The sequence below is a fragment of the Candidatus Pantoea multigeneris genome (assembly GCF_011752615.1).
Taxonomy (GTDB): Bacteria; Pseudomonadota; Gammaproteobacteria; order Enterobacterales; family Enterobacteriaceae; genus Pantoea; species Pantoea multigeneris.
Map to the genome: position 1 here is coordinate 1 of NZ_VWXF01000013.1, position 114,011 is coordinate 114,011.

General features: G+C 53.6%; 113 protein-coding genes (1 of these 113 running past the window's edge). 35 read left to right on the top strand and 78 right to left on the bottom strand.

The window, feature by feature from the left end; genetic code table 11:
- From F3J40_RS21605 to fkpA, 9 genes are all read right to left on the bottom strand, one after another.
- On the bottom strand, positions 1–358 hold a 358-nt coding region (locus F3J40_RS21605), incomplete at its 3' end, for a GTP-binding protein (protein WP_240155577.1).
- 68 nt (positions 359–426) lie between these two features.
- Positions 427–2,541 (bottom strand): elongation factor G, encoded by a 2,115-nt coding sequence (gene fusA / locus F3J40_RS21610; protein ID WP_017350060.1) that lies wholly within the window; start codon positions 2,539–2,541, stop codon positions 427–429.
- Between the two features lie 93 nt (positions 2,542–2,634).
- On the bottom strand, positions 2,635–3,105 hold the full coding sequence (gene rpsG, locus F3J40_RS21615) for a 30S ribosomal protein S7 (RefSeq protein WP_017350059.1): 471 nt from the start codon (positions 3,103–3,105) through the stop codon (positions 2,635–2,637).
- Positions 3,106–3,201: 96 nt separating this feature from the next.
- On the bottom strand, positions 3,202–3,576 hold the full coding sequence (gene rpsL / locus F3J40_RS21620) for a 30S ribosomal protein S12 (protein WP_003852912.1): 375 nt from the start codon (positions 3,574–3,576) through the stop codon (positions 3,202–3,204).
- 125 nt (positions 3,577–3,701) lie between these two features.
- Entirely contained in the window at positions 3,702–3,989 is a 288-nt protein-coding gene (tusB, locus tag F3J40_RS21625) for a sulfurtransferase complex subunit TusB (protein ID WP_167017972.1), read from the bottom strand.
- 9 nt (positions 3,990–3,998) lie between these two features.
- A complete protein-coding gene (gene tusC, locus F3J40_RS21630; protein WP_167017974.1) occupies positions 3,999–4,358 on the bottom strand; it encodes a sulfurtransferase complex subunit TusC in 360 nt (119 codons plus the stop codon).
- Positions 4,358–4,744, bottom strand: a complete 387-nt coding sequence (gene tusD, locus F3J40_RS21635) for a sulfurtransferase complex subunit TusD (protein ID WP_167018143.1) — start codon at positions 4,742–4,744, stop codon at positions 4,358–4,360. The genes tusC and tusD overlap by 1 nt, the downstream gene beginning before the upstream one ends.
- Positions 4,745–4,752: 8 nt before the next feature.
- A complete protein-coding gene (locus F3J40_RS21640) occupies positions 4,753–5,466 on the bottom strand; it encodes a helix-turn-helix transcriptional regulator (protein ID WP_167017976.1) in 714 nt (237 codons plus the stop codon).
- 283 nt (positions 5,467–5,749) lie between these two features.
- Positions 5,750–6,589, bottom strand: a complete 840-nt coding sequence (gene fkpA, locus F3J40_RS21645; RefSeq protein WP_026042890.1) for an FKBP-type peptidyl-prolyl cis-trans isomerase — start codon at positions 6,587–6,589, stop codon at positions 5,750–5,752.
- Between the two features lie 281 nt (positions 6,590–6,870).
- On the opposite strand from fkpA, the gene F3J40_RS21650 reads away from it, so the two are divergent.
- Entirely contained in the window at positions 6,871–7,089 is a 219-nt protein-coding gene (locus F3J40_RS21650) for a SlyX family protein (RefSeq protein WP_017350052.1), read from the top strand.
- A gap of 54 nt (positions 7,090–7,143) precedes the next feature.
- On the opposite strand, the gene F3J40_RS21655 is transcribed toward F3J40_RS21650, so the two are convergent.
- The gene (locus F3J40_RS21655; RefSeq protein ID WP_205297481.1) at positions 7,144–7,620 is read right to left on the bottom strand and encodes an Hcp family type VI secretion system effector; all 477 of its coding nucleotides are present in this window, start codon (positions 7,618–7,620) and stop codon (positions 7,144–7,146) included.
- A 138-nt stretch (positions 7,621–7,758) separates the two neighbouring features.
- Between F3J40_RS21655 and F3J40_RS21660 the strand changes: the two genes are divergently transcribed.
- The gene (locus F3J40_RS21660) at positions 7,759–8,583 is read left to right on the top strand and encodes a DUF4225 domain-containing protein (RefSeq protein WP_167017980.1); all 825 of its coding nucleotides are present in this window, start codon (positions 7,759–7,761) and stop codon (positions 8,581–8,583) included.
- On the opposite strand, the gene F3J40_RS21665 is transcribed toward F3J40_RS21660, so the two are convergent.
- A complete protein-coding gene (locus tag F3J40_RS21665; protein ID WP_167017982.1) occupies positions 8,545–8,859 on the bottom strand; it encodes a hypothetical protein in 315 nt (104 codons plus the stop codon). The two genes, F3J40_RS21660 and F3J40_RS21665, sit on opposite strands and share 39 nt — an antisense overlap.
- Before the next feature lie 187 nt (positions 8,860–9,046).
- Between F3J40_RS21665 and F3J40_RS21670 the strand changes: the two genes are divergently transcribed.
- Complete coding sequence (locus F3J40_RS21670) at positions 9,047–9,379, top strand: hypothetical protein (RefSeq protein WP_167017984.1); 333 nt, start codon at positions 9,047–9,049, stop codon at positions 9,377–9,379.
- 67 nt (positions 9,380–9,446) lie between these two features.
- Here F3J40_RS21670 and F3J40_RS21675 read toward each other — a convergent pair whose 3' ends face one another.
- From F3J40_RS21675 to kefG, 7 genes are all read right to left on the bottom strand, one after another.
- Positions 9,447–10,850, bottom strand: coding sequence for a DUF2142 domain-containing protein (locus tag F3J40_RS21675; RefSeq protein WP_167017986.1), 1,404 nt, complete (start codon positions 10,848–10,850; stop codon positions 9,447–9,449).
- A gap of 12 nt (positions 10,851–10,862) precedes the next feature.
- Positions 10,863–11,267, bottom strand: a complete 405-nt coding sequence (locus tag F3J40_RS21680) for a GtrA family protein (protein WP_017350047.1) — start codon at positions 11,265–11,267, stop codon at positions 10,863–10,865.
- Positions 11,267–12,271, bottom strand: coding sequence for a glycosyltransferase (locus F3J40_RS21685; protein ID WP_205297482.1), 1,005 nt, complete (start codon positions 12,269–12,271; stop codon positions 11,267–11,269). The genes F3J40_RS21680 and F3J40_RS21685 overlap by 1 nt, the downstream gene beginning before the upstream one ends.
- A 368-nt stretch (positions 12,272–12,639) precedes the next feature.
- A complete protein-coding gene (slyD, locus tag F3J40_RS21690; protein WP_167017988.1) occupies positions 12,640–13,194 on the bottom strand; it encodes a peptidylprolyl isomerase in 555 nt (184 codons plus the stop codon).
- 184 nt (positions 13,195–13,378) lie between these two features.
- Entirely contained in the window at positions 13,379–13,573 is a 195-nt protein-coding gene (locus F3J40_RS21695; RefSeq protein ID WP_026042888.1) for a YheV family putative zinc ribbon protein, read from the bottom strand.
- A gap of 53 nt (positions 13,574–13,626) precedes the next feature.
- A complete protein-coding gene (gene kefB, locus F3J40_RS21700; RefSeq protein WP_167017990.1) occupies positions 13,627–15,429 on the bottom strand; it encodes a glutathione-regulated potassium-efflux system protein KefB in 1,803 nt (600 codons plus the stop codon).
- A complete protein-coding gene (kefG, locus tag F3J40_RS21705) occupies positions 15,429–15,980 on the bottom strand; it encodes a glutathione-regulated potassium-efflux system ancillary protein KefG (RefSeq protein WP_017350042.1) in 552 nt (183 codons plus the stop codon). Before kefG ends, kefB begins: the two co-directional genes overlap by 1 nt.
- Positions 15,981–16,203: 223 nt before the next feature.
- Here kefG and F3J40_RS21710 point away from each other — a divergent pair, with 223 nt between their 5' ends.
- Positions 16,204–18,111 (top strand): ABC transporter ATP-binding protein, encoded by a 1,908-nt coding sequence (locus F3J40_RS21710; RefSeq protein ID WP_026042887.1) that lies wholly within the window; start codon positions 16,204–16,206, stop codon positions 18,109–18,111.
- A gap of 52 nt (positions 18,112–18,163) precedes the next feature.
- Here the strand turns inward: F3J40_RS21710 and tauD are convergent, their stop codons facing one another.
- From tauD to F3J40_RS21735, 5 genes are all read right to left on the bottom strand, one after another.
- Positions 18,164–19,003 carry a taurine dioxygenase gene (gene tauD / locus F3J40_RS21715; protein ID WP_167017992.1) on the bottom strand — a complete coding sequence of 280 codons (840 nt, stop codon included), beginning with the start codon at positions 19,001–19,003 and terminating at the stop codon, positions 18,164–18,166.
- Positions 19,000–19,824, bottom strand: coding sequence for a taurine ABC transporter permease TauC (gene tauC / locus F3J40_RS21720; RefSeq protein ID WP_167017994.1), 825 nt, complete (start codon positions 19,822–19,824; stop codon positions 19,000–19,002). The genes tauD and tauC overlap by 4 nt, the downstream gene beginning before the upstream one ends.
- Positions 19,821–20,588, bottom strand: a complete 768-nt coding sequence (gene tauB, locus F3J40_RS21725) for a taurine ABC transporter ATP-binding subunit (protein WP_017350038.1) — start codon at positions 20,586–20,588, stop codon at positions 19,821–19,823. Before tauB ends, tauC begins: the two co-directional genes overlap by 4 nt.
- Before the next feature lie 10 nt (positions 20,589–20,598).
- Positions 20,599–21,582: a taurine ABC transporter substrate-binding protein gene (tauA, locus tag F3J40_RS21730; RefSeq protein WP_167017996.1), complete on the bottom strand. Its 984-nt coding sequence runs from the start codon at positions 21,580–21,582 to the stop codon at positions 20,599–20,601.
- 206 nt (positions 21,583–21,788) lie between these two features.
- Entirely contained in the window at positions 21,789–22,391 is a 603-nt protein-coding gene (locus F3J40_RS21735) for a LysE family translocator (RefSeq protein WP_026042886.1), read from the bottom strand.
- A 40-nt stretch (positions 22,392–22,431) separates the two neighbouring features.
- On the opposite strand from F3J40_RS21735, the gene F3J40_RS21740 reads away from it, so the two are divergent.
- The 3 genes from F3J40_RS21740 to F3J40_RS21750 are packed head-to-tail and all read left to right on the top strand — an operon-like array spanning position 22,432 to position 24,577.
- Complete coding sequence (locus F3J40_RS21740) at positions 22,432–23,430, top strand: hydrolase (RefSeq protein WP_017350034.1); 999 nt, start codon at positions 22,432–22,434, stop codon at positions 23,428–23,430.
- On the top strand, positions 23,427–23,648 hold the full coding sequence (locus F3J40_RS21745; RefSeq protein WP_017350033.1) for a YheU family protein: 222 nt from the start codon (positions 23,427–23,429) through the stop codon (positions 23,646–23,648). Before F3J40_RS21740 ends, F3J40_RS21745 begins: the two co-directional genes overlap by 4 nt.
- A 59-nt stretch (positions 23,649–23,707) precedes the next feature.
- The gene (locus tag F3J40_RS21750) at positions 23,708–24,577 is read left to right on the top strand and encodes a phosphoribulokinase (RefSeq protein WP_167017998.1); all 870 of its coding nucleotides are present in this window, start codon (positions 23,708–23,710) and stop codon (positions 24,575–24,577) included.
- On the opposite strand, the gene F3J40_RS21755 is transcribed toward F3J40_RS21750, so the two are convergent.
- On the bottom strand, positions 24,574–24,978 hold the full coding sequence (locus tag F3J40_RS21755) for an OsmC family protein (protein WP_167018000.1): 405 nt from the start codon (positions 24,976–24,978) through the stop codon (positions 24,574–24,576). The two genes, F3J40_RS21750 and F3J40_RS21755, sit on opposite strands and share 4 nt — an antisense overlap.
- Before the next feature lie 298 nt (positions 24,979–25,276).
- Here F3J40_RS21755 and crp point away from each other — a divergent pair, with 298 nt between their 5' ends.
- Together crp and F3J40_RS21765 are read left to right on the top strand one after the other, a co-directional pair.
- Entirely contained in the window at positions 25,277–25,909 is a 633-nt protein-coding gene (gene crp, locus F3J40_RS21760; RefSeq protein WP_000242758.1) for a cAMP-activated global transcriptional regulator CRP, read from the top strand.
- 58 nt (positions 25,910–25,967) lie between these two features.
- On the top strand, positions 25,968–28,058 hold the full coding sequence (locus tag F3J40_RS21765) for a YccS/YhfK family putative transporter (RefSeq protein WP_167018002.1): 2,091 nt from the start codon (positions 25,968–25,970) through the stop codon (positions 28,056–28,058).
- 45 nt (positions 28,059–28,103) lie between these two features.
- Here the strand turns inward: F3J40_RS21765 and argD are convergent, their stop codons facing one another.
- The 3 genes from argD to ppiA form a co-directional block, all read right to left on the bottom strand.
- Positions 28,104–29,324: a bifunctional acetylornithine/succinyldiaminopimelate transaminase gene (gene argD, locus F3J40_RS21770; RefSeq protein ID WP_017350029.1), complete on the bottom strand. Its 1,221-nt coding sequence runs from the start codon at positions 29,322–29,324 to the stop codon at positions 28,104–28,106.
- A gap of 88 nt (positions 29,325–29,412) precedes the next feature.
- On the bottom strand, positions 29,413–29,988 hold the full coding sequence (locus tag F3J40_RS21775) for an aminodeoxychorismate synthase component II (RefSeq protein WP_017350028.1): 576 nt from the start codon (positions 29,986–29,988) through the stop codon (positions 29,413–29,415).
- 153 nt (positions 29,989–30,141) lie between these two features.
- Positions 30,142–30,714, bottom strand: a complete 573-nt coding sequence (gene ppiA, locus F3J40_RS21780; RefSeq protein WP_167018004.1) for a peptidylprolyl isomerase A — start codon at positions 30,712–30,714, stop codon at positions 30,142–30,144.
- Between the two features lie 259 nt (positions 30,715–30,973).
- Here ppiA and tsgA point away from each other — a divergent pair, with 259 nt between their 5' ends.
- A complete protein-coding gene (gene tsgA / locus F3J40_RS21785) occupies positions 30,974–32,149 on the top strand; it encodes an MFS transporter TsgA (protein ID WP_167018006.1) in 1,176 nt (391 codons plus the stop codon).
- 52 nt (positions 32,150–32,201) lie between these two features.
- Here tsgA and F3J40_RS21790 read toward each other — a convergent pair whose 3' ends face one another.
- From F3J40_RS21790 to F3J40_RS21850, 13 genes are all read right to left on the bottom strand, one after another.
- Positions 32,202–33,476: a cytosine deaminase gene (locus F3J40_RS21790; protein WP_167018008.1), complete on the bottom strand. Its 1,275-nt coding sequence runs from the start codon at positions 33,474–33,476 to the stop codon at positions 32,202–32,204.
- A 95-nt stretch (positions 33,477–33,571) separates the two neighbouring features.
- Positions 33,572–34,573, bottom strand: a complete 1,002-nt coding sequence (trpS, locus tag F3J40_RS21795) for a tryptophan--tRNA ligase (protein ID WP_017350024.1) — start codon at positions 34,571–34,573, stop codon at positions 33,572–33,574.
- Positions 34,574–34,589: 16 nt separating this feature from the next.
- Positions 34,590–35,267, bottom strand: a complete 678-nt coding sequence (locus tag F3J40_RS21800) for a phosphoglycolate phosphatase (protein WP_167018009.1) — start codon at positions 35,265–35,267, stop codon at positions 34,590–34,592.
- On the bottom strand, positions 35,251–35,934 hold the full coding sequence (rpe, locus tag F3J40_RS21805; RefSeq protein WP_017350022.1) for a ribulose-phosphate 3-epimerase: 684 nt from the start codon (positions 35,932–35,934) through the stop codon (positions 35,251–35,253). The genes F3J40_RS21800 and rpe overlap by 17 nt, the downstream gene beginning before the upstream one ends.
- Positions 35,935–36,001: 67 nt before the next feature.
- Positions 36,002–36,814 (bottom strand): adenine-specific DNA-methyltransferase, encoded by an 813-nt coding sequence (gene dam, locus F3J40_RS21810; protein ID WP_167018011.1) that lies wholly within the window; start codon positions 36,812–36,814, stop codon positions 36,002–36,004.
- Positions 36,815–36,915: 101 nt separating this feature from the next.
- Positions 36,916–37,938, bottom strand: a complete 1,023-nt coding sequence (locus F3J40_RS21815) for an SPOR domain-containing protein (RefSeq protein WP_167018013.1) — start codon at positions 37,936–37,938, stop codon at positions 36,916–36,918.
- Positions 37,939–38,010: 72 nt separating this feature from the next.
- Positions 38,011–39,099 carry a 3-dehydroquinate synthase gene (gene aroB / locus F3J40_RS21820; RefSeq protein ID WP_167018015.1) on the bottom strand — a complete coding sequence of 363 codons (1,089 nt, stop codon included), beginning with the start codon at positions 39,097–39,099 and terminating at the stop codon, positions 38,011–38,013.
- Positions 39,100–39,137: 38 nt separating this feature from the next.
- Positions 39,138–39,659, bottom strand: coding sequence for a shikimate kinase AroK (aroK, locus tag F3J40_RS21825; RefSeq protein ID WP_017350018.1), 522 nt, complete (start codon positions 39,657–39,659; stop codon positions 39,138–39,140).
- 365 nt (positions 39,660–40,024) lie between these two features.
- Positions 40,025–41,293 (bottom strand): DNA uptake porin HofQ, encoded by a 1,269-nt coding sequence (gene hofQ, locus F3J40_RS21830; protein ID WP_369410963.1) that lies wholly within the window; start codon positions 41,291–41,293, stop codon positions 40,025–40,027.
- Complete coding sequence (locus F3J40_RS21835) at positions 41,286–41,624, bottom strand: HofP DNA utilization family protein (protein ID WP_167018019.1); 339 nt, start codon at positions 41,622–41,624, stop codon at positions 41,286–41,288. Before F3J40_RS21835 ends, hofQ begins: the two co-directional genes overlap by 8 nt.
- Positions 41,614–42,108 carry a HofO family protein gene (locus F3J40_RS21840; RefSeq protein WP_167018021.1) on the bottom strand — a complete coding sequence of 165 codons (495 nt, stop codon included), beginning with the start codon at positions 42,106–42,108 and terminating at the stop codon, positions 41,614–41,616. Before F3J40_RS21840 ends, F3J40_RS21835 begins: the two co-directional genes overlap by 11 nt.
- A complete protein-coding gene (locus F3J40_RS21845) occupies positions 42,101–42,646 on the bottom strand; it encodes a PilN domain-containing protein (protein WP_167018023.1) in 546 nt (181 codons plus the stop codon). The genes F3J40_RS21840 and F3J40_RS21845 overlap by 8 nt, the downstream gene beginning before the upstream one ends.
- Entirely contained in the window at positions 42,637–43,458 is an 822-nt protein-coding gene (locus tag F3J40_RS21850; RefSeq protein WP_167018025.1) for a type IV pilus biogenesis protein PilM, read from the bottom strand. The genes F3J40_RS21845 and F3J40_RS21850 overlap by 10 nt, the downstream gene beginning before the upstream one ends.
- 117 nt (positions 43,459–43,575) lie before the next feature.
- Here F3J40_RS21850 and mrcA point away from each other — a divergent pair, with 117 nt between their 5' ends.
- The gene (mrcA, locus tag F3J40_RS21855) at positions 43,576–46,128 is read left to right on the top strand and encodes a peptidoglycan glycosyltransferase/peptidoglycan DD-transpeptidase MrcA (RefSeq protein WP_167018027.1); all 2,553 of its coding nucleotides are present in this window, start codon (positions 43,576–43,578) and stop codon (positions 46,126–46,128) included.
- A gap of 47 nt (positions 46,129–46,175) precedes the next feature.
- On the opposite strand, the gene nudE is transcribed toward mrcA, so the two are convergent.
- Entirely contained in the window at positions 46,176–46,742 is a 567-nt protein-coding gene (nudE, locus tag F3J40_RS21860) for an ADP compounds hydrolase NudE (protein ID WP_017350011.1), read from the bottom strand.
- Between the two features lie 402 nt (positions 46,743–47,144).
- On the opposite strand from nudE, the gene F3J40_RS21865 reads away from it, so the two are divergent.
- From F3J40_RS21865 to pckA, 5 genes are all read left to right on the top strand, one after another.
- On the top strand, positions 47,145–49,274 hold the full coding sequence (locus F3J40_RS21865; RefSeq protein ID WP_167018029.1) for an IgaA/UmoB family intracellular growth attenuator: 2,130 nt from the start codon (positions 47,145–47,147) through the stop codon (positions 49,272–49,274).
- Between the two features lie 54 nt (positions 49,275–49,328).
- Positions 49,329–49,991, top strand: a complete 663-nt coding sequence (yrfG, locus tag F3J40_RS21870; RefSeq protein WP_167018146.1) for a GMP/IMP nucleotidase — start codon at positions 49,329–49,331, stop codon at positions 49,989–49,991.
- Positions 49,992–50,005: 14 nt separating this feature from the next.
- Positions 50,006–50,407 (top strand): ribosome-associated heat shock protein Hsp15, encoded by a 402-nt coding sequence (gene hslR / locus F3J40_RS21875; protein WP_017350008.1) that lies wholly within the window; start codon positions 50,006–50,008, stop codon positions 50,405–50,407.
- A gap of 25 nt (positions 50,408–50,432) precedes the next feature.
- Positions 50,433–51,305 (top strand): Hsp33 family molecular chaperone HslO, encoded by an 873-nt coding sequence (gene hslO, locus F3J40_RS21880; RefSeq protein ID WP_167018031.1) that lies wholly within the window; start codon positions 50,433–50,435, stop codon positions 51,303–51,305.
- 291 nt (positions 51,306–51,596) lie between these two features.
- The gene (pckA, locus tag F3J40_RS21885) at positions 51,597–53,216 is read left to right on the top strand and encodes a phosphoenolpyruvate carboxykinase (ATP) (protein ID WP_167018033.1); all 1,620 of its coding nucleotides are present in this window, start codon (positions 51,597–51,599) and stop codon (positions 53,214–53,216) included.
- A 41-nt stretch (positions 53,217–53,257) separates the two neighbouring features.
- On the opposite strand, the gene envZ is transcribed toward pckA, so the two are convergent.
- The gene (gene envZ / locus F3J40_RS21890; RefSeq protein WP_017350005.1) at positions 53,258–54,610 is read right to left on the bottom strand and encodes a two-component system sensor histidine kinase EnvZ; all 1,353 of its coding nucleotides are present in this window, start codon (positions 54,608–54,610) and stop codon (positions 53,258–53,260) included.
- Between the two features lie 43 nt (positions 54,611–54,653).
- Positions 54,654–55,373: an osmolarity response regulator transcription factor OmpR gene (gene ompR / locus F3J40_RS21895; RefSeq protein ID WP_001157751.1), complete on the bottom strand. Its 720-nt coding sequence runs from the start codon at positions 55,371–55,373 to the stop codon at positions 54,654–54,656.
- Positions 55,374–55,684: 311 nt separating this feature from the next.
- On the opposite strand from ompR, the gene greB reads away from it, so the two are divergent.
- The 3 genes from greB to F3J40_RS21910 all read left to right on the top strand — a co-directional run bounded on the left by greB (position 55,685) and on the right by F3J40_RS21910 (position 60,401).
- Entirely contained in the window at positions 55,685–56,158 is a 474-nt protein-coding gene (greB, locus tag F3J40_RS21900) for a transcription elongation factor GreB (RefSeq protein WP_017350004.1), read from the top strand.
- 103 nt (positions 56,159–56,261) lie between these two features.
- A complete protein-coding gene (locus F3J40_RS21905) occupies positions 56,262–58,598 on the top strand; it encodes a Tex family protein (protein WP_370659873.1) in 2,337 nt (778 codons plus the stop codon).
- 123 nt (positions 58,599–58,721) lie between these two features.
- A complete protein-coding gene (locus tag F3J40_RS21910) occupies positions 58,722–60,401 on the top strand; it encodes a sugar phosphorylase (RefSeq protein ID WP_167018037.1) in 1,680 nt (559 codons plus the stop codon).
- Between the two features lie 3 nt (positions 60,402–60,404).
- Here the strand turns inward: F3J40_RS21910 and F3J40_RS21915 are convergent, their stop codons facing one another.
- Entirely contained in the window at positions 60,405–60,680 is a 276-nt protein-coding gene (locus F3J40_RS21915; RefSeq protein ID WP_167018039.1) for a YdgH/BhsA/McbA-like domain containing protein, read from the bottom strand.
- Positions 60,681–60,713: 33 nt separating this feature from the next.
- Between F3J40_RS21915 and F3J40_RS25085 the strand changes: the two genes are divergently transcribed.
- A complete protein-coding gene (locus F3J40_RS25085; protein WP_255464896.1) occupies positions 60,714–60,839 on the top strand; it encodes a hypothetical protein in 126 nt (41 codons plus the stop codon).
- An 11-nt stretch (positions 60,840–60,850) separates the two neighbouring features.
- Here F3J40_RS25085 and bioH read toward each other — a convergent pair whose 3' ends face one another.
- On the bottom strand, positions 60,851–61,621 hold the full coding sequence (gene bioH, locus F3J40_RS21920; RefSeq protein WP_167018041.1) for a pimeloyl-ACP methyl ester esterase BioH: 771 nt from the start codon (positions 61,619–61,621) through the stop codon (positions 60,851–60,853).
- Positions 61,622–61,655: 34 nt separating this feature from the next.
- On the opposite strand from bioH, the gene F3J40_RS21925 reads away from it, so the two are divergent.
- Both F3J40_RS21925 and nfuA read left to right on the top strand, forming a co-directional pair.
- Complete coding sequence (locus F3J40_RS21925; RefSeq protein ID WP_167018043.1) at positions 61,656–62,336, top strand: phosphoribosyltransferase family protein; 681 nt, start codon at positions 61,656–61,658, stop codon at positions 62,334–62,336.
- Positions 62,337–62,390: 54 nt separating this feature from the next.
- A complete protein-coding gene (nfuA, locus tag F3J40_RS21930) occupies positions 62,391–62,966 on the top strand; it encodes a Fe-S biogenesis protein NfuA (RefSeq protein WP_167018045.1) in 576 nt (191 codons plus the stop codon).
- Positions 62,967–63,019: 53 nt separating this feature from the next.
- On the opposite strand, the gene malQ is transcribed toward nfuA, so the two are convergent.
- The 5 genes from malQ to glpE all read right to left on the bottom strand — a co-directional run bounded on the left by malQ (position 63,020) and on the right by glpE (position 69,615).
- Positions 63,020–65,089 (bottom strand): 4-alpha-glucanotransferase, encoded by a 2,070-nt coding sequence (malQ, locus tag F3J40_RS21935; protein WP_167018047.1) that lies wholly within the window; start codon positions 65,087–65,089, stop codon positions 63,020–63,022.
- A gap of 9 nt (positions 65,090–65,098) precedes the next feature.
- Positions 65,099–67,507 (bottom strand): maltodextrin phosphorylase, encoded by a 2,409-nt coding sequence (gene malP, locus F3J40_RS21940; RefSeq protein ID WP_167018049.1) that lies wholly within the window; start codon positions 67,505–67,507, stop codon positions 65,099–65,101.
- Positions 67,508–67,660: 153 nt separating this feature from the next.
- Positions 67,661–68,419: a DeoR/GlpR family transcriptional regulator gene (locus F3J40_RS21945; RefSeq protein WP_017349995.1), complete on the bottom strand. Its 759-nt coding sequence runs from the start codon at positions 68,417–68,419 to the stop codon at positions 67,661–67,663.
- Between the two features lie 27 nt (positions 68,420–68,446).
- Positions 68,447–69,268, bottom strand: coding sequence for a rhomboid family intramembrane serine protease GlpG (glpG, locus tag F3J40_RS21950; RefSeq protein WP_205297484.1), 822 nt, complete (start codon positions 69,266–69,268; stop codon positions 68,447–68,449).
- Positions 69,269–69,288: 20 nt separating this feature from the next.
- On the bottom strand, positions 69,289–69,615 hold the full coding sequence (glpE, locus tag F3J40_RS21955) for a thiosulfate sulfurtransferase GlpE (protein WP_017349993.1): 327 nt from the start codon (positions 69,613–69,615) through the stop codon (positions 69,289–69,291).
- A gap of 229 nt (positions 69,616–69,844) precedes the next feature.
- On the opposite strand from glpE, the gene glpD reads away from it, so the two are divergent.
- Complete coding sequence (glpD, locus tag F3J40_RS21960; RefSeq protein WP_167018051.1) at positions 69,845–71,353, top strand: glycerol-3-phosphate dehydrogenase; 1,509 nt, start codon at positions 69,845–69,847, stop codon at positions 71,351–71,353.
- 137 nt (positions 71,354–71,490) lie between these two features.
- Here glpD and F3J40_RS21965 read toward each other — a convergent pair whose 3' ends face one another.
- The 7 genes from F3J40_RS21965 to asd form a co-directional block, all read right to left on the bottom strand.
- On the bottom strand, positions 71,491–71,805 hold the full coding sequence (locus F3J40_RS21965) for a TRL-like family protein (RefSeq protein ID WP_167018053.1): 315 nt from the start codon (positions 71,803–71,805) through the stop codon (positions 71,491–71,493).
- Between the two features lie 151 nt (positions 71,806–71,956).
- Positions 71,957–74,404: a glycogen phosphorylase gene (gene glgP, locus F3J40_RS21970; protein WP_017349990.1), complete on the bottom strand. Its 2,448-nt coding sequence runs from the start codon at positions 74,402–74,404 to the stop codon at positions 71,957–71,959.
- Between the two features lie 21 nt (positions 74,405–74,425).
- Positions 74,426–75,859, bottom strand: coding sequence for a glycogen synthase GlgA (gene glgA / locus F3J40_RS21975; RefSeq protein ID WP_017349989.1), 1,434 nt, complete (start codon positions 75,857–75,859; stop codon positions 74,426–74,428).
- A gap of 68 nt (positions 75,860–75,927) precedes the next feature.
- Positions 75,928–77,220, bottom strand: coding sequence for a glucose-1-phosphate adenylyltransferase (glgC, locus tag F3J40_RS21980; protein WP_167018055.1), 1,293 nt, complete (start codon positions 77,218–77,220; stop codon positions 75,928–75,930).
- The gene (glgX, locus tag F3J40_RS21985; protein WP_167018057.1) at positions 77,213–79,186 is read right to left on the bottom strand and encodes a glycogen debranching protein GlgX; all 1,974 of its coding nucleotides are present in this window, start codon (positions 79,184–79,186) and stop codon (positions 77,213–77,215) included. Before glgX ends, glgC begins: the two co-directional genes overlap by 8 nt.
- Complete coding sequence (glgB, locus tag F3J40_RS21990; RefSeq protein WP_167018059.1) at positions 79,183–81,372, bottom strand: 1,4-alpha-glucan branching enzyme; 2,190 nt, start codon at positions 81,370–81,372, stop codon at positions 79,183–79,185. Before glgB ends, glgX begins: the two co-directional genes overlap by 4 nt.
- 422 nt (positions 81,373–81,794) lie before the next feature.
- A complete protein-coding gene (asd, locus tag F3J40_RS21995; RefSeq protein WP_167018061.1) occupies positions 81,795–82,904 on the bottom strand; it encodes an aspartate-semialdehyde dehydrogenase in 1,110 nt (369 codons plus the stop codon).
- Between the two features lie 216 nt (positions 82,905–83,120).
- On the opposite strand from asd, the gene F3J40_RS22000 reads away from it, so the two are divergent.
- The 4 genes from F3J40_RS22000 to F3J40_RS22015 all read left to right on the top strand — a co-directional run bounded on the left by F3J40_RS22000 (position 83,121) and on the right by F3J40_RS22015 (position 85,198).
- The gene (locus tag F3J40_RS22000) at positions 83,121–83,714 is read left to right on the top strand and encodes a YhgN family NAAT transporter (RefSeq protein ID WP_017349984.1); all 594 of its coding nucleotides are present in this window, start codon (positions 83,121–83,123) and stop codon (positions 83,712–83,714) included.
- A gap of 145 nt (positions 83,715–83,859) precedes the next feature.
- Positions 83,860–84,447, top strand: coding sequence for a hypothetical protein (locus F3J40_RS22005; protein WP_167018063.1), 588 nt, complete (start codon positions 83,860–83,862; stop codon positions 84,445–84,447).
- Positions 84,444–84,875, top strand: a complete 432-nt coding sequence (locus F3J40_RS22010; protein ID WP_167018065.1) for a hypothetical protein — start codon at positions 84,444–84,446, stop codon at positions 84,873–84,875. The genes F3J40_RS22005 and F3J40_RS22010 overlap by 4 nt, the downstream gene beginning before the upstream one ends.
- Positions 84,866–85,198 (top strand): DUF805 domain-containing protein, encoded by a 333-nt coding sequence (locus tag F3J40_RS22015; protein WP_167018067.1) that lies wholly within the window; start codon positions 84,866–84,868, stop codon positions 85,196–85,198. The genes F3J40_RS22010 and F3J40_RS22015 overlap by 10 nt, the downstream gene beginning before the upstream one ends.
- Before the next feature lie 15 nt (positions 85,199–85,213).
- On the opposite strand, the gene gntU is transcribed toward F3J40_RS22015, so the two are convergent.
- From gntU to gntR, 3 genes are all read right to left on the bottom strand, one after another.
- Positions 85,214–86,554, bottom strand: coding sequence for a gluconate transporter (gene gntU, locus F3J40_RS22020; RefSeq protein WP_167018069.1), 1,341 nt, complete (start codon positions 86,552–86,554; stop codon positions 85,214–85,216).
- A 4-nt stretch (positions 86,555–86,558) separates the two neighbouring features.
- Positions 86,559–87,092, bottom strand: a complete 534-nt coding sequence (gene gntK, locus F3J40_RS22025) for a gluconokinase (protein ID WP_017349979.1) — start codon at positions 87,090–87,092, stop codon at positions 86,559–86,561.
- A 133-nt stretch (positions 87,093–87,225) separates the two neighbouring features.
- Entirely contained in the window at positions 87,226–88,221 is a 996-nt protein-coding gene (gene gntR / locus F3J40_RS22030) for a gluconate operon transcriptional repressor GntR (RefSeq protein ID WP_167018071.1), read from the bottom strand.
- Between the two features lie 319 nt (positions 88,222–88,540).
- On the opposite strand from gntR, the gene F3J40_RS22035 reads away from it, so the two are divergent.
- On the top strand, positions 88,541–89,032 hold the full coding sequence (locus tag F3J40_RS22035; protein WP_167018073.1) for a GNAT family N-acetyltransferase: 492 nt from the start codon (positions 88,541–88,543) through the stop codon (positions 89,030–89,032).
- Between the two features lie 28 nt (positions 89,033–89,060).
- On the opposite strand, the gene F3J40_RS22040 is transcribed toward F3J40_RS22035, so the two are convergent.
- Together F3J40_RS22040 and ggt are read right to left on the bottom strand one after the other, a co-directional pair.
- Positions 89,061–89,693, bottom strand: a complete 633-nt coding sequence (locus tag F3J40_RS22040; RefSeq protein ID WP_167018075.1) for a hypothetical protein — start codon at positions 89,691–89,693, stop codon at positions 89,061–89,063.
- 141 nt (positions 89,694–89,834) lie between these two features.
- Positions 89,835–91,577, bottom strand: coding sequence for a gamma-glutamyltransferase (ggt, locus tag F3J40_RS22045; RefSeq protein WP_167018077.1), 1,743 nt, complete (start codon positions 91,575–91,577; stop codon positions 89,835–89,837).
- A 182-nt stretch (positions 91,578–91,759) separates the two neighbouring features.
- Between ggt and F3J40_RS22050 the strand changes: the two genes are divergently transcribed.
- Positions 91,760–92,053 (top strand): DUF2756 domain-containing protein, encoded by a 294-nt coding sequence (locus F3J40_RS22050; protein ID WP_167018079.1) that lies wholly within the window; start codon positions 91,760–91,762, stop codon positions 92,051–92,053.
- Here the strand turns inward: F3J40_RS22050 and ugpQ are convergent.
- The 10 genes from ugpQ to F3J40_RS22100 all read right to left on the bottom strand — a co-directional run bounded on the left by ugpQ (position 92,050) and on the right by F3J40_RS22100 (position 102,916).
- Positions 92,050–92,787 (bottom strand): glycerophosphodiester phosphodiesterase, encoded by a 738-nt coding sequence (gene ugpQ / locus F3J40_RS22055; protein ID WP_167018081.1) that lies wholly within the window; start codon positions 92,785–92,787, stop codon positions 92,050–92,052. The genes F3J40_RS22050 and ugpQ overlap by 4 nt on opposite strands.
- A 2-nt stretch (positions 92,788–92,789) precedes the next feature.
- A complete protein-coding gene (locus F3J40_RS22060; protein ID WP_167018083.1) occupies positions 92,790–93,863 on the bottom strand; it encodes a sn-glycerol-3-phosphate import ATP-binding protein UgpC in 1,074 nt (357 codons plus the stop codon).
- Positions 93,864–94,709, bottom strand: coding sequence for a sn-glycerol-3-phosphate ABC transporter permease UgpE (gene ugpE / locus F3J40_RS22065; RefSeq protein WP_017349971.1), 846 nt, complete (start codon positions 94,707–94,709; stop codon positions 93,864–93,866).
- A complete protein-coding gene (gene ugpA / locus F3J40_RS22070) occupies positions 94,706–95,596 on the bottom strand; it encodes a sn-glycerol-3-phosphate ABC transporter permease UgpA (protein ID WP_167018085.1) in 891 nt (296 codons plus the stop codon). Before ugpA ends, ugpE begins: the two co-directional genes overlap by 4 nt.
- A 58-nt stretch (positions 95,597–95,654) precedes the next feature.
- Complete coding sequence (gene ugpB / locus F3J40_RS22075; protein WP_167018087.1) at positions 95,655–96,971, bottom strand: sn-glycerol-3-phosphate ABC transporter substrate-binding protein UgpB; 1,317 nt, start codon at positions 96,969–96,971, stop codon at positions 95,655–95,657.
- An 847-nt stretch (positions 96,972–97,818) separates the two neighbouring features.
- On the bottom strand, positions 97,819–98,532 hold the full coding sequence (livF, locus tag F3J40_RS22080; protein ID WP_167018089.1) for a high-affinity branched-chain amino acid ABC transporter ATP-binding protein LivF: 714 nt from the start codon (positions 98,530–98,532) through the stop codon (positions 97,819–97,821).
- A 1-nt stretch (position 98,533) separates the two neighbouring features.
- Positions 98,534–99,301 carry a high-affinity branched-chain amino acid ABC transporter ATP-binding protein LivG gene (gene livG, locus F3J40_RS22085; RefSeq protein ID WP_167018091.1) on the bottom strand — a complete coding sequence of 256 codons (768 nt, stop codon included), beginning with the start codon at positions 99,299–99,301 and terminating at the stop codon, positions 98,534–98,536.
- Positions 99,298–100,569, bottom strand: coding sequence for a high-affinity branched-chain amino acid ABC transporter permease LivM (locus tag F3J40_RS22090; protein WP_167018093.1), 1,272 nt, complete (start codon positions 100,567–100,569; stop codon positions 99,298–99,300). The genes livG and F3J40_RS22090 overlap by 4 nt, the downstream gene beginning before the upstream one ends.
- The gene (gene livH / locus F3J40_RS22095; RefSeq protein ID WP_167018095.1) at positions 100,566–101,492 is read right to left on the bottom strand and encodes a high-affinity branched-chain amino acid ABC transporter permease LivH; all 927 of its coding nucleotides are present in this window, start codon (positions 101,490–101,492) and stop codon (positions 100,566–100,568) included. The genes F3J40_RS22090 and livH overlap by 4 nt, the downstream gene beginning before the upstream one ends.
- A 296-nt stretch (positions 101,493–101,788) precedes the next feature.
- Complete coding sequence (locus F3J40_RS22100) at positions 101,789–102,916, bottom strand: branched-chain amino acid ABC transporter substrate-binding protein (protein ID WP_167018097.1); 1,128 nt, start codon at positions 102,914–102,916, stop codon at positions 101,789–101,791.
- Positions 102,917–103,331: 415 nt separating this feature from the next.
- Here F3J40_RS22100 and panM point away from each other — a divergent pair, with 415 nt between their 5' ends.
- Positions 103,332–103,727 carry an aspartate 1-decarboxylase autocleavage activator PanM gene (gene panM / locus F3J40_RS22105; RefSeq protein ID WP_167018108.1) on the top strand — a complete coding sequence of 132 codons (396 nt, stop codon included), beginning with the start codon at positions 103,332–103,334 and terminating at the stop codon, positions 103,725–103,727.
- 39 nt (positions 103,728–103,766) lie between these two features.
- On the opposite strand, the gene rpoH is transcribed toward panM, so the two are convergent.
- The 4 genes from rpoH to ftsY form a co-directional block, all read right to left on the bottom strand.
- A complete protein-coding gene (gene rpoH / locus F3J40_RS22110) occupies positions 103,767–104,624 on the bottom strand; it encodes an RNA polymerase sigma factor RpoH (protein WP_017349663.1) in 858 nt (285 codons plus the stop codon).
- 241 nt (positions 104,625–104,865) lie between these two features.
- Positions 104,866–105,852, bottom strand: a complete 987-nt coding sequence (gene ftsX, locus F3J40_RS22115; RefSeq protein ID WP_167018110.1) for a permease-like cell division protein FtsX — start codon at positions 105,850–105,852, stop codon at positions 104,866–104,868.
- Positions 105,845–106,510 carry a cell division ATP-binding protein FtsE gene (gene ftsE / locus F3J40_RS22120; protein ID WP_017349661.1) on the bottom strand — a complete coding sequence of 222 codons (666 nt, stop codon included), beginning with the start codon at positions 106,508–106,510 and terminating at the stop codon, positions 105,845–105,847. The genes ftsX and ftsE overlap by 8 nt, the downstream gene beginning before the upstream one ends.
- Positions 106,511–106,515: 5 nt before the next feature.
- Positions 106,516–108,174 carry a signal recognition particle-docking protein FtsY gene (gene ftsY, locus F3J40_RS22125; protein ID WP_167018112.1) on the bottom strand — a complete coding sequence of 553 codons (1,659 nt, stop codon included), beginning with the start codon at positions 108,172–108,174 and terminating at the stop codon, positions 106,516–106,518.
- A gap of 239 nt (positions 108,175–108,413) precedes the next feature.
- Here ftsY and rsmD point away from each other — a divergent pair, with 239 nt between their 5' ends.
- Both rsmD and F3J40_RS22135 read left to right on the top strand, forming a co-directional pair.
- Positions 108,414–109,016 carry a 16S rRNA (guanine(966)-N(2))-methyltransferase gene (gene rsmD / locus F3J40_RS22130; protein WP_167018114.1) on the top strand — a complete coding sequence of 201 codons (603 nt, stop codon included), beginning with the start codon at positions 108,414–108,416 and terminating at the stop codon, positions 109,014–109,016.
- On the top strand, positions 109,006–109,281 hold the full coding sequence (locus F3J40_RS22135; protein WP_017349683.1) for a DUF1145 family protein: 276 nt from the start codon (positions 109,006–109,008) through the stop codon (positions 109,279–109,281). Before rsmD ends, F3J40_RS22135 begins: the two co-directional genes overlap by 11 nt.
- Before the next feature lie 32 nt (positions 109,282–109,313).
- Here the strand turns inward: F3J40_RS22135 and F3J40_RS22140 are convergent, their stop codons facing one another.
- Positions 109,314–111,857, bottom strand: a complete 2,544-nt coding sequence (locus tag F3J40_RS22140) for a membrane-targeted effector domain-containing toxin (RefSeq protein WP_167018116.1) — start codon at positions 111,855–111,857, stop codon at positions 109,314–109,316.
- Positions 111,858–112,088: 231 nt separating this feature from the next.
- Between F3J40_RS22140 and F3J40_RS22145 the strand changes: the two genes are divergently transcribed.
- Entirely contained in the window at positions 112,089–112,718 is a 630-nt protein-coding gene (locus F3J40_RS22145; protein ID WP_167018118.1) for a lysoplasmalogenase, read from the top strand.
- A gap of 19 nt (positions 112,719–112,737) precedes the next feature.
- On the opposite strand, the gene tusA is transcribed toward F3J40_RS22145, so the two are convergent.
- Entirely contained in the window at positions 112,738–112,986 is a 249-nt protein-coding gene (gene tusA, locus F3J40_RS22150) for a sulfurtransferase TusA (RefSeq protein ID WP_167018120.1), read from the bottom strand.
- Between the two features lie 193 nt (positions 112,987–113,179).
- On the opposite strand from tusA, the gene F3J40_RS22155 reads away from it, so the two are divergent.
- Positions 113,180–113,845: a 7-cyano-7-deazaguanine/7-aminomethyl-7-deazaguanine transporter gene (locus F3J40_RS22155; RefSeq protein ID WP_167018122.1), complete on the top strand. Its 666-nt coding sequence runs from the start codon at positions 113,180–113,182 to the stop codon at positions 113,843–113,845.
- Positions 113,846–113,963: 118 nt separating this feature from the next.
- Positions 113,964–114,011, top strand: partial view of a DcrB family lipoprotein gene (locus tag F3J40_RS22160; RefSeq protein ID WP_017349678.1) — the 5' end (the start) only. Its footprint extends 507 nt past the window's final position; only the first 48 of its 555 coding nucleotides appear in the window; its start codon is at positions 113,964–113,966; its stop codon lies off the right edge, out of view.

The window sequence follows — 114,011 nt, forward strand, 5'->3', positions numbered from 1 at the left end:
TGTGCTCACGAGTCTGTGGCATTGGGCCATCAGTTGCAGCAACAACCAGGATCGCGCCGTCCATCTGCGCAGCACCGGTGATCATGTTTTTCACATAGTCGGCGTGGCCTGGGCAGTCAACGTGTGCATAGTGACGAGTTGGGGTTTCATACTCAACGTGTGCGGTGTTGATGGTGATACCACGAGCTTTTTCTTCTGGGGTGCTATCGATCTGATCGAATTTCTTAGCCTGGCCACCGTAGGTTTTAGCCAGAACAGTGGTGATAGCTGCAGTCAGAGTGGTTTTACCGTGGTCAACGTGACCGATGGTGCCAACGTTTACGTGCAGTTTAGTACGTTGAAATTGCTCTTTCGCCATGGCGATAATTCCTTACGTTATGCCTTCACGAACCGTGAAGGCATCAATTAACAATTTTAAACCGTAGCTTATTTGCTACGAGCTTCAATAACGGCCTGAGCGACGTTGTTCGGCGCATCATCGTACTTCAGGAACTCCATGGAGTAAGAAGCACGGCCTTTAGTCAGAGAACGCAGCTGAGTAGCATATCCGAACATTTCAGACAGCGGAACTTCAGCGTGAATCTCAACGCCAGTAGCGTTAGATTCCTGACCTTTCAGCATACCACGACGGCGGCTAAGGTCACCGATGACGTCACCAGTGTTCTCTTCTGGAGTTTCTACTTCAACCTTCATGATAGGTTCAAGCAGTACTGGAGTTGCTTTCTTAAAGCCGTCTTTAAACGCAATAGAAGCAGCCAGTTTAAACGCCAGTTCTGAGGAGTCAACGTCATGGTATGAACCGAAGTGCAGACGAACACCCAGATCTACTACCGGATAACCGGCCAGTGGACCAGATTTCAGCTGCTCCTGGATACCTTTGTCAACCGCAGGGATGTATTCACCAGGAATCACACCACCTTTGATGTCGTTGACGAATTCGTAACCTTTAGGGTTAGAACCCGGCTCCAGTGGGTACATGTCGATAACAACATGACCATACTGACCACGACCACCAGACTGCTTGGCGTGTTTACCTTCGATATCAGTAACTTTGTTACGGATAGCTTCACGGTAAGCAACCTGAGGTTTACCGACGTTCGCTTCAACGTTGAATTCACGCTTCATGCGGTCAACGATGATGTCGAGGTGCAGTTCACCCATACCAGCGATGATAGTCTGGTTAGATTCTTCGTCAGTCCATACGCGGAATGACGGGTCTTCTTTCGCCAGACGACCCAGAGCCAGACCCATTTTTTCCTGGTCAGCTTTGGTTTTCGGCTCAACGGCGATAGAGATAACCGGCTCTGGGAATTCCATGCGCTCAAGGATGATGACGTTATCTGGGTCACACAGGGTGTCACCAGTGGTCACATCTTTCAGGCCGATCGCAGCTGCGATGTCGCCCGCACGAACTTCTTTGATCTCTTCACGCTTGTTAGCGTGCATCTGAACGATACGGCCCAGACGCTCACGGTTTGACTTAACCGGGTTGTACACGGTGTCACCAGTGTTAACAACACCAGAGTAAACGCGGAAGAAGGTCAGGTTACCAACGAACGGGTCGGTTGCGATTTTGAACGCCAGCGCAGCAAACGGCTCGCTGTCGTCTGAGTGACGAACAGCCGGAGTGTCTTTACCGTCGTCCAGCATACCGTTAATCGCGGTAACGTCAGTCGGTGCTGGCAGATATTCAACAACTGCATCCAGCATCGCCTGAACACCTTTGTTCTTAAATGCAGAACCACAGGTTACCAGGATGATTTCGTTGTTCAGAACACGCTTACGCAGAGATGTTTTGATCTCTTCTTCAGTCAGTTCTTCACCACCGAAGAATTTCTCCATCAGCTCATCAGAGCCTTCAGCAGCGGCTTCAACCAGCTTCGCGCGCCATTCTTCAGCCAGTTCCTGCATATCAGCTGGGATATCTTCGTAGACGAAGGTTACACCTTGGTCTTCGTCGTTCCAGTTGATTGCTTTCATTTTCACCAGGTCAACAACACCGGTGAATTTCTCTTCTGCGCCGATAGCCAGCTGCAGAGGAACTGGAGTTGCACCCAGACGAACTTCCATCTGGTTAACAACTTTCAGGAAGTTAGCACCCATGCGGTCCATTTTGTTAACGAACGCGATGCGTGGAACTTTATATTTGTTAGCCTGACGCCATACGGTCTCAGACTGTGGCTGAACGCCACCAACTGCACAGTAAACCATTACCGCGCCATCAAGAACACGCATAGAACGTTCTACTTCGATGGTGAAGTCAACGTGTCCTGGGGTGTCGATGATGTTTACGTGGTGTGGTTCGAACTGCTTAGCCATACCAGACCAGTAACAGGTGGTTGCAGCGGAAGTGATGGTAATACCACGTTCCTGTTCCTGCTCCATCCAGTCCATGGTTGCTGCGCCGTCGTGTACTTCACCGATTTTGTGGTTTACACCGGTGTAGAACAGAACGCGTTCGGTAGTAGTAGTCTTACCGGCGTCGATGTGCGCACTGATACCGATGTTACGGTAGCGAGCAATGGGTGTTTTACGAGCCATTTTATTCCTCGGTTTTTCGGACGTTCAAAGTTAGTCGACCCCAGCGGGTTGGCTGTTTGAGCGCCCGCTGGTTGAACAACAACTACGTAACTGTTACCAGCGGTAGTGAGCGAACGCCTTGTTGGCTTCTGCCATACGGTGAACGTCTTCACGTTTCTTAACTGCGGTACCTTTATTGTCCGCAGCATCAGAAAGTTCGTTCGCCAGGCGCAGAGCCATTGATTTATCACCGCGTTTACGAGCAGCTTCAACGATCCAACGCATTGCCAGAGCATTACGACGAACCGGACGTACTTCAACTGGAACCTGATAAGTAGAACCACCAACGCGGCGAGATTTAACTTCCACGGTTGGGCGGACGTTGTCCAGGGCTACTTCAAATGCTTCCAGTTCGTTTTTACCAGAGCGCTGAGCCAGGGTCTCAAGAGCGGTATAAACGATTGATTCTGCAGTAGACTTCTTACCGTCTACCATCAGGATATTTACAAATTTAGCCAGCAATTCTGATCCGAACTTAGGATCTGGCAGGATTTTACGCTGACCAATGACGCGACGACGTGGCATGGAAATACTCCGTTGTTAATTCAGGATTGTCCAAAACTCTACGAGTTAAGTTTGACATTTAGGTTAAAACGTTTGGCCTTACTTAACGGAGAACCATTAAGCCTTTGGCTTCTTCACACCATACTTGGAGCGAGCCTGCTTACGGTCTTTAACACCTGAGCAGTCCAGCGCGCCACGAACGGTGTGGTAACGCACACCTGGCAAGTCTTTAACACGACCGCCACGGATCAGGATCACTGAGTGTTCCTGCAGGTTGTGACCTTCACCACCGATGTAGGAGGTAACTTCAAAACCGTTGGTCAAACGCACACGGCAAACTTTACGCAGTGCGGAGTTTGGTTTTTTAGGGGTGGTGGTGTACACACGAGTACATACGCCACGTTTCTGCGGGCAAGCTTCCAGCGCAGGCACGTTGCTCTTTGCAACTTTGCGTACGCGTGGTTTGCGAACCAGCTGGTTAACTGTTGCCATTAAATAGCTCCTGGGTTTAGCTTTTGCTTCGTAAACACGTAATAAATCGCCTCGTAAGAGTACGAGGACGCAGAATTTTAGGGCTGAGTCAAAAGGGTGTCAAGAAATAACCAGGCTTTCCAGCATTACCAGGTCATTTGTTTTGGGTGACCAGCCGTTAATGCAACGAATCCAGTATAGTCGACCCGTTGCACTTCGGTTGAAATTTGAGCAATGAGACCGCGTGCGGTCACATCTTCCTGCAACACGTAGACAGTTGCTGCACTAGCAAGCAGACGTGCTAATGGCGCACTACCTTGCAGGGCAGCGGTCACGCCATCCTGTAGCAGGATCAAATCATCACCCGGCTGTAGTAACAACAGCAGGCTATCAAGATCGCTCTGCCAGGGTGATTGCATCAAGGTATGTAGCATCTCGTGGCCTTAAAAGCGCAGAATTCGGTCGTAGCTGTCGAGTTTAGCGCGTAACGCACTGGCGGCCAGCACTTCCGCTTCCAGCACCCGATCTGAGTCAGCAGAGAAGCCACGGGCCTGAAGAGACTCAAGACAAACAAAGCACTGCTCAATGTCGTATAACGCCAATACGCCAAACGTCGCAATATAGTCACGTGCCAGAATGGTAGCAGGTTGTTGGCCCGGAATCAGTTGCAACACACCATCACCGATGAAAAACAGGCCTACATCTTCGCTAAGTGCAGCGGTAGCCAGCACGGCGTCCAGCCCTTCCCGTCCAGCACTGCTGCCATGAGGTGCCTGAGTAAAGATAAATGCCACACTATTCATCAGAACTGTACCAGTCTATCGCAGCTTAAGGCGGCCTCAGCCAGTGCACCCAAACCGCTAAACACAAAACCAGGCTGCAAGTTTGCACCCGCCAGAGCCAGACGAGCGGCTTCTTGCTCATCTGTCACACCGCGACGCAGTGCTGCTGCGACACAGATGTTCAGGGCAACGCCCTGCTCCTGGTGCAGTGCTTGCCACTCACGTACCAGATCCACTTCATCGCTGGCCGGCGCGGTGAGCTGATTCGCATTTAGCACCCCTTCACGATAAAAAAACACGCTCTCCAACTGATGCCCTGCTGCGATTAAGGCGCGAGCAAACAACAGCGCACTGCTGGCGTGCTGTGTGCCGTAAGCCGGACCGGTAACCAACAAGGTATAGCGCATCACCTTAGCTACTCCTGGGCATCATCGCTTTTAAACTGGCGGATGTAGAGATAGACCGTATGTTTGGAGATATTCAGGCGGTCTGCAACCTGGTTGATCGCATCTTTGATATCAAAAATACCTTTTTCATACAGGTTAAGCACAATCTGCCGGTTCTTAGCATTGTTGGATACACTGCGATCGCCGCTGACTTCTTCAATGGTGAACTCGAGAGTTTGTGTAACCAGGTCCTCTACCGAACTGGCAAAGTTAACGCTCGAATCAACCTGCTGCATTTCTGGTGGCATAAACGTGGACATGATCTGCGAGAAAGGCACATCAAGGTTCATATTGATACACAGCAGACCAATTACACGCTGATCGCGATTACGAATGGCAATCGTCACTGACTTCATCAACACGCCACTTTTCGCCCGAGTGAAGTAAGCGCGTGAGACGTTGCTGTCAGCACCGTGCATGTCGTGCAGCATTCGTAGTGCCAAATCAGTAATTGGCGAGCCGACTTTACGCCCGGTATGTTCACCATTGGCGATCCGTACCGCAGAGCATTTCAGGTCTTCCAGGGAGTGCAGGACAATTTCGCAATGCGAGCCGATCAGCATCGCTAGCCCATCGACGACTGCCTCATAAGACTTAAGAATATCAAAGTCACTGGCAGCAAACGGTCGTTGATCCAGCAAATCAAAATCGCCCGGTTCACCGGGATTAAACGGATTCGACATCAAGAAGATCACCCTAAATGGCTGGAGCCTGTCTCAGCGCAGGGCAGACTCATGATTCAGATAATTGTGCGGGCATTAGTCTGGCAAATGTCGTGCGCATATTCCAGAGCTTTATCAGGGAGAAGCAACGAAAAGGGGTTGGCTGGATGCACATCAAAATAACAAAGAGTGACCGGGGATCGTGATGGCTAGTCGAACATCTGGCAGGAAGAGAAATAACGGGGCAGTTAACCCTGCCCCGCTTGGCAGTTAGCCGGATAAGCAGCTAAAACAGCGCTCTGACTTACTGGGCTTTTTTATCCGCAGCAGCTGGAGCCTGAGTTTTTGCGTCAGCTTTTGGTGCTGGCTTGATGTCCAGCAGCTCAACTTCAAACACCAGAGTAGAGTTAGCTGGAATACCAGGAACGCCATTAGCGCCGTAGGCCAACTGTGGTGGAATTACCAGCTTGATTTTTCCGCCTTTCTTAACGTGCTTCAGGCCTTCGGTCCAGCCTGGGATCACGCCATCCAGACGGAATGACAGTGGCTCACCACGGGTGTAAGAGTTATCAAACTCAGTACCGTCAGTCAGAGTACCTTTGTAGTTCACAACTACAGTGTCACTGTCTTTCGGCGCTTCGCCAGTCCCTTCTTTCTCTACCTGGTACAGCAAACCGCTTTCGGTTTTCTTCACGCCTTTTTCTTTAGCGAACTTGGCTGCATATGCTGCGCCTTTGTCTGCGTTCTCTTTAGCGTCTTTTTCCTGCTTAGCCTGAGCTGCGCCTTTTACGCGGGCTTCGAAGGCTTGCAGAGTCTGTTCGATCTCTTCATCAGAGAGTTTGCTCTTACCACCGAAAGCATCCTGTACACCAGCGATCAGCTGCTGTTTATCCAGAGTGATGCCCAGTTTTTCCTGTTCCTTCAGTGAGTTGTCCATGTAGCGACCCAGTGAAGCACCCAGTGCATAGGCAGATTGCTGATCTTCATTTTTGAAAGCAGCATTCTTTGGTGCCTGTGGCGCAGCCGCCGCAGCTGGTGCATCCGCAGTAGGGGTTGCAGTGGCTTCTGCCGCTGTAGCCAGCGATGCGTTCATCGCTACCGCCAGGGTGGTCGCTAACAATGTGACTTTAAACAGTGATTTCATCCTTTCTCCAAAACCGAAGCCTGTGACCTCGGGAATCATTGCGGAACCTGAGGCCCACACTATAACGGTACGCGGCAGTGGCGAACACTCCCGCAGGGTAATTACCTGGTTAACCTCCGACCTTTTTTGCATCAGGAAGTTTCACCAGAGATGATAACGTAAGGCACGTTTTTCAAGCCCTCCAGGCCAACGCCTGCATAAAAACCAGATGAATCTGTGTTGGAAGACTGCGTACAATCGCACTCATGTCGTAAGTGAGACACCTGATACGAGGAGAAGTCATGCAACAACCAGAGTGGGAGCAGCGTCTGGAAGCGCTGGAGAGTAAGTTAGCCTTTCAGGAGTTGACCATCGATCAACTCAATAACACGGTAGTGCAACACGAACTGGAAATGAGCCGCATGCGTGAGCAGATGCGTTTGCTGCTGGAGAAAGTGAAATCGACAGCACCGTCGATGATTGCTTCTCAGTCAGAAGAGACGCCACCGCCACATTACTGATTCAACCCGCCTACTAAGCTGAACACATTTTTAGCGGTTCAGCTTATTTAGCACTTACAATGCCTTATTCTGTTTTATATTCCAGCCAGATTGTGTTTCTGCGCCTTTACCGCCGGATGTGGTCTGCTCCCAGTAACTCTGTTTTACCCGTTCAGCCTGAAACTGATAGCTGATTTTAGGGCTATCGCTATTATGAAACGCGTTATGCATCACATGTGTGAGCATGGCATTTTCCAGCGTAATACGATAATACTCCATCTGCTGCCCTCCAGCTTTGCACAAAGAAAGCTCTACTTTGGGAATATGTTTCCCGCTGGATAAAAAGTGGGAGATGGCAGGCGTGGCCTTATCTAAATTAGCGGTTACCGTTAGATCTTTATATTGCACCTTTCCCACCCCGCCACCACTTCCTAGCGCTAAATTGGTTGACTGCACAGCACCCCAACTATAAGACTCAATATCAACCCAGCCTTTATGTTTGTCATTTTGCGACTCGCCTTGAATTCCATCAATGCGCAAAAACATGTCCATGATCACAATAACTCCTTAATATTTTCACAGCGACATTTAAACAATGAGAGATCATTCAACTGAAATAAAATTATAGCTATACATAGAAAGTCATTTATGGTTTTCTTCTGCGCCACCCAATATCCACAAGGAAAGACCATGGACAATTACTGGCAGCAGAATCGATTATCCAATTATTATCGCGCTATGGCAAATGCAGAAGCGAAAGAGTTGAGCCGCGTCGCAAATAGCGCATCACTGATGCATCTTAAAGACGGATTTGTACGAATGCAGTTTCAGGATGAGATCAGCTTATTTATACGAGAACAATTAAATAAACTCAGTTACGCGAAAACTGAAGATGAGTTCCAGGCGTGTCTGAATGATATTCAACAAGAAAAAGCGTATCTGATACAGCAGGACCAGATGCTGACAAGTGGCGAGGTTGCATTACACGTATCAGCAAAGCTTGTTGTAGAAAAAGGCATTTTATCTTACTTAATTGATGGGTTTGGCATTGTTGCTGGTGGATTACAAATAGTCATTGGCTTTGGAGTACTGTTTGGTTCTTCGGTCACGCTGAATCCTGTTGGAATGCTTTATGGCGCTATGCTCACATTGCATGGAGCTAATGACGCCTATGAGGGGTTAAAAAATATCACCTCTGGCCGGGAAGATAACATTGGCTTTACAAAGAAAAAATACATTGAGGGAGCTCAGTTTTTAGGATTTGACGGGAGTTCAGGTGAGATTGTATATAATATGATGAGCATGGGACTGTCTGGTTATGGGATGCTGAGATTGTCTTTAAAAGCAAATACACCTAAGCTTTTCTACTATGTCCCGCAAGATTACATTCGTGGATTTAAGCGCATGTCAAAAACAGATGCTGCTTTAGAAGCGGGAACACATACTATCGCACTCTACAACATTAATAGTAAAATTTCAGAGACTACAGCGCCTCAAAAAGAAGAAAACCCTTAAGCCCAGAACCATTGGATTAAAACAAACAAAAAGAAAAATAACAAAAAAAGAAGAAAGAGAGTACGTAATGAAATCTTTTTCATCCAGATAGCTGCTTGTAAAGCCAAGCAATATAATGAAAATAAGGATGGTGCAAACAAAAAATCTCAATCGAAGAGCTTTCAAAGCAGCATTATAGTTGCAACCCCCATCATAAAGATGTTGCCGGATAACGGCAATATCTTTTCCACTAAAACCGTTATCCAATAATTTTTGCTCATACTCAAATGCATTCACGCTACACACCTCATACAAAATCCCTTCTCACCAACCATGAGATAAAAATGCCAGCACTATAGCCCGTTAGCCATTGGCACATAGCACCATTAACTACACGCACCTTATACAAGACCAAGCCCGATATCAAAGTTTGTTATCGTTTAATGGTCACAATTATGATCCACCCCATAAAAAAGAGTAAACAATGCCTAATAGACAGAAAAATCTCACCCCCGAAGTGAATAAACCGCAGAAAACTCTACAGCGTGAGATAAGATCCACCCGGTTTAAGCGCGCGCTCTGTTTTCTTTACGGCATTGGGAGCAGCCTGAAAATATTACTCGAATACGTAACAGGTCAACCCGTCTCTTTATATACGCTATTTAGCTTGGTACTGACGATTAGTGTGGTGTTATACGGTTTTTATCTTTCATCAACCTATAAATATCTGTTAGATGAACAGTTAGCTAATCAGCAGGAGAAAACAACTGATCCTGAACACGACAAAGCGGGGGTAGACAGTCAGTCAACTGACTGACTGTAAAGCGGAATCACACGGTGGTTGGATGATGTTGTGCGCCGCCGCAAGACGGCGGCGCACTCTGCTACCAGCGGAAATACTTGTTGGTTGAGTGGTAAATCACCCGGTTACTGTTGCTGATATCACTGCTGTAGCGGTCGTGTAACGCGAGGTAGATGGTACCTACCGAAAGCAGCCCAAGCAAAATCAGCACCGGTACTTTCTGCGGCAGCCGATAGTTTCCGTTAAACGCATAAGCCAGTACCACGGTCGGAATAAAGAAATAACGCCCCTGAACGCCAACGATCTCCTGCGTGGGGAAAGGTGACCATTGAGCCAGCATCGCAAGGTAGATCAGGATCACCGAAGAGAGCACAACGACAATCAACAATACCCCGCTACTGCGCTGAGCAATTAACTTCCCTTTAAAGACGGTCACCACCAACGCCAGCGCAAAAATCAACGCGAAAATCACAATCAGCGAGACACGCACCGGCGCATCTAACGCGCCGAGAATGCCAATAAAGCTGATGAAGATCATCGCCATGGATTTTATATTGGCAAACGTGTGCAAGAAGATTGTCGCCACTTGCAGCGGATGTTGGATGTAGTACTTAATCATGGCCGGAGCTTCAATCCCCGGATGCAGCGTGACCAGGGTGTTATGGGTATTTTTCAGGGTATACAGCGTCCAGGCCAGCGCAATCAGCGTGATCAGAGCAGTCGCTACCAGGTGGATAGCACGCCGTTGTTGCCACCACAGCCACAGCGGCAGCAGGACCATGGGGAGCAGGTTAATTTTGCTACACAACAGCAGCGTTAGCGCCACGCTGAGCAGAAGGAGATAGCGCCCACTCAATGGTTTCTCGGTATCGCTGTTAAGCCGCATAAAGCAGGACATCGCCAGTAGAGCAAGGCTCAATCCCAGGCCATCAATCGTGGGTGAAAATAGCTGATACAGTGACATCGGCAGTAACATGACGACCCACGCCAGCGGTGGGATCGGATAGATACGCCACGCCCATACAATCAACGCCAGAGAAACGGTAAAAGTAAAAATGGCCGCGAGTTGATAGGCATACCAGAAGTTTAGCCCGGAGAGTTCACCGATCTTCAACGCAATGGCTGCCGGTGCATAGAATAGCGGCAAGTAATAAGAGACATTAGGCATCGCATGGAATGCGGTACTGCCGGTGAAGGGGACCTGCTTGAGCTGTGCGATGTAATCAGTGAAATTTTGTGGCTGGTAAGTATTCGCGATCTCACTGTACAAATTGTTCGCTTTCTCAGCACCCTGATCAATGCTGCCACCGGTATTCGGTTCACCATTCAGTACCCACTCGCCCTGTGCCAGTGCGGCGCTACGTGAAAAGTGGTTAATTTCATCGGGAGAACTTAAGGGCGGTTTTGCCAGCGAAATAAGAAAAAACAGCAGATAAACGACGATAACCGCGAGCAGTCCACGTAGCGGTGAAATAGTCTGGGTCATGTTATATCCCTTTTAACTGACGGCAATGCGCTTATAGATAAAGGTCCTGGACATGAAGAAGTTTGAAAACATCCCGGCAATACTGCCTACTGCCACCGCAATAACGGGCCAACTGTGCGCCAGAGAGAAGTAATTTATGACGATCATGTAGCAGCCAATATTAATTACGCCACCAAGACACATAAACAGAAAATAGAGCAGAAACTCTTTACTGCGCCGCTGTGAAACCTGTGCCTGAGCAAAGGTAAATGCGCGATTAAGCAGCCAGGTTGCGATCACCGCACAGATAAACGAAATCACTCTGGCGTAATAAAGTCCTAACGCCCCTTTCAGCAGGTACAGCACACCGGTGTCTACCACAAATCCGACGACGCCAACCACGCCAAATTTAAACGCCTCTAGCAGCAGCTGCTTCATCAGAAGTCACGATTCGAAGTTGATAAGTAGAACAGACGTTTGTTCTCCTGACGCCCAATGGTGACGTTATCCAGAATCAGTCCACACGCCAGCGATAAGAACCCTGCCAGCATTAACACCGCCGAAAGCACTGCGGTGGGCAGACGCGGTACCAGACCGGTACTAAAGTATTGCGCCAATACGGGTAGAAACAGCCCCAGTGAGACAATAAAGAACAGCAGGGAAATCATGCCGAAGAAGAACAGCGGCTTTTCGCGCATGAACAGTCGAATAATCGTGGCAAGGATACGCACGCCGTCTTTATAGGTGGAGAGCTTGCTTTCCGAGCCTTCGGGACGTTCGCCGTAAACCGTAGTCACTTCACCATAGGGCATTCGCAGTTCCAGCGCATGTACCGTCAGCTCAGTTTCCGTTTCGAAACCACGCGCCAGCGCCGGGAAAGACTTAGCATAACGACGGGTAAATGCACGGTAGCCAGAGAGCATATCCGTGAAGCGCCCACCAAAGATTTTGGTCACGCTGGTGGTAAGGAGCTTATTACCAAACTGGTGCCCTGGCCGATAGGCCTTTTCGGCAATCTCGGCGGCTACCCGACGGCAGCCAACCACCATATCGAGGCGGTCATCTATCAGCTTATCCACCAGCTTGTGGATCGCACGCGCTTCATAGGTGGCATCGCCATCGACCATCACGTAAACATCGGCATTGACCTCGGCAAACATGCGACGCACGACATTGCCTTTGCCTTTCTCGTTAACCGCAATCACCGTGGCACCAGCAGCCTGTGCCTGTTCACGGGTGTTATCGGTTGAGAGATTATCAAATACCCAGATATCCAGCTCCGGCATGGCCGTTCTGAATTCACTAACTACTTGATAGATAGTGGTTGACTCATTATGACAAGGCACCACTAAAGCAACATGTTTACCACGGTAGCGAACATGTTCCTGAATAAGTTCTTCGCTGTCTAAATCAGCGGACACGAGTTTATTTACAGTGAGCATTTAATATCCCTGTACAGGCTAAACTACGTTAATTTTTTGGCGTTCAGTTCTGGAGCAATGCAAGGAAGTTAAAAACATTTTGTGTGGATCGTCAATAAACTCGCTTTTTTACCGGTCTTTTTAGGAGGTTTCGAGTAAACACACATCAAAAATTGAGAGAAAGACTTGAGAAGTAAGATGTAAAAGCCAGCTTTATCCTGGCCGATGTAACAAGAATACACCGATATAGAAAATATACACGCAGGATTGAGAATAACAAATTAATAAAACATTTAATAAATTGTCACACTATCGTCAGAAAATAAAAAATCCCGGCACAATGTCCGGGATTTCAGGCAGCTACGCTAAATAAGCGTGGTGCAAAGGTATTAGTGGCTGCAGCCACAACCACCGGTACCACAACCGCCTTGACCGTGGTCATGGTCATGGTCGTGATCGTGGTCGTGATGATGGCCGTCGGCACCGTGAACGTGGCCGTGAGCCAGTTCTTCAGCCGTGGCTTCACGGATCGCGACAACTTCAACGTTGAAGTTCAGGTCCTGACCCGCCAGCATGTGGTTGCCATCGACAACAACGTGCTCATCTTCCACTTCGGTGATTTCTACTGGAACTGGACCCTGATCGGTTTCCGCCAGGAAACGCATGCCCACTTGCAGTTCATCTACACCCATGAAGACATCTTTTGGTACGCGCTGTACCAGGTTGTCATCATACTGGCCGTAAGCGTCGTTTGCAGTGATATGCACGTCAAACTTATCGCCTACTACATGATTTTCCAGCGCTTTTTCCAGACCAGAAATCAGGGAACCATGACCGTGCAGATAATCCAGCGGTGCACTCACCGGAGACTCATCAACCAACACACCGTCTTCTGTACGTACCTGATAGGCCAGGCTTACTACCAGGTCTTTTGCTACTTTCATGATATCTCCTAACCGTTGAGAACCGATAACCCCGCCTCATTGGTCTATTCTTGCGTGCAATAACACCAACCAGAAAGGTTCGAAACTGAGGAACAGCGCCTCGCCACCTCAGCGTAATGGCGCCGATTGTAGCGGAATTCAATCCCGCTGTAAGTTTAAGCTTAAAAAAAGGTGCGGGATTCCGCTACTCAGGATGGAAAATGCCAATAACCTGCTCGTTTTCCCGAACCTGGCTTTTCGCCTGTTTGTCCGCTTCACGCATCTGGTGGCCGCACTTAACACACTCAACCACATCGACATTATTTTCACGCCACAGTGCCAGAGTATCTTTCTGCTGACACTGCGGGCATACCGCACCGGCAATAAAACGTTTACGCATTTTGCTCTGTCCGAAAGGGTGACCTGCTATCTTGCGATAGCAGGATCTGTACATTACTCATCGTCCCAGCCATCAAGCTGGCGTTTTTCGTGCTGCATTTCCCGCTGGAAGATATCCTCCAGCTCGCGTCTTGCCTCACGCACACGCGAGACTTGAACGCTGTCGCCATGATTTGGCACCAGTTCACGCAGCATACGCATATCCAGGCGACGGAAGTGCAGCTGTGCCCGCTGCGCCTGATGTGGGTGCATACCCAGAGAAATAAGCGCTTTACGGCCCAGCTCCAGCGCACTGGAGAAGGTTTCACGCGTGAACTGCTGAACCCCGGCCTGCAGAAGCTCATGCGCCTCCACACGACCGCGCGCCCGCGCCATGATCTGCAACTGTGGGAAATGCTGTTGGCACAGATGCACGATGTTCATGGTGTCTTCCGGTTCATTACAGGTGATCACGATAGACTGAGCGGTTGCAGCGCCCGCTGCCCGCAGCAATTCCAGTTCAGTCGCGTCCCCATAATAGACCTTATAGCCGTACTTGCGCATCAGGCTAACCGCACTGATGTCACGTTCCAGTACGGTAATACGGGTATTATTCGCCATGAGCAAGCGCCCAACGACCTGACCGAAACGGCCAAAGCCGACCACAATCACCTGCGGTGCATCATCTTCCACATAGTGTTTCTCATCGCTGTCTTCCGTTTCATTGAAGCGGCGCGCCAAAATGCGATCGATGCCCTGCATGACCAGCGGCGTGGTCATCATTGAGAGCGTGACGGTCACTAACAGCAGCGGGAGTTGGTCGCCAGTAAACAGTTTGACCGAAGAAGCAGCCGAGAACAGTACAAAGGCAAACTCGCCCCCCTGACTCAGTACCCCGGCAAACTGCAAACGCTCAGAACTGCGCATGCCATAAATGCGTGCAAGGACGTACAGCACCAGCGTTTTCACCACGACCAGCAGCAGCACACCCACCAGAATTTCCACGATGTGGGTATAGAGCACGCCCAGGTTTAACGCCATGCCAACCGAGATAAAGAACAGTCCAAGCAGCAGGCCTTTAAACGGTTCAATTGCGACTTCCAGCTCATGGCGGTATTCGCTTTCCGCCAACAGGATGCCTGCGATAAATGTTCCCAGCGCCATGGAAAGCCCAAGAGCGTCCATAAACAGCGCCGAACCCAATACCAGCAGCAGTGCGGCTGCCGTGAAGACTTCACGCACGCCAGAAGCAGCGATGTAGCGCAGGATAGGACGTAACAGATAGCGCCCTCCCACCAACATGCCAGCAAAGGCCAGCACTTTCATCCCCAGTTTCATCCAGTCGAACTGGCCATTGTCTCCACCCGCCAGCAGCGGCACCAGCGCCAATGCGGGAATCACGGCCAAATCCTGGAACAGCAGTACCGAGAAGCCAAGCTGGCCCGATTCACTGCGGTTCATGCCTTTGTCGCGCATCAGTTGCAGCGCCATCGCCGTCGAGGACATTGCCAGTCCGATACCGCCAATCACCGCGGCCTGCCAGGCAAAATGGCTGAGCCAGAGAATTACCCCAAGCAACGCTGCCGAAATGATTACCTGCGCGGCACCCACGCCAAAAATGGAACGTCTTAGTGCCCAAAGCTTCGAGGGGTTAAGTTCCAGTCCGATGATAAACATCAGGAACACCACGCCAAGCTCGGAGAAGTGCAGAATCTCTTCCACATCACTAATAAAGCCCAGCCCCCACGGGCCGATAGCGATGCCCGCCAGCAGATAGCCCAGCACGGCGCCAATCCCCAATCGCGCTGCCACTGGCACAATCAGAACCGCAGCAACCAGATAGATCACCCCGGCCGTAAGTAACGTTTGTCCTTCCATTACACGCCTCCCTGGGGCAGTGGAGATGAGAGCCAGTCGCCATAGGCGCTCGCAAAGTTTTTCATGACTTCCGGCTGCTGTCGCCGTGCCCAGTAGATCACCATCGGCGTCATCCAGTGCATACGACACATCTGCGCGGTAAGTTCAAACGGGCGCATGACTTCCGTCATCGGGTAGCGATTCAGGCCATCCTGATGATACGCCGTTTCCGGTTCCCCGGTCGTGATGACGCTGCGCCAGTATTTGCCCGCTAGCGCATTCCCGTCAGTGCCGCTGGCAAAGCCGCGCGACAAGACGCGGTCCAGCCACTCTTTGAGCAAAGCCGGACAGCTGTAGGTATAGAGCGGGTGCTGAAACACAATAATGTCATGCTCACGCAGCAGCTGTTGTTCATGGTGAACATCAATAAAGAAGTCGGGATAGTGTGCATAGAGATCGTGCACAGTAACGTGCTCCAGCCCCATTGCCGGTTGCAGCAAAACCCGATTTGCAATCGAATCCTGTGATTCCGGATGGGCGTAAAGCAGCAGGATTTTTGGTGGCTGCGGCATAGCTTCCCCTTCCAGGGCGTCGTCACGGCGCGACTTTTCCGCTACCATGCTCGACGCAGTATTTATCTGTACCCCAATAGTTCACGCTGCAGGAAAGCGGCGAGGCAGCAAATCCCTGAAAGAGTCGGGATTAAGTAAAGCAAGCCAACGCGCCCGGAGCGTGATTTCTGGCGGGTATTATTATGGTGCGTGTAAATTAACATATTCTGACTATGCGGCGCTTATGATTGTCTTCTCCTCGTTACAAATTCGCCGTGGCACTCGCGTCCTGCTCGATAACGCCTCCGCCACGATCAATCCAGGGCAAAAAGTTGGCCTGGTCGGTAAAAATGGCTGCGGTAAATCGACGCTGCTGGCCTTGCTTAAAAATGAAATCAGCAGTGATGCCGGTAGTTTCTCTTTTCCTGCTAACTGGGCATTGGCCTGGGTTAACCAGGAGACGCCAGCACTGAGTAAAGCTGCGTTAGAGTATGTTATCGACGGCGATCGCGAATTTCGTCAGTTGGAATCCGAATTAGCCCACGCAAATGCAGAAAATAATGGCAATGCCATCGCCCTGCTGCACGGTAAGCTGGAGGCTATTCAGGCGTGGAGTATTCATGCTCGTGCCTCCAGCCTGTTACACGGTCTGGGTTTCAGTAATGAACAACTCCAACGCCCGGTGAGTGATTTTTCCGGTGGCTGGCGTATGCGTCTGAACCTGGCACAAGCTCTGATTTGCCGTTCAGATTTGCTACTGCTCGATGAACCGACTAACCACCTCGATCTCGATGCCGTTATCTGGCTGGAGCGCTGGCTGAATAACTACACCGGCACGCTGATCCTGATTTCCCACGATCGCGATTTTCTCGATCCGGTTGTCGATAAGATTCTACATATCGAACAGCAAACGATGGTTGAATACACGGGCAATTACAGTTCATTTGAACGTCAGCGTGTCGCAAAACTGGCCCAGCAGCAGGCATTGTTTGCCCAGCAGCAGGAGAAGGTGGCGCATCTCCAGAGTTATATTGACCGTTTCCGCGCCAAGGCGTCAAAAGCGAAACAGGCACAAAGCCGTATCAAGATGCTGGAGCGGATGGAGTTGATTGCACCAGCACACGTAGATAACCCGTTTAGTTTTAGTTTCCGCGCCCCAGAGAGTTTACCCAGCCCATTGCTGAAAATGGAGAAGGTGACCGCCGGTTATGGCGAGCGAATTATTCTTGATGCCATTAAGCTGAATTTGGTGCCAGGTTCGCGCATTGGTCTGTTAGGCCGTAACGGCGCAGGTAAATCGACGCTGATCAAACTGTTAGCGGGAGAGTTAGCCCCGCTGAAAGGTGAGACGGGTCTGGCAAAAGGTATTAAGCTCGGCTACTTCGCTCAGCATCAGCTTGAGTTTTTACGTGCGGATGAAACGCCGTTGCAGCATCTTGCCCGTATTGCACCGAAGGTTCTGGAGCAGCAGCTGCGCGATTACCTCGGCGGCTTTGGCTTCCAGTCCGATAAAGTCAATGAAGTGACCGAGCGTTTCTCCGGTGGTGAGAAGGCCCGCCTGGTGCTGGCATTGATCGTCTGGCAGCGGCCAAACCTGCTGTTACTGGATGAACCGACCAACCACCTCGATCTGGATATGCGCCAGGCACTGACCGAAGCGTTGATTGATTTCGAAGGTGCTTTGGTTGTGGTCTCGCACGATCGTCATCTGTTGCGTGCCACCACCGACGACTTGTATCTGGTGCATGATGGCAAGGTCGATATGTTCGAGGGCGATCTGGAAGATTATCAGCAGTGGCTGAGTGATTTGCAGAAGCAGCAGGCGCAACAGGATGCAGCCCCACGCCAGGATAACGCCAACAGCGCTCAGGCACGTAAAGATCAGAAACGCCGTGATGCCGAGTTACGCGCGCAGACCCAGCCGTTGCGCAAAGAGATCGAGAAGCTGGAGAAGCAGATGGCAAAATGGCAGAGCCAGTTGAATGATGCCGAGCAGCAGCTTTCTGACAGCGCCATTTATGAACAAGCGCGCAAAGCCGATCTCGCGCAGGCGTTGCAGCTTCAGGCCAGTGCCAAATCGTCTCTGGAAGAGACTGAAATGGCATGGCTGGATGCGCAAGAACAGCTCGAAGCCATGCTGGCTGCGGAGTGATGCTTTAGGTTTTCCCTCTCCAAAGGGAGAGGGAATATATCGTGCGGATAAATCAAAATGGCGTATCGCCCAGCACCGTTGCGCGGTGCATGATACGGCGCGCTGGAGAGTAATCTGCGGTGGCGTAATGCTGCGTAATACGGTTATCCCAGATAGCGACATCCCCTTCACGCCAGCGCCAACGCACCTGAAACTCAGGTTTAGTAATGTGCGCAAACAGGAAATTCAGAATCGCCTCGCTCTCTTTTTGACTCAGACCCACAATCCGGGTGGTAAATCCTTCGTTTACAAACAACGCTTTCTTACCACTCACCGGGTGAGTACGAATCACCGGATGTGTCACTGGCGGGTTCTTATCCACCGCAAGTTGCAAACGCTGACGCTCCGCCTCGGTTTTACGGTACTTATATTCCTGGAACGACTTACGAATATCGTGCTCTGCCTGCAAGCCATTCAGCAACGTCTTGAACGGCTCAGACAGCGCGTTGTAGGCCGCAATATTGCTGGCCCACAGCGTATCGCCGCCGTTCTCGGGCAGCAGCCGGGCAGCCAACACGGCAATCGCCGGAGGCGTATTGATAAATGTCACATCGGTGTGCCAGTTATCGTTGTCGGGGGGATTATTGTCATCGGTATCCAACACGATAATCTCCTCCACGCCTTCGGCATGGGGATAGATAGGATGGATATGCAGATCGCCAAACCGGGCAGCGAAAGCACGCTGCTGCTGCGGTGTTAACGTCTGGTCACGCAGAAACAGCACCTGATGACGTAACAAGCCATGATAGAGCTGCTCAAACTGAGCATCGCTTAACGGGCGGCTCAAATCCAAATCATTCACCTGAGCGCCGATGTGCGGGCCCAGCGCGGTCAGAGATACTTTCTCACTCATTGCTGCTCTCCATTCCACGGGGTCAAACGGCGCTGTAACGCTCGCAGCCCCAACTCTAACGTAATTGCGATAACAGCAATCACCAGGATGCCCGCCAGGACCACATCGGTCGCGAGAAACTCACCGGCTGACTGCACCATAAAACCTAACCCACGCGTTGCACCTATCAGTTCAGCAGCCACCAGGGTTGACCAACCTACCCCCAACCCAATGCGTAATCCGGTCAGGATCTCCGGCAGTGCGCCGGGTAAAATCACAAAGCGTAATACCTGCCAGCGGCTGGCACCCAAAGCACGGGCAGCACGAATGCGTACCTGCTGGGCATTCTTGACGCCCGCCAGGGTGGATAACGTCACCGGCGCAAAAATCGCCAGATAAATCAGTAAAATCTTCGATGTTTCGCCAATGCCAAACCAGATCACCATCAGCGGTAAATACGCCAGTGGCGGCACCGGGCGGTACAGCTCAATTAATGGATCAAGTAAACCGCGAATGGTCGGGCTCAGGCCCATCGCAATCCCCACGGGCACCCCAATCAGCGCGGCGGCCAGCAAGGCAATCACCATACGAAACAGGCTGGCGGAAAGATGCTGCCATAGCGTGGCATCCATAAAGCCCTGTGGGCTGGCGACCATATACAATTTCGCCAACACCTGCTGCGGTGGCGGCAAGAAAATCGGGGCCACTAAACCCAGTGCCGTAATTGCCCACCACACCAGGACCAGCAGCGCCAGGCTCAAAAAACTCAGGCTTAACTGACGAGAAAAAGGCCAGCGCACACCACGGCGTGCCGTCTGGGTTTTATCCATTACCGCACTCATATGAACGCCTCACGTTGAGAAAACACCTGATTCAGGACATATTCCCGGCGCTCAATAAATGCCGGATCGGACTTGATGCTGCGGCACGGCTCACCGGCGGCAAAGCGCTGCCCAAAGTCCAGACGCAGACGTTCGGCCACCCGACCCGGCCCCGGCGACAGCAGCACCAATTCGCTCGCCAGAAACACCGCTTCTTCAATGTCGTGCGTAATTAACAAAATCTGCTTGCCGCTATCGCGCCACAGAGTCAGGAGCAGCGTCTGCATCTGTTCACGCGTAAATGCATCCAGTGCGCCAAACGGCTCATCCAGCAACAACAGTTGGGGATCGGTCGCCAGCGCACGAGCAATGCCCACCCGCTGGCGCTGTCCACCAGACAACTGCCAGATAAAACGTTGTTCCGCCCCTTCCAGGCCCACCTGCTTGATCAACCGCGTGGCGGTACGATGACGTTCAGCCCGGCCAACACCCGCAAGTTGCAGTCCAAAGGCAACGTTATCGATCACATTACGCCACGGCAGCAGGCCCTCATTCTGGAATACCACCCCACGCTCTGCTCCTGGCCCCTGAACCGTCTTTCCTTCCAGGGTAATGCTGCCGGACTCCACCGGTAAAAACCCGGCGATCAGATTCAGCAAGGTTGTCTTACCGCATCCGGACGGTCCCAGCACCACCATAAGTTCACCGTTGCCCAACTGCAGATTGATATCCTGCAACGCAGCCTGACCGGCATAACGCGCACTAAGATGGTTGATGCTGAGCATACTCGTCCCCTTATTTCTTAATCAGCGGCGCCACGAAACGTGAGGTCACGTACTGGCTGTAATCACTGGCTGCATCAGGCACTTTGCCCTGCTCCTTCAGGAACTGCGCCGTATCCACAATCGCTTTATCCACCGGTTTGCCCAACTGCTCAACCTGCTGTTCAGCCGTCAGATAGGTGTTGCCTTTCACCAACCCAGGGACGTCTGCTTCGGGCACACCACTCAGGCGAGCCAACTTCTGCAGGTACTCGGGCTGCTTGAGCCAGGCCTCTGGGTTATTCAGATAGGCCTGCTGTGCCTCAATCGCACTGCGGGCAAACGCCGTCACCACTTCAGGGTGCTTCTGCGCGAAATCTTTGCGCACTACCCAGACATCCAGCGTTGGGGAACCCCATTTGCCCACTTCAGAGGAGTCGGTGAGTACATTGCCGGTTTTCTCCAGCTCATTAACCGCCGGAGACCAGACGTAAGCGCCATCGATATCACCACGCTGCCAGGCCGCATTGATCGCCGCAGGCAACAGATTGATCAGCTGTACCTGGCCCGGCTTAATACCCCAGTGCTTCAGGGCGGCCAACAGGCTGTAATGGGAAGTGGAGATGAAAGGCACGGCAATCTTCTTGCCGATAAGGTCTTTAGGGGACGTGATCGACTTCTTCACGACCAGAGCTTCAGAACTGCCAAGCTGTGAGGCCAGCAGGAAGGCTTCAATGGGTAACTTCTGCGTTGCCGCTACGGCCAGCGGGCTCGAACCGATATTACCAATTTGCACATCGCCGGAAGTCAGCGCCTGTAATACACCGACACCGCTATCGAATTTGCGCCACTGAACATTCGCCCCGCTCTCTTTGGCAAAAGTGCCATCAGCCTGTGCCACCTTCGCAGGCTCAGCCGACGTTTGGTAGGCAACGGTGACGTCTACTTTTTCCGCGTTCGCGTGCAGTGTCACCAGGGCCAGTGCTGCGGCCAGAAGAGTCAAACGTGTTGCTGCCATGATATTCACCCCATCGATTCTTATGATGGATGCAGTGTCACAAGCGGCAGAAATTTCATAAAGGAATAAAAAATTATCCCTAATAGGAATTAGTTCTTAGATCATTGGCAGCAAAACACATGCAAAAAGCGCAAAAAAGAGGCGGCAAAGGGGAAATATGCAGGGCAGTTGAGCCTACCCTGCGAAGTACTCAGTAAAACAGGCACTTAAAGCCAGATTAAAATCACACAGGCTGCGGTCAATAACCCCATAGCGAGGTTAAACACGCGCCAGGCGCGAGGGCTGTGTAACAGTCGGCCAATCATGCTGCCAAACCCTAACCAGGCAATTCCCGCCACCAGATTCACCAACACCATGGCAAAACTAATCGCAATAACCGAACTACGCCAGGCATCGCCGGTCAGACTAAAACTTGCCACGGCACCCAATGCCATAAGCCAGGCTTTAGGGTTGATTAATTGCAGCAATCCGCCCTGCCAGAAAGGCATTGGCGAGGTCGGGCCAGTACCGGCTTCCAGGGTTTCGTATTCTGCGGTTGCAATTTTCCAGGCCAGCCATAGCAGATAAAGACTACCCGCGACTTTCAAAAACAGGTGTAATGAGGGATAGAGTAAGATCAAACCGCCAACGCCGAAGGCAACCAGCATCAACATGATCTGCATGCCGATCATGATGCCAATCATTAGCGGGATTGATCGGAGGAAGCCAAAGTTGGCACCAGAGGCCGTAAGTAACATATTATTAGGCCCCGGGGTAATAGCGGCAACCCACAAAAAGCCCAACATAGACAAGAAAAGACTTAATTCCATGAAATGGGTGCTCCTCACCCTAACCCAGCCTACAGGTGCTATGAATCAGAACAGCATAGAAGCCGTGAATTTTACACCACTCGCCGGCTTGCACAATCCACATCTACAGACCTTGCTGCCGCGCCTGCTCCGCCGTCGTGTCCATCTTAAACCACACTGGCAAAGGCTCGACTTGCCAGATGGCGATTTTGTTGATCTTGCGTGGAGTGAAGATCCCCAAGGCGCAAAGCATAAACCCCGCGTGGTGCTGTTTCATGGCCTGGAGGGCAGCATTCGTAGCCCGTATGCGCACGGACTGATGCAAGCCTGTCAGCAGCAGGGGTGGCTGAGCGTCGTGATGCATTTTCGCGGCTGTAGCGGCGTCCCTAACCGCCTGAATCGTATTTATCACTCTGGTGAAACCGAAGACGCGCGTTTTTTCCTTAACTGGCTACGCAGCACCTGGGGCGAAGTGCCGACCGCCGCCATTGGTGTTTCGCTCGGTGGCAATATGCTGGCCTGCCTGCTGGGAGAGCAACGGGGCGATATCCCCCTGGAGGCGGCGGTTGTCATCTCTGCGCCCCTTGAGCTGGAACCGTGCAGCGTTAAACTGGAGAGCGGCTTCTCGCGTTTCTACCAGTATTACCTGCTGACTCAGCTGAAAAAAAATGCGCTGCGTAAACTGCGCGCCTGGCCAGACTCCCTTCCCGTGGACCTGCTGCAACTTAAAGGCTTCCGCCGTCTGCGCGACTTTGATGATGCGGTCACTTCACGGGCGCACGGCTTTGTCGATGCTGGTGATTACTACCGCCGTGCCAGTGCCATGCCATTGCTCAAGCAGATCGAAACGCCGCTGCTGATCATTCATGCGAAAGACGATCCCTTTATGACCGATGCGGTGATCCCCAGCCATGAACAGCTATCGGCCAGCACCACTTATCAACTCACCACTCACGGCGGCCACGTTGGCTTCGTTGGCGGTAGCCTGCGTCGCCCACAAATGTGGCTAGAACAGCGGGTGCCGCAGTGGCTTACTCCCTGGCTGGAAGCAACAACATGATTATTCCCTGGCAACAAATTGACCCCGATACCCTGACGAACCTGATCGAAAGCTTTGTGCTGCGCGAAGGCACAGACTACGGCTTACAGGAACGCAGCCTGACACAAAAAGTGGATGATGTGCGTCGCCAGTTGGCGAGTGGTGAGGTGGTTTTGGTGTGGTCAGAACTGCACGAAAGCGTCAATATTATGCCGCGTTCTGAGTTTCGTGGCGGATAGCATCCGCCCGCATTTCGTGTTAACAATGCACATCGTCTGACTTAACAGGGAATCCATTTATGTCTGCCAGGCATCCGATTATCGCCGTGACCGGTTCCAGTGGCGCAGGCACAACCACCACCAGCCTCGCCTTTCGCAAGATTTTTCAGCAGCTACAGCTACAGGCCGCCACGCTGGAAGGGGATAGCTTCCATCGCTTTACTCGCCCTGAAATGGACATGGCGATTCGCAAAGCGCGCGATATGGGTAAACACATCAGCTATTTCGGCCCAGAGGCCAACGACTTCGGCTTACTGGAAAGCACACTCGCCGAATATGGCCGCAGCGGTCAGGGACAATCGCGTAAGTATCTGCATACCTACGATGAAGCCGTACCCTGGAACCAGGTGCCAGGCACCTTTACGCCGTGGCAGCCGCTCCCGCAAAACACCGATGTCCTGTTTTATGAAGGATTACATGGTGGCGTGGTCGCACAGAATCACGACGTTGCCGGGCAGGTGGATTTACTGGTGGGAGTCGTCCCTATCGTTAACCTGGAGTGGATTCAAAAGCTGATCCGCGATACCAGCGAGCGCGGCCACTCGCGTGAAGCCGTGATGGAGTCCGTGGTGCGTTCGATGGAAGACTACATTAACTTCATCACCCCACAGTTCTCGCGCACGCACATTAACTTCCAGCGCGTGCCCACTGTCGATACCTCAAACCCGTTTGCGGCGCGAGAAATCCCCTCACTGGATGAAAGTTTTGTCGTGATTCATTTCCGCGATCTGGAAGATATTGATTTCCCCTATCTGCTGGCGATGATTCAGGGCTCGTTTATCTCGCACATTAATACGTTGGTCGTACCGGGCGGCAAAATGGGGCTGGCAATGGAGCTGATCATGACGCCGCTGGTGCAGCGTCTGATGCAAGGTCGAGGTGTGGCTTAAGCCGCAATCACTTCATAGCTGTGGGTTATTTCTACGCCTTTGCCGAGCATAATCGCCACTGAGCAGTACTTCTCGGCAGAGAGATCCACCGCCCGCGCTACCGCTTTATCACTGAGATCTTTACCGGTGACGATAAAGTGCAGATTAATATGGATGAAAATACGCGGTGCTTCTTCACGGCGTTCTGAGGTCAGCTTCACTTCGCAATTGCTCACGTCATGACGCCCTTTCTGCAGAATGGAAACCACGTCGATGGCGCTACATCCGCCTGCGGACATCAGTACCAGTTCCATTGGGCTTGGCGCTTTATCGCCGGAATTCCCGTCCATAATAATCTGATGGCCTGAAGAAGACTCACCGAGAAAGGTCAGCCCCTCTACCCACTTTACTCTTGCCTGCATGTTACTTACTCCAGAGGTCGATTTGCCGCCAGAGTACGCCTCTCCCTGACAAACAGCAATCGCCTCCGAACCCAGACCCACCTCGTTGCAGCTGAAGCGAGACAACACAAGACAGTCGGCAAAAGCTGTGCTACAAACAGAGATGAAAATATTTTTCGTCACATAAAGGCGAAAACGGGGCGATGCTTATATTTCCCCGACATAATTTCCCATACTGGAAAACGGTTGATGATTTCAACGCCTGTCAGGGCTACCCTCCCTGTATTTTGGGCACGATTACAATAGAGGATGATCGCGAATGGTTCTCGGCAAACCGCAAACAGACCCTACACTCGAATGGTTCCTGTCCCATTGCCATATTCACAAATACCCATCCAAAAGCACCCTGATTCATCAGGGCGAAAAGGCGGAAACGCTTTACTACATCGTTAAAGGTTCTGTCGCCGTTCTTATCAAGGACGAAGAAGGGAAAGAGATGATCCTCTCTTATCTCAACCAGGGCGACTTTATCGGTGAGCTTGGCCTGTTTGAAGAAGGTCAGGAGCGTAGTGCCTGGGTTCGGGCGAAAACAGCCTGTGAAGTCGCTGAAATTTCTTACAAGAAATTCCGTCAGTTAATTCAGGTAAATCCAGATATTTTAATGCGCCTCTCTTCTCAGATGGCGCGTCGCCTGCAGGTGACTTCAGAGAAAGTCGGTAACCTTGCTTTCCTTGATGTGACCGGGCGTATTGCTCAGACGCTACTCAACCTGGCGAAACAACCCGATGCAATGACCCACCCAGACGGCATGCAAATTAAAATTACCCGTCAGGAAATCGGGCAAATTGTTGGCTGCTCGCGTGAAACGGTCGGGCGCATTCTGAAAATGTTGGAAGATCAGAATTTGATCTCCGCGCACGGCAAAACGATCGTCGTTTACGGCACCCGCTAATATTTTCTGATTTACGGCGCGAGGCTCTCCTCGCGCCGTCATTATTTATGATGAGCTGATGTGGCGTCGAATCATCTATCACCCCGAAGTTAACTATGCCCTGCGCCAGACGTTAGTGCTGTGCTTACCTGTGGCCCTGGGTTGGCTATTTGGCGATCTGCAAAAAGGCCTGCTTTTCTCGCTCGTGCCTGCCTGTTGTAACATCGCTGGCCTCGATACCCCGCATAAACGCTTCTTTAAACGTCTGATCGTCGGCGGTAGCCTGTTTGCCAGCGCCAGCCTGCTGATGCAATTTTTGCTGCTGAAGAATGTGCCATTACCTGCCATTCTGTTTGCACTTCCGTTGCTACTCGGCGTCTTAGGGGAGATCAGCCCACTGCATGCCCGACTGCTTCCCGGCACACTGATTGCGGCTATTTTTACCCTCAGCCTGATTGGCCGCCTGCCGATCTGGGTTCCTCCGCTGCTCTACATTGGCGGAACGTTATGGTACGGCTTGTTTAACTGGCTCTGGTTCTGGCTATGGAAAGAGCAGCCGCTGCGCGAGTCCCTCAGCCTGCTGTACCGCGAACTGGCAGACTACTGCGATGCTAAATATACCCTGCTGACCCAGCTCACCGATCCGGAAAAGGCGCTGCCACCGCTGTTGGCTCGCCAGCAAAAAGCCGTTGATTTGATGAATACCTGCTATCAGCAGATGCACATGCTGGCCGCCAGTCGCAACAACAGCCACCAACGTCTGAAACGGGCGTTCCAGGTCGCGCTGGATTTACAGGAACATATCTCCGTCAGCCTGCATCAGCCCGAAGAGGTGCAGAAACTGGTCGAACAGAGCCACGCTGAAGCGGTTATCCGCTGGAATGCGAAAACCATCTCTGCCCGCTTGCGCCTGCTGGCCGATGACATCCTTTACCATCAGCTACCAGACCGCTTTAACATGGATAAGCAGCTGGGTGCGCTGGAAAAGATCGCCCGTCAACATCCGGGGAATCCGGTGGGAAGCTTTTGCCTCTATCACTTCAACCGGATTGCCCGGGTACTGCGCACCCAAAAACCACTCTATTCCCGAGACCTGATGGCAGACCGCCAGCGCCGTCTGCCACTGCTCCCTGCGCTGCGTAGCTACTTGTCGTGGCGCTCCTCAGCGCTGCGCACCGCCGGGCGCTTTGCCGTGATGCTGATGTTTGGTGCCAGTCTGGGGTTACTGTTCAACGCACCCAAACCTTACTGGATTCTGATGACCATCATGTTCGTCAGCCAGAATGGCTATAAAGCCACACAGGTCAGGATTCAACACCGGGCTGCGGGTACGTTTGCCGGTCTGGTGATTGCCGCCGCCAGCCTTCACTTTGCGGTTGCGGAGTCGCTGGTGCTGCTGACCATGCTGGTGATTACCTTTGTCAGCTACCTGTTCACCCGCAAGTTTTACGGCTGGTCGATGATTGGCTTTACGGTAACAGCGGTGTATTCGCTGCAACTGCTGGCGCTCAACGGCGCACAGTTTTTACTCCCGCGCCTGCTGGATACGCTGGCCGGTTGCCTGATTGCATTCGCTGGCATGATTTGGCTGTGGCCACAGTGGCAAAGCGGCCTGCTGCGGCAAAATGCGCATGACGCGCTGGAAGCAGATCAGGAAGCCCTGAGGATGCTGCTGGGACCGGAACAGAGCGCGGAAAAACTGGCTTATCAACGGGTCAAAGTTAACCAGGCACACAACTCCATGTTTAACTCGCTTAATCAGGCGATGCAGGAGCCGGGCTTCAATGCGCAGTACCTCAAAGACATGCGTCTGTGGGTAACGCACAGCCAGTTCATCGTTGAGCATATCAACGCCATGACCATTCTGGCGCGTGAACACACCATGCTGCCACCCGCCATGGCCGAACGTTATCTACAGTCTTGCGAAATTGCCTTGCAGCGCTGCCAGCAGCGACTGGAGTATGACGGCCCAGGACAGCAAAACAACGTCATGAGCGAAGCAGAAAACATTAATGAAGGGGCAATGACGGTGCTCGAGCTGCACGTGAAGCGCATCATCGGCCATCTCAATGTGATGCATACCATCTCATCACTGGCCTGGAGCCAACGGCCGCATCACGGCCACTGGCTGCTGCCGCTGCTGCGTAAACGTCAGGATAATCAGCAATAAAAATGCCAGCACAAGGCTGGCATTGCTAACGCGGTAAACGCGGAATCAGGCAAACAACACTTTCTCGATGGCACGGGCGAAACGTGCCATGCCTTCTTTGATGTCTGCGCTCTCAATCACCAGCGAAGGCGCAAAGCGGATCACATCGGTGCTTGCCGTCAGGATCATCACCCCTTCTGCGGCTGCGGCATTGAGAATATCGCGCGCGCGGCTGGCATATTCTGGTTTCAGCACCGCACCAATCAGTAACCCTTTACCGCGAATGCCGTTAAACACGTGCAGTTTGCTGTCGATCTCATTCAGGGCAGCAACAAACTCTTCGCGCCGTGCCTCTACGCCGTTCAGCACTTCTGGTGTGTTGATAATATCCACAGCTGTTTCAGCAATTGCACACGCCAGCGGGTTGCCGCCATAAGTGGTGCCGTGTACGCCTGGTGCCATGACTGACGCGATTTCATTGGTGGTTAACATCGCGCTGACCGGGAAGCCGCCGCCCAGGGCTTTTGCCGTGGTCAGAATATCCGGCTTAACGCCGTAATGCTCATAGGCAAACAGCTTACCGCTACGGCCCATCCCGCTCTGAACTTCATCCAGCACCAGCAGTGCCTGATGCTCATCACACAGCGCACGCAGGCCCTGAATAAATTCTGGTGTTGCTGGCATCACGCCGCCTTCACCCTGGATTGGCTCAACAACAATCGCGCAGGTGTGGTCGTCGATGACCGCTTTAACTGCTTCCAGATCGTTGAACGGCACATGGACGATATCTGCCGGTTTTGGTCCAAAGCCATCGGAGTACTTCGGCTGACCACCTACAGAAACGGTAAACAGCGTGCGGCCGTGGAACGCGTTATGGAAGGCAATAATTTTCGTTTTGTAGGCGTGGTGCTTTTTAAACGCGTAGTAGCGAGCCAGCTTAAATGCGGCTTCGTTGGCTTCAGCACCGGAGTTAGCGAAAAACACGCGATCGGCAAAGGTGGCCGCGATAAGTTTGCTGGCAAGGCGCAACGCTGGCTCATTGGTGAACACGTTACTGGTATGCCACAGCGTTTCGCCCTGCTTTTTCAGGGTTTCCACCAGTGCCGGATGGCAATGGCCCAACGCCGTCACGGCGATGCCGCCGGAGAAATCAACGTACTCTTTGCCCTGCTGATCCCAGACGCGGCTGCCCTGCCCTTTCACCGGCACAAATTGCGCTGGTGCATAAACAGGCAATATAACGTTATCGAAAGTTTCCCGCGTTACCGCAATTTTATCCGTTGCCATTGACGACCTCATGTGATGAATGGTTGTGGCTAAGTGCAATTCTAGTCAGTAAATATGAATAATAAATCACTCAAAGGCAAACAGAACTTCACTGCCGCAGGAAATTACGCAGCAACTGATGCCCCTGTTCACTCAGAATACTTTCCGGGTGGAACTGCACGCCTTCCAGCGGCAACGTACGGTGCCGCAATCCCATGATCTCATCCTGCTGTCCATCGCGTTCACTCCATGCAGTGACGACGAACTCCTCAGGCAGCGTGTCAGGGGCAACCACCAGCGAATGGTAACGTGTGACCGTGAGCGGATTATTCAGGCCCTGGAAGACGCCACTGTCATCGTGACGGATCGCCGATGTTTTTCCATGCATGGGCACCCTGGCGCGAACCACAGCGGCCCCAAATGCCTGCGCGATTGCCTGATGCCCCAAACAAACGCCAAGAATCGGTAAACGACCGGCGAAATGGCGGATAGCTTGTAACGAGATACCGGCTTCACTGGGTGTGCACGGGCCGGGCGAAATCATTAAGTGGGTCAACGGCAGTGCTTCTATCTGTTCCAGCGTAATGGCGTCATTGCGCGTCACCTGGACGTCAGCGCCCAGTTCACACAAATACTGATAGAGGTTCCAGGTGAAAGAGTCGTAATTGTCGATCAACAGTAGCATGGGTCATTTTCCGCAGGATAACCCGACTATTCTACGTGTTTTATCCCGGTGATTTTTTACTTTTAAGCGAAACAGCGGGGATTTGTAGGAGAGATAAGCAGCTGGAAAACAGCTTCCAGCCGCGAGGTGGCTGGAAGCTGATACAGGGTGTTATTACGGCACAATTTTCGCCGACAGAATCACAACCGGTTTCACTGGCACATTCTGGTACGGGCCGACATCTTTGGTTGGCACCTGAGCGATCTTATCTGCGACATCCATGCCTTTGATCACTTTACCAAACACCGCATAGCCAAAATCACGTTGACCGTGATCGAGGAAAGCGTTGTCCGCCACGTTGATAAAGAACTGGCTGGTCGCGCTGTCTTTATCGCTGGTACGGGCCATAGAGATGGTGCCACGCTTGTTAAGCAGGCCGTTATCCGCTTCATTCTTGATCGGGGCGTTAGGCTGCTTCTGCTGCATATCCGCAGTGAAGCCGCCGCCCTGCAACATAAAGCCAGGAATGACGCGGTGGAAAATGGTGTTGTTGTAGTAGCCACTGTTAACGTAATCAACGAAGTTTTTTACTGAAACCGGGGCTTTCTGGTTATTCAGTTCAAGTTCGATATTACCGGCTGAAGTGGTGAGCAGCACATGCGTGTCGCCTTTAGCGGCCAATGCCTGAGCAGAAACAGAAGTAAGTGCTAACAGCGCGAAGGCTGCCGTCAAAGTACGTTTCAACATGAAAGATTCCTTACCTGGGAAAGCAACACAAAAACTTGCCTGATTTTAAAGAGCAGGAACCACAAGAGCCAGCGTTTTACTTTTTTTTACGTAGCCCTCTACGATCGCGCAAAGATCGTTATCGGATCTTATTTGTGACCCAGATCACACATAAGATGAAATATGAAAGCAGTGTTACAGGGATCGTTTATTAAGATCACAGTTGCGCTTACAATTCCTGACACTTTTTTCGCCAACTGCGACTCACACAGGTTCTTAAATGACAAATCTAAATCGTATCGGCCTTACGTGGATAAGCTTCTTTTCCTATGCCCTGACCGGTGCGCTGGTTATCGTCACTGGCATGGTAATGGGTGACATTGCCAAAGACTTTGGTGTTCCCGTTTCCAGCATGAGCAATACCTTCACCTTCCTCAATGCCGGTATCCTGGCTGCCGTGTTTTTAAATGCCTGGCTGATGGTGATTGTGCCGTTGAAGCGCCAGCTGATCTTTGGCTTTGTGCTGATGGTACTGGCAGTTGCGGGCCTGATGATGAGCCACGACCTGCGGATGTTCTCACTGTGCATGTTCGTGCTCGGTGTCGTGAGCGGCATTACCATGTCGATTGGTACATTCCTGATTACCCATCTGTATGAAGGTCGCCAGCGCGGCTCCCGCCTGCTGTTTACTGACTCATTCTTCAGCATGGCCGGTACGTTGTTCCCAATTCTTGCGGGCGTGCTGTTAGCGAAGCACCTGCCGTGGTACTGGGTATATGCAGCGATTGGCGGCCTCTACGTGGCCATTTTCGTGCTGACGCTGCGTCTGGAATTCCCCGTGCTGAGCAAGCCTGCGGCGCAGAAAGATCAGCCGAAAGAGAAATGGGGACTGGGTGTGCTGTTCTTAGCCATTGCGGCACTGTGCTATGTCCTCGGCCAGTTGGGCTTTATCTCGTGGGTGCCGGAATACGCCAAGACGCAAGGCATGAACATTGATGATGCTGGCAAGCTGGTCAGTAACTTCTGGACCGCCTATATGATTGGCATGTGGGTATTCAGCTACCTGCTGCGCTTCTTCGATATGCAGCGCATCGTGATGGTTCTGGCGGCGGTTTCAACGCTGCTGATGTTCTGGTTTGTTTCCAGCACCGAAGTCACCATGCTGCACTGGATCATCATGCTGTTAGGCTTCTTCTCCAGCGCCATTTACACCACCATTATCACCCTTGGCTCGCTGCAAACCCGCGTCTCATCACCTAAGCTGGTGAACTTTATTCTGACGTGCGGCACTGTGGGCACCATGTTGACCTTTATTGTCACCGCACCGATTGTCGATGCAGGTGGACCACACGCGGCGCTTTACACCGCCAACGGTCTGTATGCGACGGTGTTTGTGATGTGTGTGCTGGTGGGCTTTGTTACCCGCCATCGCCAGCACAGCAAAATTGCGCATTAATCTGCGATAAAGCATGACCTTAAGGGCGGACAGCGCAAGCTGCCCGCCTTTTTTAACGCCGGAAGTTCACCGCTTCACGCTCAGCCAGGTAGATATGACTTTCCGTTGGCCGGGTTTGCGCCACTAGCTTGCCAAAGCGCAACGAATAACGGACCGGCACCTGCCTGCGCACCGCATCAAAACCACTCTCCGCAGGCAGAATGATCAGGCTGGCCGGGAGGCCAACGGCAACGCCATAGTTGTCTAGTTGCAGGGTTTTGGCGCTGTTGTCCGTGATCAGGGCCAGGCTGCGATCGATCTGTTCGTAGCCCATCAACTGGCACACATGCAGCCCCATATGCAGGACCTGCAACATATTCGCGCTGCCGAGGGGATACCAGGGATCGAACACATCGTCATGGCCGAAACAGACGTTAATGTCTGCTTCCAGCAACTCCTTCACCCGAGTGATACCGCGCCGCTTGGGATAGCTATCGAAACGGCCCTGTAAATGAATATTCACCAGCGGGTTGGCAACAAAGTTAATCCCTGAAAGTTTTAACAGGCGGAACAGGCGCGAGGTATAAGCCCCGTTATAAGAGTGCATCGCGGTGGTGTGACTGGCCGTCACTCGTGCACCGTTGCCATCACGGTGCGCCAATGCGGCCACCGTTTCGACAAAACGGGACTGCTCATCATCAATTTCATCGCAGTGGACATCGATCAGTCGATCGTAGCGGTTCGCCAGGGTGAAAATCTTGTGCAACGACTCTACGCCGTATTCGCGGGTAAACTCGAAATGCGGGATCGCGCCAACCGCATCCGCACCCAACCGTAAAGCTTCTTCCAACAGGGCTTCGCCGTTTGGATAGGAGAGAATCCCCTCCTGCGGAAAGGCTACGATCTGGATATCTATCCATTCGGCCATGTCACTTTTCAGCTCCAGCAGCGCTTTCAGTGCCGTCAGGCTGGGATCAGAAACATCCACATGGGTACGCACATGCTGAATGCCGTTCGCAATCTGCCACTTTAGGGTTTGCCGTGCGCGCTGTTTTACGTCTTCATGGCTGAGCATCGCCTTACGTTCCGCCCAGCGTTCAATGCCTTCAAACAGCGTGCCGGACTGATTCCAGGCAGGCTGCCCGGCGGTTTGCGTGGTATCGAGATGAATATGCGGTTCAATCAGTGGCGGGTAAGCGATGCCAAGCTCTGCATCCAGTACATCGTCACCACACATCGGCTGTTGTTGGGGGGTGATAGCCGCGATACGGCCTTGAGAGATTTCCAGCTGCCATAACCCTTCACGTTCGGGCAAGCGCAGGTTGCTGATCCATTTCGGTGACGTCATTGCCTTCCTCTCCAGTTGGATGGGTCAACAAATAAACTAGCACGGAACGGAAGAAAAACCCGCGCCTGACTGGCGCGAGTTAACAGAGGAAAAACTTACGGCTGAGCGACGAAACCTACGGCTTCGTAGACTTTTTTCAGGGTTTCCTGCGCATGGGCACGGGCTTTGGCTGCACCGTCACGCATAACCTGGTTGAGGAAAGCTTCGTCATTGCGATAACGGTGATAACGTTCCTGCAACTCAGACAGCATGCCAGAAACGGCTTCTGCCACTGCACCTTTCAGGTGACCATACATTTGGCCGTTAAATTCCTGCTCCAGCTCAGCGATGGTTTTGCCGGTCACGCCTGAGAGGATATCCAGCAGGTTAGAAACACCGGCTTTGTTCTGCACATCGTAGCGGATGACAGGTGGCTCTTCGGAATCGGTTACCGCACGTTTGATCTTCTTCACGACAGCTTTCGGATCTTCCAGCAGGCCGATCACGTTATTACGGTTATCATCCGACTTAGACATTTTCTTGGTCGGTTCCAGCAGTGACATCACGCGGGCACCAGACTTCGGAATAAACGGCTCTGGGATCTTGAAGATATCGCCATACAGCGCGTTAAAACGTCCGGCAATATCGCGGCTCAGCTCGAGGTGCTGTTTCTGATCTTCACCTACTGGCACCTGATTCGTCTGATACAGCAGGATATCCGCCGCCATCAGTACCGGGTAATCAAACAAACCGGCGTTGATGTTCTCTTCGTAGCGGGCAGATTTGTCTTTGAACTGCGTCATACGGCTCAGTTCGCCGAAATACGCGTAGCAGTTCAGGATCCAGCTCAGCTGCGCGTGCTCAGGGACGTGGGACTGAACAAAGATGGTGCTCTTGTTCGGATCAATACCACAAGCAAGGTAGAGAGCCAGCGTATCCAGCGTGGCTTTACGCAGCTTCTCTGGATCCTGTCGCACGGTGATCGCATGCAAATCAACGATGCAGTAGATGCAGTGATAATCATCCTGCATCTGCACCCACTGACGTAGCGCACCCATATAGTTGCCAATGGTCAGTTCACCGGAGGGCTGTGCGCCGCTGAAAACGATGGGTTTCATACTCATATCCTGATAATTACAGCCCGAGCGCGGGCAGAAGTTGGTCGAAAGAGTCCAGAGTCAGATCCGGCTGGCTCAGGGAGATAGGTTCACCGTAGTTGTAGCCAAAGGTCATGGCGACATTCGGGACACCCGCCGCCTGTGCGGCCTGAATATCATTACGTGAATCACCGACAAACAGCAGCTGATGCTGAAGCAGGCCGAACTTGCCTAACACCAGGAACAGTGCTGCGGGATGCGGTTTTTTCGCCACCACATCATCGCCGCCAATGATCAGTGAAAAGGCGTCTTCAATCCCGAGTGAAGCCAACAGCGGTGCCACAAACGGCGTGGGTTTGTTGGTCACAATCGCCAGCGGCAGGCCGGTGGCCTGGAGTTTTTTCAGTGTTTCTACCACGTGGGGAAACAGCGTTGTGCCCGGCGTGACGGTATCGGCATAGTATTTATCAAACAGCGTGCGCGCATCATGCTGTTCCTGCGGCTGCGGCGCACGGCCTAATGCCCAGGTCAGCGCACGTTGCATCATGATATCTGCGCCATTGCCGATCCAGGTGATCACGCGTTCAACGCCAGGTGCTGGCAAGTTTAAATCTGTCAGTGCATGATCAATCGCCGCAGCAAGACCCGGCGCGCTATCAACTAACGTGCCGTCGAGATCAAATGCCAGCGCCTGAATATCAGTGAAATGAGCCATTAACCTTCTCCAGTTCGTGACGCATCTCATCAATGACTTTTTTGTAATCCGGGTGACCAAAGATCGCCGATCCGGCAACAAACATATCTGCGCCTGCTTCTGCGATCTGCGCGATGTTATCGATCTTCACGCCGCCATCCACTTCCAGACGAATATGATAGCCACTCTCGTCGATACGTTTACGTACCTGGCGCAGTTTTTCCAGTGTAGAAGGGATAAACGACTGACCGCCAAAACCAGGGTTAACCGACATCAATAAGATGACATCCAGTTTATCCATTACGTAGTCGAGATAGCTCAGTGGCGTCGCCGGGTTAAAGACCAGACCCGCTTTGCAGCCGTGCTCTTTGATCAGTTGCAGCGTGCGATCGATATGATCGGTGGCTTCTGGGTGGAAAGTGATATAGCTGGCACCGGCCTTCGCAAACTCTGGAATCAGCGCATCGACAGGTTTCACCATCAGGTGTACATCAATGGGAGCCGTAATGCCGTAATCACGCAGGGCTTTCAGTACCATCGGTCCCATCGTGAGATTGGGCACAAAGTGATTGTCCATCACGTCAAAATGAACGACATCGCCGCCTGCGGCCAGCGCTTTCGCCGTATCTTCACCAAGACGGGCGAAGTCTGCCGCGAGAATAGAGGGGGCCAGCAAGTATTGTTTCATCCGATTCTCCCAATTTAGTTCGCCAGCATTATTGCTGGCGTAAGACACGGGTCGCGGACGTAACAGACTAGCTAAAAAGCGCCAGCAGTTCGTCAACCTGAGTGCGACCACTTATGCTTCGGCTGATAGAGCGCCGGGCTTTGACCACATGTAGCTCAGCAGCCTGATACCATTCACGCGTTAATACGGTGTCATGGTTTGAAATCAACACCGGTATGCCACTCTCCTGCGCCAACTGTGTTGCCAGTTCAGCCAGATGCTGCTGTTCACGCAGGCTAAAGCTGTTGGTGTGGTAAGCGGTAAAGTTCGCCGTGGCCGATAAAGGCGCATAGGGCGGATCGCAATATACCACAGAGCCGGTTTGCGCATTACGCAGGGTAACATCGTACGATTCGCAGACGAAGGTCGCGTTTTGCGCGCGCTCCGCAAACCAGAGTAATTCGGCTTCCGGGAAGTACGGTTTACGATAGCGCCCGAATGGCACATTAAACTCGCCACGCAGATTGTAACGGCACAAGCCGTTATAGCCGTGACGGTTAAGATAGAGGAACAGCAACGCGCGCTCATAGCTATCACGGCTGGCGTTGAAGGCTATACGCCGCGCATAGTAAACCTCAGACGTATTGCCTTCGGCGTTGAACAGGCGCTGCGCATCACGTATGAAAGCAGCGGTACGCGTTTTAACAATATTATAGAGGTTAATCAGGTCGTTATTGATGTCGGCCAGATGGTAGCGATCAAACTCAGTGTTTAAAAACACCGAGCCTGCACCAACAAAAGGCTCTACCAGGCAATCGCCTGGTGGCAGATGGCGACGGATATCCTCGACCAGAGGATATTTACCACCTGCCCATTTCAGGAAAGCGCGATTCTTTTTCATGCTGTCGTGGTTCTTACATCTTTTTCTAAGAGCTGTGGGTGTACCGACAGCAGATCTGCGCTTATTGACGGGGCCACGGGCAGTAGCCCCCCATTTAATACTTACTGACCAGACTCTTTCTTCACCTGGCTCAGGGGTTTAACCCACGGATTTTTTGCTCTGACATCCGCTGGCAGCGAAGCAACGGCACGGCGTGCTTCTGCTGGCGTTGCATACGAGCCACTCACCAGCACATACCAGGCTTCGCCGTTACGTGTTGTCTTGTAGACATGGTAACTGCCAAGATTTTGCTTACTCGCCCAACTGTTCAGGCTTTCCGGACGAGATGCACCGCTCAACTGCAGGGTGTAATTACCGGCTGGGAGCCCTTTGCTGCTCGCCTGACCCGTGCCCAGTGCAGGACGTGCCGGTGTAGTATGCGTCGTTCTGGCTTCAGTTGCTGGCGCACGTACAACGGATGTCTCTTTACGCGGTGCGACAGCCGCGCTGTGTTGGGTACTGCGCGGCGCAGTCACCACATGTTCTGGCTGCGTGCTGCGTACTGGTCGGTTCGCATGTGAAGCGAGCGGACGTGGCGCAACGGCTGCCGAGCTGCCGCTTACCGTAGCCGGGGCTGTGGGTAATGAACTTTGCGACCCAGCAGCGCTATCAACCTGGCCCTGCTGATTGGTCAGCGCGGTACCCAAATCACCTGGCAACGTAACACGTTGCTGATTGCTTGGGGTATCCACTGGTGCCCCCTGGGTCGGCGTTGCCGAAACCGGCGGTAAACCAATATTCTGCTGACCATTGTTAGCCGTGGAAGCATCCGCTGTTGCTGCGGGCGCTGTCGTCTGGCTACCTGTCTGAGATGTTGTTCCAGAAAGGTCGATATCTTTACCTGCGCCTGGCGCAGGAGGCGTTCCAGAAGCTGAGTTAGCGACGGGTTTGCTGCTATCCGGGCCTTTTAACGCAGAGCCAATACCCAGAACCAACAGCAGTAGCACCAGAATACCGATGCCCATCATCATGTGCTGACGAGAAACTGGCGGTTTGCCTGCCGGTGCAGCCCCTTTACGAGGACGCGTCGGACGGCGATCGCTGGCGTCAGGTTTCAACTCATCTTCCGGTTTTAACTCATCCATTCGACCTCCTCCGTAAAGCGGTATTCCCGTCAGCGCCTAAGCGGCATCAGGTCACCACTGAACTGCTTCTCATCAAGGTTTTTGACAATCTCTGATTGCAGCCAACACGATATCATGGGCTACGCCACCACGGACTTCAACTTCGCCAATTAGGCGAGGCAGTACCAGGCGCAACTCACCGCCCAGCACTTTCTTATCACGCATCATGTGCGGTAAGTAAGCTTCTGCCGCCATACTCTCCGGGCCATCAACGGGCAAACCTGCACGTTGGAGTAATGCGATAATGCGTGCAGTTTCGGCAGGGGTAAATTGCCCAAGGCGTTCTGCTGTTCGCGCTGCCATCACCATACCCGCTGCAATCGCCTCACCATGTAGCCAGTTGCCATAGCCCATATGTGCTTCAATTGCATGACCAAAAGTATGGCCGAGATTGAGAAAAGCGCGCACTCCGTTTTCACGTTCATCTGCCGCAACCACCTGCGCTTTGAGTTCACAGCATCGGCGAATACACCATGCCAGAGCCTGTTCATCTAACGCCAGTAGCGCATCAAGATTTTGCTCAAGCCAGCTGAAAAACTCACCATCAAGGATGATGCCGTACTTAATCACTTCGGCAAGGCCGGAAGAGAGCTCACGGGCAGGTAAAGTGCGCAGACAATCTGTATCCACAACAACCGATGCAGGCTGATAGAAAGCCCCAATCATGTTTTTACCGAGCGGATGATTAACGGCAGTTTTGCCGCCCACAGAAGAGTCGACCTGCGACAACAGAGTGGTAGGAACCTGGATAAAACGGACACCGCGCTGATAGCTGGCAGCCGCAAAACCGGTAAGATCGCCAATAACCCCGCCGCCTAAAGCGATGAGCGTGGTATCGCGGCCGTGAGGTTTTTCCAGTAATGCAGTAAACACCTGATCCATAACGGCCAGGGTTTTGAATTTTTCGCCATCAGGGAGAATCACCTGATCAACTTTCACGCCCGCTTGCGACAATCGTTCAACTAACGGCTGAAGATACAGCGGTGCCAGCGTCTGGTTTGTTACCACCATAGCTGAATCGCCTGCTTTCAGCGGCCAAAATGAAGCCGGATCATTGAACAAACCGGCAGCGACAGTGATGGGGTAACTACGATCCCCAAGTGATACAGTGATCTTCTCCATGATGCTCGATACCTGTTGCTACGCCCGCAGGCGTGAAATCAGTTTTTTTCCAACATGTGGATGATCTGATTAGCGACCACTTTCGCGCTCTGCTCATCAGTGCGGATGGTGACATCAGCGATCTCTTCGTACAGCGGATTACGTTCATCAGCCAACGCTTCCAGTACTTCGCGCGGCGGAGATTCCACCTGCAGTAATGGGCGTTTTTTGTCACGTTGCGTACGAGCTAGCTGTTTCTCAATGGTGGTTTCCAGATACACCACAACGCCGCGAGCGGACAGGCGATTGCGAGTTTCACGGGATTTTACGGAGCCGCCACCAGTGGCGAGAACAATGCCCTGCTTTTCCGTCAGTTCATTGATGATTTTTTCTTCGCGATCGCGAAAGCCTTCTTCGCCTTCGACGTCAAAAACCCAGCCTACATCCGCTCCGGTACGTCGCTCAATTTCCTGATCGGAATCGAAGAATTCCATATTGAGTTGCTGAGCTAACTGACGACCAATAGTGCTTTTGCCGGCACCCATAGGCCCAACCAGAAAGATATTGCGTTTCTCTGCCATTTTATCGGTATTACTACGAATTCGTTAATGATACCCCGCGTTCAACCTCACTGGCTGGCGGGACAGGAACTGAAACCTCATGAGCATTAGCAAGAGTCAGACTGAAAATTATCTCAGCACTCAAGGCGGTTTGGCAACCGAATAAATTGCCTCCGGCAACTTGGTTCAGGCCGGTCAGTGGTATGCGAAGCGGTAAAAAGCCAGTTTTAGGCTGACAATACGCGCTTTTAAGAGGATGTTTCACGCAACTGTGGAGATCAAATCCGCTCTGAACAGTGCTTCCCCATTAAAAAATCGCTAAACCTTGTAAGCTAATTCCTGTCCTGCGTCAACGCAGATGATGCCAGAGTGGTTAATTTCCGCTTTTATCCTGCTGAAAATGCTGCTTCCCTGACCAGTCGAGGGGTAATGAAGATCACCAGCTCACGTTTCTTTTGTTCTTCATGCTGCTGACGAAACAAGCCCCCTAATAATGGCAATTTTGCCAAACCCGGCACCCCCTGCTGACCACGACTGCGCTGTCGCTGGAAAATGCCGCCCAGTGCCAAGGTCTGCCCGTCTCGCAGAATCACCTGCGTTTCAATCTCCTGCTTATCAATGGCCAGCACGCTTTTCTCCCCGGTTTGTACGCTGCGCCCAGGTACATTCTGGCTGAGCCGTAATCGCAGTTGAATACGCCCATTCCCCAGCACGGTCGGCGTGACTTCCATCCCGAGCACCGCTTCTTTAAATTCAATCGTCGTTGAACCACTGCTGCCTGTGGCTACCTCATAGGGAATTTCAGTCCCCTGCTTAATGGAGGCGGTTTGTTGGTGCGCGGTAAACAGACGCGGACTGGCGATAATATCGATCTGATTCTCCTGCTCCAAAGCACTGAGTTCCAGGTCCAGCAGCTGCCCCTGAATTCTGGCCAGCGTCATCCCCAGGCTGGATGCGGCTGCTCCGAGAGATAACGGAATACCAGCGCGCGGTGAACGTAACGCATCCGGCAGGCTACCCGGTTCGCCTAATCGCCAGTTCACCCCCAACTCCCGCAAATGGTCCTCGCTGATGGTGACAATGTGCGCCGCCAGCTCGACCTGCTCCAGCGGAATATCCAACGCGTTCAGCCAGCGCTCTGTGCTTGCTAGCGCCTTATCGGTATCCCGCAGCAGCAGCGCATTGGTTCGGCTGTCCACCGTGACGCTGCCGCGTGAGCTCATGAGATTGCCTCTTTCCTGCTGTAAGCTGCGATACACTGCCTCTGCTTCCGCATAGTGCAAACGAACCGTTTTCTGGTTCAGCGGCAGTTGCTGCTGCTTCTCTACCTCACGCTGCTTATTTAGCTCTGCTTCTTGCTGCTGCCAGTGTTGCGGAAAGACCAGCAGGACATTGTCCTCCTGTACCGCCGTGAGCTGAGCCATACGCGTGACCAGCGTTAACGCCTGCTGCCAGGGCACATTCTCGAGGCGCAGTGTTAGCGTTCCTTCAACGCCAGGCGCAACCAGCAGGTTCACTTGCTGGTAATCTGCCAGCGCCTGAAGAATGCGCTCAACCGGTGCCTCTTCGAATACCAATGAAAGCGGCTGCGGCTCCGCGCTGCGGACGCCGTTCAGCCACGCCAGCGTTACGATTAAAATGAAGTATTTAGTCACGGGAGGCTCCATGCAGATGAAAACGCCAGCGCAGATCGGTGCAATCGCTTTCCAGCCGTAGCGTTAATTCCTGGGGGTTAAGGGTGAGAAGCTGCCAGCCGGGCAGAGGCTGTGGCTGCTGCTGATTGATGGCAATCACGGTGTGTTGTGGTTTATGTACCAGCCACGCACGATAGTCACCTTCCCTGCCTAGCACGCCCATCAGCCGCCACTCCTCCTGCGAGGCCTGCGGCTGCGCACAACGATCCGTACCCAATGGATGAAAAGGATCGCGCGCTTGCAACGGCGCACAAAGGAAGCAAAGCAGGCACACCATCGGTTTAATGCGCATCGTCATCCTCCAGCCAGGCCTCTATTAAGAGGCCTTCTGGCTGCGATTCAATGCGCCAGCGCGTTGGCAGCCCGGCGGTGCTCTGCGCCAGCTCAGCAAACAGTGGCTGAAACTGCAGCCAGTTCAGTTGTAATTTGAAACTGGCTGGCTGGGTTTCTGGCGACCACTGCACCAAATGCGCTCCACGCTGGGCTAACAACGCGGAAAGAGGAAGGGGTGACGCATACTGCTCAAGCTGCCGTTGAACCTGTTGAATGTTTTGCTGTAGCTCCGCTTCATGGGGTAAGCGTTGCAGGGCGCTCTGCAATTGCACCCACTGCTGCTGTTGCTCGCTTTGGCTAAGCCGCAACTGGCCTAACTGCTGTTGGTAGGGCCGCAAGGCAAACCAGGCAACACTGACCAGCAGCGTACCGCTTAGCACCGCAATCGCAAGGCTGCGCAATGGCCAGGCCAGCAACGCCCAGCGTAGTGTGAGTTCATCCATTTACAGGCTCTACCGCGGTATGAAGAGAGAGGCGGAAACGCCATATCCCACTGGGCTGGCGCTCAATGCCCGCTTGCTGAGTACGTATCACCAGGGGATCGGCCGCGAGGTTATTCTGTAGCTGCCGCACGGCTGCCACCTCTTGCACAAACCCCTCCAGCAGCAGACGTCGATCGCGCAGTTCAGCCCGATGTATCCATGCTTTATCCGGTATACGCTCCGGTAATGCCTGCCAGAACTGATGCCAGTGCTGAAACTGACGCCTGCGCGATTGCTGGCGTGCCAACCCCTTCTGAATCGCCTCCCCTTGCTGCTGAAGTTGCTGACGCTGTCTGAGCGTTTCCCGGTTTTTTACTATTTCCAGCTCGACCTGCTGCAAGTTCAGGCTGTAGTCGGCAATTTCGCGCTGCACATGCGCCCCCCAAAAAACCAAACCGCAAAGGCCACAGACGACAATCGACCCCAACTGGCAAAGCGAACGCCGCCTCTGCTTCTGCGCCAGGCGCTGACGCCACGGCAGTAAATTGATTAACACCATGTTGTCTCCTCACTGCGTAGCGCAAGGCCCGCCGCCACGGTAAAGCGCCCAGGTTGCTCAGGCAGCGGGGGTTGCAGAAAACGGAACACACTGAAAGGAGAGAAAGCGTGCGTTGAGGGTGCATCAGGGGCGGATGTGCCGTTACTCAATAAAATAGAGGTTGCCTCACTAAAAGCCCGCTGCTGTAGCTGTTGCAGGCTCTCACCTTCATTGCTGTAGCCACATTCTCCGGTCGCGCAGCGATACCACAGCCAGCCACCTTCCTGTTGATGTACCAGGACACTGTTCGCGGGCAGGGAAGCCTGTTGCGCCACACAGGCCAGTGCCGAGGTTGTGAGATCAATCACCGTGGGTGCTAACCCCACCTCACTTAATGGCTGTAGCCACTGATTGACGCGCTGCCGATGAGCAGCAGTCACGGCCAGTACCGAACCATCGCCCTGGGGACGGTAATCCAGCGTTAACTCCGCGGTATCCAATGGAAAAAGCCGTTTTGAAGCCGCCTGGACATAGTGGCCAAGCGCAGGTTCACGCAACTGCATCTCCGGTAAATTAAGCGATCGTTGCAGCGCAAGCTGGGGAGGTATGCCGATCCGCAGTGAATAACGCTGAGGTAACTGCCTACGCCACTGCGCTAGCTGGAGAAGAAGAGATGGAGTAAAACACGGCGAATCCTGGTGCTGGTACGCCTCGCTCAACGGCCAGTGCCACCAGTGGCGTAACTGCCAGCCGTTGCGCCTGGGTTGTAGCGCCAATGCGCATAAGTGTTTGTTCTGAATATCAAGCCCGATTTGCCAGGTGGTAAAAGCCATCGCACGATCTCCCTGTTAGCCTGCGGAAAAAGGACGTATCAAAGCGTCTGGCTTGCCTTTATACTACCGCGCGATTGTTTATAAACTGCCCACACGTCAACAGATGGGAAATCTCAGGTGAAGTTCGTAAAGTATTTATTGATTCTTGCAGTGTGTTGCATGTTGCTGGGAGCCGGCACCGTCTATGGCTTGTACAAGTACATTGAGCCACAACTGCCCGACGTAAACACACTCAAAGACGTGCGTTTGCAAACCCCGATGCAGGTCTACAGTGCCGACGGGGATTTGATTGCCCAGTTCGGTGAAATGCGCCGTATTCCTCTGAAGCTGCAGCAAATGCCGCCAGAGTTGATCAAGGCCTTTATCGCCACAGAAGACAGCCGTTTTTATGAACACCATGGTGTTGATCCGGTGGGGATTTTCCGTGCCGCGAGCATTGCTCTGGTATCGGGTCATGCCAGTCAGGGAGCGAGTACCATTACTCAGCAGCTCGCGCGTAACTTCTTCCTGAGCCCGGAACGCACGCTGATGCGTAAGATCAAAGAGGCGTTTCTGGCGATCCGCATCGAACAGATGATGAGTAAAGATGAGATCCTGGAACTCTATCTGAACAAAATTTATCTCGGTTACCGTGCTTATGGTGTCGGTGCCGCTGCTCAGGTCTATTTTGGCAAAAACATCGATCAGCTGAGTCTGAGCGAAATGGCCATGATTGCAGGCTTGCCTAAAGCGCCTTCCACGTTTAACCCGCTCTATTCCCACAGCCGTGCTCTGGCGCGCCGCAATGTGGTATTGGCGCGCATGTTGGATCAGGGCTACATCACTCAGCAGCAGTACGATGAGGCACGTAATACGCCTCTGGTCGCGCATTATCACGGGCCAGAAATCGCCTTCTCTGCACCGTACATCAGTGAAATGGTGCGTCAGGAGATGGTGAAGCGCTACGGTGATGCCGCCTATAACGATGGCTATAAGGTTTACACCACCATCACGCGTCGCTTACAGGAAGCCGCGCAAGATGCCGTGCAAAATAACGTGATTGCGTATGATATGCGCCACGGCTACCGTGGCCCGACTAACGTACTCTGGAAAGCAGGCCAGACGCCGTGGAGCCAGCAGCAGATCAAAACCCGTCTGAAAGACGTGCCTGTCTATGGTCCACTGCTGCCAGCGGTGGTAACCAGCGTCAACACGGATGAAGCGACGGCGTTGTTGAAAGATGGTTCTGCGGTTTCCCTCAACTTGCCGGGTGTCCGTTGGGCGCGCCCATTCAAGACAGATACGCTGCAAGGTGCTACACCTCGCACCGTCGCGCAGGTATTGCAGGCCGGTGAGCAGATTTGGGTGCGTAAAGTGGATAACGACTGGTGGTTAGGTCAGGTACCTGACGTTAACTCAGCGCTGGTCTCACTCGACCCTGAAAACGGCTCCGTGCGTGCATTGGTGGGCGGTTTTGACTTCAATCAGAGCATGTTCAACCGTGCCACTCAGGCGCTGCGGCAGGTGGGTTCGAACATCAAACCGTTCCTGTACACCGCCGCTATGGACCGTGGTTTAACTCTGGCCTCGATTCTGAATGATGTGCCGATTTCACGTTGGGATGCGGGCGCAGGCGCTGACTGGCGTCCGAAAAACTCACCGCCGACCTATGCAGGGCCGATACGTCTGCGTCAGGGCTTGGGTGAGTCGAAAAACGTCGTCATGGTGCGCGCTATGCGGGCAATGGGTGTTGATTACGCCGCCCAGTACCTGCAACGCTTTGGCTTCCCGGCACAGAATATTATTCACACCGAATCACTGGCGTTAGGGGCGGCATCCTTCACCCCACTGCAGGTCGTTCGTGGCTATGCGGTAATGGCTAACGGGGGCTTCCTGATAGACCCTTACTTCATTAGTAAGATCGAAAATGAACAGGGCCAGACCGTGTTTACGGCACAGCCTAAGATCGCCTGCGTACAATGTAATCTGCCGGTGATTTACGGTGACACCAAAAAAGCCATTGCGCTCAGTGAAGACAGCGTAGAAAACGTTGCCACTTCCCAGCAGCAGCCGAACCCAAGCGTGCCACAGCCAGAACTGGAGCAGGTGCCTGCTCAGCCTCAGGTAAACAGCACGCAGGAATATGCGCCGCACGTGATCAACACCCCGCTCTCGTTCCTGATTAAGAGTGCGCTCAACTCCAACGTCTTTGGTGAACCCGGTTGGATGGGTACGGGCTGGCGAGCAGGCCGCGACCTGAAGCGCAACGATATCGGTGGCAAAACCGGTACCACCAACAGCTCGAAAGATGCATGGTTCTCGGGTTATGGTCCGGGCGTGGTCACTTCGGTATGGATTGGGTTTGATGATGCACGACGCGATCTTGGCCGCAGCACAATGTCTGGCGCTATCCCAGACCAGATTTCTGGCTATGAAGGGGGGGCGAAGAGTGCGCAACCGGCATGGGATGATTACATGAAATCAGCCCTGCAAGGTGTTCCTGTGCAACCACTGACACCGCCAGCAGGTGTGGTGACAGTGACGATTGATCGCAGCACCGGCAAGCTTGCCAACGGGGGCGGAAATACTCGCCAGGAGTACTTTATTGATGGAACACAGCCAAAAGAGTACACCGTGCATGATGTCGGCACGACATTAATGGACAACGGCCAGAGCCACGAACTGTTCTAATCACCACAACAAAAAAGCCGACAACACTGTCGGCTTTTTTTCATCATTCAGTACTGCAAACGCCCCTGCTTCACCAGCCATTCTCGCACCATAAACAACGCACTCACGTTGCGAGCCTCGCGGAAATCGGGTTCTTGCAGCAATGCCAGCAGGTTGTTCAACGGCCAGCGCCGTACCACCAAAGGTTCCGGCTCATCCCCTTCCAGTTTTTCAGGATAGAGTCCTTCAGCCACCACAATGTTCATCTTGCTGGAGAAATATGAAGGTGCCATGGTGAGCTTGCCGAGGTTTTCTAACCGCCCAGCACCAAATCCCGCCTCTTCCTTCAATTCCCGGTCAGCGGCCGCAAACACGCTTTCACCCGGATCGATTAACCCTTTGGGGAACCCCAGTTCGTAGGTTTCCAGCCCAACGGCATACTCCTCAATCAGCACCAGATGATCGTCAATCAGTGGGACGATCATCACGGCTTCACGATCGGTAGGTTTCATACGCTCGTAGACCCGTTGTTCCCCATTGCTGAACGCCAGATCGACCGACTCTATGGTGAATAGGCGAGATCGAGCCACAGTTTCAACATGGAGAATTTCAGGTTTAATTAGGGGGTTCTTCATATTAGCCTCAGATTTTTCACGGCTTTTTTCGACGATATCAGATGAAGATATCAGCATACCTAACCGGGAACGAATGTGCGACAGTGAGTTTCGCTCACCACAGATAGCATTACAAACCTTGCGCAACAAAAGGCAAAATTTGCATATCGATATAGCGCAAGAACGCTGTCAATGAGAAATGTTAAATTAAGAAAATGCCGATATTTAGTTGCTGCCGCAATCGGTAATATTGCGCTTGAGAAAGACATAACATTAACTATATTAATGAGTTAATCATCTATTTTCTTATTCTGTTCTCTTGTCACCGTGCCATATAATCGCCAAAATTACCCTGGTGGTCGCACAACCCGGAAACTAAAATTTTAATTATGATGCCTTCTATCTGGCTGGACTAAGCAAAGCATGAGCACCTTAACAGCCTCAGTGGTCATTGTACTGGTCTGTTCCTTTCTAGCAGTAATCAGTCTTTGGTACGCTAGGCGGCAACGTATGCCCCTGGCGAAGTCGCTGTCACTCCTTAGTCCACCACAACGCAAACTGACTGCCGAAGAGCGTTTCGCGGTCGAGCGATATCTGGCGTCACTGGGGCAGTTCAAAACCACCCCGGAAGAGGGGCGCGTAGACAAGCAGGTGCTGACACTCACGCCCAACAGCGACAACGTCTATGCCGTGACCCAGGCGATTACCCGCTACGGCCTGTCGACTCAGGATCAGCGTAAGTGGCGCTATTTCCTCGATGCAACCGAAGTCCATTTACCGCCGCGCTGGGAGCAATACATCACGGACGAAAACGTGGTTGAGCTGATCAATACCCATCCCATACCTTTAGTCATCTCGCTGAATGGCCATGTGCTGGCGGATTACAATTTGCAGCAACCTGCGTTTATCTCAACGCTGCGCCCACAGACCCACAACGCCTCGATTCGCAAAGAAGAGAGTGAAAACGTCGAGCTGGTGCAGGTGCGTAAAGAGACACCTGAAGAGTTCGCACTTTCACGTTCAGCGGGAATTCGTGAATCGCTGGTCATCTGCGCGGCACTGCTGCTCTATTTCCTCGCCATTATCTCACCCGCCAATATGCTGCCGTGGCTGTGTATCCTTGCCACTGCCATGACGGGTGTGAGTTTGTGGTTCCTCTACCGTTTCCCGGGTCCCAACGGCTTGCGAGATGTACACTGTCTGCGCGGTGCGCCGAAACGCTGGGGACTGTTTGGCGAGTCCAATCAGGAACAGAGCAACATCACTCTGGGGATTATCGACTTACACTACCCGCCGCACTGGCAGCCTTACGTGGCTAACGACTTAGGCAAAGTGACGGATGTCGAAATCTACCTGAACCGTCAGGTTGTACGTCAGGGTCGCTTCCTCTCCCTTCAGGATGAGGTACAACACTTCCCGGTGCAGCGCTGGCGTAAAAATGTGGTGCTTGCCATTGGCTCCCTGCTGGTCTTAGCGCTGCTCATTAGCTGGATTCCGCTCAGTATGCCGTTAAAACTGAGCCTCGCCTGGGTGAAAGGAACGGATACCGTTGAAGCCACCAGCGTACAACAACTGAGCAAAAGTACCCTGCACGTCGGGGATTACCTCAAGGTCAGTGGTCAGGGCATGTGCTCCGTACCCGATAACCTACAGAATAACCGCAGCAGCGTTTACATGCCTTTTGACTGCTCCGCGATTTACTGGAACAGTGCCAATCCGCTGCCGCTGCCGCAGTCAGACATCATAGATAAAGCCTCCGCGCTGCTGACCACCACCACACAACAGCTCCACCCGGAAACCAACAGCGATCCGAAAATTAACCCGCAGTTGGCTTCAGCCATTCAGAAATCAGGCATGATTTTACTGGACGACTTTTCCGACTTAGTGCTGAAAACGCAGGATCTCTGTAGCCAGCAACAAGACTGTATTCGTCTCAAGAATGCGCTGGTCAACCTCGGTAATGCTAAAGACTGGCAGAGCCTGGTAAAACGCGCAGACTCCGGCCAGCTCAATGGCATGAATGTGTTGTTACGTCCGGTCAGTGCGGAAGCGCTGGAAAACCTGGTGAATACCGCCACCTCTACCTTCTTCTACCGGGAAACACGCCGTGCGGCAGAAAACCTGAACAGCCCGCCACCGGGTGGTTTCCTGATCGTCAGCGACCAGGGGCGGCAGTGGGTGAATCAGCCTCAATCAGGTGTTTCACTGTTTGATATGGATGCGCCTGCCCAGTGGCAAGAGCTACAACGCATCGCCGGGCTGCTGCTGCACACCTCGTTTAGCGCCAGCGGCGTCATCACCAGTATCACCACAGATGCCAACGGAACACAGCATATCGCACTGCATCACGATGCTGATTCGGTCACTCAGTGGCGCTATCCCGCGACGACGCTGCTGCTGCTGGCGCTGATAATCATGGTTATCTGCAATTCGGTGCTGGCACTGCGCCGTATCCATCTGAATCGCGTCCGCATGGCGAATATCCATCAGTACTATGAAAAATGCTTTAACCAGTCAATGACCGCTATGCAAAGCGTGCGCCCGATATTCTGAGCTTCTTGCTTCTGTGCTACCCTGTCGCCCTGTTTTTAGGGGGGTGATAGCGTGATGAAGCTGGACTGGAATGAGATTGATACCGTACTGCTGGACATGGACGGTACGTTACTGGACCTGGCGTTTGACCGGTATTTCTGGCTGGAACTGGTGCCAGCGACGCTGAGTCAACAACGCGCAATTACCCTGGCGGAAGCCGAAGCACTGATTGCAGAAAAGTATCAGGCGGTGGCACATACGCTAAACTGGTATTGTCTGGATTACTGGGCACAAGAGCTGGCTCTGGATATTCGAGCCATGACCTGGCAACAGCGTGAGCGCACCGCACTGCGGGCCGATACCCTGCCCTTTTTGCAAGCCCTGCGCACTGCCGGTAAACGGACTATTCTGCTGACCAATGCCCATCCTTACAATCTGGATGTCAAACTGGCACAAACCGGCCTGGCATCACACCTTGATTTATTGCTTTCTACCCACATGTTTGGGTATCCGAAAGAGGACGCTCGCTTGTGGCAGGCCGTGCAACAGCACACCGGCTTTGATCGCCAGCGCACACTGTTTATCGATGACAGTGAAAAGATCCTCGATGCGGCGCAAAGCTGGGGAATTGGCTGGTGTCTTGGCGTTGAGAACCCGGATTCTGGCCGCCCAACGCAGGCATTTACCCGCCATAGCGCAGTAAGTGACTATCGCCAGCTCTGTGCCGCGCTGGCGTAAAACCAGGAGCTGTAATGAAAGAAAAAAACAGCGAAGGCGTTCGCCTTGATAAATGGCTGTGGGCTGCCCGCTTCTACAAAACTCGAGCGATTGCTCGCGAGATGATTGAGGGCGGCAAAGTGCACTATAACGGACAGCGCAGTAAACCCAGCAAACTGGTCGAACTGAATGCCGAGCTGATACTGCGTCAAGGCAATGATCAGCGCACTATCGTGGTGCTGGCCATCAGTGACCAGCGCCGCCCGGCCACGGAAGCCGCAGAGTTGTACCGCGAAACCACCGCCAGCATTGAAAAACGGGAACAGGTGGCGCTGGCGCGCAAAATGAATGCGCTAACTATGCCTCATCCCGATCGCCGCCCAGATAAGAAAGAGCGCCGCGATCTGCTTAAATTTAAATTGTCGGGCGATGAATAACGCTTCGCCTCAGTGAGAGAAAACTATGTCTGTTCAAGATCAACTGCACCGCTTCCTGTTTGAAAATGTCGCTGTCCGTGGCGAGTTAGTTAATGCTTCCAACACCTGGCAGGATATCGTTAAAGGCCACGATTATCCGGCAGCGGTAGAGAAGCTGATGGGCGAACTGCTCACGGCCACCAGCCTGCTAACGGCGACGCTGAAGTTCGAAGGGGATATCACCGTTCAACTGCAGGGCGATGGCCCATTGAGCCTTGCCGTGATTAACGGCAACAACAACCAGGAGATGCGCGGTGTAGCGCGCTTACGCGAAGGCGCGGAGATCGCTGAAGGTGCAACCTTAAAAGAGATGGTGGGTAGCGGATATCTGGCGATTACCATTTCACCACTTAAAGGCGAGCGCTATCAGGGCGTGGTCGGTCTGGAAGGCGAAACTCTGGCAGCCTGCCTGGAAGATTACTTCATGCGTTCTGAGCAGTTGCCAACCCGTCTGTTTATTCGCACCAGCGAAAAAGGCGCAGCCGGCATTCTGTTGCAGGTACTGCCCGCTCAGGAACCCAATCCAGATGACTTTACCCATCTGGCAACCCTGACTGAAACCATTAAAAGCGAAGAGCTGATTGAGCTGCCTGCTACCGACGTCCTGTGGCGCTTGTATCACCAGGAAGAAGCCAGTGTGTTTGATCCCCAGCCGGTGATCTACAAGTGCACCTGTTCACGTGAGCGTTGTGGTGAAGTGTTGTCTACGCTGGCACAGTCTGAAGTTGACGAAATCATTGAAGAAGACGGTCATATTGATATGCACTGTGACTATTGCGGCACGCATTACGTCTACGATGCTGTCGATATCGCTGCCATTCGCAACGCCGCTAACAATCAGAGCGATCAACTGCACTAAGTTTTTCTTATAGGCGGTTATGCCGCCTTTTCCCCTCTCCCCGCTATACATACAAATTTTTTATACAACAATATCTTTTATTCACTGGATTTCGAATAAAATGTGGTGAAGAGTGAGCCAGAGTACGTTTCAGTTCGCATTTCTGTATTTTCCCGCTTCCGCAACACCCTGAGAAGAGTAGACTGCGCGCCATCGTGCCCAGCCCGGGGTGCCAGTCCCCGGTCGGCAGAACAGTACGAAAGCGATCGCTACAAGCCCGAAGCTAAGACACCGATTAGAAGGAGCAGTACCATGAGCGTTAATGGCCAAACCACGCCTGACCTTACCAGCCTGGGCATTACCAAAACCACCGAAGTGGTTTATAACCCTGATTTCGACACGTTGTATCAGGAAGAGATGCGCCCTGAGTTAGAAGGTTTTGAGCGTGGCACCCTGACGCAAAACGGCGCAGTCGCCGTGGATACCGGTATTTTTACCGGCCGTTCCCCCAAAGATAAGTACATCGTGCGTGATGACACCACGCGCGACACGCTGTGGTGGAGCGATCAAGGTACTGGAAAAAATGACAACCAGCCGCTGTCACAGGAAACCTGGCAATCACTGAAACACTGCGTGGTTGAGCAATTGTCAGGCAAACGTTTATTTGTGATTGATGCCTTCTGCGGTGCGAACCCAGACAGCCGCCTGAACGTACGCTTTGTCACTGAAGTTGCGTGGCAGGCCCACTTCGTGAAAAACATGTTTATTCAGCCAACTGCGGAAGAACTGGCTGACTTCAAACCTGATTTCGTGGTGTTGAACGGGGCGAAAACCACTAACCCGAACTGGAAAGAGCAGGGCCTGAACTCCGAAAACTTCATCGCTTTCAACCTTACCGAAGGTGTACAGCTGATTGGCGGTACCTGGTACGGTGGCGAAATGAAGAAAGGCCTGTTTGCCGTCATGAACTACCTGCTGCCGCTGAAAGGTATTGCTTCCATGCACTGCTCAGCTAACGTCGGTGAAGCCGGTGATGTGGCGGTATTCTTTGGCCTCTCCGGCACCGGAAAAACCACCCTGTCGACCGATCCAGCACGCCAGTTGATTGGCGATGATGAGCACGGTTGGGATGACGACGGTGTGTTCAACTTTGAAGGCGGCTGCTACGCAAAAACCATCAATCTCTCTGCCGCCGCTGAGCCAGAGATTTATGCTGCGATTCGTCGTAACGCACTGCTGGAAAACGTGGTTGTTCGTGAAGATGGCAGCATCGATTTTGCAGATGACAGCAAAACCGAAAATACCCGTGTGACCTACCCAATCGATCACATTGAGAATATTGCGCGCCCTTCTAAAGCGGGCCACGCGAAAAAAGTGATCTTCCTGACCGCAGATGCCTTTGGCGTTCTGCCACCGGTATCACGCCTGACGCCAGAGCAAACGCAGTATCACTTCCTGTCTGGCTTCACCGCTAAACTGGCGGGTACCGAACGTGGCATCACACAGCCAACGCCGACCTTCTCTGCCTGCTTTGGTGCTGCCTTCCTGATGCTGCACCCAACTCAGTATGGTGAAGTGCTGGTCAAGCGTATGGAAGCCGCAGGTGCACAGGCTTACCTGGTGAACACCGGTTGGAACGGCAGCGGAAAACGTATCTCTCTGAAAGATACCCGCGCCATTATCAACGCCATTCTGGCAGGCGAGTTGGATGATGCGCCAGTCAGCACCTTGCCAGTATTTGGCTTACAGGTGCCACAGCAGTTAGCCGCGCTGGACAGCAACGTGCTGGACCCACGCAACAGCTGGGAAAGTGCAGAGAAGTGGGAAGCGGCCGCGCAGGATCTGGCACAACGCTTTATCACTAACTTTGAAAAATATACCGATACCCCTGCCGGAGCCGCGTTAGTCGCTGCTGGCCCGCAGTTGAAATAAGAAGAAGGGCGGCACCTGGCCGCCCTCTCTTTTGCTCGCCGTCAGTGGTTGATCGACGGGCCGTTAACCACCACTTCCGTCAGTGGTAACCAGGCACGAATCTTCAATCCCCCCCGGTCACTTTCACCAATTTCTAGCGCGCCCTGATGCGCATCGATAATACGCTGCACAATCGCCAGGCCTAAGCCCGTGCCACTGGTGCTGCGCGCACTATCGCCACGCACAAACGGCTGAAACAGATGTTGAAGCTGATCCGGTTTAATGCCTGGGCCGTCATCTTCGACCTGGAACCAGGCGCGATTAAGCTCTCGCCCACTGCTGACCTTGATCCAGCCGTTACCGTAACGCGCGGCGTTCACTACCAGGTTCGCCACGGCACGCTTAATCGACAACGGGTTGATGTTGAGCATCAGCTCTTCTGCCATCACCGCATTTTCAATTTCACGCTCGTAGCCACTCTCCGCAGCCACCACCTCGCCCAGCACACTGTTGAGGTCAGCACGTTCAGTCTGCATCTCCTGCCCGGTACGCAGGTAGTCGATGAACTGCTCAATGATAGCGTTGCACTCTTCGATGTCTTTATTGATCGACTCTGCGAGGTAGCCATCCTGCTCGGACATCATCTCCGTGGCGAGACGAATACGCGTCAGCGGGGTGCGTAAGTCATGACTGACACCCGCCATCAGCAGCGTACGGTCATCCGCCAGTTGCTTGACGCCAGACGCCATCTGATTAAATGCGCGCGTTACTGAACGCACTTCAGAAGCCCCGTACTCTCGGAGCGGAGGCGGAATAATGCCCTGACCTACCTGCAATGCAGCATGTTCCAGGTCCACCAGGGGTCGGTTCTGGATGCGAATAAACAGCCAGGCACCGCCAATCGCCAACAGCATAATCGCGAGCGTATACCGGAACAGCGGCGAGAAGTCGCCCTGATGGATCTCAGTGAGCGGTACACGCACCCAGATATCCGGTGACAGCCAGGTTTTCAGCCAGACTACCGGCGAGTTTTTGTTAACCTCAACCCGCACATCCGTTGGTCCACCCAACTGCTGTGCCATTTGCTGACTCAGGAATTCGTAATGCTGTGCCCAGCGCAGTCCACCCTCTTCCGCCGCTGCATTGGTATAGAGGGAAATACCCAGCTCGCGGTAGATCTCCCGGCGAAACGCAGGCGGTACTTCCAACTGTGTACCATCTTCCAGCTGTAACCGATCGGTCATCAGCATACGCACTTCGTACGCGAGGACTTTGTTAAACTGCTGAAGGCTGGGCAGAATGGCGAAGTTGAGCACCACCAGGTAGGTCGTTACCAGGCTGACAAACAGCAAGGTAACGATCAATAACAAGGTGCGGGCAAATGAACTGCGAGGTGAGAAGCGCAGTCGCCTCATCGTGTTCCTCCGGGATAGCCCGTATTAAGTGGATAACCCGCCGTCAGGCTTTGCTACCATCCGGAACGAACACATAACCCAGGCCCCAAACAGTCTGGATATAGCGAGGGTGTGCCGGATCTTCTTCCACCATGCGACGCAGGCGAGAGATCTGCACGTCAATTGAACGCTCCATGGCACTGTATTCACGGCCACGTGCCAGGTTCATCAGTTTGTCACGCGACAGCGGCTCACGTGGATGGCTTACCAGTGCTTTTAGCACCGCAAACTCACCGCTGGTCAGCGGCATTGGCTCATCTTCGCGGAACATCTCACGGGTGCCAAGATTCAGTTTGAATTTACCAAAGGCGATAACCGCCTCTTCCTGTGAAGGCGCACCAGGCAGCTCATTGGCCTGACGACGCAGCACGGCACGAATACGCGCCAGCAGTTCACGCGGGTTGAACGGTTTTGGAATGTAGTCGTCAGCGCCGATTTCCAGCCCTACGATACGGTCCACTTCTTCACCTTTCGCCGTCACCATAATGATCGGCATCGGGTTGCTCTGGCTACGCAAACGGCGGCAAATTGACAGCCCGTCTTCGCCTGGCAGCATCAGGTCCAGCACCATCAGGTGGAAAGATTCGCGGGTCAGCAGACGATCCATCTGCTCAGCGTTAGCGACACTGCGCACCTGAAAGCCCTGTTCGGTGAGATAGCGCTCTAACAGAGCACGCAGACGCATATCGTCATCAACGACCAGAATTTTGTAGTTCTCTTGCATTTTCTACTCCCAAAGGCGCTATTGCCTGAGCCAGTATTGTTAAAAAACTGTCCTGTCTGTGACAGTCATTAATGGTTTATATTCTAGCCGAAATTGTTACAAAGCATATTAAACAGCAGCTTATCTTTAAGTTTTTGCGCCTTCCAGCCACTTTTTCGGCTTTTTTGCCCTGAATAACACCATCTTACAGCCTGAGCAAAATTTCTACAGCCGGATAAGTTTTTAATCCGCGATAGGTTTTCGACTGGATTGAATTTTTGCCACGCTCTCTTTTACACTGTCATTCGTGTGTAACCGCCAGATGCTAAGCCATGAAAACCCGACTGATTACCCGTGAAGGCTTTAACAAGCTGAAAGCTGAACTTGACTATCTATGGCGAGAAGAGCGACCTGAAGTGACCAAAAAAGTCACCTGGGCAGCCAGCCTGGGCGATCGCAGCGAAAATGCTGACTACCAGTACAACAAAAAACGCCTGCGCGAAATTGATCGCCGGGTGCGCTACCTGACCAAAAGTCTGGAAGAGTTGCGTATTGTCGATTACTCCCCCCAGCAAGACGGCAAAGTCTTTTTCGGTGCCTGGGTCGAAGTCGAAAATGACGAAGGCGAAATCAAACGCTTCCGCATCGTTGGCTATGATGAAATTTTCGGGCAGAAAGATTACATCTCTATCGACTCCCCGATGGCGCGCGCACTGTTGAAAAAAGAGGTTGGCGATGCGGCCAGCGTACAGACCCCAGCCGGTCCGGTACAGTGGTTCGTCAATGAAATTAACTATCTGCGATAGCCATTCGGAATATCACTGAAAGCGGGCCGCTTCACTGGCAATTTCACCCTCCAGTCCGTATAACTGTCCCCTGTTTCTCAACCCCGAAAGACAGTTACCGATGATGAAAGATTCACTGAGCCAGATTATTGCAACTGAGCTGCAGGCGCGAACGGAGCAGGTTGATGCTGCTGTGCGCCTGCTGGACGAAGGGAATACCGTGCCGTTTATTGCACGTTATCGTAAAGAGGTAACCGGTGGCCTGGATGATACCCAGCTACGCCAGTTGGAGAGCCGCCTCAGCTATCTGCGTGAACTGGAGGACCGACGCCAGTCGATTCTGAAATCCATTGATGAGCAAGGCAAACTCAGCGATGACCTTGCCCGCGCTATCAACCACACCCTCAGTAAAACCGAACTCGAAGACCTCTATCTCCCCTACAAACCTAAGCGCCGTACCCGTGGTCAAATTGCCATTGAAGCTGGACTTGAGCCGTTGGCTGATGGCCTGTGGCAAGATCCGTCACAAGACCCGGAACAGGTTGCGGCTGCCTATGTTGACAGTGATAAAGGCGTAGCCGACGTGCGCGCCGCGCTGGATGGTGCCCGCTACATCCTGATGGAGCGCTTTGCCGAAGATGCAGCGCTGCTGGCTAAAGTGCGTGACTACCTGTGGAAAAATGCCCATCTGGTGGCCAAAGTGGTAGAGGGCCAGGCGGAAAGCGGCGCGAAATTCCGTGACTACTTCGATCACCATGAAGCGCTAAACAGCGTGCCGTCTCACCGCGCACTGGCCATGCTGCGTGGTCGTAACGAAGGCGTACTCCAGCTCTCGCTCAATCCCGATCCGCAATTTGAAGAAGCGCCACGTGAAAGCCACGGTGAAACCCTGATTGCCGAACACCTCAATTTACGCCTGAATAATGCCCCAGCGGATAGCTGGCGTAAGGCGGTCGTGAGCTGGACCTGGCGTATCAAAGTGATGCTGCATCTGGAAACCGAGCTGATGGGCAGCGTGCGCGAACGCGCTGAAGAAGAAGCCATCAACGTCTTTGCGCGCAATCTGCACGATCTGCTGATGGCCGCTCCAGCGGGCATGCGCGCCACTATGGGCCTCGATCCGGGACTGCGTACCGGTGTCAAAGTCGCGGTGGTGGATGCGACCGGTAAGCTGGTCGCTACCGATACCATTTACCCACACACCGGCCAGACGGCGAAAGCCACCAGTGCCGTTGCCGCGCTATGTACTAAGCACCAGGTAGAGCTGGTAGCGATTGGTAACGGTACAGCCTCGCGCGAAACCGAGCGCTTCTACCTGGACGTCCAGAAGCAGTTCCCACAGGTGAGTGGACAAAAAGTCATTGTCAGTGAAGCTGGCGCTTCGGTCTATTCTGCTTCCGAACTGGCAGCCCTGGAGTTCCCGGATCTGGACGTGTCGCTGCGCGGTGCAGTCTCTATCGCACGTCGTCTGCAAGACCCACTGGCAGAGCTGGTGAAGATTGATCCGAAATCCATCGGTGTCGGCCAGTATCAGCATGACGTGAGCCAAAGCCAGCTCGCGAAAAAACTGGATGCGGTGGTAGAAGACTGCGTAAACGCCGTCGGGGTAGATTTGAACACTGCCTCGGTGGCTCTGTTGACCCGCGTAGCCGGCCTGACGCGCATGATGGCGCAAAACGTGGTGAACTGGCGTGACGAAAATGGTCGCTTCCAGAATCGCCAGCAGTTGTTAAAAGTCAGCCGTCTCGGCCCGAAAGCCTTTGAGCAGTGCGCGGGCTTCCTGCGTATTAACCACGGGGATAACCCGCTGGATGCCTCAACGGTTCACCCGGAAGCCTACCCGATTGTGGAACGCATCCTGAGTGCGACACATCAGGCGCTGAATGAACTGATGGGCAATCCTTCCAGCCTGCGTAATCTGAATGCTCGCGACTTTACCGATGAACGCTTTGGCCTGCCAACGGTGAACGACATCATTAAAGAGCTGGAAAAACCGGGTCGCGATCCACGCCCTGAATTTAAAACCGCGCAGTTTGCGGAAGGGGTGGAAACCATGAACGACCTGCTGCCGGGTATGATCCTGGAAGGTGCCGTGACCAACGTGACCAACTTTGGTGCCTTTGTGGATATCGGCGTGCATCAGGATGGCCTGGTTCATATCTCTTCGCTGTCGGATAAGTTTATCGATGACCCACACAAAGTGGTGAAAGCGGGCGATATCGTGAAGGTCAAAGTGCTGGAAGTGGATCTGCAACGTAAACGTATTGCGTTAACCATGCGTCTTGACGAGCAACCCGGTGAAACCAATGCGCGCGCCAGCAATCGCAGCGCTCAGCGTGAGGCCCCACGCAGCAACAATAGCAGCAATGCTAAACCTCGCAATGCACGCCCGGCCAGCAGTTCGGCGGGTAACAGTGCCATGGGTGATGCGTTAGCCGCTGCCTTCGGCAAGAAGCGCTAACCCCCCTGCCGAACCCGCTTTTGCTTATGCCAAAAAAGCGGGTTCGGTTGCGAAATCTCGCTAAGCTGCCAGGCTAAAACAAAGATCACAAAAACCGACCCCAGGCCGTGGCACAGCGAAACAATGGACATCATTAACCAGCTGCTCGACACTATTTATGCCGATACCTTGCCACTCGCCACCCGTGAGCGGCTCCTTTCACACATCCGTGCTGCGCGCGATGCCATGAAACTGCCACGCAAACTGCACTGGGATGAACAGGACGTGATGCTGATTACCTATGCCGATCAGTTTCGAGAGCCAGATACCCCGACCCTGCAAAGCTTCTCGCGTTTTTACCAGCAGCATCTGGCTAATACCTTCCCGCTGGTACATCTGTTGCCGTTCTACCCCTACTCTTCTGACGATGGCTTTTCAGTTATCGATTACCATCAGGTAAACCCGCTGTGTGGTGAATGGCGCGACATTGCGGAACTGCATACACACACTCGCCTGATGTTCGATTTTGTCTGTAACCATATGTCGGCGCAAAGCCTGTGGTTTCGCCATTTTCTCGATCGTGAACCGGGCTGGCAGCAGTTCTTTATTGCTATGCCACCCGCCACGGATTTAAGTGCCGTCACCCGTCCCCGGACTTCGCCACTACTGACGCCATTTGAATGCGCCGATGGTGAAACCCGCTTCGTCTGGAGCACCTTCAGTGCCGATCAGATCGACCTGAACTTTGCCGATGGCGAAGTGCTGATTCATATGGTCGATGTCCTGCTCGACTACCTGAAAAAGGGGGCGGATTACGTCCGCCTTGATGCCGTGGGCTACATGTGGAAAACCCCAGGCACCAACTGCATTCACCTGGCGAAAACCCATCAGTTGGTGCAGCTGTTCCGCGCGATTGCCAATCTGGTGGCACCGGGCACGGTGATCATCACCGAAACCAATGTGCCGCATAAAGACAATATCAGCTACTTCGGCGATGGCCGTAATGAAGCGCAGATGGTGTATCAGTTCTCGCTACCGCCGCTAGTGCTCCAGGCGATTCACAGTGGCTCTGGCAGGGCGCTGCGCCAGTGGGCGCGTTCGCTGATCCCTGGCGGCGGCACCACCACCTTTTTCAATTTTCTCGCCTCGCACGACGGTATCGGTCTCAACCCGGCTCGTGGGATCCTCAGCGAGCCGGAGATCCTTGCGCTGGTTCGCGATCTGGCCCTGGAAGGTGCGCTGGTCTCCTACAAAAACAACCCTGACGGCACAACCAGTCCGTATGAAATCAACGTCTCCTATCTGGATGCACTGAGCCGCCAGGAAGATGACGATGCCACGCGACTGCGCCGCTTTCTGCTGGCCCACGGCATTTTGCTGGCGTTTCCAGGCGTGCCAGCCATCTATGTACAGAGTCTGCTCGGTTCACGTAACGATCTGGATGGTGTGCGGGCAGCAGGCCATAACCGCGCGATTAACCGGAAAAAGTTTGCCTTGCAGGAGATGGAAGAGGCTCTGGCCGGTAGCAACTGGCTCCGACAGCACTGCTTTGAGCAGCTCAGCCAGCTGATCCAGCTCCGTCGTCGTCAGCAGGCATTTCATCCTGATAATCCAATGGAAGTGTTTGATAGTGAAAACGCTTTACTCATTATGCAGCGTCAGGGAGCAGAAAATATGCTGTGCGTTTTCAACCTCAGTCAACGGGAAATGCAGGCGACTTTACCAATAGCACGGCAGTTTTTGGATGTGGTCAGCGGGGAGAATGTTGATGGCACCCAGCCAGTGAAGCTGGATGCCTGGCAATTTATGTGGTTACGCGGCTAGGCGTTACTCTGCGTCTTTGTAAACGTCAGCAGTAGCAGCGAACTTGCCATGCTCACGACCGGCAATAATCAGATAATATTTGCCGCCCATTTCATCGGCTTTGTGCGACAGGGATTTATGCAAGTCCATCGGCGCATCTTTATCACTGGTGTTTACTGTACCAATTTTGACCAGATGCTGGCTCTCTACCACTTCTTTAGTGACCTCTTTTGCCGCCAACGCAGAAAAAGAGACGGCACCCATCATCACACCCGCAACCAACAGTTTCGCTACGTTCATATCATCATCCTCAATTTATTATGCGTTGTTGAAGTGAAAACCAGACAGCGCAAGCCACCGCCAGCCAAAGGGCCGTCTGTGGCACTGCATCCAGAGCAATTCATCGTCTGGCTTACGCGAGAAAGTATTGACGTTGGTGGCGAATTTGCCAGTCGCTGAGTGCGGTATCGCTACAGATCGTGACAGAACTCTATAATCTGCTGGCAGAAAATCTCGGGGTGAGAAATAAAGGGCGCATGGGCCGCTTTTTCAATCACCTGGCTACGAGATTGTGGCCATGCCGCATCCAGAAACGGGGCGATGGCACGCGGCACCAGTCCGTCTAACGCGCCATACAGACGCAGATGGGGTTGGCGGAGGTCAGCCAGAGCAGGACGTAAATCAACATCACGCAAAATGGCCAGGCCGGCATCCAGCACCGCGACTTCAGGCACCGGCTGCGACAGCACCACCTCTTTCAACTGACGTGCATCCTGGCGGGCACTGCTGGTGCCTAAGGTTTGCAGGGCCAGAAAACGTTCCACCGTGCGCTGAAAATCGGTACTCAGATCCTGCTGGAAGCGTAATAGCGTATCAGGTTTGATTCCCGGCCAACCGTCGCCAGCCGCGAAACAGGGCGAGGAGGCTACGCTAATCAACGCCGCAATCCGATCTGGCAGGGTCAATGCCAGTTGGCTGGCCACCAGCCCGCCCAGTGACCAACCCAACACAATCGCCTGTGCAGGCAACTGCGGTGCAATCTGCTGCGCCATTTGCGCCAGCGAAAGCGGAGGAAACGGCTGGCTACGACCATATCCGGGCAGGTCCACCAGATGCAGACGAAAATGCGCGCTGAGTCGCGGCACAATGCTTTGCCACACCTCGGCGTTCAGTCCCCAACCGTGCAACAGCACAAGATCGCGATCGCCAGTGCCACAGCACTGCCAGTGAAGAGATGTCATCAGTTACTATCCAGGTGATGATAAGGAGGTCGTTATGCTACCAATACCCGCTACCTGCTGGCTATGCCGCCTGCCACTTCAACTGCCGCAGCACGGCCTGTGCAGCCTGTGTCTGCGTCAGTTGCCTGCGCTCCCCACCCTGTGCCCACGCTGTGCTCTACCGGCCGCCAGCGCCTATCAGGCCTGTCTACGCTGCCAGCACACCCCGCCGCCGTGGCAGGCGTTGGTCTGTGTTGGCGACTATCAGCCACCGCTCAGCCATTGGGTGCGAGATCTAAAGTTTTCGGGCGTGACCGCACTCAGAGTGATGCTGGCACGGCTACTTTTGCTAAGCTTTCAGCACATGAGGCGTCAACTGCTACTGCCAAAACCGGATTTAGTGCTGTGCGTCCCGCTCCATCACCGACGCGCATGGCAACGCGGCTACAATCAAACCGCCTTGCTGGCAGCACCGCTGGCGCACTGGCTTAGTGCCGAATTTAGTCAGGGTCTGGTGCGTATTGGGGCGCGTTCACCTCAGCACCAGTTGAATGCGCAGCAGCGTAAAGCGAATTTGCAGGGTGCATTCCACCTTGAAATCGCGGTGCAGGGACGCCATATCGCCCTTATTGATGATGTGGTCACCACGGGCAGTACCGTGGCGGAAATAAGCCGCACATTGCTGGCGCAGGGCGCAGCCAGCATACAAACAGGTTGCCTGTGCCGTACCTTGTAGAGCGGCGGTGATGGGCGTACTATAAACACTGTAGTTAACAATTGAGCAACCGCCATGATCGTGATTACCGACTCTGCCCAGGAGCACTTCTCCAAGCTGCTGTCCAAACAAGAACCCGGCACCCAGATCCGCGTGTTCGTGATTAACCCAGGCACACCCACTGCGGAGTGCGGGGTTTCTTACTGCCCACCGGATGCGGTAGAAGCTACCGATACCGAGTTGAAATTTGAAAAACTGTCAGCCTTTGTTGACGAGCTGAGCGCACCTTACCTGGAAGAAGCCGAGATCGACTTCGTGACCGATAACCTCGGTTCCCAGCTAACGCTGAAAGCCCCTAACGCCAAAATGCGTAAAGTGTCAGATGACGCACCGCTGGTTGAACGCGTTGAGTATCAGTTGCAGGCTCAGATTAACCCACAGCTTGCCAGCCACGGCGGTAAAGTTACGCTGATGGAAATCACCGATGAAGGCTATGCCATCCTGCAATTTGGCGGCGGCTGTAACGGCTGTTCAATGGTCGATGTGACCCTGAAAGAAGGGATCGAAAAAGAGCTGCTGGCGACTTTCCCTGAGTTGAAAGGCGTGCGCGACTTGACCGAACATCAGCGTGGCGAACACTCCTACTACTGATGCCAATCGGCGCGACACCCGTCGCGCCGTTGTTTTCTCCCCGGCTATACCCACTATTTCCCGCGTACCTGACTTACCGCTTTCAACAGGCGTTTCACCGTCGCATCGTCAAAAATCGCCTCCAGCGGCACACTGATTTTGCGTCGCCAGTTGGGATATTGCGTGACCGTGCCCGGCACGTTCACCGGAGAAGTCATCCCGAGCCAGTCTTCCACCTGCAATCCCAGCAGCGCACTGCCGGTCTGTGCCAAATAGCGGTGCATGGCCAGGTTGAGCTGCGGCGTCATCGCCAGCTTTTCCGCCTGTTTTGCGCTGCGGGCTGGCATCACACCCGCCAGATGCAGTGCATCCAGCAGCGCCTGCTTTTGCTTCGCCCGCTCGGCATACAGAGACGCCAACACCGCTTCACCAGGATAGAGCCCCAGCTTGTCGCCAAGCTGCAAATCACCCGCCTGCCAAAAGCCATACAGCGTGGGCAGGTCGTGTGTACTGGCGCTGGCGATAGACTGCTCTGGATACGCCTCGGGCTGGCGATAACGGCCATCCTGGTTCTGTTCAAACCACAGCACTTTCCACGAGAAAACCCCGCTGTTACGCAACAGGCTGACAATCTCACGCGGCACCGTACCGAGGTCTTCGCCAATCACCATACAACGCTGACGCTGGCTCTCCAGCGCCAGAATGCCCAACAGATCCGCCACCGGATAGCTGACATAAGCGCCTTTATCTGCGCCGCCGCCAGCCGGGATCCACCACAGGCGCAGCAGCGACATCACATGGTCAATACGCAGTGCGCCACAGTCGCGCATATTGGCGCGCAGCAGGTCGATAAACGGCTGATAAGCCCGCGCCTGCATCACGTGAGGATCGAGCGGGGGTAAGCCCCAGTTCTGTCCCTGAGGGCCAAGCCGATCGGGGGGTGCGCCCACGGAGGCCTTGAGGCGATACAGTTCGGGATCGTGCCAGGTTTCACTGCTGCCTGCGGCTTCCCCTACCGCCAAATCGCGGTACAAACCGACGCTCATGCCGGACTGCTGGCTGACGTGCCAGCAGTGAGCCAGTTGGCGCTGCGCCAGCCACTGCAACCACTGCCAAAAGGCGATTTCATCTTCATGAGCCGCACACCATGCCTGCACCTCAGCGGTCTGGCTGTGCTGCCAGGCTTCCGGCCAGTCCGGCCAGCCGCAGAAATCCGCCTTACCGTGGCGTAGCTCACCTTGCAAGCCATCATAAGCGGCCTGATAGCGCAGGCTATCACCGCCCTGCTGTACAAACAGCGCAAAAGCCTGCTGCTGTTCATCTTCCGCAGACCGCTGACTAAACTGCGCCCAGGCGTGGCGCAGTGCGGTGATTTTCAGTGCCGTGACCGCCGGATAATCCACCCACTCGCTGGCGCGGGCCTGTTCGAGAGCCCTGCGCGTTTTTGCCTGTTGCCACCAGCGCTGCGCGGCTTTGCTGTGCTGGAAATCGTCCACCTGAGCAACGTCGATATACAGCACATTCAACCAGCGCCGCGACGCAGGGCTGTAGGGGCTGGCAAAGGCAGGGCTGGCGGGATAGAGCGCGTGCAGTGGGTTCAGCCCGACGAAATCTCCCCCCTGAGCGCCCACCTGTTGCAGCAACTGTTGCAGATCGCCAAAATCCCCCACGCCCCAGTTGTTGGCTGAACGCAACGTGTAGAGTTGAACCAAAGCGCCCCAGCGTTTCCCACCGTTTTCCAACGCAGCAGGCAGATAACAGCGACGTGGCGCAATAATCACCTGTGTCTGCCAGCGCTTTTTACCCTGGGTCAGGGTTAGCCGATGGTAGCCCTGCGCCAGACGTTTCGGCAGTGGCAGCTCAGTCCCCGCCAACACCTCTCCGCTAAACTGCTTGCCCTGTTCACTCTCTAGCTGCCAGTGAAAGTGCCCGCTTCCTGCGACTAACAAACAGCGCGGCTGGTTGCCGCGCAGGACCACCGCAGGCGGTAACGGGCCAGGCTTTTGCGTCTGCGGGTTGCCCATCACCGCCAGCAGCGCCTGCTTAGTCTCATCACGGATGGCTTCTTTTTTGCCGAGCGCGTTGGTGAACGCCAGTGCAATCCCGGCCGCCTGCGCGGCCTGATCCAGCGAGCGATTCGTCATGGTGGCTCCTTAGCGCTGCGCTTGCCAGATGCGTTGCTGGTAATCCCGAATCGAGCGATCTGAACTGAACATCCCGGTACGTGCGGTATTCAGAATCGCAGTTCGGGTCCACGCCTGTGGATTTTTCCACAAGGACTCCACGCGGATTTGCGCCTGCACATAAGCGTCGAAATCCGCCAGAACCAGCCAGGGATCGCCGTTTTTGGTCAGGCTATCCAGCAGCAAATCAAAGGCATGTTTATCGCCATCGCTGTATTTGCCTTTCTCCAGCGACTTCAGCAAACCATCCAGCACCTTGTCTTTTTTACGCAGCTTTTTCGGGTCATAGCCCCCTGCTTTCAGCGCTTTAACTTCATCCACCGTATGCCCAAAAATAAAAATGTTCTCCTCACCGACCTGCTGCGCAATCTCCACGTTGGCCCCATCCAGCGTACCAATGGTGATGGCCCCATTCAGCGCCAGCTTCATATTGCCGGTGCCGGAAGCTTCATAACCTGCGGTGGAGATCTGCTCGGAAAGGTCCGCCGCTGGGATAATCAGTTCTGCGGCGGTAATACGGTAGTCTGGGATAAAGACCACTTTCAAACGGTCACCCACGCGCGGATCCTGATTGACGACCTCGGCGACTTTATTAATGGCGTAAATAATATTCTTCGCCAGATAGTAGCCAGGCGCGGCCTTCGCCCCGAAGATAAACACGCGGGGTGTGAAGTGTGGGTTGTCCGGATTTTCCAGCAGCTTCTGGTAGCAGTAGAGAATGTGTAGCAGGCTCAGGTGCTGACGTTTGTACTCGTGCAGGCGCTTAATCTGCACGTCAAACAGCGCCTCAGGATTGACCTCAATGCCGGTCACGCGCGCAATGTATCGTGTCAGGCGCGCTTTATTGGCCTGCTTAATATTGCGATAGCGCTCGCGGAACACCAGGTCATCAGCATAGTGTTCAAGATCGCTCAGCGCGTCTAAGTCGTTAGCCCACTCACCTTCAAGCGTCTCATCAATCAGGCCAGCCAGACCGGGGTTGCACTGTTTTAGCCAGCGACGCGGCGTGATGCCATTGGTGACGTTATGGAATTTCTCCGGCCACAGCTCGGCATACTCCGGAAACAGATCTTTCACCACCAGCTCGGAGTGCAGTGCCGCCACGCCATTTACCGCAAAGCTGCCAACCACACACAGGTTTGCCATGCGCACCTGATTGTCAGCCACAACCGCCAGCTTGCGCCACAGCGCCTTATCCTTCGGCCAGCGGCGGGTCACGACTTGTTTCAACCGGCGGTTAATCTCTTTGATGATCTGCATATGACGCGGTAGCAAACTGCGCATCAGGCGCTTGTCCCAGCGCTCCAGCGCCTCCGGCATCAAAGTGTGGTTGGTATAGGCAAACACCCGGCTGGTAATGTGCCACGCCTCTTCCCAACTGAGCTGGTGCTCATCCAGCAGCAGGCGGAGCATTTCAGGGATAGCAATCGTCGGGTGAGTATCATTCAGTTGGATCACTTCGTAATCCGGTAACGATTGGATGGTACGTCCGGCGAGGTGATGACGACGCAGAATATCGCCAACCGCGCAGGCACACTGGAAGTATTGCTGCATCAGGCGCAGCCGTTTGCCCTGCTCATGATTGTCGTTGGGATAGAGCACTTTGGTCAGCTTGGCGGCCTCAATGCCGTTTTGCTCTGCCTGTAAAAACTCACCGTTATTAAAGCGCGTCAAATCAAACGGGGTATCGCTGCTGGCTTTCCACAGGCGCAGCGGCAAGGTCACGCCGTTGCGATAGCCGATGACCGGGAGATCCCAGGCTTCCCCCTTCAGCATTACCGCAGGCTGCCAGAGCGCTTGTCCCTCGGCACCCTCCACGACTTCACCGCCCAAGCCAACCTGCACATCCAGCGCCACTTGGTGGCGAAACCACGGATAGCGGTCCCGCTGCCAGTCATCGGGATCTTCATGCTGATGGCCTTCATCAAACGACTGGCGGAACAGGCCATACTGGTAGTTCAGCCCATGCCCGGTGGCCGGCTGCCCGACGGTTGCCATTGAGTCCAGATAGCAAGCGGCGAGACGTCCTAGCCCGCCGTTGCCCAAAGCCGGGTCCACTTCTTCTTCCAGCAGTTCACCCAACGGCACCTCATAGTCCGCCAGTACCGCGCGAACATCGTCATACCAACCGAGGTTAATCAGGTTGTTGCCCGTGAGGCGCCCCAACAGAAACTCCATCGAAAGATAGTTAACGTGACGCTGATTTTTACGTCCGGCCGCTGCCGCAGGGGCGGCGGTCAGAACCTCATTTAAAGCGCCTGAAAGTACCTGCCACCAGTGGTGCAGCGAGAGCTGCTGTGGCGAGGTAAATCCGGCATGTTGCCATTGGCGGGTCAGAGCGGCGACAAAACGGGCTTTATTAAATTTCTGTTGTGACATATCAATCCCTTCCGAATCCGTTTTCAACGAGGTGAGTCTGGGCTGCGCACGGCCAGCAACGGTTTAATTTAAGACGGCAAAGGATAAAAAAGCGACAGGGTTCACACAAAAGCAGCAAAAAGGCTGACCAGCGAGCGCTGGCCAGCGTTGGAATTAGCAGAGTTCGAGCTGAACTTCGTGCTGTTCAATCACTTTCAGCACGCTGGCTGGCGGTGTTTGATCGGTATAGAGGTAATCCACCAGACTCATGCTACCGAGATTCACCATCGCGTTACGACCAAACTTCGAGTGGTCACACACCAGCATAACGCAGCGCGAATTCTCAATAATGGCCCGCTTGGTACGGACTTCATGGTAGTCAAACTCCAGCAGCGAGCCGTCCATATCGATGCCGCTGATGCCGAGAATGCCGTAGTCGAGACGGAACTGGGAGATAAAATCCAGCGTCGCCTCGCCCATAATGCCGCCGTCGCGGGTGCGCACTTCACCGCCCGCAATAATCAAACGGAAATCGGGTTTGCCCATCAACAGCATGGCAACGTTAAGATTGTTGGTGACGATGCGCAGATTACTGTGGTTCATCAACGCGTGGGCTACCGCTTCCGGCGTGGTGCCGATATCAATAAACAGCGTAGCGCCGTCTGGGATTTGGCTGGCTACACGCTGCGCGATACGCGCTTTTTCGGCCGACCACATCATTTTACGATCTTGCCAGGCGGTGTTTTCCGAGCTGGAAGGCAGCGCTGCACCACCGTGATGACGTTGAATACGGTTTTGATCGGCCAGATCGTTGAGATCGCGCCGGATGGTCTGCGGGCTGACGGCAAAGTGCTCCACCAGCTCTTCAGTACTGACATAGCCCTGACGGCGAACCAAATCGATAATGCCGTCGTGACGTTGCGTCTGCTTCACATTACTCTCCTGTACTCACTCATCCAGTTACTGACGCCTGCGGGTATCGACATACGCCATCGCCAGGCCGACCAGCAGGCCAACAATGTGCGCAGCATTGGCAATATCGAGGCCCAGCACGCCATACCAACCAATCACCAGCCAGAGGATCGCGAAACCAATCAGGCCGCGCTCAAGGTAAATACCGCTTTCGGGATCGCGCTCGCCGCGTAGCCAGCAATAGCCCATCAGCGCATAGACGACGCCGGAAAGCCCGCCAAACCAGATGCCGCTGAATTTATCCTGCATCCAGCCACTCAGCAGTGCGGAAATCAGCATGATCACGAACAGCTTGCCGCTGCCCAACCGCTTCTCTACCGCGCCTCCCAGATACCACCACCACATCAGGTTAAAGACGATGTGCAGCAGCGAGAAATGCAGTAAAGCATGGCTGAACCAGCGCCATACCTGGAAATATTGCTGTGGGCCTGCGGGCCAACCGAGCCACATCAGTACCGTTTCATCCCCGACGATCTGCATCAGGATAAACACCGCCACGCAGGCGATCATCAGGGTCATGGTCAGTGGGCCAGCACGCTCACGGATGTTGGCCCAGAAGTTAGTGCGTTCATAACGCAGGCTGTTGCGGGTATTACCGGTTTGCCAGCTGGCGGCGTGATAGCGCGGATTATCAGGATCGCGAATAAACTGATTAAGCTCGTTTTCGACCATCTCCAGTTTCGACTCGTCGTCGAGCATGACCACAGAATGGCCTTCCTGCTCAATCCGCAGTTGCACACCGCGCGTCGCCATGTAGTCGACAAAGGCCTGCGCGGTACGCGGATGGTTAAATTGCGTGATGCGTATCATCTTCCTCGCTCCATCAAGGTTTACTCAGCGCCACTTGCTACCTGAGCCGGGAATACGGCGCGCCAGGCATCAAAGCCACCGTCAATGCTGTATGCCGCCGCAAAACCCTGATTTAACAGATATTGTGCGGCACCTTTGCTGCTGTTGCCGTGATAGCACATCACCAGTACCGCTTTGCTGCGATCGGCGCTGGCGATGAAGTCATTTAAGTTGCTGTTCGACAGGTGCAGGGCATCAGTGGCATGGCCGAGCGCAAAGGTTTGTGGATCGCGGATATCCACCAGCAGCGCACCTTGTGCCAGGTGTTCCTGAGCTTGCTGAACATCAATACATTCGAAGGTTTCCATGGTGTCTCTCATTACTGCGTCACATTTGGCGCTTAGTGTAACCCGAGTTGCGGGTGCAATAACCTGACATTTTATAAGGTTGATGTGATATTTCTGGCGCAGGAATGTTAATTGCGTCACGCAAAATTGTTTTTTCGTGGTTAAGCGCTGGCATCAATGTTTGTTTGCGATTATTATAATGCTCGAAAACGAACATTAAAGAACTATTCCGAACATCGGAGGAGATGACGTGGAAACCAAAGACCTGATCGTGATCGGCGGCGGCATCAACGGCGCTGGCATTGCAGCGGATGCTGCAGGACGCGGCCTGTCAGTGCTGATGCTGGAGGCACGGGATCTGGCCTGTGCCACCTCATCTGCCAGTTCAAAACTCATTCATGGTGGCCTGCGCTACCTTGAACACTACGAATTCCGTCTGGTTAGCGAAGCGCTGGCTGAGCGTGAAGTACTGCTGAAAATGGCACCGCACATCGCTTTCCCGATGCGCTTCCGTCTGCCACACCGACCGCATCTGCGACCGGCCTGGATGATTCGCCTGGGCCTGTTTATGTACGATCACCTCGGCAAACGCACCAGCTTACCCGGCAGTAAAAGCTTGCGTTTTGGCGCGGATTCGCAGTTAAAATCCGAAATTACACGCGGTTTCGAATATTCTGACTGCTGGGTGGATGACGCTCGCCTGGTGGTGCTGAATGCGCAAGAAGTGGAAAAACGCGGCGGCGAAGTGCGTACCCGCACTCGCGTAACCCGTGCATGGCGTGAAAATGGCCTGTGGATCGTTGAAGCCGAAGACGTGGATAGCGGCAAGCTCTATACCTGGCAGGCTAAAGGTCTGGTCAATGCGGCAGGTCCGTGGGTTAAGCAACTGTTCGACGACAGCCTGAAGCTGAAATCACCGTATGGCATCCGCCTGATCAAGGGTAGCCACATTGTTGTGCCACGCGTACACCGTGAAAAGCAGGCCTATATCCTGCAAAACGAAGATAACCGCATCGTGTTTGTGATTCCGTGGATGGATGAGTTCTCCATCATCGGTACGACTGACGTGGAGTACAAAGGCGATCCGAAAGATGTACGTATCGATGATAACGAGATCGATTATTTGCTGAAGGTGTTTAACGGCCACTTTAAAAACAACCTGAGCCGTGATGACATCGTCTGGACCTATTCGGGCGTGCGCCCACTGTGTGACGATGAGTCCGATTCACCTCAGGCGATCACCCGTGATTACACGCTGGATGTACACGATGAGAATGGCGCAGCGCCTCTCTTGTCGGTGTTTGGCGGTAAGCTGACCACCTACCGTAAACTGGCCGAGCACGCGTTGGAGAAACTGGCGAAGTACTATCCGCATGCGGGTGCTGCCTGGACCAAAACCGCGGTATTACCGGGCGGCGATATTGCCGGAAGCCGTGAAGATTACGCGGCCAGCCTGCGTCGTCGTTATCCGTTTATCACCGAAGGGATGGCGCGTCATTTTGCCCGCACCTACGGCAGCAACAGTGAGAAAGTGCTGGCGGGAGCCAAAGGCCTTGACGATCTGGGTGAAAACTTTGGTCATGACTTCTATGAAGCCGAACTGCGCTACCTGGTGCAGAACGAGTGGGTACGCGAACTGGATGATGCGATCTGGCGTCGTACCAAGCAGGGCATGTGGCTGACAAAAGAGCAGCAGGCGCGCATTAGCGAATGGTTAGCCGCCCATGCAAAGAAGCCTTCGCTGTCGCTGGCAAGCTAATCTGACCCACGGCATTGCATGAAAAACAGCCCCGGTTGCCTTGCGCTCCGGGGCCCTTTTTTTAGCCGCGTTTTACCGTAACTGGCGAGGATGATTGACCTGCACGTTCAACGCAGTGCAACTGCCTGAAACGATAATCATAGGCCTGTTACCAGGGTACAGGTTTTACCTAAGAATGGGTAAGCCCCGGTGGTGTGATAGTCAACCGATACAACCTGACGAATTCCGCCCTGAGCTTTCGCCTTTTCAATTGAAGCATCGCCCCAGTTAACTAGCCCAATAACGGAAATCGCACACGACTCACCTTTTTTATCACCGGTCTGATCGGTTGCCATGATCGGGCCTTTCACATTGGTAATCAAACCCAGGCCCGTAGGGGTTGGCCCTGCCGCACAACCAGTGAGCAGCAGAGCAGCGGTGACCAGAGATAAAACGGATAATGTCTTTTTCATTTGTAATCCTTAATAAAAATAATAAAAAAAGCGGCCCCTTTTAGGGCCGCCTTATAATGACAGTAACATTACGTTTTAGTGTGCAGATGTAATAAACTTTACATGCTGCGAAATTATTTTCTTAATAAACAAGCCACGTCTTGTTTATTAACTACAATCTTACCGGAGATATATGCCATATCTCATCGGCATACTCCTGAATCGTCCGATCCGAAGAGAAATAGCCCATGTTAGCAATATTCAGTACCGCACGGCGCTGCCACTCTTCGGGTTCTTTATATAACGCATCGACCTTATCCTGCGTATCTACATAGCTACGGTAATCCGCCAGCAACTGGTAGTGATCGCCAAAATTCACCAGCGCATCAAACAGATTGCGGTAACGGTTTGGCTCTTGCGGGCTGAACACGCCTGTCGCGATCTGCGTCAAGACCTGGCGCAACTCTTCGTCTTCATCAAAGTACTTACGTGGATTGTAGCCCTGCTGCCGTAGCTGCTCGACCTGCGGTGTGGTATTCCCGAAGATAAAGATATTCTCCTCACCCACGTGCTCCAGCATCTCCACATTCGCGCCATCCAGCGTGCCGATAGTTAATGCACCGTTTAACGCAAACTTCATATTACTGGTGCCTGAGGCTTCCGTTCCTGCGGTGGATATCTGTTCGGAGAGATCGGCCGCAGGAATGATAATTTGCGCCAGGCTGACGCTGTAGTTAGGAATAAACACCACTTTGAGTTTATTCTTCACGTCAGGATCATTATTAATTACCTGGGCGACATCATTAATAAGATGAATAATATGTTTCGCCATATAATAGGCCGACGCCGCTTTACCCGCAAAAATATTTACGCGCGGCACCCATTTCGCCGTAGGATCGTTTTTAATACGATTGTAGCGGGTAATAACATGCAACACATTGAGCAGTTGGCGCTTATATTCATGAATACGTTTTATCTGCACATCGAACAGCGCATTCGGGTCCAGCACGATATCCATGTTCTTCGCCACCCACTCGGCGAGGCGACGCTTATTCACATGTTTCGCCGTCGCTACCTGCTCGACAAAGCCGGGAAAGTCCGCCTGAGGAACCAGTTCACCCAGCTGACTCAGGTCGGTACGCCAGTTGCGGCCAATGCTCTCGTCCAGCACGTCAGACAGCGAAGGGTTAGCCAGCGCCAGCCAGCGGCGTGGGGTCACACCATTGGTTTTATTGCAGAAACGTCCGGGGAACAGGCGAGCAAAATCCGCAAACAGCGACTGCACCATCAGGTTTGAGTGCAGCTCCGACACACCGTTTACTTTGTGGCTGGCAACCACCGCCAGCCATGCCATTCTGACGCGACGACCATTGGTTTCGTCAATGATCGAGATGCGTGATAACAGCGCGTTGTCATTGGGGTAATACTCCTGAATGGTTTTCAGGAAGAAATCATTGATTTCGAAAATAATCCCCAGGTGACGCGGCAGGATTTTGCCAATCATATCGACCGGCCAGGTTTCCAGCGCTTCGCTCATCAGCGTATGGTTGGTGTAGGAGAACACCTGGCAGGTGACTTCAAACGCATCGTCCCAGCTAAATTTATGCTCATCAATCAACAGCCGCATCAGCTCAGGAATCGCCAGCACCGGGTGAGTATCGTTGAGGTGGATGGCAATTTTGTCAGCCAGATTGTCCCAGGTTTCATGCATTTGCCAGTGGCGATCGAGAATATCCTGCACCGTGGCCGAAACGAGGAAGTACTCCTGACGCAGCCTTAACTCACGCCCTGAATAGGTTGAGTCATCAGGATAGAGCACGCGTGAAACGTTTTCAGAGTGGTTCTTATCTTCCACCGCAGCAAAATAGTCGCCCTGGTTAAACTTACCGAGGTTGATCTCATTACTGGCCTGCGCGCCCCACAACCGCAGCGTGTTGGTGGCATCAGTGTCGAACCCTGGCACAATTTGGTCATAAGCGGTTGCCAGAATTTCTTCGGTCTCCAGCCAGCGGACCTTACTGCCCTCATGCTGAATACGACCACCGAAACGCACTTTGTAGCGCGTGTTATAACGCTGGAACTCCCATGGATTTCCATACTCAAGCCAGTAATCCGGTGACTCTTTTTGCTGGCCATCCACGATATTCTGTTTGAACATGCCATAGTCGTAGCGGATGCCATAGCCGTGCCCCGGCAGGCCCATCGTGGCTAAAGAGTCGAGGAAACAGGCCGCCAAACGGCCCAGACCGCCGTTACCCAAGCCGGGATCGCTCTCTTCTTCCATTAACTCCGCCAGATCCAGCCCCATTTCGTTGAGGGCATTGTCCAGATCTTCGTAGATCCCCATCGCCAGCAAGGCATTGCCCAGCGTGCGGCCCATCAGGAACTCCATCGACAAATAGTAAACCTGGCGGACATCCTGCGAGAGCTGAGCGCGACTGGAACGCAGCCAACGCTCTACCATACGGTCACGTACCGCCAGCAGCGCGGCATTCAGCCACTCATGCTTGTTGGCGACCGAAGGATCTTTACCAATAGTAAACATCAGCTTATAGGCAATCGAATGTTTCAGCGCATCGACCGTTAGCGTGGGTGAGGCATAAGTGAATGGTACGTTCATATCAAATATCCCTGTCTACGATTACAACAAGCGTTGATATAGATCGCGGTAGGCGAGCGCAGCGACCTGCCAGCTAAAATCCATCCCCATCGCCTGACGTTGTACATAGCGCCACAGCGAAGGACGAGACCATAAAACAAATGCACGCCGAATAGCGCGCAGTAACGACCAGGCATTGCTGTCTTCAAAGCAGAAGCCGCTGGCGATGCCATCTGCAAGGTTTTCCAGCGAGCTATCACTCACTGTGTCGGCCAACCCGCCAGTACGACGCACCAGCGGTAACGTGCCATATTTCAGACCATACAGTTGTGTCAGCCCACAAGGCTCAAAGCGGCTCGGTACCATAATGATATCCGCACCGCCTACAATGCGATGAGAAAATGCTTCGTGATAACCGATTTGTACCCCGACACTACCAGGGTGCTCTGCCGCCGCCGCGAGGAAACCCTGCTGCAAGTCCGCATCGCCCTGGCCCAACAGCACCAGTTGCCCGCCTTGCGCCAGTAATCCAGGCAGCGCTTCCAGTACCAGATCCAACCCTTTTTGCTTGGTTAAACGACTCACCACGGCAAACAGTGGCACGCTGTCATCCACTTTTAGCCCCATGGTGACCTGCAACTGGCGTTTGTTCTCCGCTTTTGCTTCAACCGTATCGCGGTTGTAACGTGCGCTGAGCAACAGGTCGTGGGCCGGGTCCCAGATACCAGGATCAACGCCGTTTAAGATACCGGTTAAGCGTCCTTCACGCAGGCGCTGAGCCAACAGCGCTTCCATACCGTAACCAAACTCCGGGCGGGTGATCTCCAGAGCATACGTCGGGCTGACTGCAGTAATATGATCAGCATAGAACAGACCGGCTTTCAGGTAGGAGATCTGCCCATAGAACTCCAGCCCATGCATATTGAAGAACGAAGCAGGCAGTTGGATCGCCGCCAGATGATGTGCGGAGAATAACCCCTGATAGGCCAGATTATGTACAGTGAACACCGATTTTGCCGGACGGCCACGCGCTTCCAGATACGCGCAGGTCAAACCGGCGTGCCAGTCATGGGCGTGGACCACATCGGGTCGCCAGAAGGTGTCCAGCCCACAGGCCAGTTCACAGCCCATCCAACCCAGTAACGCAAACCGCAGATAGTTATCGGTGTAGGCAAATTGCGATTCATCATGGTAGGGGCTACCCGCGCGCTCATATAAGCCTGGCGCGTCGATCAAGTAGATACCAACTCCATCAAACTGGCCATAGAGCAGGCGCACATAACCGGCAAAGGTTTGCAGCCCCGCCACCTCTTCCACATCCGGGATCCCTTTAAGCAACGCCGGATAGGCCGGGATAAGGACGCGGGTGTCCGTACCCACCGCGATTTGTGCTTGTGGTAATGCGCCGACAACATCCGCTAACCCGCCGGTTTTCAGCAACGGAAACAGCTCAGAACAGACATGTAAAACCTGCATCCTCGACCTCTTAAATCGGTTATCTGGCGCGATCCTCGCGTCAATTGCTTGTGTGTAGTCTTGTTTTTTTACGTCCCGTCTTGCGCCAGCTTCGCCAGCATCAAGCGGGTAACCAAAACAATGCCCTCTTCCGAACGGTAAAAACGGCGGCTGTCTTCGTCGGGGTTTTCACCAATCACCATACCTTCTGGGATCACGCAGGCTCGATCGATAACACAGCGCCGCAAACGACAGGAGCGCCCTACTGTCACATCGGGCAGCAGCACACTGGAGTCAATATTGCAGAACGAGTTAATACGTACGCGGGAGAACAGCACCGAGTTGACCACCACCGAGCCGGAAATAATGCAGCCGCCGGAAACCAGTGAATTCATGGTCATACCATGGCTCCCGGAACGGTCCTGCACAAACTTCGCTGGCGGCAGCGGCTCCATATGGGTACGAATCGGCCAGCTGTGGTCATACATATCGAGCTCGGGTGTGACTGAAGCGAGATCGAGGTTGGCACGCCAGTAGGCTTCCAGCGTACCGACATCACGCCAGTAAGGAGTGGCGCTGTCATCACTCTGCACGCAAGAGAGGGTAAACGAGTGGGCGTAAGCTTCCCCGCTAGCGACAATTTTCGGCAGCAGATCCTTGCCAAAATCGTGATGGGATTTCTCTTCCAGCAGGTCTTCTTCCAGCAGCTGATAGAGATAAGCAGCGTTAAAGACGTAGATCCCCATGCTGGCTAATGACTGCGTATCGTCACCGGGCATCGCCGGGGGGTTAGCGGGTTTTTCGACAAATCCCACCACTTTATTGCCTTCATCTACCGCCATGATGCCAAACGCACTGGCTTCAGCAATCGGCACCGGCAAGCAGGCAATGGTGCATTGTGCCTGGCTGGCAACGTGATCGAGCAGCATGCGCGAATAGTCCATTTTGTAGATGTGATCCCCGGCGAGGATCACAATGTACTGCGCGCGATAGCGTCGAATGATATCGAGATTCTGCGTCACGGCATCTGCGGTACCGCGATACCAGTGCTCCGAGGTGAAACGCTGCTGTGCGGGCAGCAGATCAATAAACTCGTTCATCTCTTCGTTGAAAATCCCCCAGCCGCGTTGAATATGCTGCGTCAGCGTATGTGACTGATACTGCGTGATCACACCAATACGGCGGATGCCAGAATTAAGGCAGTTAGAGAGGGCAAAATCGATGATGCGAAATTTTCCGCCAAAATGTACCGCGGGTTTAGCGCGTTTGGCAGTGAGATCTCGCAGGCGAGTACCACGCCCACCAGCAAGGATTAATGCCACGGTTTGAGTAGGGAGCTGACGGGCCAGCATCAGCTGATCGGCTTGTTCTAATTTAACCATGTCTGACTCCTGATGTTTGCTTCTGGAACACGCACACACCGTGTGCGGGACCATGCCAGACAGTTAGCAGGATTGGATTGTCATCCCCGGCGAACGGGGGAACGGCACGCCATTCCCCATCTGGTAAGGTGATATAACTCACCGACTCCGTGGCATTAATGGTTATTAACCAGTTCTGTGAAAGCAGGATTTGCATTCTGTGCTCCCCCTGCGACCACGCGTCATCCTGAAGGGGTTGGCCGTTGGCATTTAGCCACTGCACATTGCCGTCATCCGGTTGCCACCAGCTATCGGCGGTTAACGCCGGAATACGCTGGCGCAAGCGGATAAGTGCCGCGGTAAAATCCACCAGTCCGTTATCTTCATGCCAGTCGAGCCAGCTAAGCTGGTTATCCTGGCAGTACGCATTGTTGTTGCCGTGCTGCGAATGTCCGCGTTCATCACCGGCGAGCAGCATCGGGGTTCCCTGCGCCAGCAGCAGCGTCACCAATAGCGCATGGGTGCTCAGACGCCGCCGTTCAGTAATCGCGAAGCTGACGTGCAACCCCTCTTTCCCGTGATTGTGGCTGTAGTTATTACTGCTGCCGTCGCGGTTCTCTTCGCCATTGGCTTCGTTGTGCTTGCGGCTAAAACTCACCAGATCGCGCAGGGTAAACCCGTCATGGGCGGTGATCAGGTTGATGGAGGCATGGGGCTGACGATCCTGATGCTGGTAGAGATCGCTACTGGCGGCAAAGCGGCGGGCAAACTCGCCGTTGCTGAGTTCGCCATGTAACCAGTAACGTCGTGCAACATCGCGGAAGTGATCGTTCCATTCGGTAAACGGCGGCGGATAATTTCCGACCTGATACCCTCCCGGACCGATATCCCAGGGCTCCGCAATCAGTTTGACCTGCGACAACAGCGGGCAGGCTTTGATGGCAGCAAACAGCGGCGCGTCCTGCCGATAATCCGGCGTACGCCCCAACACTGTGGCAAGGTCAAAGCGAAAACCATCCACGTGACAGACGCGAACCCAGTAACGTAGCGCTTCCAGCGCCCAGTTCATGACCTGAGGATGGCTGAGATTGAGCGTGTTGCCGCAGCCGGTCCAGTTTTCATAGGCACCCTGCTCGCTAAGCCAGTAGTAGCTGGCGTTGTCCACCCCTCGCATTGAGAGGGTCGGCCCCTCTTCTTCCAGCTCTGCCGTGTGGTTGAACACCACATCCAAAATCACTTCAATCCCGGCCGCGTGCAGGTTTTTTACCGCCTGCTGGAATTCACGTAGCGGGTTACGGGTGCTGGCATAGCAAGGGTCTACCGCCCACAGGCCAAAGGGGTTATAGCCCCAGTAGTTGCTCAACCCGAGGCGTAATAATCGCGGTTCACTGGCGAAATGCGCGATGGGCAGCAGCTCCAGCGCGGTGATACCGAGACGTTTAAAGTAGGCAATCATCACCGGATGCCCAAGCGCGGCATAACTGCCACGCAATTTTTCCGGGATTTGCGGGTGACGACGCGTCAGACCACGTACATGCGCCTCATAGATAACGGTGTTCCCCCAGGGCGTGCGCAGCGGCTGTGCCTCTCCCCAGTCGAAATCCTCTGCTACGACGAGGGATTTAGGCGCAATTTTTCCGCTGTCGAGACTGTTTTCGCTGTCATAGCGTTCATCATCTTCGACATCACCTTCAATGGCACGCGAGCAGGGATCGACCAGCAATTTTTCTGCGTTAAAACGGTGCCCCTGCTGGGGTTCCCACGGGCCATACACGCGATAGCCGTAACGCTGACCGGGCTTGAGCGCCGGGATATAGCCGTGCCAGATATCGCCAGTGCGGGCGGGCAGCGTGAAACGCTGTTCATCACCACTGGCGCTGAACAAGCAGAGTTCTACCCGCTCTGCATGTTGCGAGAAGAGCGTAAAGTTGACACCTTTGCCGTCAAAGCTGGCGCCCAGCGGCTCCGCACTTCCCGCCTCAATCATCTATCGGCCTCCCGCACTAACCACAGCGTCGCCAGCGGCGGCAGGGTGAGGCTGAGTGACTGTGGTCGACCGTGGCTGTGAATCTGCTCGCTGTGAACAATGCCCCCATTGCACAGGTCACTGCCGTGATAGCCCTTTTGGTCAGTGTTGAGCACTTCGCGCCAGCCGCCCGCCTGGTTAATACCAAACCGGTAATTGTGGCGAGGCACTGGGGTGAAGTTACTGGCAACAATAATTTCATTCCCCTGACTGTCGCGACGGACAAAGACAAAGACCGAGTTCTCATGGTCGTCCACCACCAGCCACTCAAAGCCCTGCGGCTCGAAGTCCAGCTCATACAGCGGTGAGAAGTGACGATAGGTGGCATTCAAATCGCGCACCAGCCGCTGTACACCATGGTGCCAGTTGTCTTCCCCTTCCAGCAGATGCCAGTCAAGGCTGACATCGTGATTCCACTCTTTGCCCTGCGCAAACTCATTGCCCATAAACAGGAGTTTTTTACCGGGGAAGGCCCACATCCAGGCGTAGTAAGCGCGCAGGTTGGCAAACTTTTGCCATGCATCGCCCGGCATACGATCGAGAATCGACTTTTTGCCGTGTACCACTTCATCGTGCGAGAGCGGCAGGACGAAGTTTTCCGTGTAGTTGTACAACATGCCGAAGGTCATCAGATTGTGGTGGTAACGGCGATGCACCGGATCGAGCTTCATGTAGTCGAGGGAATCATGCATCCAGCCCAGGTTCCATTTAAACCAGAAGCCAAGACCGCCAGCTTCAGGAGGGCGGGAGACACCATGATAGTCCGTCGACTCTTCCGCCACGGTGATGCTGCCGGGAGCCGCTTTACCCAACGAGCGGTTGGTGTAACGCAGGAAAGAGATGGCTTCCAGGTTTTCCCGTCCACCGTAATGGTTCGGTACCCACTCGCCTTCTGCCCGGCTGTAATCACGGTAGATCATCGAAGCAACCGCATCGACACGCAGACCATCAATGCCGAAGCGTTCCAGCCAGTAGAGGGCATTACCGGCGAGGAAGTTACTGACTTCGCGACGGCCAAAGTTGTAGATCAGGGTGTTCCAGTCCTGGTGATAACCTTCACGCGGATCGGCATGTTCGTATAGCGGAGTGCCGTCGAACTGCGCCAGACCGAAGTCATCATTCGGGAAATGGCCTGGCACCCAGTCGAGCAGCACATTAATGTCCGCTGCGTGCGCGGCTTCAATGAACTTGCGAAAGTCATCGCGAGTGCCAAAACGGCGCGTCGGCGCGTAGAGACCCAGCGGCTGGTAGCCCCAGCTGCCATCAAACGGATGTTCATTGATGGGCAGCAGTTCGATGTGTGTAAAACCCATCTCTTTCACATAGGGGACCAGCTGTTCTGCCAGCTCTTTGTAGCTGAGCCAGTAGTTATTATCAGTGTGTCGCCGCCATGAACCGAGGTGAACTTCATAAATAGAGATGGGTTTGTTGAAGCCGTTCGCTGCTTTGCGGCTTTCGCTCATTTCCGTTTTTGGCGGCAGCCCGCAAATCAGCGAAGCGGTTTGCGGCCGCATTTGGGCTTCCATCGCAAAGGGATCTGCTTTAATGCGCATCCGACCATTCACGTCGATGACTTCGAATTTATACAGCTGCCCGTTGAATGCGCCGGGAATAAAGAGTTCCCACACGCCCAGCTCGCGGCGAAAACGCATCGGGTGACGGCGGCCATCCCAGAAATTGAAATCGCCCACCACCGAGACGCGCCGGGCATTGGGTGCCCAGACGGCAAAACGGGTGCCTGTGACGCCATCCATCACGGCGTGGTGTGCCCCGAGGGTTTCATAAGGACGCAGGTGGGTACCTTCGGCTAATAGCCACGCATCCATTTCCTGGAGGACCGGGCCGAAGCGGTAGGCATCTTCAATCAGGTTTTGTTGCCCATGCCAGGTGACAGCCAACTGATAGGGAAACGGATTTTTGCGGCGCGGAACGACACCACTGAAAAACCCCCGTGAGTCGATACATTTCAGCTGTGAGCATTTACGCCCGGTTTTCGTTTCAATCACCCACACTTCTGAAGCGTCAGGCAGCAGCGCACGGACTTCTAGCCCATCAGCAGTTTGGTGCATTCCCAATAGTGAAAACGGATCGGCATAATTGCCCGCGAACAAAGCATGGATCGCGTGGGCGTCGGGTAGCTCTGACATGACTTTCTTCCTGTGATATTTGGCAGGCGAACCACGCTCCATCAGGAAAACGTCAGTTGCGCTGCTCTTCATTGAGCACTGCGTACACGGCAAGAAAGTAAGCCAATCCATGGGAAAGTATCTTTGCCGCGTACAACAACCATTTACTACGAGAAGCAAAACAGTTAACTACCGGCACAACATGGTTAAATCATAGCTTGGGGTTGCTGGTTGTTTGCAGCAATGTTGAAAATTATTTTAATCGGCGGAGAAAGCGTCGACTGGATCACTCAGACAATTCAAGCCTTACGCTGCGCTTTGCAGAAAAATGGGAGATAAAGCGGAAATTCTTGTGCGATGAAAGCGGGAGTGGTTATGCAGTGGCGGGAAAAGAGAGGGTATGGCCATCCACTCCCACAGCTGGGGAGTGGATGTAGCGGGAATTACCCCACCAGCAGACGCAGCATGCGGCGCAGCGGTTCAGCGGCACCCCACAACAGCTGGTCGCCAACGGTGAAGGCCGAAAGGTATTCCGGGCCCATGTTCAGCTTACGCAAACGGCCAACAGGCGTGCTCAGCGTGCCGGTCACTGCCGCTGGGGTCAGTTCACGCACGGTGATATCGCGGTCGTTTGGTACCACTTTGACCCACTCGTTGTGCGCTGCCAGCAACTGTTCAACCTCTGCCAGCGGAACATCTTTCTTCAGCTTCAGGGTAAATGCCTGGCTATGGCAACGCAGTGCACCTACGCGCACACACAGGCCATCAACCGGGATAATGCTGGAGCTGCCAAGAATTTTGTTGGTCTCAGCCTGGCCTTTCCACTCTTCACGGCTCTGGCCGTTATCCAGCTGCTTATCAATCCATGGGATCAAGCTACCCGCCAGCGGCACTCCGAAGTTATCGGTTGGCAGCGTACCGGAACGGGTAAATGCGGTCACATTACGTTCGATATCCAGAATCGCTGAAGCCGGGTTTTGCAGGTCTTTTGCGACGTGGTCGTGCAGCATGCCCATCTGCGTCAGCAGTTCGCGCATGTGACGAGCACCACCGCCAGAAGCCGCCTGATAAGTCGCGACAGACGCCCACTCAACCAGGTTATTGGTAAACAAGCCGCCCAGAGACATCAGCATCAGGCTCACGGTGCAGTTACCGCCCACAAAGGTTTTGATGCCTTTATCGATACCCTGGCTAATCACCTGCTGGTTGACCGGATCCAGAATGATGATCGCATCATCCTTCATACGCAGCGTCGAAGCCGCATCGATCCAGAAGCCATTCCAGCCGCTTGCACGCAGCTTTGGATAGACTTCACTGGTGTAATCGCCACCCTGGCACGTAATGATAATATCCAGGGCTTTCAGCGCTTCAATGTCAAACGCATCCTGCAATGTACCATTATGCTTGCCGCCGAAATCGGGCGCTGCCTGGCCATGTTGCGAGGTGGAGAAAAAGACCGGATTGATCACATCAAAATCACGTTCTTCGCTCATGCGGGACATCAGCACGGAGCCGACCATACCACGCCAACCAATTAAACCTACATTCTTCATGTCGTGTCCGTCTCTGGCGCATTCGCGCCTGACCTTTACCTGTGGGAAAGAACGCAATGAGGTATTCATCGCGCTCTGTTGATCATAAGATTTACCTGTGACAGTCAACTCTACAAAATGCAGCATTTCTGGCAAGTGAATTAATTCGATTGGCCCGACTTTTTCAGCAGCATTGCTAATGATGCCGCACCGCGTCCGGGAGGACAGGAAAAACATATGACTGAAATGATCTCTGCAACCGTGCTTTTATTGCTCATTATGGACCCATTGGGCAATTTACCGATATTTATGTCGGTTTTGAAACATCTGGAACCCAAACGCCGTCGCATCGTGCTGATCCGCGAAATGTTGATTGCCCTGGTGTTAATGCTGCTGTTCTTGTTTGCTGGCGAGCGCATTTTGCAATTTCTCAACCTGCGCACCGAAACGGTCTCCATTTCTGGTGGCATCATTCTGTTCCTGATAGCCATCAAAATGATCTTCCCGTCTGAGGAGAGCAGCAGCACGGGCTTGCCAGCAGGTGAAGAGCCCTTCCTGGTGCCGCTCGCCATCCCGCTGGTTGCTGGCCCTTCGCTGTTAGCGACCCTGATGCTGCTCTCACATCAATATCCCAACCAGATGGGGCATCTGGTCGGCGCGTTGCTGCTTGCCTGGGGCATTACGGTCAGCATCCTGTTGCTATCTGGCCTGTTCCTGCGCCTGCTGGGTAATAAAGGCGTTAACGCGCTGGAACGCCTGATGGGGCTGATATTGATCATGCTGGCGACACAAATGTTCCTCGACGGTATTCGCGCCTATCTCAAAATATGAATGTCTGGCCAGGGACGGCCAGTCACAAAATGTGATCGCTTTCTCATTGGAAATTAGGAACATTCCGAATCTGGCGTCATCATTGTTAAGGGTTGTAAATATTTAAATCCGTTCGATATAATCCCCGCCAACCAAGGAGGTGTGTGTGACGGATAATATCGAATCGTATAAAGGAACAGGAATATTCATTATTGTTGAGCGGCTCTATAATCGCGATGCCCCCAGCTGGCACGGCGTTGGTGCGTCGATGATCCAGGTTCACAAAATGGTATATCAGCTTTATCGTAAACAGGACGTTTATTTCGAAGGGGAAAAAATTACCCCGGAAAGCGCAACGTTGTGGCAACGGATTAAAATCCTGTCTGGCGCGCAGTTGGTGCAGAAAAATGCGGCGGATAATGAAACCCACTTCGCACTGGCCTATGCGGGCTCACGTTTCCGCGCGACACCACTCTCAGTAGCCGGTATGGATTCAAAAAACATCCCCGGTTTTCTCACCAAAGAGTACACCTTACCAACGCGTAAAATTCTGGCCTACGGCAGCGATCCGGTGCCCAACGTGAATATCTATGGCCGGGCTGATGCCAGTTTTGTCATGGCGGAAGGTGGCAAAGGCGACCCAACCGCAGCGGCAAAATATGACTTGCAGACTAAGCAGATAAAGCTGGTTGATCCGGTGCATGAACTTCCGGCGCTAATACGCCAACTGGCCACACTGAAGGAGAAAAAATGAGAATATCGCCTGGTCGTCTGGTATTTGGCGCGCTGTTTCTTATTTTTGGCTACCTCTCTTACAATCAGGCGGCCACTATTTTCCTCAGTGATTTCGCCGGAACCATTAGCGATATTCGCAGCATCTTGATCGCCCCGCTGTTTTCGGCCATTTATTATCTGCTTTATTATGGGATTACTGAGGTTATTTTCAGGAAACTGGCTGTCTATAAGCCCGGAAAAGAGATCGCATTTAGTGCGATGTTTTTTGTCGCTAATATTCTGCTGCTGCTGCTCACCTGTAAATTATTCGCCTGGCAAACTGCGGGTGACCTGGCAGGAACCACAGAATTGATGAATATCGACAATCAGCCGATTGCTATCGCCTATCTGGTCGCCAGCGTAGTGGCTTTCATTCTGTTTACGGTGATACGGAAAAAATGGCGTTAACCGATCTACTCAACCCCATCAAGCACGGTTTCCTGCGCACGTTTAACTACAGTGGCCGGGAAGCACGCGCCAGCTATCTGGTGTTTGTGATTTTTCAGGTGGTCTGGTTTTGTCTGTATCTGAAGGGGTTTGCCGCCGGGGATGATGAGATTGGTTTTATCCCCCTGCTGCTGTTTGTGCTGCCTACCCTGGCCTGCGGCAGTCGTCGGATCAATGATGCAGGTTATTCACGAGGTGTGGTGCTGTTACTGCTGGTTGCACCTTATCTGCTGTTCCCTTTTCTCGCCTTTCCCGCTTCTGCCAAAGAAAAACCCGCCGGTTAACCGGCGGGCTGTGCATCAGGAGAGCAGCTCAAATGCCACCATGCCAACAATGGCACCGGTAGTACCGAGAATCGTCTCCATCATCGTCCAGGTCTTCAGGGTTTCCCCTTCACTGGCACCGGTAAAACGGCCAAACAACCAGAAACCGGCATCATTCACATGGCTGAAGATAATTGAACCGCCGCCAATACAGATGGAGAGTGCAGCCAACTGCGCACCGCTGTAGGCCAATGGCTCAATCACCGGCATGACCAGACCCACAGTGGTCAGGCAGGCCACGGTAGCAGACCCCTGAATAATGCGAATGGCACCAGACAGAATAAAACAGGCCAACGCAATCGGCAGGCCAGCGCCAATCAACGCATGTCCTAGCGCCGGGCCAACGCCTGAATCCACCAGCACCTGCTTAAATACGCCACCGGCACCAATCACCAGCAAGATAATGCCCGCAGGCTGCAACGCACTGCCACACACCTGCATCACCTTCTCTTTGCTCATGCCCTGACGATAAGCCAGGCCGTAAATGGCCAGCAGGCAAGCGAGCAAAATCGCAATAAAGGGATGACCAATAAACTCCAGCCACTGATAGAGGTGCGAGCCTGGCTCAGTAAAGCGGGCACCGATGGTCTTCAAGCCAACCAGAATCAGCGGGAACAGGATCAGTGACAGACTAAAACCAAACGACGGCAGTTGGGCAGCATCAACATCTGGCTGCTTATCTTCTGGCGGAGAGGAGAAGGTCACATGGCGCGAAATAATGCTGCCCCAGAGTGGACCGGCAATCAGCATACCTGGAATGGCCGCACACAGTCCCAGCAGAATCATCCAACCGAAATCCGCGTGCATCTGTGCTGCGAGCAGCATTGGCGCAGGCCCAGGCAACAGAAACGCCGCTGAAGCCGCGACACCGGCAAACAGTGGGATCACCAGTTTAACCAGGTTGCCCTGAGTACGACGCGCCACGGCGAAGGCAATGCTAATAAGCAGGACCACGGCCACTTCAAAGAACAGCGGCAGAGCACAGATCAACCCGGCAACCCCCATCGCATAATGCGCGCGGTGTTCACCAAAGCTTTTCAGCATACGAATGGCTATCTGATCGACTGCGCCGGTTTCATGCAGAATTTTGCCAAACATGGCACCCAGCGCGACCACCACGGCCAGAAAGCCCAACGTACCGCCCATGCCTTTTTGCATGGTATCGGCAATGCTGTCCAGTGGCATGCCGGAAAACAGGCCTGCACCCACCGAAACCAACATCAATGCCACAAAGGCGTGCATCCTGGCTTTCATCACTAAAAACAGCAGCAACAGCACCGAGCCTGCTGCTGTTAACACTAACGTTGCGGTATTCATGTTATCAGCGACCTACCACACTTTTAATGGTCTCAACCGTTGAGGCAACCACCTGTTCAATCGAGGCATTAATCTCTACTACCAGCACATCTTCTTCATCACTGCCGGGCTCTTCCAGCGTGTTGAACTGCGTGACCAGCATCTGTGGCTTGAAAAAGTGACCTTTACGCGCTTTAAGGCGTTCTTCGATGGTATCGAAATCCCCTTTAAGATAGATAAAGCTCAGGTTTTCATTGCCCTTACGCAGAATATCGCGATAACGCTTTTTCAGCGCTGAACAGACGATGATAGAGATGGCCTGGGTGCGCTGCATCGCGAAGGCGGCATCATTCAGCGATTCGAGCCACGGCTGGCGATCGTTATCATCCAGTGGGTGGCCTTCCGCCATTTTCAGGATGTTGGCGCGTGGATGGAGGAAATCCCCATCAAGGAAGGCCGTAGTCAGTTGATGAGAGACCTGGCTGGCAACGACGGACTTGCCGCTGCCTGAAACACCCATTAAAACAAAAACATGATGAGAAGACGCGTGCGTAGTCATGTATCAGCTCCGGCAGATAACGATTAATGTTACCGATAACAAACGATGGGCCATTGTCAGGAGCCACCTGCCGAGAGGCAACAAGTTTACCGGGAAAAAGGTGAATATGTGAGCTACGTCATAAAACAACGCGTCAGATACTCTCCCCAACCGTTATCTCAAAACCAACATCAAGTGGCTGTGTCGAACCTTGTTCTCCAGCGATACGCGCCAGCAGCAACGAAGCCGCTTCACAGCCCATGCGTTCACGGGGGGTCACGACCGTTGCCAGTCGGGGCGTGATCACCTGCGCGATATCATGGCCATGGAAGCCGGCAATCGCCATCTGCTGTGGGATCGCCAATCCCTGTCGCTGGCACTCAAACATCGCCCCAACGGCAAGGTCATCATTGGTGCAAAACAGGCTATCTGTTTGTGGGTGACGGCGCTGTGCTTCGCGCAACAGAATGCCACCTGCGGAGAACGAAGATGCCGCCTCCATCATTACGCTGTTCGGCTGTAGCCCGGCTTCGCACATGGCCAACTCATAGCCACGCTGCTTTTGTAACGTACGCTCATCCAGGCGCGCCCCGAGATACACGGTATGACGATGGCCTTTCTGGATAATCGCGTGGGTCATCTGGCGCGCCGCTTCAATATTATCAAAGCCCACGGCCATATCGAGACAGGGCGTGACGCAGTCCATCAGCTCCAGCACTGGAATACCGGCAACTTCGAGCATACGTAATGTGCCAGGGGTGTGGGTCCGTTCACTGAGGATGACACCGTCAATGTTCCAGCCCAGCAGAGAGCGCAGTTGTCGCTCCTCTTTTTCGGCGTTATAACCAAAGTGTGCCACCAGCGTCTGGTAGCCAGCAGCATCCGTGATGCTTTCAATGCCGCGTAGCACATCGGCAAAGACCTGGTTAGTCAGTGAGGGGAGCAGCACACCAATCGCCCGACTGGTGGCATTGGAGAGCATATCGGGTGCGCGATTGGGGATATATCCCAGTTCATCCAACGCAGCGGCGATTTTATCCCGTAGCGCCAGCGATACCGATTCAGGGTTACGCAGATAACGGCTAACGGTCATTTTTGTAATGCCGACCTTATCGGCAACATCCTGTAAAACCGGTCTTTTTTTCTTCATGGTCAGGGCTCGTTATACGGTTCTGTCGCGAGTTTAGCATTAAAAACCAGGCGAAAACGTAATGGAGCTCATCTGTGGCGGGAGTAAATTGCAGGCAAAAAAAAAGCCAGCACCCGAGCTGGCTAAGTAATACTGGAAGCAATGTGAGCAATGTCGTGCCTTCTGGGTCTGTCAGGAGACTCCCCGAGAACGCGTGACAATAATAATCATTATCATTCGCGTCTGTAAAGTCTTTTTGAGATTTATTTTCATTTAATCGATCAAGTAAAACCCTTGATGTTAAAGGGGATTTTCACCACAAAGTGCAAGGAGAAGCCCGTTGAGCCCAATCACCGTTCGTCACGTTTTACCCACTGATGCCCCCGCATTGCAGCATATTTACAGCCAGCCAGATACGCAGGCCAATACGCTACAGCTTCCCTTCCCTGCTTCCCAGCTGTGGCAGGAGCGCACTGCCAATCTGCGTCCTGGCGTACACTCGCTGGTGGCCTGTATTGACGATCGGGTGGTAGGCCAGATAACGCTAGAGGTCATAGCAACCGCACGCCGCCGCCACACCGCCACGTTTGGGCTCGGGGTTGATGAAGCTTTCCGTGGGCAAGGGGTGGGAAAAGCGCTATTGGCGGCGATTGTTGATCTGTGTGACAACTGGCTCCAGGTAAGCCGCATTGAGCTAACGGTATTTACCGACAATGAGGCGGCAGTCGCGTTGTATCAGCAGTTTGGTTTTGTGGTGGAAGGCACAGCCAGGCAATACGCGATGCGCCACGGGGTATGGGTGGATGCGTTTTATATGGCGCGTTTGCAGTAGCGGCGGGTTGTTGTTAACCCGCCAACTGTTAATTCGCCGGCAGATGTTTTGTCGCATCTTCAGCAATCAGCACCATCTCCTGGCACGAGAGATCGGGATGCTGACTCCAGATCTCTTGCTCATCAATACTGACGCCGTCATAGCGCACCCTGCTGCCATCATAGGGATAAAACTTGCCGCTGGCGCTATCCAGAACATAGACCGCGATATGCTGTGATTTTTTAGCAATATGCTGCCACAGTGCTTTACCGCCACGGTAATGAAGATCGTCACTCATCAGTACAATCTTTCGCTGTATGACCAGATATTCATACAGCCGCGTTGCAAGGCCATAGTTGCGAACATCTTCTTCCACCACCACACCTTCAACTTGCAGCAGATCTTTTTCCTGCCAGAAAGATTTCACCCCAAGTCCTGAAAAACCTTCATGGCGAACCAGGCTCAGAGAGGCGACAACACGGTGACGATCATCATGGTTAATCATGGATGTTGTGGCTTCTGCCACTGCGATCAGCACGCTTTCTTTGTGCAGAAGCGTCCAGTAATTGACGTCACCAATCGAGAATTCTTCGACAATATCGAAGTTGCGGGCGACAGTTTCGGGGCTGTAACTTGCGGGTAGCACGACCATCATTGAATCTCCCTGATGTAATACGGGCATCTGTTTTCCTCAGTCATAGTAATTTCAATCAGGAATATTACCAATATGAAATCAAATACTTTGGGGAATGCCGTATCGCCTTGCCGTTCTGCTTACCACTTCTCAAAATGTCTCCTCGTTTTGCAACGAGGAGACATGTTTTTAATACCCCGCGCTCAAATCATCCACACTGCGTGGATCGGAGGCACCGTAACGAGTGCCATCCGGGCCAATCATAATGCTCTGCGTACTGCCCATCGCAGGGAGGACTTTCACATGCTGGCCTTTGTCCGTCAGCAGGCGCAACGTATCTGGGCTGAAGCCCTTTTCTACACGCAGTTGGTCTGGCAGCCACTGGTGATGGAAGCGCGGCGCATTGGTCGCTTCCGCCACGTTCATGCCAAAATCAATGGTGTTGAGCACCATTTGCAGCACGGTGGTGATAATACGGCTGCCGCCTGGGCTACCGGTGACCAGCCAGGTTTTGCCATCTTTCACCACGATGGTGGGCGACATCGATGAGAGCGGACGTTTCGCGGGCTGAATGGCATTGGCTTCCCCACCCACCAAACCATAAATATTCGGAGTACCTGGCTTGGCGGAGAAATCATCCATTTCGTTGTTCAGCAGAATCCCGCTGTTGCCTGCGACAATTCCGCTGCCGAAATAGGTGTTCAGCGTGTAAGTCACCGCAACAGCGTTTCCGTCCTTATCTACCACCGAGAAGTGCGTGGTCTGATTGCTTTCATAGGGTTCGAGCTTACCGGGCTTGATCTCACTCGATGGACGCGCTTTTGCCACATCAATCTGCTGAGCCAGGGTTTTGGCGTAGGCCTTGCTGGTCAGGGCTTTCACCGGTACATGCACGAAATCGGGATCGCCAAGATACTCCGAGCGATCCGCATAGGCATACTTCTCCGCTTCTGCAATCACCTGCATCGCATCGGCGCTGCCAAAGCCCCATTTTGCCAGGTCAAAGTTTTCGAGGATATTCAGGATCTCAATAATGTGTACCCCACCGGAAGACGGCGGCGGCATCGAATAGACCTGATAACCGCGATAACTGCCGCTGACCGGCTGGCGCTCCACGGCACGGTAAGCCGCCAGATCGGCCTTACCAATCAGGCCATTGTGCTCGGCCATCTCCTGGGCAATCTGGCTGGCTATCGCGCCTTTATAGAAGGCATCAGGCCCCTGTTGAGCAATCAACTGAAGGCTATGAGCCAGATTTTTCTGCACCAGGCGATCGCCTTTTTGGTACGGCAATCCATCGGCCTTGTAGAAAATCGCCTTGCTGTTGGGATAGTGGATCAGCGTCTCTTTGCCGTAGGTCTTGAGATCATCCGCCAGCGCATCGTTGACGATAATGCCGTCGCGCGCCAGGCGAATCGCGGGAGCCAACAGACGGCTCAACGGCAGGGTGCCATATTCATGTGCCGCTAAAGCAAAGCCTGCCACGGTACCCGGCGTGCCCGAGGCGAGATGCGAAGTCAGCGACAATTTGCTGTCAGCATTGCCCTGTTTATCGAGGAACATATTACGGCTGGCCCGGGCCGGTGCCATTTCACGGAAATCGATAGCGGTGGTGTGGCCGGAAGCGGTGCGTAGCAGCATAAAACCACCGCCGCCGAGATTACCCGCCTGTGGGTGCGTAACTGCCAGTGCGAAACCTACGGCAATCGCCGCATCTACCGCATTGCCGCCCTGACGCAAGATATCCACCCCAACCTGCGTCGCCATCGCATCGACAGAAGCCACCATGCCATGCTGAGCGGTTACCGGATGAAAAGTATCACTGTTGACGCCATAGGAGACCGGCGGTGGAGCGGCCTGAGCCCCTTGAATAACCGTAAAGCTCATCAATGCGCACCAGCCCAGCTGGCGTAATGTTGTCCTTATTCTCATCCCTTCCTCGCCCTTTTCAGTTGTTTACACTTTGTTAGATTTATTCAACTCTTTATAAATAAAGCAAAATGTTTGCCGCTTCGCCAGATTTAGGCGCACTCCTGGAGAGGCGAAGATTGTGAGGGTCTAAACTGGTATCAGTAGTCGCCCCTGGATGCGGCTGCGATTGAGGAGAAAATCTGATGAAAAGATGGCTGATTATTTTGGCCGCGCTGCTGCCACTCAGCGGCATGGCAAGTATGCTGAACCCTTCGGATAACACCAATAATCTGAATAATCCAAATCGCCCTGGCTATACCAACCCCAGCCAGCAGCGGATGCAAAATGAGATGCAGGTACAGCAGCAGCAACAGAAATTGCGACTGCAACAGCAACAACAGCAGGAGCAACAGCAGTTGCAGCGCAAAATGCAGGAACACCGTGATAGCGCCCGGCAGCGCATCATTGATTCACAGCCGGGGCATAAGCAGAATTAACGGAAGTCGGGGCCGATGATGTCGATGCGATCGGTGCAGATAGCATCTACGCCCCATGCCAGTAGCTCACTGGCACGTTCCGGGCTGTTGACGGTGTACACCAAAATCTTCAGCCCGGCCTGTTTGATAGCCGCGGTACGCTCAGCATCCAACAGGCGATGATTCAGGTGCAGCGAGACGCATTTCAGGGCGGAGGTCATCTCCTCCCAGTTGTCATGCCACTCGTCCAGCAGCAGACCCCGCGGTAAATCGGGCTCAGCCTGCATCGCGGCTTCCAGCGCCTCGTAAGAAAACGAGGAGAGCAGCGGATCGGTTTGCCCTTGCCACAACTGACGTGCCGCCTGCGCCACCTGCCGACCGGTTTCAGTTTCCACGCCGGTCGTCGGTTTAATTTCAATGTTGGCCATCATGCCATGCTGTTGGCAACGCGCCGCCACTGCGGCCAGCTCTGGCAGCGGTTCTCCGCTGAAAGTCGCACTGTACCAGCCGCCTGCATCCAACTGTTGCAGTTTATTCCACGGTAAATCACCGGCCACACCCCAGCCATCGCTGGTGCGGTCCAGCGTGTCGTCATGCAGCAGGAAGATATGATTATCCTGCGATAGCTTGGCATCAAACTCGATCATGGTATGGCCATATTCTGCGCCAACATCAATCGCCGCGAGCGTGTTCTCCGGGGCTAATTTGCCGCCACCGCGATGGGCGACAATGTGCGGGTAAGGCCAGTTTTGCATAGTTAATCCAGACGCTTTCCGTGAGTTGAGTCGAAGTAGTGTAACGCATCCTGCGGCAGATGCAGCCACAGCACGCTTCCAGCCGCAGGCCGCTCAGTATGTGGCAGGCGTACCACCAGACGGCTGCCGCCAATGCGACCGTGGGCGAGGTTATCTGCCCCGAGGATCTCCAGCGTTTCGACTTCCATCGGAATTCCCCCCGCTTCGCGGCTGCTGACCTGAATATGCTCGGGGCGGATGCCCAGCGTCACTTCATGTCCAGCCCAGCGGGTTTTCCCTTCGCCCAGCGGCAGCGCGTGCTGTGCATCGAGTTGAAAATGGCTGCCCGTCTGGCTGATTTGCCCTTTGAGCAGGTTCATCGCCGGGGAACCAATAAATGAAGCAACAAACAGGCTGGCCGGTTTTTCGTAAACTTCGACGGGCGTACCGACCTGCTCGACGATCCCTTTGTTCATGACCATCACCCGCTGTGCCAGCGTCATCGCTTCCACCTGGTCGTGGGTGACGTAGAGGCTGGTGGTTTTCAGGCGACGATGTAGCTGTTGCAGCTCGAGCCGCATCTGCACACGCAAACGGGCATCCAGGTTCGATAGCGGTTCATCAAACAGGAATACCGCAGGCTCACGCACAATGGCGCGTCCCATCGCCACACGCTGACGTTGTCCGCCAGAGAGTTCGCGCGGGCGACGGCTGAGCAGTGGTTCCAGCTCCAGGCTGCGTGCCGCCTCGACCACCCGTTCGCGTACCTGCGCTTTGCTCATGCCGCGAATTTTCAGGCCGTAGCCCATGTTCTCTTCCACCGTCATGTGCGGATAGAGCGCGTAGTTCTGGAACACCATCGCAATACCGCGATCTTTCGGTTCCATCTCCGTCACACGCTGGCTGTCGATATAGATATCGCCTGAGGTGACGCGTTCCAGCCCGGCGACCATGCGCAGCAGCGTGGATTTACCGCAGCCGGAAGGCCCGACCATCACCATGAATTCACCGTCGTTGATGGTGATATCCAGCGGTTGAATGATCTGGTTTTTACCATCATAGGATTTGGTTACTGTCTGAAGGGTTACCGCTGCCATTTATTTTTCACTCTCCACCAGGCCACGCACAAAGGCGCGCTGCATGACCATTACCACCACCACGGGCGGGATCAGGGTTAATAACATTGCTGCCATCACTTCGTTCCACTGGGTGGGCGATCCACTGGTGGAGATCATGCTTTTGATCCCCGCCACCGCCGTGCCCAGATGAGGATCGCTGACGATCAGCAGCGGCCAGAGATACTGGTTCCAGCCGTAGATAAACGTAATGACGAAGAGCGCCGCGAGGTTAGTCTTCGATAACGGCAGCACCACATCACGGAAGAAGCGCATGGGGCCCGCGCCATCAATGCGTGCCGCTTCAATTAATTCATCCGGCAGTGACATAAAGAACTGGCGGAACAGGAAGGTCGCGGTAGCCGAAGCCATCATCGGCAGCGTCAGGCCGCTGTAGCTGTCGAGCAGGTTGAGATCGGCGATCACCTGGACGGTCGGGAAGATACGCACCTCAACCGGCAGCATTAGCGTGACGAAGATCAGCCAGAAAAATAGCGTGCGCAGTGGAAAACGGAACCATACCAGCGCAAAGGCGGAGAGCATCGAAACGGTGATTTTGCCCACGGTAATCCCCAGCGCCATCAGCACGCTGTTTAACAACATGATGCTAAATGGAGGACCACTGCCGTTTACGCCCTGTGTCCAGATGCGTGAGATGTTTTCCCACAGATGCGTTCCAGGGATCAGCGTCATTGGCACCCGATATACCGCGTCGTTATCCAGAGTTGCCGCGACAAACGCCACATACAGCGGGAACAGGATCGCCAGTAAAGCGAGAATGAGCAGAGTGTGGCTGAAGATATCCAGCCCACGGCGATTTTCAATCATTGGTAACGCACCTTACGCTCGACAAAGCGGAACTGGAATACCGTCAGGCCAATCACTAATAGCATCAGTACCACTGACTGCGCCGCTGAAGAGGAGAGGTCGAGGCCGGTGAATCCTTCACGGTAAATCTTGTAGATTAACGTGGTTGTCGCCTGTACCGGGCCACCGCCCGTGGCCGCATCGATCACCGGGAAGGTGTCAAAGAAGGCGTAGATCAGGTTGACCACCAGCAGGAAGAAGCTCACTGGCGTGATTAACGGCAATGAGAGCTGGAAGAAGCGCCGCACCGGTCCGGCACCATCAATGGCTGCCGCTTCCACCAGTGATTTCGGGATCGACTGTAGTGCCGCGAAGAAAAACAGGAAGTTGTAGCTCATCTGTTGCCAGATGGACGCCAGTACCACCAGGAACATCGCCTGCCCGCTGTTCTGGGCGAAGTTCCAGTTGTAGTGCAGTTGGTTATTAAGGATGTAGCTGATGAGCCCGAGGCCAGGGCTGAACAGGAACATCCACATTACTGCTGCCACTACCGGCGCAACGGCGTACGGCAGCAGGAACAGGGTTTGGTAGAGCTTTTTCAGTCTGACGACGTAGTCGACCAGCGCGGCCAGCAGTAATGAGAAGCCCATGCCGCAAATCGTGACCAGCGCACTGAATTTAATGGTGACCCAGAAGGTGTCGAGATAGAGGCCATCACTGAATAGCCGTTTAAAGTTTGCCAGACCGACAAAGGTGCTGGAGATGCCAAACGGATCGATGTTCTGTAGCGAGTACCACAGTGCTTCTCCGGCAGGCCAGAGGAAGAAGATCGCAGTAATAATCAGTTGCGGCAGTACCAGCAAGTAGGGCAGCGGGCTGGTGCGAAACACCGGGCGAGAGGAGGACATAGGCGAGTTCCGTAAACCTGAAAATGCAGGGCCAGCAGTGGCTGGCCCTGAAGGCGGATTATTTCACCTGCTGTTCGAAACGACGCAGCAGTTCATTCCCGCGTTTTACCGCGTTATCCAGTGCAGTCTGCGGTGACTGTTTCCCGGTCCAGACGCCTTCCAGTTCCTCATCCACAATGGTACGGATCTGCGGCATGTTGCCGAGACGCATACCTTTGGTGAATGGCAGAGGGTCTTTGTTTAGCATCTGACGCGTGGCAATGTCAGCGCCCGGGTTTTTGTCGTAGAAGCCCTGCTGTTTCGTCAGTTCATAAGCGGCGGTAGTAATCGGCAGGTAGCCGGTTTTCTGGTGCCATTCTGCTGCGATATCCGGCTGGGCAAGGAATTGCATGAATTCAGCAACGCCTTTGTAGGTATTGGCATCTTTACCTTTCATGACCCACAGGCTGGCTCCACCGATGATGGCGTTCTGTGGTGCATTTGGTACGGTGTCGTCGTACGGCATCATGCCTACACCAAAGTTGAATTTGGCGTAGTGTTTAATGTCGGCCAGTGAACCGGATGAAGCCATTGTGATGCCGCAGTCGCCGTTGTAGAACTTGGCGGTTGGCTCATCTTTACGGCCGTAGTAGGTGAAATCACCTTTTTTGTTCATGTCTTCCAGCAACTGGATGTGACGCACCTGGATCGGTTTGTTGAACTCCAGTACGGCGTCAGTTCCATCGAAGCCGTTGTTTTTCGTTGCCACTGGCAGGCCATGCCAGGCGCTGAAGTTTTCGATCTGGATCCAGCCTTGCCAGCCGCTGGCGTAACCACAGGTCATGCCCGCTTTGCGCAGCGCATCGGCATCTTTCGCCAGTTCCTGCCAGGTTTTAGGCGGTTGATCCGGATTCAGACCCGCTTTTTTGAACGCGTCTTTGTTGTAGTAGAGCACCGGCGTGGAGCTGTTGAACGGCTGAGAGATCAGCTGGCCCTTGCTGTCGCTATAGTAGCCTGCGACTGCTGGCACAAACTGTTTGGCATCCATTGGCACGCCCGCGTCTTTAAACACGTCATGTACCGGGACGATGGCTTTGGACGCCATCATGGTAGCGGTGCCCACTTCGTAAACCTGTAAAATGGCCGGTGCTTTGCCGGTACGAACTGCCGCAATACCTGCCGCCAGGCTCTGTTCGTAGTTGCCTTTGTAGACAGGTACGATTTTATAGTCTGGGTGCGTCTGGTTAAAACGCTGCGCCAGAGAATCAACTTCTTTGCCTAACTCGCCTTCCATTGAGTGCCAGAAAGGAATTTCAGTGGCAGCCAGCGCATTGCCGCTTACCGCCATTCCCAGTAGGACACTCATCAAGCCACGACGAAAAGTAAACACGGACATATTGTTTTCCTGTGCAGGTAGGTACGCGCGAATTCACGCATTTTTTGTTCGCGAAGTAACATGACACGCAAATATGATAGAAAAATAACTGAAATATGACCGAGATATGACACACAGAAAATCACCGCCCAGCTTAAGAAAAGCTTATGTTTCATCACGTTTCAGCACATTTCTCTGTGCAGGGAGGACGGGTTGGGTTTGTGCGTTTTAGTGGGGGGTGTTCGTTCGTTTCAGTTGGGATAGTGCGGATTGGGTTCGTGCGTTCTAGTCGCAGATGGTGCGGTCGGTATTCGTGCGCTCCAGTTGGGATAGCACGGGTTGGATTCGTGCGTTCTAGTTGGGATAGTGCGGATTGGGTTCGTGCGTTCCAGTCGCAGATGGTGCGGGCGGTATTCGTGCGTTCCAGTCGCAGATGCTGGGGAGTGCCGTAAAGACGCCGTGAATCCTTCCCTGGAGGCTCTGCCGCCGCATCCATGCGGCGGAAGCTTTACTCTACTCCCCACCATCCCCGCCTTCATGTAGGTGATGTGCAGACCTTCGTCCGTGCCTGAATATGAGTGATGTGCGGGCCTTCGTCCATGCGATTTTTGGCCACGCAACTCACATTGATTGCCGACCGAGCTCCCTCTGGGGGAATATCGCGATGAAGGAACGTCTGCTGCGGCCTTTACCCTCACCCTAACCCTCTCCCTGGAAGGGAGAGGGTATGTACGGTATCGCTATTATAGACATCACTGAACAGGCTCCCTCTCCCAGAAAGGGAGAGGGAATGTACGGCATCGCTATTATAGACATCACTGAACGGGCTCCCTCTCCCTGGAAGGGAGAGGGCTGGGGTGAGGGGAAATTACGCGCCGAGGTAGGCGCTACGCACCGCTTCGTTGGCTAACAGCGCATCACCGCTGTCTTCCAATACGACACGACCGTTTTCCAGCACATAGCCACGATCGGCCAGCTTCAGTGCCTGATTCGCATTCTGCTCCACGAGGAAAATGGTCATACCTTCACGACGTAGCTGTTCAATAGTGTCGAAAATCTGCTGAATAATAATCGGAGCCAGGCCCAACGACGGCTCGTCCAACAGCAGCAAACGCGGCTGACTCATCAGCGCACGGCCAATCGCCAGCATCTGCTGCTCACCACCTGACATGGTGCCCGCACGCTGTACTTTGCGCTCCGCCAGGCGTGGGAACAGGGTGTAGACCCGTTCAATACGATCCAGATATTGCTGTCGCGTGGCAAAGAAACCGCCCATCGCCAGATTCTCTTCCACCGTCATGCGCGAAAACACGCGTCGGCCTTCCGGCACAATCGCAATCGCTTCACGCATAATGCGTGCGGTTTGCCAGTCGGTAATCGCTTTGCCGTCGAAAGTGATGCTACCGGAGCTGGCACGCGGCTCACCGCACAGCGTTCCGAGTAGCGTCGTTTTCCCCGCGCCGTTCGCACCAATCAGCGTGACAATCTCACCCTGCGCAATATGCAAACTCACACTGTGTAGCGCCTGAATCGGGCCATAGTGAGCGCTTACGTTATCAAGCGTTAATATTGGATTCGCCATCTTATGCCTCACCTAAATACGCGCGGATAACATCCGGGTTGTTACGCACTTCTTCCGGCGTACCGTTGGCCAGCGGCGTTCCCTGATTAACCACATAAATGCGATCTGAAATGCCCATTACCAGCTTCATATCATGTTCAATAAGCAGCACCGAAACGTTGTGCTCACCGCGCAGTTCAGCAATCAGCTCATCCAGTTCGTGCGTCTCTTTCGGGTTCAACCCGGCGGCGGGTTCATCCAGCATTAAAATCTCGGGACGCGTCACCATACAACGAGCGATCTCCAGACGACGCTGCTGACCATAAGCCAAATTACCGGCCTGACGGTTGGCCAGTTCCAGTAATCCAACGCGTTCGAGCCAGGTTGCTGCGCGATCCAACGCTTCACTCTCACTACGACGGAACGCCGGGGTTTTGATCAATCCCGAAAACACGCCGCTTTTCAGATGCTGATGCTGCGCCACCAGCAGGTTTTCAATCACCGTCATTTCACGGAACAGGCGCACATGCTGGAATGTACGCACAATCCCCATTCGCGCAATCTTCTGCCCTGGCAACCCTTGCAAAGCCTTATCGCGCAGTTTAATCGTGCCGCCCGTCGGCTTATAGAAACCGGTCAGGCAGTTAAATACCGTGGTTTTACCGGCACCATTGGGACCAATCAGCGAAACAATTTCTTTCTCGCGCAGCTCCAGTGCCACGTTGTTAACGGCTAACAGGCCGCCGAAGCGCATCATCAGGCCTTCAACGGCTAATAAAGGCTGACTCATGCCTGCTCTCCTTTACTGCTCTGCTTCAATTTCAGGTGCGGGCGGGTCATCGGTAACAGCCCTTGCGGACGCCAGATCATCATCAGCACCATTAAACCACCCAATACCAACATGCTGTATTCGTTGAGGTCACGCATCAATTCGCGCGAAACCACCAACAGCACGGCCGCGAGGATCACCGCCAGCTGTGAACCCATCCCTCCCAGCACCACAATCGCCAGCACAAAAGCGGATTCGACAAAGGTAAAGGACTCCGGGCTGACAAAGCCCTGACGAGCGGCAAACAGCGTACCGGCGAAACCGGCAAACGCGGCACTGATGGTAAACGCCGTCAGCTTGATTCGCGTTGGACTTAATCCCAGCGAACGGCAGGCAATTTCATCTTCACGCAGTGCTTCCCAGGCTCGGCCCAACGGCATACGTAACAGACGATTGATCACGAACAGCGTCAGCACCACCAGCAGCAATGCCACCAGATAGAGGAAGATAACCCGGTCATTTGGGTCATATTTCATGCCAAACACATCATGGAAGGTTGACCAGCCCCCTTCACTGACGCGGCGGCCAAATTCCAGACCGAAGAAGGTCGGTTTTGGGATCTGTGCAATGCCGTTCGGGCCACCGGTGATCGCGGTGTTGTTCAGCAGCAAAATACGCACGATCTCACCGAAGCCAAGGGTTACGATAGCCAGATAATCCCCACGCAGGCGCAGCACCGGGAAACCTAACAGCAAACCAAATATCCCGGCCACCAGGCCCGCCAGCGGCAGGCTCTGCCAGAAGCCAAAACCGTAATAGTGGTTCAACAGCGCAAAGGTATAAGCGCCAATGGCATAAAAACCGCTGTAGCCCAATACCAGCAGACCCGAAAGTCCTACAACGACGTTCAGACCCAGGCCGAGCATCACGTAAATCAGCGTTAAGGTCGCGATATCCACGCTGCCGCGCGAAACAAAGAACGGCCAGGCAACGGCAACCACGATCAGCAGCGCCATCAACCATTTCTGTTTTGGCGTTGAACCATCGAAACTCGGCAACACAAACCCTTTGCCGCTGCGCTTCAGCGAATTCTGGAACAGCGGACGCAGCAGTTGGAAAACAAATACCACCGCCGCACCGATGTAAATCCACTGCCAGCGCACTGCGCCAGCATTGACCACCACCAGCTTAGTGCCGTCAAGGTCGAGCCGCATGCCCATAAAGAAGCTGGCCAGTACCAGCAGCATCACCGTGGAAATCACGGCGTTAATCCACCCGAGGCGTTTCATACTTTCTCTACCTCCGGGCGGCCAAGGATACCGGTTGGCATCACCAGCAACACCACAATCAGCAGTGCGAAGGAGACCACATCTTTGTATTCCGTGCTGAGGTAAGCACTGGTCAGTGCCTCAGCGATCCCCAGTACCAGGCCACCAATCATCGCACCTGGAATACTGCCGATGCCGCCCAGGACCGCTGCGGTAAACGCCTTCATCCCAGCCATAAAGCCGATAAACGGGTTAATCGAGCCATAGAACTGGCCTAACAGCACCCCTGCTACCGCCGCCATCGCCGCGCCGATAATAAAGGTCAGTGAGATAACCCGGTCAGTGTTGATGCCAAGCAGGCTCGCCATTTTAAGATCTTCGGCGCAGGCGCGGCAGGCACGTCCCATGCGGGAGTAGCGGATGAACAACGTCAGCGCCAACATGGAGAGGAAGGTCACTACCCAAATGACTAGCTGCATTGTCGAAAGTGTTGCCGCGAAGCCGTTGCTTTCACCCAGCGTCCACTGGCCGGTAATCAGACTTGGTAACGCCAGATCGCGTGAACCTTGCGTCAGGCTGACGTAGTTTTGCAGGAAGATCGACATACCTATCGCGGAGATCAGGGCGATCAGGCGCTTGGAGGATCGTACTGGCCTGTAAGCCACACGCTCAATGCTCCAGCCATAGGCGCTGGAGATGATAATCGCCATGATGAAGGCAGCACCAATCAGCAACCAGCCCACATCGATGCCCATCATCATCAGGCCCGCGATAACAATAAAGGAGACATAACTGCCGATCATGTAGACCTCGCCATGGGCGAAGTTGATCATGCCGATAATGCCGTAAACCATGGTGTAACCAATGGCGATCAGCGCGTAGGTGCTCCCGAGGGTTACCCCGTTGAACATCTGCTGAATGAAATAGAGAATTTGTTCGGACATAGTGAAGACCTGCTCTGCAGCGAAAATGCGCGCTTCGGATAGGAAACGCGCCGGGATAGAGGGGAAACGGCTCAGCTATTGAACGCGCTTCCCCTCCCCCTGCCCCCTCCCGCAAGCGGGAGGGGGAAATAGAGTGAATCCTCTGGCCAGCACACGGCGAGGGAGAGGCTAATCCCACTTCGGCTATCCAGAAAGGAAGTATCAACTCCTCTTCAACTATCGAAGAAGGAAGTATTAACCCCACTTCTACGCCTGAAGAAGTTGATAGCTAACCCACGTCTTGTGCTGGTGAGGTATTACTTAACGGCAGTAGAAGAACCGTCTTTGTGCCATTTGAAAATACCGAACTCAAAGCCTTTCAGATCGCCTTTTTGATCCCAGCTCAGGTTACCCATTACCGTTGGAACCGGAGCGCCTTCTTTCAGGTTCTTCGCGATGGCATCAGGCTCTTCGCTCTTGCTACGCTCAATACCGGCAACCAGAGACTGGATAGCAGCATAGGTTGTCCAGACGAATGGACCTGTAGGATCTTTGCGGTTGGAAGCGCTGTTGGTTTTGATCGCGTCAACAATCGCTTTGTTGTCCGGCAACTGGTCATAACGCTTCGGCAGGGTGACATACAACCCTTCCGATGCATCACCGGCGATGTTAGAGAGTGAAGCATTGCCCACGCCCTCTGGCCCCATAAAGCCCGCATTCAAACCTGCGGCCTTCGCCTGGCGCAGAATCTGGCCCAGCTCCGGGTAGTAACCGCCGTAGTAAACGAAATCCACGTTCTCTTTCTTCAGGCGTGCAATCAGGGTAGAGAAATCTTTGTCGCCCGCGGTGATGCCTTCAAACAGCACCACGTTACCGCCTTTGGCTTTCAGGGTTTTCTGTACGGATTCCGCCAGACCCTGGCCGTACTGCTGCTTGTCATGCACCACGGCAATACGTTTTGGTTTGATCTCATTGAGGATGTAGTTAGCCGCGGTAGGACCCTGATCGGAATCCAGACCAGTGGTACGCAGTACATCTGCATAGCCGCGTGCGGTCAGCTCTGGTGCTGTTGCTGCTGGGGTGATCATCAAAATGCCTTCGTCGTTATAAATATCCGACGCTGGCTGAGTAGAGGAGGAGCAGAGGTGGCCGATGACATACTTGATACCATCGTTAACCACTTTGTTCGCTACCGCAACGGCCTGTTTCGGGTCACAGGCATCGTCATATTCCACGCCAACTAACTTGTCACCGTTAACACCGCCTTTGGCGTTGATGTCTTTGATCGCCTGCGCAGCACCAGTGAACTGCATATCGCCGTACTGGGCTACCGGACCGGTCGCTGCACCTACGATGGCGATTTTAATGTCTTTAGCCAGCGCGGCATGGCTCAGTGCCAGCGCAACGCATCCGGCCAGTAAGGCGCGTCCTTTACTCATTTTCATGCGAACTTCCCCATCAGTTGTGTCTGTGTATGTTGTGTTTGGCTTATTTTCTGCCAGTAAACGTCGGAAATTCATTGTGCAATAATGAGTTAGCGAGGTTTTCTGGCATCTTTTGGTGATAACACTTTATTTTTCAGGTTATTAAACAGGAAGTTTCTTCTGTAAATCAACTGACACAATCAGTATTGACGGGGGATGGCAGCATAATCGACTGGTTTTTCTGGGTGGTTTTTATGCACATTTCCAGCGTGTTATGCTGGATAATTGCACGAGATTACCCCGTTAATACCGCACCTAAAGTATATTGGTGAGCTTTTAACCTGTTTTTCACACACAAATGTAGCCGACCGAATCAGATACAAATTCGCTACACTATGCGCATTCAACACCCCCTTTTAACCACACAGGTGTCACTATGAAACTTACTATCCTGCGTCTGACGACGCTGACCCCGCAGGATCGTCTGGACCTTGGGAAAGTATGGCCTGGAAGAGATATTGCGCAACTTGAGCAGGAATTAAATGAGAACCATCGGCTGTACGCCGCGCGTTTTAATCAGCGTCTGTTGGGTGCATTACGCTTAGAGATTCAAGGAACGCAGGGAAGTATTACGGATATAGAGGTGCGCGAAGTAACGCGTCGACGGGGTGTTGGTCAATATTTAGTGGAAGAGACGCTGGCACAAAATGGGTCACTGGCGGACTGGTGGATTGCGGATGATGGCCTTGGGGACCAGAATATTCGCGCGGCCTTTATGCAGGCCTGCGGTTTTCGCGCGCAGCCAGATGGCTGGAGCAAATCGCAGGCATAAAAAAGGGCGACCGGGTCGCCCTTTCCTGCTCAGTTCTGATTACGCTTCGATCGCCATACGCAGTTTTTTCATGGCGTTCTTTTCCAGCTGCCTTACACGTTCAGCAGACACACCATACTGATCCGCCAGCTCTTGCAGCGTGGTTTTGTTCTCTTCATCTAACCAACGGGCACGGATAATGTGCTGGCTACGTTCATCGAGGCCCATCATCGCATCGCTGAGTTTATCTGCTGCGTGCGAATCCCAGTTATCTTCCTCGATACCGTCAGCAAAGTCTGAGGTTTTATCCTGCAGATAGAGCACCGGTGCCATGGTACGCGTTTCGCTACTTTCGTCGTCGCTGGACATATCAAACGTCATATCCTGCGCCGCCATTCGCGACTCCATTTCACGCACGTCTTTACTGCTCACACCCAGCTCGCGTGCCACCATCTCAACTTCATCCTGGTTGAACCAACCCAGACGTTGTTTGCTTTTACGCAGGTTAAAGAACAGCTTACGTTGAGCCTTAGTGGTTGCTACTTTCACAATACGCCAGTTGCGCAGAACGTATTCGTGAATTTCCGCTTTAATCCAGTGCACGGCAAACGAGACCAGACGCACACCCACTTCCGGGTTAAAGCGGCGCACCGCTTTCATCAGGCCAATGTTACCTTCCTGGATCAGGTCTGCCTGTGGCAGGCCATAGCCGGAATAGTTACGAGCAATATGAACAACAAAGCGCAGATGAGACAGGATCAGCGTCTTAGCTGCATCCAGATCGCCCTGGTAATGCAGCCGTTCAGCTAACGCTTTTTCCTCTTCAGCCGTCAATACCGGCCAAACGTTGGCAGCCCGAACATAAGATTCCAGGTTACCAAGAGGAGCAATTGCTAAAGTTTGCATTTCTTTGGTCATTCAAATCCTCACAAATCAGGTTTATCGCTGCACGTTCCCTTGCATCAGGGCTACATTATGACAACCCAGCCAGAAAATCGAAAGCAATCTGTGCTACACAGAGTTGGACGGCAAAGTTATCCACAAGTTCAATTGTAGCAGTGAATATTTTACACACAGATGACGAGAGGGTAAAGCGCGGGCCTCTGCTCCCTTATCACCGGCAGCAGAGGCATATTATAGCAGAAAACGTTACAGCGGATTACTGCGGCGTAAATCGGCGTAAATGTTGTACAGTTGCCAGCCATGCAGCCACCCAACCGATGATCGCTGCAATCAGGAGTAGCAGTAACGCTTCATCCCAGGAGAAGCCATCCAGCGAGAAGGTGGTCCCGAATACTGCGGCTACGTGCGCCACCACCGATTGCAGGCGCAACACCAGCACTTCTGACAGGATCAGCGACAGCACTGCGCCGCTAAAGCCGAGGAGCGCACCGCCATACAGGAATGGCCGCAGGATAAAGCCATCCGTTGCCCCAATCAGCTTTTGTACATTAATGGTATCGCGTCGGGCGAAAATGCTGAGCCGGACGCTGTTACCAATCACCAGGAACACCGCAACGATCATTAACAGGCCAATCATTGATGCTACCTGTCCGACTAACCCGGTGAGCGCAGCCAGTCGTGCAAACCAGCTATCATCCATACGGACTTCATCAACACCCTGCACCTTCGACACGCGATCGCGCAGGCTGTTTAACGTATTCTCGTTTTGGAAATTGAGCTTCGGCGTGATGATCGCGACCGCAGGCAGTGGATTTTGCTCCAGCATATCCATTGAACCGCCAAAGCCCGACCAGTTACGGAACTCATTCAGCGCTTCTTCACGCGTCAAATAGTTGACGTTATCCACACCGTCTAACTGCTTCAACTGATTCGCCACGTTTACGGCCGCGTCGTCATCCAGCGTTTTCGACAGATAAACCGTCAGCTGAGGAGCCGGATACCACTGCTCCGCTGCCTGACTGACGTTTTTCCACACCATGTAGCACACGCTCGGCAGCGTCAGAGAGATGGCAATGACCATCACAGTGAGCAGCGTTGCCAGCGGCTGACGCCACATATCAGACAACGTGCCACGCAGCGCATAACGCCACTGCTCTTGCCAGCCGCCTTTCAGCGCTTTGCTTTTCGCTGGCTGTTTGGTTTTCGGCGCAGCCGTGGGTTTTTTATTACGTTTATTAACCATTGTTGCCTCCGTGCAGGCGTCCCTGGTTCAGCGTCATCACGCGGTAGCGACGGCGTGCAATCAGCCCGTTGTCATGGGTTGCCATCAGGACCGTCACACCTACACGGTTAAACTCTTCGAACAGGCGCAGAATATCTTCTGACAGCGCCTCATCCAGGTTACCGGTAGGTTCATCCGCCAGCAGAACGGCTGGTTTATTCACCACGGCACGGGCAATACCTACGCGCTGTTGTTCACCACCAGAGAGTTGGATCGGGAAACTTTTTGCTTTGTCGAGCAGACCGACCTTATCCAGTGCGGCGGATACGCGACGACGGATGTCCTCGCCGCTGGCACCGGAAATGATCAGTGGGATCGCCACGTTGTCGTATACGGAACGATCCATCAGCAGGTGGTGATCCTGAAAGATCATGCCAATCTGCCGCCGCAGAAAAGGCACCTCACTGTTACGCAGTCGGGAAATATCATGACCGCCAAACCAGATACGGCCAGCGCTCGGCCGCTCAATGCCACAGATGAGTTTGAGCAGCGTACTTTTCCCGGCTCCAGAGTGGCCAGTCAGAAACGACATTTCTCCAGGTTGTAGATGAAAATCCACCCCCTGCAGTGCCTGACGCCCTCCCAGATAAGCCTTACTGACCTCTTCAAAGCGAATCATCCCAATTAGTCCTCGCGGGCAAACAGTGCCTCAATAAAGTCCTCAGCCTTGAACGGCCGTAAATCTTCGATACCTTCACCTACACCGATATAGCGGATAGGAATACCGAACTGGTCAGCGATGGAGAAGATCACGCCCCCTTTCGCCGTTCCATCCAGCTTAGTCAATGCAATACCGGTCAGGCCCACCGCTTCATTAAACAGTTTGGCCTGGCTGACGGCATTTTGCCCGGTGCTGGCATCAAGGGTTAACATCACTTCATGCGGCGCATCTTCGTCGAGCTTTTTCATCACACGGGTGATTTTTTTCAGCTCTTCCATCAGGTGCGATTTGTTCTGCAAGCGACCGGCGGTATCGGCGATCAGCACGTCTACGTTACGGGCTTTTGCTGCCTGAATCGCATCAAAGATAACCGAAGCGGAATCCGCGCCGGTGTGCTGTGCCACCACAGGAATGTTGTTACGCTGGCCCCAGACCTGCAGCTGCTCCACCGCTGCGGCACGGAAAGTATCGCCTGCGGCTAACATCACTGACTTGCCTTCCGCCTGATACTGGCGCGCCAGCTTGCCGATGGTGGTGGTTTTACCTACACCGTTCACGCCTACCATCAGAATCACAAACGGCATTTTGCCGCCGACATCCAGTGGCTCATCAACTTTTGCCAGAATGCCGGCCATTTCCGCTTTCAACAGGCCATACAACGCTTCCGCATCACGCAGCTGTTTGCGGTTTGCCTGCTGAGTCAGGTTAGTGATGATGCGACGCGTGGTTTCTACCCCAACGTCGGCAATTAACAGCTGTTCTTCCAGCTCTTCGAACAGGTCGTCATCGATTTTCTTGCCACGGAAGAGCCCCATAAAACCAGAACCAAGGTTCTGTCGGGTTTTCACCAGGCTGCGTTTCAGGCGAGAGAAGAAACCTTCTTTGGTCGGGCGCGCCTGCTCAGTAGGCACAATCGGTGCCAATGGCAGATCGCCAACGCTGTTTTCTTCCGCGTCATCCTGTGGTGCTTCTGCCAGCGCCAGCTCGGCCAGTTCATCCTCAGTGAGCGCCTCTTCGGCTTCCTCAGCGATCAACTCAGGCTCTGCAACTTCGCTTGCCGCTACCGCTTCAGGCTCTGCTGGCGTGTGGGCGACTTCCGGCTCAACCGGCTCTGCCACCGCAGGCTCTGCAACTTCGCTGACCGCTACTGCTTCTGGCTCTGCTGGCGTGTGGGCAACTTCCGGCTCAACCGGCTCTGCCACCACAGGCTCTGCAACTTCGCTGACCGCTACCGCTTCAGGCTCTGCTGGCGTGTGGGCAACTTCCGGCTCAACCGGCTCTGCCACCGCAGGCTCTGCGATTTCGCTTACCGCTACCGCTTCAGGCTCTGCTGGCGTGTGGGCGATTTCCGGCTCAACCGGTTCTGCAACCACAGGCTCCGCAACTGCTGGTTCAACGGGTTCAGCAACCGCTTCTGGCTGCGTTTGGACAACCTCGACCGGCTCTGACGCAGTGACTTCTGCCAGCGCGGCCTCGCGCTGCTCTTCAACAGGGTGATGCGTCTCAGCTTCCTGTGCTACTTCGGCTTGTTCTGGTGCCTGCTGCTCCGCAGCCGGTTGCTCTTTCTCTTCTTTGCCAAAGCCCAGCCAGGAAAAAAAGCCACGTTTTTTTTCTTTTGCCATTGTGTGACCACACTCCTCGATGGCTCAGTCCCGCCCGCCTAACGCGCGGGATAATAATTCAATGTTTAACAGTGTCAGGTCATGCTCTGAATGACGAAAAATCACGCAATTACGTCACTTGCACGAACTCACAAGTCTAACACTTTCCAGCCCACGTACCACAGCACCCTTTTTTAACGTTTCTTCTATGCACAACGCCCGTTAAACTACGCAACAATTTATGACGAGTTGTGAGCACCATGAATAAAAAACCTCGCGGTACTGCTGGCGGCGCCGGGCAGATCCGTATTATTGGCGGCCAGTGGCGAGGCCGAAAATTACCGGTTCCAGACAGCGCCGGCCTGCGCCCCACCACCGATCGCGTGCGTGAAACGCTGTTTAACTGGTTAGCCCCGGATATTCAGCAGGCACGCTGCCTTGACTGCTTTGCGGGCAGCGGTGCACTCGGACTGGAAGCGCTGTCTCGTTACGCCGGAGAGACAACGTTGCTGGAACTGGAGCGTCCTGTCGCGCAACAACTGACACAAAATCTGAATACCTTAGGCGCAAAACACGCGCGCGTTATTCAGACCAATACGTTGCAGTGGCTGGCACAGCCGGGTGAACCCTATGACGTGGTGTTTCTCGATCCGCCGTTCCGCAAGGGCCTGTTAGAAGAGACCATTAGCCTGCTGGAGAAGAATGGCTGGCTGTCGGCTAACGCCCTGATTTATGTCGAAAGTGAAGTTGAACAGGGAACCCTCCTTGTTCCTGTTACCTGGCAGCTGCACCGCGAAAAAATCGCCGGGCAGGTTGCTTATCGCCTCTATCATCGCCAACAGGAGACGCATGATGTTGCTTAATTTGGGACGCCTGCTGATGCTGTGCGTCTGGCTGTTTTTGTTATCGAACGTGGTGCATCCATTTCCGAAGCCGCTGACGTACTTTGTTAACGTCGCGCTGTTCTTCATGATTATCATGCATATGTTGCAGCTTGCGCTGTTGCGCTCGACACAACCGAAAGATGCACCACCGTTAAGCCGCATCACCCAGGCGAAAATTTTCGTGTTTGGCGTGTTTGAACTGCTCGCCTGGCAGAAAAAAACGTTCCCGCCACGCAAAAAGTGATCTCCCGGCCTTCCCTGCCAGGGAAGGCCTTGTTAATACAAGACTAAATCACTCTGGATGCCAGCCTCACCCTTATCTCGCGCAACACGAAATCCCCCCCCTGCCGGAACCTCATTCAGCCTGATACCCACCGCGCCTTCCAGCTCGGCCAGGCCCGCTATCCCTTGGTAGCGGTTAGTGTACTTATGGTCAACCAGCGCAACCCATTTCCCCACCACAGGTTCATGGCTATCAATCACGTGTGATGCAAACCAGAGAAAGTTTTTCTGTCGTAGCGCCGGTGCCGGATTATGAACCCCTTGCGTGTAATAACTTGCCGCGCAGTCGAGCGCGACCACGCGTATCCCACGCCGCCTCGCCTGTTTAATCAGGCGTTCAAAGCTATAATCCGTGTCCAGCGGACGATCAAGCTGTTGCAGAAAAGCTTTAAGCGGCCCAGACATCTGCCCTTTAAGGTGAAAATCATCCAGATAACGCTGGTGCATATCCGCTTGCAGTTGATCCAGGTAGAGCGTGGTAACACCGGACTTTTTTAACGCAGGTAAATGATCAAGCAGAAACCGTCTGCCGGTTGCCGTCAGCGGCTTTTCGCCTAACACCATACCGGGGGAAGCAGCATAAGTTTTCGCGATCATATCTTGTACGGTGGCCATCTCACTGGGATTGGGGATTGGGCGCGTCAGTGCCGTGGGGGAATACTCGAAATACGCCTGCGCCTGTGTAGTTAATGACGTCCTTAGCTGGTTGAATGTCACCAGCGCGGGAGCAGGACTGAAATGATCGTCATAAAGTGCATTTTCCAGCCTGAGCTTGCTGGCAAACTCGGCACGCAGTGATTTAGGTAACAGGAAAACGTCATATAAAGCGGCACTCTCACTTTTCTTCACCGCCCGATAGCGCCCTATGCCACTTCCACCGCCGCGTAATACGATATCCTGCACCACGCCCTCTTTACTCACGACGGCTGATTTCCCCAAATACTTCGCCTGGGTCGGTGGATGACCACCCAACGAGTAGACTTTAAAACTCCCGTCACTCTCGGGTGTGCTTTTAATGTACTCATCGCGGGCAATCTGCCGGTAGACTTCATCATCAACGGTGACAGAGAGCGATACCCTTTTTGTCGCGATAACGCTTTTAGCCACCATAGATGACGGGGACTTTTTCGCGCCTCCCGCTTTTATCAGCCCCATAAATAGCAGTGCCATTAAAGTATCAGCGGTGAGCTGTGACTCCGCAGTTGCACGCTGTGCCTGGGTATCTGCCGCTATCGACTGATGGAGCTGTATCCCTTCCTGAGCCGCGAACGCCACTGCCGCAATGCCACTCAGCGGGCCACCTATTGCGCCAGCGATAGGGCCAAAAATTCTGTTGGCCGTGGCTAAGTAACTGCGCCATAGCTCAGTTTCTACCTCAGCATCAGAAGTGATCAGGGTGTCCGCATCACTGATCCCACGCAGTCGTGTCTGCTCGGCTTGCCAGGCAAAAATATCGCCGGTGATCGGTTTATTCAGGGTGTTGATGGTACTGGTGGCCCATTCGCCTGCCGCCAGCTTCTTCAAGCCATTGCGGACACCGGTGTAAAAAGATCCGTCTTGCAGATGGTAAAGCGAGAAGTGTTTTTCCAGCGCCCGTCGGCTTTCACTCTGTTGCGCTTGCTCCAGCACCCACTGCTTCAACGCTTTTTCACTGCTAAATTCATGAAAGGGATTTTTTTCTCCCGGCAGATAGAGAATTTTGCAGGCCATCCCCGGCGAAGAGAAACGCAGGATCTGCGATGAGGGATAGCCATTAATATCCAGCGTTTTCACTTTCACTCTGGCCGCGGGAGGTTGCTGATGTTCAAGTTGTGCAACGGTGACTGCACTCTTCGCGGTAATCGTGGGCGCTGCAGCCGACATCACCAGCTCAAACCCTTGTTGCGACAAACCACCCACCGCACTGGCATCACTCCATGCCTGACGCGCCTGGGCAATAAATTCCCCTCGGGCCGCCATACACCAACTGTTGCGGTGAGCCGTCCAAAAAGCAGATTGCTCCCAGGTCACTTGCCTCTGAAAATTCAGCTGCCAGATATCTTCCCGTAATTGTGAAGCCAGATAGCGCACCTCATTTTCAGTCCCGAAGTGTACTGCACTGCTGTTGCTGCTGTAGATCCCCGCTTGCGCATCCACATCATCAGCAAGTGCAAGCTGCCAGGAGGCGTTGAAGTTTTTAAGCACCGCATCAGTCAACGTCAGGGAATTCACTGGCTGATGCTGATACTCCCAGCCGGTAAACGTTTGGTGAGAGCTGCTACGCCGATCAAAAAAATGTAGCCAGGTATTATCAGGATCAAGTTGCAGGCCACTGCGTTGGTAGATTTTCGCTTTAATGAGCTTACTGGCCAGCCCGTTGATATCTTCCAGTTTACGCAATGCTGCATGGGTCAGCGTGAGGAAGCGAGTACGCTCTTCATTCGCCTTACGAGGCCAGCCGCTCAGCGGCGTGATTTGCGGTCTGACGGTTGTAGTTATCGCCAGCGCTGGCAAGGTGCTCAAGAATACGGGAGTGCTGTAGGGAACAATTTTACTCATATTACATCCTGTCACTGCATAAAGGTGACAGTAGGTCTTGTGCTTGTTTACAGAGTTCGGGACGGGAATCGCGCAGGGAGATCGGGTTTGATTTATATCAATACTCGGTTAAAAATCCCCTTCTGGCAGGGCGTTTTGTATTCAGAGTTAACCCTTTGTCACATCAAGCCAGGTTAACTTACACTGAACACGATACATTGGGATATTTCATCACCTGAAAAGGAAGTAGAGATGCTTTGGTCGTTCCTGGCAGTACTTTTTTCCGGTTGGCTGTATGTCGATGCCTGCTATCGAGGTCCTCAGTGGCAGCGCTGGCTGTTCAAACCTGTCACCTTGCTGCTGTTGGTCGCCTGGGCCTGGCAGGCACCCACGCTGAATACCACCGATTATCTGATTTTAGCCGGTCTGGTTGCGACGCTCGTGGGGGATGCACTGACATTATTGCCGCGTCAGCAAATGCTGTATGCATTGGGGGCGTTTTTCCTTTCCAGCCTGCTGTATACCATCAGCTTTGCCACCAACATGACGCTGAGCTTTTTCTGGCCGATCCCGCTGGCATTACTGATCATTGGCGCAATCACCATCGCGATTATCTGGAGCAGGCTGGAAGAGCTGCGCTGGCCAGTCTGTACCTTAATCGGAATGACACTGGTGATGTGCTGGATTGCCACCGAGCAGTACTTCTTCCGCCCAAATGATTACAGCTTCTCTATCATGTTGGGTGCCGCACTGTTGCTGCTGGCGAATATCGTCGGCTTTATCACGCACTATCGCCGTCGCTTCCGCGCTGACAGCGCCATCATCGCGGCCTGTTATTTTGCCGGGCACTTCATGATTGTGCGCGCACTCTGGCTTTATTAAGGAGTAAAGCGTCCAGGCATCACGCCTGGCCTTTACGAATCAGGAACTGGTACGGCAAAGTGTCTGTCTGCTGCGCCACCAGTTCGTGATCCATAAAACGGCAGAAGCCTGGAATATCACGTACGGTCGCCGGGTCATCAGCAACAATCAGTAAGGTTTCTCCCGCCTGCAAGCCGCGTACGGCTTTGCGCACCATCATGACCGGCTCCGGGCAGCGTAGCCCGAGCGCGTCCAGCGTATGTTCAGCGGACGTAAATGCGTTGTTCATGGTTCACTCACTTCTTCAATCGGGCGGTTATTCTACCCCGTCCCACCGCAGGCGCAAGACGACAACGTTTGCGTTAAAATTAATCATTGCTTTAGCCGCACAAAACGCTACTATGCGGCCGTTTTGTCTGTTTAACCGCCACAGTGATACTGCGGCAATGGGTTCCCTCACCCCACCACTAAAAAGGCTAATTATGCTGCAATTCTCCGCTCTCCAGCGGCGCCATGCTCTTGTCTGGCTTTCGCTGTTTCATCTACTGGTGATCACTTCCAGTAACTATCTGGTCCAACTGCCGGTCTCTGTTTTCGGCTATACCACCACCTGGGGCGCGTTCAGTTTCCCGTTTATTTTCCTTGCGACCGATCTGACAGTGCGAATTTTCGGTGCCCCGCTGGCCCGTCGTATTATTTTGGCGGTGATGATCCCAGCGCTGGTGATCTCCTATGGCGTTTCCAGTCTGTTCTACCAGGGGGAATGGCAGGGATGGCACGCACTGGATAATGTGAATCTGTTTGTCGCGCGTATCGCCAGCGCCAGTTTCATGGCTTATGCATTAGGCCAGATTCTTGACGTACACGTGTTTAACCGCCTGCGTCGTCTCTCGCAGTGGTGGATTGCACCTGCGGCGGCGATGTTCCTCGGCAACATCAGTGATACGCTGGCGTTCTTCTTTATCGCTTTCTATAAAAGCACCGATGCTTTTATGGCACAGCACTGGGTTGAGATCGCACTGGTGGATTACTGCTTTAAAGTGCTTATCTGTATGATTTTCTTCTTGCCTGCCTACGGTGTGTTACTCAACGCGGCGCTGAAACGGCTGGCGGAAGGCACCCGTCCCCAGCAGTTGAATTTAGGCTAACCGGTAATAGCCGAACCGAAACAGGCAAGCTAAGATCTGCTGACAATCGTCAGGTTGCTTTTACTGCCTGATTCGGATTGGATATCAGCCTGAATGGCCTAAATAACAAGGGAATCGGATGCGCAACCTTATCAAATATGCGGGAATTGGCTTACTGGTTGTAGGT

Excerpts from the sequence above, each read along its gene's own strand:
- F3J40_RS21640 (WP_167017976.1), bottom strand. The coding sequence starts at position 5,466 with ATGTCGAATCCGTTTAATCCCGGTGAACCGGGCGATTTTGATTTGCTG.
- tusC (WP_167017974.1), bottom strand. The coding sequence starts at position 4,358 with ATGAATAGTGTGGCATTTATCTTTACTCAGGCACCTCATGGCAGCAGT.
- glgP (WP_017349990.1), bottom strand. The coding sequence starts at position 74,404 with ATGAACGTACCATTCACTTATGCCTCACCCACGCTAACGGTCGATGCG.
- hslR (WP_017350008.1), top strand. The coding sequence starts at position 50,006 with ATGAAAGAAAAAAACAGCGAAGGCGTTCGCCTTGATAAATGGCTGTGG.
- rpsG (WP_017350059.1), bottom strand. The coding sequence starts at position 3,105 with ATGCCACGTCGTCGCGTCATTGGTCAGCGTAAAATCCTGCCAGATCCT.
- argD (WP_017350029.1), bottom strand. The coding sequence starts at position 29,324 with ATGGCAACGGATAAAATTGCGGTAACGCGGGAAACTTTCGATAACGTT.
- F3J40_RS21710 (WP_026042887.1), top strand. The coding sequence starts at position 16,204 with ATGATTGTCTTCTCCTCGTTACAAATTCGCCGTGGCACTCGCGTCCTG.
- ugpQ (WP_167018081.1), bottom strand. The coding sequence starts at position 92,787 with ATGCAAAACTGGCCTTACCCGCACATTGTCGCCCATCGCGGTGGCGGC.
- gntK (WP_017349979.1), bottom strand. The coding sequence starts at position 87,092 with ATGACTACGCACGCGTCTTCTCATCATGTTTTTGTTTTAATGGGTGTT.
- F3J40_RS22145 (WP_167018118.1), top strand. The coding sequence starts at position 112,089 with ATGCTTTGGTCGTTCCTGGCAGTACTTTTTTCCGGTTGGCTGTATGTC.
- panM (WP_167018108.1), top strand. The coding sequence starts at position 103,332 with ATGAAACTTACTATCCTGCGTCTGACGACGCTGACCCCGCAGGATCGT.
- F3J40_RS22000 (WP_017349984.1), top strand. The coding sequence starts at position 83,121 with ATGACTGAAATGATCTCTGCAACCGTGCTTTTATTGCTCATTATGGAC.
- F3J40_RS21850 (WP_167018025.1), bottom strand. The coding sequence starts at position 43,458 with ATGGCTTTTACCACCTGGCAAATCGGGCTTGATATTCAGAACAAACAC.
- ompR (WP_001157751.1), bottom strand. The coding sequence starts at position 55,373 with ATGCAAGAGAACTACAAAATTCTGGTCGTTGATGACGATATGCGTCTG.
- glpG (WP_205297484.1), bottom strand. The coding sequence starts at position 69,268 with ATGATACGCATCACGCAATTTAACCATCCGCGTACCGCGCAGGCCTTT.
- dam (WP_167018011.1), bottom strand. The coding sequence starts at position 36,814 with ATGAAAAAGAATCGCGCTTTCCTGAAATGGGCAGGTGGTAAATATCCT.
- asd (WP_167018061.1), bottom strand. The coding sequence starts at position 82,904 with ATGAAGAATGTAGGTTTAATTGGTTGGCGTGGTATGGTCGGCTCCGTG.
- F3J40_RS21845 (WP_167018023.1), bottom strand. The coding sequence starts at position 42,646 with ATGGTGTTAATCAATTTACTGCCGTGGCGTCAGCGCCTGGCGCAGAAG.
- glgC (WP_167018055.1), bottom strand. The coding sequence starts at position 77,220 with ATGGTTAAATTAGAACAAGCCGATCAGCTGATGCTGGCCCGTCAGCTC.
- glgA (WP_017349989.1), bottom strand. The coding sequence starts at position 75,859 with ATGCAGGTTTTACATGTCTGTTCTGAGCTGTTTCCGTTGCTGAAAACC.
- F3J40_RS21905 (WP_370659873.1), top strand. The coding sequence starts at position 56,262 with ATGAAAGATTCACTGAGCCAGATTATTGCAACTGAGCTGCAGGCGCGA.
- F3J40_RS21670 (WP_167017984.1), top strand. The coding sequence starts at position 9,047 with ATGCCTAATAGACAGAAAAATCTCACCCCCGAAGTGAATAAACCGCAG.
- livG (WP_167018091.1), bottom strand. The coding sequence starts at position 99,301 with ATGAGTCAGCCTTTATTAGCCGTTGAAGGCCTGATGATGCGCTTCGGC.
- F3J40_RS22060 (WP_167018083.1), bottom strand. The coding sequence starts at position 93,863 with ATGGCAGCGGTAACCCTTCAGACAGTAACCAAATCCTATGATGGTAAA.
- tusD (WP_167018143.1), bottom strand. The coding sequence starts at position 4,744 with ATGCGCTATACCTTGTTGGTTACCGGTCCGGCTTACGGCACACAGCAC.
- F3J40_RS21965 (WP_167018053.1), bottom strand. The coding sequence starts at position 71,805 with ATGAAAAAGACATTATCCGTTTTATCTCTGGTCACCGCTGCTCTGCTG.
- F3J40_RS21910 (WP_167018037.1), top strand. The coding sequence starts at position 58,722 with ATGGACATCATTAACCAGCTGCTCGACACTATTTATGCCGATACCTTG.
- F3J40_RS21675 (WP_167017986.1), bottom strand. The coding sequence starts at position 10,850 with ATGACCCAGACTATTTCACCGCTACGTGGACTGCTCGCGGTTATCGTC.
- F3J40_RS21680 (WP_017350047.1), bottom strand. The coding sequence starts at position 11,267 with ATGAAGCAGCTGCTGCTAGAGGCGTTTAAATTTGGCGTGGTTGGCGTC.
- yrfG (WP_167018146.1), top strand. The coding sequence starts at position 49,329 with ATGAAGCTGGACTGGAATGAGATTGATACCGTACTGCTGGACATGGAC.
- F3J40_RS21745 (WP_017350033.1), top strand. The coding sequence starts at position 23,427 with ATGATTATTCCCTGGCAACAAATTGACCCCGATACCCTGACGAACCTG.
- livF (WP_167018089.1), bottom strand. The coding sequence starts at position 98,532 with ATGGCGAATCCAATATTAACGCTTGATAACGTAAGCGCTCACTATGGC.
- F3J40_RS22140 (WP_167018116.1), bottom strand. The coding sequence starts at position 111,857 with ATGAGTAAAATTGTTCCCTACAGCACTCCCGTATTCTTGAGCACCTTG.
- glgB (WP_167018059.1), bottom strand. The coding sequence starts at position 81,372 with ATGTCAGAGCTACCCGACGCCCACGCGATCCATGCTTTGTTCGCGGGC.
- malQ (WP_167018047.1), bottom strand. The coding sequence starts at position 65,089 with ATGACGAATCGCTCGCTGGATCAGGCCGCGCAGGCGGCCGGGATTGCA.
- ftsE (WP_017349661.1), bottom strand. The coding sequence starts at position 106,510 with ATGATTCGCTTTGAAGAGGTCAGTAAGGCTTATCTGGGAGGGCGTCAG.
- livH (WP_167018095.1), bottom strand. The coding sequence starts at position 101,492 with ATGTCCGAACAAATTCTCTATTTCATTCAGCAGATGTTCAACGGGGTA.
- kefG (WP_017350042.1), bottom strand. The coding sequence starts at position 15,980 with ATGCCGCAGCCACCAAAAATCCTGCTGCTTTACGCCCATCCGGAATCA.
- rsmD (WP_167018114.1), top strand. The coding sequence starts at position 108,414 with ATGAATAAAAAACCTCGCGGTACTGCTGGCGGCGCCGGGCAGATCCGT.
- F3J40_RS21740 (WP_017350034.1), top strand. The coding sequence starts at position 22,432 with ATGAATCAGAACAGCATAGAAGCCGTGAATTTTACACCACTCGCCGGC.
- ftsY (WP_167018112.1), bottom strand. The coding sequence starts at position 108,174 with ATGGCAAAAGAAAAAAAACGTGGCTTTTTTTCCTGGCTGGGCTTTGGC.
- F3J40_RS21660 (WP_167017980.1), top strand. The coding sequence starts at position 7,759 with ATGGACAATTACTGGCAGCAGAATCGATTATCCAATTATTATCGCGCT.
- F3J40_RS21685 (WP_205297482.1), bottom strand. The coding sequence starts at position 12,271 with ATGCTCACTGTAAATAAACTCGTGTCCGCTGATTTAGACAGCGAAGAA.
- F3J40_RS22040 (WP_167018075.1), bottom strand. The coding sequence starts at position 89,693 with ATGCCCGTATTACATCAGGGAGATTCAATGATGGTCGTGCTACCCGCA.
- F3J40_RS21755 (WP_167018000.1), bottom strand. The coding sequence starts at position 24,978 with ATGCAGGCAAGAGTAAAGTGGGTAGAGGGGCTGACCTTTCTCGGTGAG.
- ppiA (WP_167018004.1), bottom strand. The coding sequence starts at position 30,714 with ATGTTGAAACGTACTTTGACGGCAGCCTTCGCGCTGTTAGCACTTACT.
- F3J40_RS21775 (WP_017350028.1), bottom strand. The coding sequence starts at position 29,988 with ATGCTACTGTTGATCGACAATTACGACTCTTTCACCTGGAACCTCTAT.
- tusB (WP_167017972.1), bottom strand. The coding sequence starts at position 3,989 with ATGCTACATACCTTGATGCAATCACCCTGGCAGAGCGATCTTGATAGC.
- F3J40_RS21865 (WP_167018029.1), top strand. The coding sequence starts at position 47,145 with ATGAGCACCTTAACAGCCTCAGTGGTCATTGTACTGGTCTGTTCCTTT.
- aroK (WP_017350018.1), bottom strand. The coding sequence starts at position 39,659 with ATGGCAGAGAAACGCAATATCTTTCTGGTTGGGCCTATGGGTGCCGGC.
- F3J40_RS22015 (WP_167018067.1), top strand. The coding sequence starts at position 84,866 with ATGGCGTTAACCGATCTACTCAACCCCATCAAGCACGGTTTCCTGCGC.
- crp (WP_000242758.1), top strand. The coding sequence starts at position 25,277 with ATGGTTCTCGGCAAACCGCAAACAGACCCTACACTCGAATGGTTCCTG.
- tauA (WP_167017996.1), bottom strand. The coding sequence starts at position 21,582 with ATGGCAGCAACACGTTTGACTCTTCTGGCCGCAGCACTGGCCCTGGTG.
- nudE (WP_017350011.1), bottom strand. The coding sequence starts at position 46,742 with ATGAAGAACCCCCTAATTAAACCTGAAATTCTCCATGTTGAAACTGTG.
- F3J40_RS21750 (WP_167017998.1), top strand. The coding sequence starts at position 23,708 with ATGTCTGCCAGGCATCCGATTATCGCCGTGACCGGTTCCAGTGGCGCA.
- tusA (WP_167018120.1), bottom strand. The coding sequence starts at position 112,986 with ATGAACAACGCATTTACGTCCGCTGAACATACGCTGGACGCGCTCGGG.
- F3J40_RS22050 (WP_167018079.1), top strand. The coding sequence starts at position 91,760 with ATGAAAAGATGGCTGATTATTTTGGCCGCGCTGCTGCCACTCAGCGGC.
- ggt (WP_167018077.1), bottom strand. The coding sequence starts at position 91,577 with ATGAGAATAAGGACAACATTACGCCAGCTGGGCTGGTGCGCATTGATG.
- F3J40_RS22155 (WP_167018122.1), top strand. The coding sequence starts at position 113,180 with ATGCTGCAATTCTCCGCTCTCCAGCGGCGCCATGCTCTTGTCTGGCTT.
- ftsX (WP_167018110.1), bottom strand. The coding sequence starts at position 105,852 with ATGGTTAATAAACGTAATAAAAAACCCACGGCTGCGCCGAAAACCAAA.
- F3J40_RS22100 (WP_167018097.1), bottom strand. The coding sequence starts at position 102,916 with ATGAAAATGAGTAAAGGACGCGCCTTACTGGCCGGATGCGTTGCGCTG.
- F3J40_RS21815 (WP_167018013.1), bottom strand. The coding sequence starts at position 37,938 with ATGGATGAGTTAAAACCGGAAGATGAGTTGAAACCTGACGCCAGCGAT.
- ugpE (WP_017349971.1), bottom strand. The coding sequence starts at position 94,709 with ATGATTGAAAATCGCCGTGGGCTGGATATCTTCAGCCACACTCTGCTC.
- rpoH (WP_017349663.1), bottom strand. The coding sequence starts at position 104,624 with ATGACCAAAGAAATGCAAACTTTAGCAATTGCTCCTCTTGGTAACCTG.
- fusA (WP_017350060.1), bottom strand. The coding sequence starts at position 2,541 with ATGGCTCGTAAAACACCCATTGCTCGCTACCGTAACATCGGTATCAGT.
- F3J40_RS22135 (WP_017349683.1), top strand. The coding sequence starts at position 109,006 with ATGTTGCTTAATTTGGGACGCCTGCTGATGCTGTGCGTCTGGCTGTTT.
- trpS (WP_017350024.1), bottom strand. The coding sequence starts at position 34,573 with ATGAAACCCATCGTTTTCAGCGGCGCACAGCCCTCCGGTGAACTGACC.
- F3J40_RS21765 (WP_167018002.1), top strand. The coding sequence starts at position 25,968 with ATGTGGCGTCGAATCATCTATCACCCCGAAGTTAACTATGCCCTGCGC.
- F3J40_RS21790 (WP_167018008.1), bottom strand. The coding sequence starts at position 33,476 with ATGACGTCACCGAAATGGATCAGCAACCTGCGCTTGCCCGAACGTGAA.
- gntR (WP_167018071.1), bottom strand. The coding sequence starts at position 88,221 with ATGAAGAAAAAAAGACCGGTTTTACAGGATGTTGCCGATAAGGTCGGC.
- hslO (WP_167018031.1), top strand. The coding sequence starts at position 50,433 with ATGTCTGTTCAAGATCAACTGCACCGCTTCCTGTTTGAAAATGTCGCT.
- greB (WP_017350004.1), top strand. The coding sequence starts at position 55,685 with ATGAAAACCCGACTGATTACCCGTGAAGGCTTTAACAAGCTGAAAGCT.
- F3J40_RS21835 (WP_167018019.1), bottom strand. The coding sequence starts at position 41,624 with ATGCGCATTAAACCGATGGTGTGCCTGCTTTGCTTCCTTTGTGCGCCG.
- tauC (WP_167017994.1), bottom strand. The coding sequence starts at position 19,824 with ATGAGTGCGGTAATGGATAAAACCCAGACGGCACGCCGTGGTGTGCGC.
- ugpA (WP_167018085.1), bottom strand. The coding sequence starts at position 95,596 with ATGTCCTCCTCTCGCCCGGTGTTTCGCACCAGCCCGCTGCCCTACTTG.
- F3J40_RS21800 (WP_167018009.1), bottom strand. The coding sequence starts at position 35,267 with ATGGCTCATTTCACTGATATTCAGGCGCTGGCATTTGATCTCGACGGC.
- bioH (WP_167018041.1), bottom strand. The coding sequence starts at position 61,621 with ATGACATCTCTTCACTGGCAGTGCTGTGGCACTGGCGATCGCGATCTT.
- nfuA (WP_167018045.1), top strand. The coding sequence starts at position 62,391 with ATGATCGTGATTACCGACTCTGCCCAGGAGCACTTCTCCAAGCTGCTG.
- F3J40_RS22010 (WP_167018065.1), top strand. The coding sequence starts at position 84,444 with ATGAGAATATCGCCTGGTCGTCTGGTATTTGGCGCGCTGTTTCTTATT.
- aroB (WP_167018015.1), bottom strand. The coding sequence starts at position 39,099 with ATGGAGAAGATCACTGTATCACTTGGGGATCGTAGTTACCCCATCACT.
- F3J40_RS21840 (WP_167018021.1), bottom strand. The coding sequence starts at position 42,108 with ATGGATGAACTCACACTACGCTGGGCGTTGCTGGCCTGGCCATTGCGC.
- glpE (WP_017349993.1), bottom strand. The coding sequence starts at position 69,615 with ATGGAAACCTTCGAATGTATTGATGTTCAGCAAGCTCAGGAACACCTG.
- tauB (WP_017350038.1), bottom strand. The coding sequence starts at position 20,588 with ATGCTCAGCATCAACCATCTTAGTGCGCGTTATGCCGGTCAGGCTGCG.
- kefB (WP_167017990.1), bottom strand. The coding sequence starts at position 15,429 with ATGGAAGGACAAACGTTACTTACGGCCGGGGTGATCTATCTGGTTGCT.
- F3J40_RS21925 (WP_167018043.1), top strand. The coding sequence starts at position 61,656 with ATGCTACCAATACCCGCTACCTGCTGGCTATGCCGCCTGCCACTTCAA.
- envZ (WP_017350005.1), bottom strand. The coding sequence starts at position 54,610 with ATGAGGCGACTGCGCTTCTCACCTCGCAGTTCATTTGCCCGCACCTTG.
- tauD (WP_167017992.1), bottom strand. The coding sequence starts at position 19,003 with ATGAGTGAGAAAGTATCTCTGACCGCGCTGGGCCCGCACATCGGCGCT.
- F3J40_RS21650 (WP_017350052.1), top strand. The coding sequence starts at position 6,871 with ATGCAACAACCAGAGTGGGAGCAGCGTCTGGAAGCGCTGGAGAGTAAG.
- fkpA (WP_026042890.1), bottom strand. The coding sequence starts at position 6,589 with ATGAAATCACTGTTTAAAGTCACATTGTTAGCGACCACCCTGGCGGTA.
- ugpB (WP_167018087.1), bottom strand. The coding sequence starts at position 96,971 with ATGTCCGTGTTTACTTTTCGTCGTGGCTTGATGAGTGTCCTACTGGGA.
- rpsL (WP_003852912.1), bottom strand. The coding sequence starts at position 3,576 with ATGGCAACAGTTAACCAGCTGGTTCGCAAACCACGCGTACGCAAAGTT.
- glgX (WP_167018057.1), bottom strand. The coding sequence starts at position 79,186 with ATGATTGAGGCGGGAAGTGCGGAGCCGCTGGGCGCCAGCTTTGACGGC.
- F3J40_RS21695 (WP_026042888.1), bottom strand. The coding sequence starts at position 13,573 with ATGCGTAAACGTTTTATTGCCGGTGCGGTATGCCCGCAGTGTCAGCAG.
- F3J40_RS22090 (WP_167018093.1), bottom strand. The coding sequence starts at position 100,569 with ATGAAACGCCTCGGGTGGATTAACGCCGTGATTTCCACGGTGATGCTG.
- slyD (WP_167017988.1), bottom strand. The coding sequence starts at position 13,194 with ATGAAAGTAGCAAAAGACCTGGTAGTAAGCCTGGCCTATCAGGTACGT.
- gntU (WP_167018069.1), bottom strand. The coding sequence starts at position 86,554 with ATGAATACCGCAACGTTAGTGTTAACAGCAGCAGGCTCGGTGCTGTTG.
- F3J40_RS21655 (WP_205297481.1), bottom strand. The coding sequence starts at position 7,620 with ATGGACATGTTTTTGCGCATTGATGGAATTCAAGGCGAGTCGCAAAAT.
- pckA (WP_167018033.1), top strand. The coding sequence starts at position 51,597 with ATGAGCGTTAATGGCCAAACCACGCCTGACCTTACCAGCCTGGGCATT.
- F3J40_RS21735 (WP_026042886.1), bottom strand. The coding sequence starts at position 22,391 with ATGGAATTAAGTCTTTTCTTGTCTATGTTGGGCTTTTTGTGGGTTGCC.
- F3J40_RS21915 (WP_167018039.1), bottom strand. The coding sequence starts at position 60,680 with ATGAACGTAGCGAAACTGTTGGTTGCGGGTGTGATGATGGGTGCCGTC.
- tsgA (WP_167018006.1), top strand. The coding sequence starts at position 30,974 with ATGACAAATCTAAATCGTATCGGCCTTACGTGGATAAGCTTCTTTTCC.
- malP (WP_167018049.1), bottom strand. The coding sequence starts at position 67,507 with ATGTCACAACAGAAATTTAATAAAGCCCGTTTTGTCGCCGCTCTGACC.
- rpe (WP_017350022.1), bottom strand. The coding sequence starts at position 35,934 with ATGAAACAATACTTGCTGGCCCCCTCTATTCTCGCGGCAGACTTCGCC.